General features: G+C 63.5%; 126 protein-coding genes, 1 pseudogene and 1 riboswitch (2 of these 128 only partly in view). Of the genes and pseudogenes, 40 read left to right on the top strand and 87 right to left on the bottom strand.

Translation table 11 applies throughout. From position 1 onward, the window contains the following. The 9 genes from LB566_RS11165 to LB566_RS11125 form a co-directional block, all read right to left on the bottom strand. Window positions 1-346: the 5' portion of an ABC transporter permease gene (locus LB566_RS11165; RefSeq protein ID WP_224619455.1), read on the bottom strand. Its footprint begins 659 nt before the window's first position; only the first 346 of its 1,005 coding nucleotides appear in the window; its start codon is at window positions 344-346; its stop codon lies off the left edge, out of view. A gap of 58 nt (window positions 347-404) precedes the next feature. Beyond that, the gene (locus LB566_RS11160; RefSeq protein WP_224624447.1) at window positions 405-1,349 is read right to left on the bottom strand and encodes a substrate-binding domain-containing protein; all 945 of its coding nucleotides are present in this window, start codon (window positions 1,347-1,349) and stop codon (window positions 405-407) included. Window positions 1,350-1,373: 24 nt separating this feature from the next. Then, window positions 1,374-2,288, bottom strand: a complete 915-nt coding sequence (locus tag LB566_RS11155; protein WP_140553790.1) for a sugar phosphate isomerase/epimerase family protein — start codon at window positions 2,286-2,288, stop codon at window positions 1,374-1,376. Window positions 2,289-2,330: 42 nt separating this feature from the next. Further along, window positions 2,331-3,428 (bottom strand): Gfo/Idh/MocA family protein, encoded by a 1,098-nt coding sequence (locus tag LB566_RS11150; RefSeq protein ID WP_224624446.1) that lies wholly within the window; start codon window positions 3,426-3,428, stop codon window positions 2,331-2,333. A 35-nt stretch (window positions 3,429-3,463) separates the two neighbouring features. Beyond that, a complete protein-coding gene (locus tag LB566_RS11145; RefSeq protein ID WP_224624445.1) occupies window positions 3,464-4,534 on the bottom strand; it encodes an ABC transporter ATP-binding protein in 1,071 nt (356 codons plus the stop codon). Window positions 4,535-4,537: 3 nt separating this feature from the next. Further along, window positions 4,538-5,623 (bottom strand): ABC transporter ATP-binding protein, encoded by a 1,086-nt coding sequence (locus tag LB566_RS11140; protein ID WP_224624444.1) that lies wholly within the window; start codon window positions 5,621-5,623, stop codon window positions 4,538-4,540. Then, window positions 5,620-6,579 carry a carbohydrate ABC transporter permease gene (locus tag LB566_RS11135; RefSeq protein WP_224624443.1) on the bottom strand — a complete coding sequence of 320 codons (960 nt, stop codon included), beginning with the start codon at window positions 6,577-6,579 and terminating at the stop codon, window positions 5,620-5,622. The genes LB566_RS11140 and LB566_RS11135 overlap by 4 nt, the downstream gene beginning before the upstream one ends. Further along, window positions 6,576-7,436 (bottom strand): carbohydrate ABC transporter permease, encoded by an 861-nt coding sequence (locus tag LB566_RS11130; protein ID WP_224624442.1) that lies wholly within the window; start codon window positions 7,434-7,436, stop codon window positions 6,576-6,578. Before LB566_RS11130 ends, LB566_RS11135 begins: the two co-directional genes overlap by 4 nt. A gap of 81 nt (window positions 7,437-7,517) precedes the next feature. Beyond that, on the bottom strand, window positions 7,518-9,131 hold the full coding sequence (locus tag LB566_RS11125) for an extracellular solute-binding protein (RefSeq protein WP_224624441.1): 1,614 nt from the start codon (window positions 9,129-9,131) through the stop codon (window positions 7,518-7,520). Between the two features lie 355 nt (window positions 9,132-9,486). Here LB566_RS11125 and LB566_RS11120 point away from each other — a divergent pair, with 355 nt between their 5' ends. Beyond that, entirely contained in the window at window positions 9,487-10,515 is a 1,029-nt protein-coding gene (locus tag LB566_RS11120; protein ID WP_140553779.1) for a LacI family DNA-binding transcriptional regulator, read from the top strand. A gap of 50 nt (window positions 10,516-10,565) precedes the next feature. On the opposite strand, the gene LB566_RS11115 is transcribed toward LB566_RS11120, so the two are convergent. The 17 genes from LB566_RS11115 to LB566_RS11035 all read right to left on the bottom strand — a co-directional run bounded on the left by LB566_RS11115 (window position 10,566) and on the right by LB566_RS11035 (window position 26,185). Beyond that, on the bottom strand, window positions 10,566-11,585 hold the full coding sequence (locus LB566_RS11115; protein WP_224624440.1) for an aliphatic sulfonate ABC transporter substrate-binding protein: 1,020 nt from the start codon (window positions 11,583-11,585) through the stop codon (window positions 10,566-10,568). A 36-nt stretch (window positions 11,586-11,621) separates the two neighbouring features. Then, window positions 11,622-12,521, bottom strand: coding sequence for an ABC transporter permease (locus LB566_RS11110; RefSeq protein WP_140553776.1), 900 nt, complete (start codon window positions 12,519-12,521; stop codon window positions 11,622-11,624). Between the two features lie 12 nt (window positions 12,522-12,533). Continuing rightward, window positions 12,534-13,370, bottom strand: a complete 837-nt coding sequence (locus LB566_RS11105; protein ID WP_140553774.1) for an ABC transporter ATP-binding protein — start codon at window positions 13,368-13,370, stop codon at window positions 12,534-12,536. Between the two features lie 13 nt (window positions 13,371-13,383). Then, window positions 13,384-13,710, bottom strand: a complete 327-nt coding sequence (locus tag LB566_RS11100; RefSeq protein WP_224624439.1) for a ferredoxin family protein — start codon at window positions 13,708-13,710, stop codon at window positions 13,384-13,386. Then, a complete protein-coding gene (locus tag LB566_RS11095) occupies window positions 13,707-15,332 on the bottom strand; it encodes an FAD-binding protein (protein WP_318012839.1) in 1,626 nt (541 codons plus the stop codon). Before LB566_RS11095 ends, LB566_RS11100 begins: the two co-directional genes overlap by 4 nt. A gap of 27 nt (window positions 15,333-15,359) precedes the next feature. Next, entirely contained in the window at window positions 15,360-15,956 is a 597-nt protein-coding gene (locus tag LB566_RS11090; protein ID WP_224624437.1) for a thioredoxin family protein, read from the bottom strand. A gap of 245 nt (window positions 15,957-16,201) precedes the next feature. Continuing rightward, window positions 16,202-16,651, bottom strand: coding sequence for an aconitase X swivel domain-containing protein (locus LB566_RS11085; protein WP_224624436.1), 450 nt, complete (start codon window positions 16,649-16,651; stop codon window positions 16,202-16,204). Next, entirely contained in the window at window positions 16,648-17,898 is a 1,251-nt protein-coding gene (locus tag LB566_RS11080; RefSeq protein ID WP_224624435.1) for an aconitase X, read from the bottom strand. Before LB566_RS11080 ends, LB566_RS11085 begins: the two co-directional genes overlap by 4 nt. A 58-nt stretch (window positions 17,899-17,956) precedes the next feature. Continuing rightward, window positions 17,957-19,021, bottom strand: a complete 1,065-nt coding sequence (locus tag LB566_RS11075) for an ABC transporter ATP-binding protein (protein WP_224624434.1) — start codon at window positions 19,019-19,021, stop codon at window positions 17,957-17,959. Then, on the bottom strand, window positions 19,021-19,809 hold the full coding sequence (locus LB566_RS11070; protein ID WP_140553762.1) for an ABC transporter permease: 789 nt from the start codon (window positions 19,807-19,809) through the stop codon (window positions 19,021-19,023). The genes LB566_RS11075 and LB566_RS11070 overlap by 1 nt, the downstream gene beginning before the upstream one ends. After that, entirely contained in the window at window positions 19,809-20,678 is an 870-nt protein-coding gene (locus LB566_RS11065; RefSeq protein ID WP_140553760.1) for an ABC transporter permease, read from the bottom strand. Before LB566_RS11065 ends, LB566_RS11070 begins: the two co-directional genes overlap by 1 nt. Before the next feature lie 66 nt (window positions 20,679-20,744). Next, complete coding sequence (locus tag LB566_RS11060; RefSeq protein WP_318012771.1) at window positions 20,745-21,806, bottom strand: ABC transporter substrate-binding protein; 1,062 nt, start codon at window positions 21,804-21,806, stop codon at window positions 20,745-20,747. A 39-nt stretch (window positions 21,807-21,845) separates the two neighbouring features. Further along, a complete protein-coding gene (locus LB566_RS11055; protein ID WP_224624432.1) occupies window positions 21,846-22,829 on the bottom strand; it encodes a PfkB family carbohydrate kinase in 984 nt (327 codons plus the stop codon). After that, window positions 22,826-23,878 carry an ADP-ribosylglycohydrolase family protein gene (locus tag LB566_RS11050; RefSeq protein ID WP_224624431.1) on the bottom strand — a complete coding sequence of 351 codons (1,053 nt, stop codon included), beginning with the start codon at window positions 23,876-23,878 and terminating at the stop codon, window positions 22,826-22,828. Before LB566_RS11050 ends, LB566_RS11055 begins: the two co-directional genes overlap by 4 nt. Window positions 23,879-23,881: 3 nt before the next feature. Then, complete coding sequence (locus LB566_RS11045) at window positions 23,882-24,607, bottom strand: GntR family transcriptional regulator (RefSeq protein ID WP_140553753.1); 726 nt, start codon at window positions 24,605-24,607, stop codon at window positions 23,882-23,884. Between the two features lie 441 nt (window positions 24,608-25,048). Then, window positions 25,049-25,213, bottom strand: a complete 165-nt coding sequence (locus LB566_RS11040) for a DUF3309 family protein (protein WP_023757858.1) — start codon at window positions 25,211-25,213, stop codon at window positions 25,049-25,051. A 183-nt stretch (window positions 25,214-25,396) separates the two neighbouring features. Continuing rightward, window positions 25,397-26,185, bottom strand: coding sequence for a methyltransferase family protein (locus tag LB566_RS11035; RefSeq protein ID WP_224624430.1), 789 nt, complete (start codon window positions 26,183-26,185; stop codon window positions 25,397-25,399). 116 nt (window positions 26,186-26,301) lie between these two features. On the opposite strand from LB566_RS11035, the gene LB566_RS11030 reads away from it, so the two are divergent. Genes LB566_RS11030 through LB566_RS11020 form a run of 3 tightly spaced genes read left to right on the top strand, consistent with a single transcriptional unit; the run spans window position 26,302 to window position 28,294 of the window. Further along, window positions 26,302-27,081, top strand: coding sequence for a tetratricopeptide repeat protein (locus LB566_RS11030; protein WP_224624429.1), 780 nt, complete (start codon window positions 26,302-26,304; stop codon window positions 27,079-27,081). A gap of 3 nt (window positions 27,082-27,084) precedes the next feature. Then, window positions 27,085-27,675, top strand: coding sequence for a tetratricopeptide repeat protein (locus LB566_RS30495; protein WP_224624490.1), 591 nt, complete (start codon window positions 27,085-27,087; stop codon window positions 27,673-27,675). Beyond that, window positions 27,563-28,294 carry a tetratricopeptide repeat protein gene (locus LB566_RS11020; protein ID WP_224624489.1) on the top strand — a complete coding sequence of 244 codons (732 nt, stop codon included), beginning with the start codon at window positions 27,563-27,565 and terminating at the stop codon, window positions 28,292-28,294. Before LB566_RS30495 ends, LB566_RS11020 begins: the two co-directional genes overlap by 113 nt. A gap of 163 nt (window positions 28,295-28,457) precedes the next feature. On the opposite strand, the gene LB566_RS11015 is transcribed toward LB566_RS11020, so the two are convergent. From LB566_RS11015 to LB566_RS11000, 4 genes are all read right to left on the bottom strand, one after another. After that, window positions 28,458-29,480 carry an ABC transporter substrate-binding protein gene (locus tag LB566_RS11015; RefSeq protein WP_224624428.1) on the bottom strand — a complete coding sequence of 341 codons (1,023 nt, stop codon included), beginning with the start codon at window positions 29,478-29,480 and terminating at the stop codon, window positions 28,458-28,460. After that, window positions 29,473-30,240, bottom strand: a complete 768-nt coding sequence (locus tag LB566_RS11010) for an ABC transporter ATP-binding protein (protein WP_224624488.1) — start codon at window positions 30,238-30,240, stop codon at window positions 29,473-29,475. The genes LB566_RS11015 and LB566_RS11010 overlap by 8 nt, the downstream gene beginning before the upstream one ends. After that, a complete protein-coding gene (locus tag LB566_RS11005; protein ID WP_224624487.1) occupies window positions 30,237-30,992 on the bottom strand; it encodes an ABC transporter permease in 756 nt (251 codons plus the stop codon). Before LB566_RS11005 ends, LB566_RS11010 begins: the two co-directional genes overlap by 4 nt. A gap of 88 nt (window positions 30,993-31,080) precedes the next feature. Beyond that, complete coding sequence (locus LB566_RS11000) at window positions 31,081-31,689, bottom strand: Ykof family thiamine-binding protein (RefSeq protein ID WP_224624427.1); 609 nt, start codon at window positions 31,687-31,689, stop codon at window positions 31,081-31,083. After that, window positions 31,680-31,793, bottom strand: a riboswitch (TPP riboswitch). It overlaps the preceding gene by 10 nt. A 218-nt stretch (window positions 31,794-32,011) precedes the next feature. On the opposite strand from LB566_RS11000, the gene LB566_RS10995 reads away from it, so the two are divergent. Beyond that, complete coding sequence (locus LB566_RS10995; RefSeq protein ID WP_224624426.1) at window positions 32,012-32,329, top strand: hypothetical protein; 318 nt, start codon at window positions 32,012-32,014, stop codon at window positions 32,327-32,329. Window positions 32,330-32,485: 156 nt separating this feature from the next. Here the strand turns inward: LB566_RS10995 and msrA are convergent, their stop codons facing one another. The 6 genes from msrA to LB566_RS10965 all read right to left on the bottom strand — a co-directional run bounded on the left by msrA (window position 32,486) and on the right by LB566_RS10965 (window position 34,960). Next, entirely contained in the window at window positions 32,486-33,004 is a 519-nt protein-coding gene (gene msrA, locus LB566_RS10990) for a peptide-methionine (S)-S-oxide reductase MsrA (RefSeq protein ID WP_224624425.1), read from the bottom strand. 183 nt (window positions 33,005-33,187) lie between these two features. Next, entirely contained in the window at window positions 33,188-33,499 is a 312-nt protein-coding gene (locus LB566_RS10985; protein WP_224624486.1) for a hypothetical protein, read from the bottom strand. Window positions 33,500-33,598: 99 nt separating this feature from the next. Continuing rightward, window positions 33,599-33,799, bottom strand: a complete 201-nt coding sequence (locus LB566_RS10980; protein WP_140553741.1) for a hypothetical protein — start codon at window positions 33,797-33,799, stop codon at window positions 33,599-33,601. After that, a complete protein-coding gene (locus LB566_RS10975; protein WP_140553739.1) occupies window positions 33,784-34,023 on the bottom strand; it encodes an ABC transporter permease in 240 nt (79 codons plus the stop codon). Before LB566_RS10975 ends, LB566_RS10980 begins: the two co-directional genes overlap by 16 nt. Next, the gene (locus LB566_RS10970; protein WP_140553738.1) at window positions 34,020-34,220 is read right to left on the bottom strand and encodes a hypothetical protein; all 201 of its coding nucleotides are present in this window, start codon (window positions 34,218-34,220) and stop codon (window positions 34,020-34,022) included. Before LB566_RS10970 ends, LB566_RS10975 begins: the two co-directional genes overlap by 4 nt. Window positions 34,221-34,222: 2 nt before the next feature. After that, complete coding sequence (locus LB566_RS10965; RefSeq protein WP_140553736.1) at window positions 34,223-34,960, bottom strand: glycoside hydrolase family 108 protein; 738 nt, start codon at window positions 34,958-34,960, stop codon at window positions 34,223-34,225. A gap of 182 nt (window positions 34,961-35,142) precedes the next feature. On the opposite strand from LB566_RS10965, the gene LB566_RS10960 reads away from it, so the two are divergent. The 3 genes from LB566_RS10960 (at window position 35,143) to LB566_RS10950 (ending at window position 37,886) form a co-directional block, all read left to right on the top strand. Beyond that, window positions 35,143-35,970 carry an O-methyltransferase gene (locus tag LB566_RS10960; RefSeq protein WP_140553734.1) on the top strand — a complete coding sequence of 276 codons (828 nt, stop codon included), beginning with the start codon at window positions 35,143-35,145 and terminating at the stop codon, window positions 35,968-35,970. A gap of 38 nt (window positions 35,971-36,008) precedes the next feature. Continuing rightward, on the top strand, window positions 36,009-36,674 hold the full coding sequence (locus LB566_RS10955; RefSeq protein WP_224624424.1) for a class I SAM-dependent methyltransferase: 666 nt from the start codon (window positions 36,009-36,011) through the stop codon (window positions 36,672-36,674). A 336-nt stretch (window positions 36,675-37,010) separates the two neighbouring features. Then, window positions 37,011-37,886, top strand: coding sequence for a hypothetical protein (locus tag LB566_RS10950; RefSeq protein ID WP_224624423.1), 876 nt, complete (start codon window positions 37,011-37,013; stop codon window positions 37,884-37,886). 176 nt (window positions 37,887-38,062) lie between these two features. Here the strand turns inward: LB566_RS10950 and LB566_RS10945 are convergent, their stop codons facing one another. Further along, window positions 38,063-40,471, bottom strand: a complete 2,409-nt coding sequence (locus tag LB566_RS10945; protein WP_224624422.1) for a hypothetical protein — start codon at window positions 40,469-40,471, stop codon at window positions 38,063-38,065. Between the two features lie 332 nt (window positions 40,472-40,803). On the opposite strand from LB566_RS10945, the gene LB566_RS10940 reads away from it, so the two are divergent. Next, window positions 40,804-40,992, top strand: coding sequence for a hypothetical protein (locus LB566_RS10940; protein WP_140553728.1), 189 nt, complete (start codon window positions 40,804-40,806; stop codon window positions 40,990-40,992). A gap of 813 nt (window positions 40,993-41,805) precedes the next feature. On the opposite strand, the gene LB566_RS10935 is transcribed toward LB566_RS10940, so the two are convergent. The 11 genes from LB566_RS10935 to LB566_RS10885 all read right to left on the bottom strand — a co-directional run bounded on the left by LB566_RS10935 (window position 41,806) and on the right by LB566_RS10885 (window position 53,625). Further along, entirely contained in the window at window positions 41,806-42,339 is a 534-nt protein-coding gene (locus LB566_RS10935; protein WP_224624421.1) for a hypothetical protein, read from the bottom strand. Between the two features lie 582 nt (window positions 42,340-42,921). Next, on the bottom strand, window positions 42,922-43,152 hold the full coding sequence (locus tag LB566_RS10930) for a hypothetical protein (protein ID WP_224624420.1): 231 nt from the start codon (window positions 43,150-43,152) through the stop codon (window positions 42,922-42,924). A gap of 90 nt (window positions 43,153-43,242) precedes the next feature. Beyond that, window positions 43,243-43,395 (bottom strand): hypothetical protein, encoded by a 153-nt coding sequence (locus LB566_RS10925; RefSeq protein WP_224624419.1) that lies wholly within the window; start codon window positions 43,393-43,395, stop codon window positions 43,243-43,245. Window positions 43,396-44,136: 741 nt separating this feature from the next. Continuing rightward, window positions 44,137-44,571: a hypothetical protein gene (locus tag LB566_RS10920; RefSeq protein ID WP_140553726.1), complete on the bottom strand. Its 435-nt coding sequence runs from the start codon at window positions 44,569-44,571 to the stop codon at window positions 44,137-44,139. Next, complete coding sequence (locus LB566_RS10915; RefSeq protein ID WP_224624418.1) at window positions 44,571-47,117, bottom strand: hypothetical protein; 2,547 nt, start codon at window positions 47,115-47,117, stop codon at window positions 44,571-44,573. The genes LB566_RS10920 and LB566_RS10915 overlap by 1 nt, the downstream gene beginning before the upstream one ends. Further along, a complete protein-coding gene (locus LB566_RS10910) occupies window positions 47,117-47,620 on the bottom strand; it encodes a hypothetical protein (protein WP_224624417.1) in 504 nt (167 codons plus the stop codon). The genes LB566_RS10915 and LB566_RS10910 overlap by 1 nt, the downstream gene beginning before the upstream one ends. A gap of 2 nt (window positions 47,621-47,622) precedes the next feature. Continuing rightward, window positions 47,623-48,276, bottom strand: a complete 654-nt coding sequence (locus tag LB566_RS10905; RefSeq protein ID WP_224624416.1) for a hypothetical protein — start codon at window positions 48,274-48,276, stop codon at window positions 47,623-47,625. 47 nt (window positions 48,277-48,323) lie between these two features. Next, window positions 48,324-50,780, bottom strand: a complete 2,457-nt coding sequence (locus tag LB566_RS10900; RefSeq protein ID WP_224624415.1) for a hypothetical protein — start codon at window positions 50,778-50,780, stop codon at window positions 48,324-48,326. Next, window positions 50,780-51,394, bottom strand: coding sequence for a hypothetical protein (locus tag LB566_RS10895; RefSeq protein WP_224624414.1), 615 nt, complete (start codon window positions 51,392-51,394; stop codon window positions 50,780-50,782). Before LB566_RS10895 ends, LB566_RS10900 begins: the two co-directional genes overlap by 1 nt. 284 nt (window positions 51,395-51,678) lie before the next feature. Continuing rightward, a complete protein-coding gene (locus tag LB566_RS10890) occupies window positions 51,679-52,668 on the bottom strand; it encodes a Coat protein (protein ID WP_140553716.1) in 990 nt (329 codons plus the stop codon). Between the two features lie 45 nt (window positions 52,669-52,713). Next, on the bottom strand, window positions 52,714-53,625 hold the full coding sequence (locus LB566_RS10885; RefSeq protein ID WP_224624413.1) for a hypothetical protein: 912 nt from the start codon (window positions 53,623-53,625) through the stop codon (window positions 52,714-52,716). 263 nt (window positions 53,626-53,888) lie between these two features. Here LB566_RS10885 and LB566_RS10880 point away from each other — a divergent pair, with 263 nt between their 5' ends. From LB566_RS10880 to LB566_RS10870, 3 genes are all read left to right on the top strand, one after another. Further along, on the top strand, window positions 53,889-54,077 hold the full coding sequence (locus LB566_RS10880; protein WP_140553713.1) for a type II toxin-antitoxin system HicA family toxin: 189 nt from the start codon (window positions 53,889-53,891) through the stop codon (window positions 54,075-54,077). A 4-nt stretch (window positions 54,078-54,081) separates the two neighbouring features. Further along, complete coding sequence (locus tag LB566_RS10875) at window positions 54,082-54,477, top strand: type II toxin-antitoxin system HicB family antitoxin (protein ID WP_140553711.1); 396 nt, start codon at window positions 54,082-54,084, stop codon at window positions 54,475-54,477. A gap of 186 nt (window positions 54,478-54,663) precedes the next feature. Further along, a complete protein-coding gene (locus LB566_RS10870) occupies window positions 54,664-54,978 on the top strand; it encodes a YMGG-like glycine zipper-containing protein (RefSeq protein WP_140553709.1) in 315 nt (104 codons plus the stop codon). Between the two features lie 135 nt (window positions 54,979-55,113). Here the strand turns inward: LB566_RS10870 and LB566_RS10865 are convergent, their stop codons facing one another. Further along, the gene (locus LB566_RS10865) at window positions 55,114-55,437 is read right to left on the bottom strand and encodes a hypothetical protein (RefSeq protein WP_224624412.1); all 324 of its coding nucleotides are present in this window, start codon (window positions 55,435-55,437) and stop codon (window positions 55,114-55,116) included. Beyond that, window positions 55,434-57,212: a portal protein gene (locus LB566_RS10860; RefSeq protein ID WP_224624411.1), complete on the bottom strand. Its 1,779-nt coding sequence runs from the start codon at window positions 57,210-57,212 to the stop codon at window positions 55,434-55,436. Before LB566_RS10860 ends, LB566_RS10865 begins: the two co-directional genes overlap by 4 nt. Before the next feature lie 166 nt (window positions 57,213-57,378). Here LB566_RS10860 and LB566_RS10855 point away from each other — a divergent pair, with 166 nt between their 5' ends. Further along, on the top strand, window positions 57,379-57,993 hold the full coding sequence (locus LB566_RS10855; RefSeq protein WP_411910469.1) for a class I SAM-dependent methyltransferase: 615 nt from the start codon (window positions 57,379-57,381) through the stop codon (window positions 57,991-57,993). 255 nt (window positions 57,994-58,248) lie between these two features. Here the strand turns inward: LB566_RS10855 and LB566_RS30325 are convergent, their stop codons facing one another. The 9 genes and pseudogenes from LB566_RS30325 to LB566_RS10815 form a co-directional block, all read right to left on the bottom strand. Beyond that, window positions 58,249-58,374, bottom strand: coding sequence for a hypothetical protein (locus tag LB566_RS30325; protein ID WP_263483546.1), 126 nt, complete (start codon window positions 58,372-58,374; stop codon window positions 58,249-58,251). Continuing rightward, window positions 58,343-58,912: a hypothetical protein gene (locus tag LB566_RS10850; RefSeq protein WP_224624409.1), complete on the bottom strand. Its 570-nt coding sequence runs from the start codon at window positions 58,910-58,912 to the stop codon at window positions 58,343-58,345. The genes LB566_RS30325 and LB566_RS10850 overlap by 32 nt, the downstream gene beginning before the upstream one ends. A gap of 109 nt (window positions 58,913-59,021) precedes the next feature. Further along, window positions 59,022-59,540, bottom strand: coding sequence for a hypothetical protein (locus LB566_RS10845; protein ID WP_224624408.1), 519 nt, complete (start codon window positions 59,538-59,540; stop codon window positions 59,022-59,024). A gap of 8 nt (window positions 59,541-59,548) precedes the next feature. Then, window positions 59,549-59,893, bottom strand: a complete 345-nt coding sequence (locus tag LB566_RS10840; protein WP_224624407.1) for an STAS-like domain-containing protein — start codon at window positions 59,891-59,893, stop codon at window positions 59,549-59,551. Window positions 59,894-59,902: 9 nt separating this feature from the next. Next, window positions 59,903-60,889: a hypothetical protein gene (locus LB566_RS10835; RefSeq protein ID WP_224624406.1), complete on the bottom strand. Its 987-nt coding sequence runs from the start codon at window positions 60,887-60,889 to the stop codon at window positions 59,903-59,905. Between the two features lie 366 nt (window positions 60,890-61,255). Continuing rightward, a pseudogene (locus LB566_RS10830) lies at window positions 61,256-62,005 on the bottom strand (terminase large subunit domain-containing protein); the annotation flags it as partial. A gap of 262 nt (window positions 62,006-62,267) precedes the next feature. After that, window positions 62,268-62,963 carry a terminase large subunit domain-containing protein gene (locus LB566_RS10825; RefSeq protein ID WP_224624405.1) on the bottom strand — a complete coding sequence of 232 codons (696 nt, stop codon included), beginning with the start codon at window positions 62,961-62,963 and terminating at the stop codon, window positions 62,268-62,270. Further along, window positions 62,920-63,315: a hypothetical protein gene (locus LB566_RS10820; protein WP_224624404.1), complete on the bottom strand. Its 396-nt coding sequence runs from the start codon at window positions 63,313-63,315 to the stop codon at window positions 62,920-62,922. Before LB566_RS10820 ends, LB566_RS10825 begins: the two co-directional genes overlap by 44 nt. After that, window positions 63,308-63,691 carry a hypothetical protein gene (locus LB566_RS10815; protein WP_224624403.1) on the bottom strand — a complete coding sequence of 128 codons (384 nt, stop codon included), beginning with the start codon at window positions 63,689-63,691 and terminating at the stop codon, window positions 63,308-63,310. Before LB566_RS10815 ends, LB566_RS10820 begins: the two co-directional genes overlap by 8 nt. A gap of 629 nt (window positions 63,692-64,320) precedes the next feature. Here LB566_RS10815 and LB566_RS10810 point away from each other — a divergent pair. Both LB566_RS10810 and LB566_RS10805 read left to right on the top strand, forming a co-directional pair. Then, the gene (locus tag LB566_RS10810; protein WP_224624402.1) at window positions 64,321-64,791 is read left to right on the top strand and encodes a hypothetical protein; all 471 of its coding nucleotides are present in this window, start codon (window positions 64,321-64,323) and stop codon (window positions 64,789-64,791) included. Between the two features lie 159 nt (window positions 64,792-64,950). Further along, complete coding sequence (locus tag LB566_RS10805) at window positions 64,951-65,508, top strand: hypothetical protein (protein WP_224624401.1); 558 nt, start codon at window positions 64,951-64,953, stop codon at window positions 65,506-65,508. A 546-nt stretch (window positions 65,509-66,054) separates the two neighbouring features. Here the strand turns inward: LB566_RS10805 and LB566_RS10800 are convergent. Beyond that, on the bottom strand, window positions 66,055-66,702 hold the full coding sequence (locus LB566_RS10800; protein ID WP_140552189.1) for a glutathione S-transferase family protein: 648 nt from the start codon (window positions 66,700-66,702) through the stop codon (window positions 66,055-66,057). 252 nt (window positions 66,703-66,954) lie between these two features. Between LB566_RS10800 and LB566_RS10795 the strand changes: the two genes are divergently transcribed. Then, window positions 66,955-67,260, top strand: a complete 306-nt coding sequence (locus LB566_RS10795) for a hypothetical protein (RefSeq protein ID WP_140552190.1) — start codon at window positions 66,955-66,957, stop codon at window positions 67,258-67,260. Here LB566_RS10795 and LB566_RS10790 read toward each other — a convergent pair whose 3' ends face one another. Then, a complete protein-coding gene (locus tag LB566_RS10790) occupies window positions 67,261-67,689 on the bottom strand; it encodes a DoxX family protein (RefSeq protein WP_140515969.1) in 429 nt (142 codons plus the stop codon). A 390-nt stretch (window positions 67,690-68,079) separates the two neighbouring features. Here LB566_RS10790 and LB566_RS10785 point away from each other — a divergent pair, with 390 nt between their 5' ends. From LB566_RS10785 to LB566_RS10775, 3 genes are all read left to right on the top strand, one after another. Continuing rightward, the gene (locus tag LB566_RS10785) at window positions 68,080-68,259 is read left to right on the top strand and encodes a DUF3606 domain-containing protein (protein ID WP_115144153.1); all 180 of its coding nucleotides are present in this window, start codon (window positions 68,080-68,082) and stop codon (window positions 68,257-68,259) included. Between the two features lie 81 nt (window positions 68,260-68,340). Beyond that, a complete protein-coding gene (locus LB566_RS10780; RefSeq protein ID WP_224624400.1) occupies window positions 68,341-68,784 on the top strand; it encodes a GFA family protein in 444 nt (147 codons plus the stop codon). 87 nt (window positions 68,785-68,871) lie between these two features. After that, a complete protein-coding gene (locus LB566_RS10775) occupies window positions 68,872-69,123 on the top strand; it encodes a DUF982 domain-containing protein (protein WP_224624399.1) in 252 nt (83 codons plus the stop codon). A gap of 60 nt (window positions 69,124-69,183) precedes the next feature. On the opposite strand, the gene LB566_RS10770 is transcribed toward LB566_RS10775, so the two are convergent. After that, window positions 69,184-69,477 (bottom strand): hypothetical protein, encoded by a 294-nt coding sequence (locus tag LB566_RS10770; RefSeq protein WP_224624398.1) that lies wholly within the window; start codon window positions 69,475-69,477, stop codon window positions 69,184-69,186. Between the two features lie 67 nt (window positions 69,478-69,544). Further along, the gene (locus LB566_RS10765) at window positions 69,545-70,522 is read right to left on the bottom strand and encodes an SDR family oxidoreductase (protein ID WP_224624397.1); all 978 of its coding nucleotides are present in this window, start codon (window positions 70,520-70,522) and stop codon (window positions 69,545-69,547) included. 116 nt (window positions 70,523-70,638) lie between these two features. Between LB566_RS10765 and LB566_RS10760 the strand changes: the two genes are divergently transcribed. From LB566_RS10760 to LB566_RS10745, 4 genes are all read left to right on the top strand, one after another. Then, on the top strand, window positions 70,639-71,571 hold the full coding sequence (locus LB566_RS10760; protein WP_224624396.1) for an alpha/beta fold hydrolase: 933 nt from the start codon (window positions 70,639-70,641) through the stop codon (window positions 71,569-71,571). Between the two features lie 141 nt (window positions 71,572-71,712). Further along, window positions 71,713-72,027 (top strand): plasmid stabilization protein, encoded by a 315-nt coding sequence (locus LB566_RS10755; protein WP_140552195.1) that lies wholly within the window; start codon window positions 71,713-71,715, stop codon window positions 72,025-72,027. A gap of 409 nt (window positions 72,028-72,436) precedes the next feature. Then, window positions 72,437-72,727, top strand: a complete 291-nt coding sequence (locus LB566_RS10750) for a hypothetical protein (protein WP_140521515.1) — start codon at window positions 72,437-72,439, stop codon at window positions 72,725-72,727. 110 nt (window positions 72,728-72,837) lie between these two features. After that, window positions 72,838-73,044, top strand: coding sequence for a hypothetical protein (locus LB566_RS10745; protein WP_140552196.1), 207 nt, complete (start codon window positions 72,838-72,840; stop codon window positions 73,042-73,044). An 81-nt stretch (window positions 73,045-73,125) separates the two neighbouring features. On the opposite strand, the gene LB566_RS10740 is transcribed toward LB566_RS10745, so the two are convergent. Both LB566_RS10740 and LB566_RS10735 read right to left on the bottom strand, forming a co-directional pair. Continuing rightward, the gene (locus LB566_RS10740; RefSeq protein ID WP_224624395.1) at window positions 73,126-74,190 is read right to left on the bottom strand and encodes a sensor histidine kinase; all 1,065 of its coding nucleotides are present in this window, start codon (window positions 74,188-74,190) and stop codon (window positions 73,126-73,128) included. Window positions 74,191-74,411: 221 nt separating this feature from the next. Further along, window positions 74,412-74,657 carry a hypothetical protein gene (locus LB566_RS10735; protein WP_224624394.1) on the bottom strand — a complete coding sequence of 82 codons (246 nt, stop codon included), beginning with the start codon at window positions 74,655-74,657 and terminating at the stop codon, window positions 74,412-74,414. Window positions 74,658-74,918: 261 nt separating this feature from the next. Here LB566_RS10735 and LB566_RS10730 point away from each other — a divergent pair, with 261 nt between their 5' ends. Together LB566_RS10730 and LB566_RS10725 are read left to right on the top strand one after the other, a co-directional pair. Then, a complete protein-coding gene (locus LB566_RS10730; protein WP_224624393.1) occupies window positions 74,919-75,194 on the top strand; it encodes a hypothetical protein in 276 nt (91 codons plus the stop codon). 156 nt (window positions 75,195-75,350) lie between these two features. Further along, complete coding sequence (locus tag LB566_RS10725) at window positions 75,351-76,358, top strand: aldo/keto reductase (RefSeq protein ID WP_140552199.1); 1,008 nt, start codon at window positions 75,351-75,353, stop codon at window positions 76,356-76,358. A gap of 73 nt (window positions 76,359-76,431) precedes the next feature. Here LB566_RS10725 and LB566_RS10720 read toward each other — a convergent pair whose 3' ends face one another. From LB566_RS10720 to LB566_RS10685, 8 genes are all read right to left on the bottom strand, one after another. Then, entirely contained in the window at window positions 76,432-77,583 is a 1,152-nt protein-coding gene (locus LB566_RS10720; RefSeq protein WP_224624392.1) for a GNAT family N-acetyltransferase, read from the bottom strand. Further along, window positions 77,580-78,572, bottom strand: coding sequence for a sterol desaturase family protein (locus LB566_RS10715; protein ID WP_140552201.1), 993 nt, complete (start codon window positions 78,570-78,572; stop codon window positions 77,580-77,582). The genes LB566_RS10720 and LB566_RS10715 overlap by 4 nt, the downstream gene beginning before the upstream one ends. 326 nt (window positions 78,573-78,898) lie before the next feature. Beyond that, entirely contained in the window at window positions 78,899-79,663 is a 765-nt protein-coding gene (locus tag LB566_RS10710; RefSeq protein WP_140552202.1) for a slipin family protein, read from the bottom strand. Next, complete coding sequence (locus tag LB566_RS10705) at window positions 79,660-81,045, bottom strand: NfeD family protein (protein ID WP_224624391.1); 1,386 nt, start codon at window positions 81,043-81,045, stop codon at window positions 79,660-79,662. The genes LB566_RS10710 and LB566_RS10705 overlap by 4 nt, the downstream gene beginning before the upstream one ends. Window positions 81,046-81,220: 175 nt before the next feature. Further along, a complete protein-coding gene (locus tag LB566_RS10700) occupies window positions 81,221-81,580 on the bottom strand; it encodes an SPW repeat protein (protein ID WP_224624390.1) in 360 nt (119 codons plus the stop codon). A gap of 206 nt (window positions 81,581-81,786) precedes the next feature. After that, window positions 81,787-82,209: a VOC family protein gene (locus LB566_RS10695; RefSeq protein WP_140552205.1), complete on the bottom strand. Its 423-nt coding sequence runs from the start codon at window positions 82,207-82,209 to the stop codon at window positions 81,787-81,789. Window positions 82,210-82,282: 73 nt separating this feature from the next. Beyond that, window positions 82,283-83,359, bottom strand: coding sequence for a D-alanine--D-alanine ligase family protein (locus LB566_RS10690; RefSeq protein ID WP_224624389.1), 1,077 nt, complete (start codon window positions 83,357-83,359; stop codon window positions 82,283-82,285). A 35-nt stretch (window positions 83,360-83,394) separates the two neighbouring features. Then, entirely contained in the window at window positions 83,395-84,012 is a 618-nt protein-coding gene (locus tag LB566_RS10685; protein WP_224624388.1) for a C39 family peptidase, read from the bottom strand. A gap of 244 nt (window positions 84,013-84,256) precedes the next feature. On the opposite strand from LB566_RS10685, the gene LB566_RS10680 reads away from it, so the two are divergent. Further along, window positions 84,257-84,727, top strand: a complete 471-nt coding sequence (locus LB566_RS10680) for a nucleoside deaminase (RefSeq protein ID WP_140552207.1) — start codon at window positions 84,257-84,259, stop codon at window positions 84,725-84,727. Between the two features lie 133 nt (window positions 84,728-84,860). Here LB566_RS10680 and LB566_RS10675 read toward each other — a convergent pair whose 3' ends face one another. From LB566_RS10675 to LB566_RS10660, 4 genes are all read right to left on the bottom strand, one after another. Further along, on the bottom strand, window positions 84,861-85,409 hold the full coding sequence (locus tag LB566_RS10675; protein ID WP_224624387.1) for a YbhB/YbcL family Raf kinase inhibitor-like protein: 549 nt from the start codon (window positions 85,407-85,409) through the stop codon (window positions 84,861-84,863). 160 nt (window positions 85,410-85,569) lie between these two features. Next, entirely contained in the window at window positions 85,570-85,950 is a 381-nt protein-coding gene (locus LB566_RS10670) for an ester cyclase (protein ID WP_224624386.1), read from the bottom strand. Window positions 85,951-86,060: 110 nt separating this feature from the next. Further along, on the bottom strand, window positions 86,061-87,260 hold the full coding sequence (locus tag LB566_RS10665; RefSeq protein WP_224624485.1) for a PLP-dependent aminotransferase family protein: 1,200 nt from the start codon (window positions 87,258-87,260) through the stop codon (window positions 86,061-86,063). A gap of 148 nt (window positions 87,261-87,408) precedes the next feature. Beyond that, window positions 87,409-87,861, bottom strand: coding sequence for a GNAT family N-acetyltransferase (locus tag LB566_RS10660; protein ID WP_224624385.1), 453 nt, complete (start codon window positions 87,859-87,861; stop codon window positions 87,409-87,411). 328 nt (window positions 87,862-88,189) lie between these two features. Here LB566_RS10660 and LB566_RS10655 point away from each other — a divergent pair, with 328 nt between their 5' ends. Next, window positions 88,190-88,753, top strand: a complete 564-nt coding sequence (locus LB566_RS10655; protein ID WP_224624484.1) for a DUF922 domain-containing Zn-dependent protease — start codon at window positions 88,190-88,192, stop codon at window positions 88,751-88,753. 15 nt (window positions 88,754-88,768) lie between these two features. Here LB566_RS10655 and LB566_RS10650 read toward each other — a convergent pair whose 3' ends face one another. The 3 genes from LB566_RS10650 to LB566_RS10640 form a co-directional block, all read right to left on the bottom strand. After that, complete coding sequence (locus LB566_RS10650; RefSeq protein ID WP_224624384.1) at window positions 88,769-89,827, bottom strand: Gfo/Idh/MocA family protein; 1,059 nt, start codon at window positions 89,825-89,827, stop codon at window positions 88,769-88,771. 94 nt (window positions 89,828-89,921) lie between these two features. Further along, window positions 89,922-90,626 (bottom strand): SDR family oxidoreductase, encoded by a 705-nt coding sequence (locus LB566_RS10645; protein ID WP_140516008.1) that lies wholly within the window; start codon window positions 90,624-90,626, stop codon window positions 89,922-89,924. 123 nt (window positions 90,627-90,749) lie between these two features. Further along, window positions 90,750-91,217 carry an Lrp/AsnC ligand binding domain-containing protein gene (locus LB566_RS10640; RefSeq protein ID WP_140516010.1) on the bottom strand — a complete coding sequence of 156 codons (468 nt, stop codon included), beginning with the start codon at window positions 91,215-91,217 and terminating at the stop codon, window positions 90,750-90,752. A 131-nt stretch (window positions 91,218-91,348) separates the two neighbouring features. On the opposite strand from LB566_RS10640, the gene LB566_RS10635 reads away from it, so the two are divergent. Next, window positions 91,349-92,344 carry an ornithine cyclodeaminase family protein gene (locus LB566_RS10635; RefSeq protein ID WP_224624383.1) on the top strand — a complete coding sequence of 332 codons (996 nt, stop codon included), beginning with the start codon at window positions 91,349-91,351 and terminating at the stop codon, window positions 92,342-92,344. Between the two features lie 56 nt (window positions 92,345-92,400). On the opposite strand, the gene LB566_RS10630 is transcribed toward LB566_RS10635, so the two are convergent. Further along, a complete protein-coding gene (locus tag LB566_RS10630) occupies window positions 92,401-93,018 on the bottom strand; it encodes a helix-turn-helix domain-containing protein (protein ID WP_140895403.1) in 618 nt (205 codons plus the stop codon). A 132-nt stretch (window positions 93,019-93,150) separates the two neighbouring features. Between LB566_RS10630 and LB566_RS10625 the strand changes: the two genes are divergently transcribed. The 3 genes from LB566_RS10625 (at window position 93,151) to LB566_RS10615 (ending at window position 97,220) form a co-directional block, all read left to right on the top strand. Further along, on the top strand, window positions 93,151-94,284 hold the full coding sequence (locus LB566_RS10625; RefSeq protein WP_224624382.1) for an NAD(P)/FAD-dependent oxidoreductase: 1,134 nt from the start codon (window positions 93,151-93,153) through the stop codon (window positions 94,282-94,284). Window positions 94,285-94,334: 50 nt separating this feature from the next. Continuing rightward, on the top strand, window positions 94,335-95,939 hold the full coding sequence (locus LB566_RS10620; protein ID WP_224624381.1) for an ABC transporter substrate-binding protein: 1,605 nt from the start codon (window positions 94,335-94,337) through the stop codon (window positions 95,937-95,939). A 180-nt stretch (window positions 95,940-96,119) separates the two neighbouring features. Next, window positions 96,120-97,220, top strand: a complete 1,101-nt coding sequence (locus LB566_RS10615; protein ID WP_224624380.1) for a serine hydrolase domain-containing protein — start codon at window positions 96,120-96,122, stop codon at window positions 97,218-97,220. 7 nt (window positions 97,221-97,227) lie between these two features. On the opposite strand, the gene LB566_RS10610 is transcribed toward LB566_RS10615, so the two are convergent. Then, the gene (locus LB566_RS10610; protein ID WP_140552219.1) at window positions 97,228-97,947 is read right to left on the bottom strand and encodes a 3-keto-5-aminohexanoate cleavage protein; all 720 of its coding nucleotides are present in this window, start codon (window positions 97,945-97,947) and stop codon (window positions 97,228-97,230) included. 206 nt (window positions 97,948-98,153) lie between these two features. Here LB566_RS10610 and LB566_RS10605 point away from each other — a divergent pair, with 206 nt between their 5' ends. Further along, a complete protein-coding gene (locus tag LB566_RS10605) occupies window positions 98,154-98,351 on the top strand; it encodes a hypothetical protein (RefSeq protein ID WP_181172563.1) in 198 nt (65 codons plus the stop codon). 122 nt (window positions 98,352-98,473) lie between these two features. Here LB566_RS10605 and LB566_RS10600 read toward each other — a convergent pair whose 3' ends face one another. Then, a complete protein-coding gene (locus tag LB566_RS10600; RefSeq protein WP_224624379.1) occupies window positions 98,474-100,570 on the bottom strand; it encodes an EAL domain-containing protein in 2,097 nt (698 codons plus the stop codon). Window positions 100,571-100,778: 208 nt separating this feature from the next. Between LB566_RS10600 and LB566_RS10595 the strand changes: the two genes are divergently transcribed. Continuing rightward, window positions 100,779-101,228, top strand: a complete 450-nt coding sequence (locus tag LB566_RS10595) for an ester cyclase (RefSeq protein ID WP_224624378.1) — start codon at window positions 100,779-100,781, stop codon at window positions 101,226-101,228. A gap of 156 nt (window positions 101,229-101,384) precedes the next feature. Here the strand turns inward: LB566_RS10595 and LB566_RS10590 are convergent, their stop codons facing one another. Further along, window positions 101,385-101,711, bottom strand: a complete 327-nt coding sequence (locus tag LB566_RS10590) for a DUF1330 domain-containing protein (RefSeq protein ID WP_140642845.1) — start codon at window positions 101,709-101,711, stop codon at window positions 101,385-101,387. A gap of 177 nt (window positions 101,712-101,888) precedes the next feature. Here LB566_RS10590 and LB566_RS10585 point away from each other — a divergent pair, with 177 nt between their 5' ends. Next, window positions 101,889-102,581 carry a winged helix-turn-helix transcriptional regulator gene (locus tag LB566_RS10585; RefSeq protein ID WP_140552224.1) on the top strand — a complete coding sequence of 231 codons (693 nt, stop codon included), beginning with the start codon at window positions 101,889-101,891 and terminating at the stop codon, window positions 102,579-102,581. 14 nt (window positions 102,582-102,595) lie between these two features. On the opposite strand, the gene LB566_RS10580 is transcribed toward LB566_RS10585, so the two are convergent. Both LB566_RS10580 and LB566_RS10575 read right to left on the bottom strand, forming a co-directional pair. After that, window positions 102,596-102,994 (bottom strand): type II toxin-antitoxin system HigA family antitoxin, encoded by a 399-nt coding sequence (locus tag LB566_RS10580; protein ID WP_140642841.1) that lies wholly within the window; start codon window positions 102,992-102,994, stop codon window positions 102,596-102,598. After that, a complete protein-coding gene (locus tag LB566_RS10575; RefSeq protein WP_224624483.1) occupies window positions 102,994-103,290 on the bottom strand; it encodes a type II toxin-antitoxin system HigB family toxin in 297 nt (98 codons plus the stop codon). Before LB566_RS10575 ends, LB566_RS10580 begins: the two co-directional genes overlap by 1 nt. 123 nt (window positions 103,291-103,413) lie before the next feature. Between LB566_RS10575 and ada the strand changes: the two genes are divergently transcribed. From ada to LB566_RS10555, 4 genes are all read left to right on the top strand, one after another. Continuing rightward, entirely contained in the window at window positions 103,414-104,541 is a 1,128-nt protein-coding gene (gene ada, locus LB566_RS10570) for a bifunctional DNA-binding transcriptional regulator/O6-methylguanine-DNA methyltransferase Ada (protein ID WP_224624482.1), read from the top strand. A 12-nt stretch (window positions 104,542-104,553) separates the two neighbouring features. Next, window positions 104,554-104,784, top strand: coding sequence for a hypothetical protein (locus LB566_RS10565; RefSeq protein WP_224624377.1), 231 nt, complete (start codon window positions 104,554-104,556; stop codon window positions 104,782-104,784). Window positions 104,785-105,111: 327 nt separating this feature from the next. Continuing rightward, the gene (locus tag LB566_RS10560; protein WP_224624376.1) at window positions 105,112-105,666 is read left to right on the top strand and encodes a methylated-DNA--[protein]-cysteine S-methyltransferase; all 555 of its coding nucleotides are present in this window, start codon (window positions 105,112-105,114) and stop codon (window positions 105,664-105,666) included. After that, entirely contained in the window at window positions 105,663-106,406 is a 744-nt protein-coding gene (locus tag LB566_RS10555) for a 2OG-Fe(II) oxygenase (protein ID WP_224624375.1), read from the top strand. The genes LB566_RS10560 and LB566_RS10555 overlap by 4 nt, the downstream gene beginning before the upstream one ends. A gap of 8 nt (window positions 106,407-106,414) precedes the next feature. Here LB566_RS10555 and LB566_RS10550 read toward each other — a convergent pair whose 3' ends face one another. Then, on the bottom strand, window positions 106,415-107,317 hold the full coding sequence (locus LB566_RS10550; protein WP_224624374.1) for a LysR family transcriptional regulator: 903 nt from the start codon (window positions 107,315-107,317) through the stop codon (window positions 106,415-106,417). Window positions 107,318-107,435: 118 nt separating this feature from the next. Between LB566_RS10550 and LB566_RS10545 the strand changes: the two genes are divergently transcribed. Further along, complete coding sequence (locus tag LB566_RS10545; RefSeq protein ID WP_224624373.1) at window positions 107,436-108,350, top strand: alpha/beta fold hydrolase; 915 nt, start codon at window positions 107,436-107,438, stop codon at window positions 108,348-108,350. 109 nt (window positions 108,351-108,459) lie between these two features. After that, on the top strand, window positions 108,460-109,080 hold the 5' portion of the coding sequence (locus LB566_RS10540; RefSeq protein WP_224624372.1) for an alpha/beta fold hydrolase. It continues 138 nt past the right edge of the window; the window shows 621 of its 759 coding nt (coding positions 1-621); the start codon lies at window positions 108,460-108,462; its stop codon lies beyond the right edge, outside the window.

The raw sequence follows: 109,080 nt of genomic DNA, 5'->3' as shown, positions 1-109,080 counted from the left end.
TCGCGATGCACAGCAAAAGTCCGGCCAGAAGCGCAACGCCGATATCCACCCCGCCGTTCTGCACCAGAAGCATCACCACCACCGGCGCCAGGCCGAATACGGCGCCGACCGACAGGTCGAATTCGCCGGCCGTCAGAAGCAGCGTCATGCCGAGCGCGATGATGCCGAGCTCGGGCAGGAACGCCATCATGTTGGAGATGTTGAGCGGCGACAGGAAATTGCCGTCCGCGACCGCGAACACCACGAGAAGGACGACGAGGATGATGAACGAAGAGAATTGCGGCGAGCGCATCAGCCTCGACCTGCTCCTGGCGCTTGTTGCGCCCTCTTCCGCGGTGACTGCCATGACGTTCTGAACCATGCTGCTTGCAGGGCGCCCGCCGCCGGCGCAGCGGGCATCCATTTCACTTCTTGTCGTAGAGTTTGAGGATCGGCTCGACGCTCGAGGCGTCGTAGAGACCGAAAGTGTGGATGTCGTAGCCGATCGGCTCGCCCGAGGCGGCAAGCCCGAGCAGCGCCACCGGCATAAAGCCCTGCGCCGATGGGTACTGCCAGGCGGCCGCGTTGACGAAACCGTCCTTGACGGCTTGCGCCGTCTCCTTCGAATTGCCCCAGCCGACGACCGGGATTTTGCCGGCCGGCACGCCGGCGCCGTCGAAGACCCGCTTGACGCTGGCCGCCACGGAATCGCCGAGCGCGATGATCGCCGGCGGATTGTTGGCGACCATATAGTCGGTCATCTTGGCGATGATGCCGGCCGGATCGGTGCCGCAATCGACAACGTCATATTTGATGCCGAGCGGATCGAAAACGCCGGCGATGCCTTCGGTCTCGAGCTGCTGATAGCTGGCGCCGGGAACCTCGACCGGCAGGAAGACCTTGTCGCCCTGCTTCACCATTTTGTGGTCGACAAGATACTTTGCCCAGGTCGCGCCGGCCTCCTTCAGGTCGGCTCCGACATAGGCCTGCCGCCCCGTCGCCGGATCGTCGGTGTTGAAGAACACGATCGGGATGCCGGCGGCCTTCGCCGCCTTGACCTCTTCGGTCCACAGGCCCGGCTGCGCCGAGGTGGTGGCGATGCCGTCGGGCTTGGCCGCCAATGCCGAGTTGAATGCCTCTTTCTGCGCCGCCATGTCGCCGCCGCTGAAGGAGATCTTGCAGGTCACCTTGAGCTGGTCGCAAGCCTTGGTGGCGCCCGCGTTCCAGTCGATCCAGAACGCGTCCGACGGGCCGCCATGCGACAGCAGGTAGAACGTCTTCTGGCCGTCCTGTGCCTGCGCGGCCGAACCAAGCGCCACGCCAGCGAGCACCGCCGCGGCGGCCGTCAATTTCCAAGCGAATTTCAACATTCTTTCCTCCCTTGTTTGGAGCCATCAAAGCCCGTTGGCGCGGAACTTCCCGTCGAGGAATTTCTTGGCGCGCGGCACGTCGTCTTCCGACAGGTGCTCGATGATGACGGGAATGTTCGGGTGCTTCTCGGCAAGCCGCTGAAGATAAAGGTCGTAGTTGAGCGAGCCGAGGCCGGGCGCCGGCAGTTCGATCTCGCCGACGCCGCGGAAGGTGTGGCTTTCCATGGCATCCTCATCGCCGATGTCGGCATGCTTTTCCGACTTGTCGCTGCCCGAGCGCTTGACGTCCTTGGCGTGCGCTATCTTGATTTTGTCCGTCAACGTATCGAACACCTGGTTCAGGATCTGGTCCATCCTGTCGATGTTGTGCGTCTCGAAATAGTTGGTCGGATCCATCAAGAGGCCAAGGCCCGGATGGTCGACCTGCGCGAACATCTTGACCGTCTCCTCGACCGAGCCGACGACGTTGTTGACATAGGTTTCGAGCAGGAAGACCGCGCCGTGGTCGTAGGCCGTCTGGGCAAGGTCGGCGATGACCTTGCGGCATTCCTCGAACCCCTCCTCGGTCTTGTTCTTGGGGTGGTGCACCCAGTCGGATTCGGTGTTGTAAGTGCCGGTTTCCGAGATCACGTAAGGCGAGCCGAAATGGCGAGCGTTGCGGATGATCTCCTTGAGGTAGCCAACGCGCTTCTCGCGTTCCGCTTTGTCAGGATGGATGATGTTGGTGTATCCCGACACGCAGCAGACCGGCAGGTTGTGGTCGCGGAAGACATCGCGCACCGTCTTAGCCTTTTCCTTGGTGATCTGCCCGGCCGAGAGATCGACATCTTTGAAATGCAGGTCGAGCTGCACCGTGTTGAAACCGAGCCCGCGGATCTTTTTCGCCGTCTCTTCGAGGCCGTACGGGAAATAGCCCGTGAAAATACCTGCCTGCATCATGGTGTGAATTCCTCCCTGTAAGCGATTCAGTTGCCAGTGATTTCAATTGATCGGGTTTGTCGAGATTTCGGAAAGCTTGACCGTGCGGCCCGAAGCGATCGAGCGGTAGCCCGCTTCCACCAGTGCCATGGTCTTGACGTTGTCGGCGACCGAGAGCGCTGGCGGTGTGCCTGTCTTCACCGCATGCTGGAGTTGCTCCATCACGCCGATGAAGGCATGCGGGAACCACATCGTGTCCCAGCTTGGGCTGACCCACTCGCCGCTTGTCGTCTCAGCCGAAGCGTAGGTCAGCGTCGAGGCCGCACCGGTCGGCCAGCCGATCGTACCCTTGGCCACGCCCTTGGTGCCGTCGACGCGCCAGTTGATGTGCTGGTCGTCGCGATAACCCTGCTGGCGCGGACCGGACCAGACATCCTCCAGCGACACGGCCAGCACGCCGGACGGGAAGCGCAGGGTTGAAACCGTGATGCCGTCGGAATGGTCGAATGTCGTGCGCGGATCCTTGCGCGTCAGTGTGGTGATTTCATCGGGATCGCCGAACAGGAAACGCAGTACGTCGAGATGATGCACGCTCATATTGGCGAGCGTCAGCCGGTCATAGTCCTCGAGGAAGCCCTGCCAGTGCGGAATGGCATGCATGTCGATCTGCGCGAAGACGATGTCGCCGAGCGCCCCGCTGTCGATGATCTGCTTCAGCACGCGCATCGACTGGTCGTAGCGCATGTTCTGGTTGACCGAGAGGATCTTGCCGGCCTTCGCCGCCTCGTCGCGCAGTTTCACCGCTTCCTCGACCGACAGCGCCAGCGGCTTCTGCGCCAGGATCGCCTTGATGTGCTTCTGCTTCAGCGCATGGCGTATCAGCGCCGGCTGCTGGTCCGGCGGGAAAGCCAGGTCGATGATCTCGACTTGCGGATCCTCAATCAGTCGTTCCGGCGTGTCGTGGACGGTCGGAATGCCCCAACGCGTGGCAACCTTCTGCGCATTCGCCCTTGTACGCGAAGCGATCGCCACGACAGGAAAGCCTGCTTCCTTATAGGCCGCGAGATGGCATTCGGCCATGATCATGCCGGCGCCGACGCAGCCGATCTTGAATTCCCTGGTGCGAACCCTCACGTCCGGCTCGAAGCCTTTGCCTGCCATGTCTTCCTCCCGAAACTCTTTCCTTGCGGCCGCTGTCACAACGCGCCTCCGCCTTGAGCGAAATAATGCACTCTGGCCGACACGCAGGATATCGCCACCATCGCATCGGGCCTGATCTCGGGCTGGCCGCGCAACAGGGCCCTCAGCCGCGCCTGCCCGGCGGCAAGCGTCACGACTGTGTAGCCACCAAGCGGCTCGACCTCGAATACCTGTGCCGGACGGCTTGGCGCACCTTCCATCTTTTCGCTATCGGTCCAGGGGCGGACCTTGATGTCCTCGGGCCTGAGCCCGATTTCGACCGCATCGGCCGGCGCCTTGTCGTCGGCGATGCGGATTGCACCATCCGCGGCCTCGACGCCGCCTCTGCTCCGCACCGAAGGCAGGATGTTCATCATTGGCGAGCCGAGCATTCTTGCCACATAGGCGCTTGCCGGCCGGTCATAGATCTCTGCCGGAGCGCCGATTTGCCGGATGCGGCCGTTCTCCAGTATGGCGATGCGGTCGGCGACCGACATTGCCTCCTCCTGGTCGTGCGTGACGTAGATCAGCGTTTTGTCAAGCTCGCGCTGGATGCGCTTCAGCTCGACCCGTGTTTCCTCGCGCAGCCGCGCGTCCAGCGCCGAGATCGGATCGTCCATCAGATAGGCGGCGGGATCGCGCACCAGCGCCCGCGCGATCGCCACGCGCTGGCGTTCACCGCCCGAAAGCTGCGCTGGCGGCTTATGCAAGACATGGCCGATATGCAGCTTGGCGGCGACATCGGCGACACGTCTCCTGATGTCGAGCTCGGCGATTTTGCGTTCCACCAGCGGGAAGCGGACATTGTCGAGCGCGCTCATATGCGGAAACAGCGCCAGGTTCTGGAACACCATGGCGACGTTGCGCTCGGCCGGCGAGACGGCGTTGACCGGCTTGCCGCCGATCAGGATTTCTCCGGCGTCCGGCATCTCCAGCCCGAGCACCAGGCGCAGGATCGTCGACTTGCCCGATAGTGGCGGACCAAAGAAGCAGAAGAACTCGTTGTCGTTGACCGTGAACGAGGCATCGTCGACGGCGAGCGTTGCGCCGTAGCGTTTCGTGACGTTGCGGAAGACGATGTCGGCCATGGTTCAAACCGCCTTTATCGCAAGGCTGCTGACAGCATCGAAGACGCGCACCGACGCCGCCTCTGGCGCGACTATCGCCGTTTCCCCGATCGACAACCCGACATCATTCTCGAAGACCGCCTTCACCGCACCCTCTCCGTGGCCGAGATGAACGATGGTGCGCGCTCCGATGCGCTCGACAAAGGTCACCTGCATCGACAGCCCGCGGTCGGCGAGCATTACCTGCTCCGGCCGGAAGCCGTAGAGAACGTCTCCCCGCCCCGCTCTCACCGCCGGGGCGAGTTCGTCCGGCAGCGGTGGCGTGATGCCCAGCGGTCCGAGGTCGACGACCAGCCCACGGTCGCTCTCCGCCGGCCTGCCCTTGAGGAGGTTCATCCCCGGTGCGCCGATGAAGCGGGCGACGAAGACATTGGCCGGATTGTTGTAGACGTCGAGCGGGGTTCCGACCTGTTGCAACACGCCATGGTCCATTACCGCGATGCGATCGGCCATGGTCATGGCTTCGAGCTGGTCGTGAGTGACGTAGACCATGGTCTGCCGGAACTGGCGCTGCAGCTGCTTGAGCTCGGTGCGCATGATCGCCCGGAAAGCCGCATCGACATTGGACAGCGGCTCGTCGAGCAGGAAGATCGCAGGCTCCATGATCGCCGAACGACCGATCGCCACGCGCTGCAATATGTTGACCGACAGCCGGTCGGCCTTGCGGTTGAGAAGCGGCGTCAGCTGCAGCATTTCTGCAATGGCGCCGACACGGCGGTCGATCTCGGCTTTCGCCGCCCCCCGCATCCTTGGTCCGTAAGCGAGGTTCTGGCGCACCGTCATATGGGTGAAGATGGCGTAGTTCTGGAACACGAAACCAACGCCGCGCCGGCCCATCGGCACACCGGCCATATCGCGTTCGCCGAACAGGATCTTCCCGCTTGTCGGCTCTTCCATGCCGGCGATCATGTTCATGGTCGTCGACTTGCCGCAGCCGGACGGCCCGAGCAGCGCCATGAACTCGCCATCGGCGATCTCGAGATCCATGGTCTTCAGCGCGGTGAAATCGCCGAATGTCTTGACCAGGTTCTGTAGCCGGATCGCGCTCATGCCGGCACCTGCCTTGCCTTCGCCATGCGCTTCATGGCGAACACCGCCGCGACGGACAGCACCACCAGGATAGCGAGCGCGATGGCCGCGACATAGCCCCAGATCAGATCCTGGGTGGTGACCTTGTAGATGTAGACGGAGATCGTTTCCGTGGCGACGCCGGGGCCGCCGCCGGTCATGATGTAGAGCGTGTCGAAAATTTTGAAGTTTTCGATCACCCGGATCGCCAGCGCGATGATGATGATGGTCTTCATCTTCGGCAGCACGATAGTGGTAAAGCGCTGCCAGGGATTGGCGCCGAGCAGCGTCGCCGCCTTGATCTGGTCCTGTGGCACGCCGACCAGTCCGGCGAGCAGGATCAAGAACATCAGCGGCGTCCACTGCCAGATGTCGGCGATCATCACCGCCACCAGCGCCAAGGTCGGGTCCGACAGCCAGGCGATGGTGACGGGAGAACCGGTCAACGACGACAATATGTCGTTCACCGGCCCGCCGGACTGGAACAGCATGAAGAACATGTAGCCGGCGACCGCCGGCACCACCATCATCGGCATCAGCAGGATCGAATAGAAGATGCGCTTTCCCGGAAAATCGTCGGCGAACAGCGTCGCCAGCGCCAGGCCGAGCAGGAATTCGGCGGGCACGCACACGATCATGACGATGGCGGTGCGCTTCAGCGCGCTCCAGAAGCGCGCATCGGCGACGAGATCGGTATAGTTGGCGAAGCTGTTCCACATCTCCCAGGCGTTCCACCAGCCGAGGCCCGAAAGCGGCGACCAGTCGGTGACGCTGATGTAGAGCTGCATCAAGAGCGGAAAGGCCGAGATGAACAGCACCAGGATCTGCGCCGGCAAGGTCAGCCGGAAGCCCAGCTTTGCCCCTTCATCGCGCAAGGCCGGCTTCGCACGCGCGGCGCCCATTTCGCCCTCCGGAATCGTCGCGGTCGCAGCGCTCATTGCTTGAGCGCCCCAAAAGTCAGCCCGCGCACCAGATGGCGCTGGATGGCAATGCCCATGATGACGGGCGGCACCGCTGCGATCAGGCCGAGCGCCGCCTTGGCGCCGTAGAGCTGCCCGGTCATCGAGGACGATAGCGAGGCCATGTAGACGGGGATCGTCACCCATTCGCGTGTCGTCAGAAGCAGCGCGATGAGATAGTCGGACCAGTTGAGGATGAAGACGAACAAGGCGGCGCTGGCCAGAGGTGCGCGCATCATCGGCAGTGTGATGCGCGTGAAGACGCGCAACCGCGAACAGCCCTCGACCAGAGCGGCTTCCTCGATCTCGCGCGGCATGTCATCGAAAAACGTCTTCATCAACCAGAAGGCGAACGGCAAGGTGACGATGCCGTAGATCAATGCCAGCCCCCACCAGCTGTCGGTGAAATTGAGGAACGCCCACATGATCATGACAGGGATCATTACCGCCATCGGTGGAAACAGCCTGAGCTGGATCAGCGCCAGCGGCAGGTTCTGTCCCGAGCCGAAGCGCGACAGCCCATAGGCCGCCGCGGTGCCGGCGGACATGGCGATCGCGGTTCCGAACACGGCCGAAAGCAGCGACGAGACGATCGGCTTCAGCGCGGTGCGGTCGAGCGCCACGATCAGATTGTTGGTCGATTCGCCGAACACGAACTGGAAATTGCTGAGCGTCGGGTTCTTCGGCCACCATGTCAGGTCAGCCCCCGTCGCCGACCATTCGGCGATCGGCTTGAAGGCCATCGACACCATCCACAGGATCGGCACCAGCGTCACCGCGATCGCCGCGAGGATCGCGGCGTAGCGGAATATCTCGAAGGGGACGGAACGCTTCATCTGGCTGCTTTGCTGGTGGCGTCGGTTGCGGAGGGGAAAAGCGGATGCTCCTCCCCTCCGGCTCTGATCCAGGGAGACGGATCAGCTGATCGGATCGAGAACGGTCGGCCATGCCTCCTTATTGGTCTTGATGGCTTCGAGAAGCTTGTCCTCACCGATGCGCCGGGCGATCTTCTTCCACTCGGTCTCGGTGTCGGCCATCGCCTGCTCAGGCGTTTTGGCCTTGGTCAGCGACGCCACCAGGTTTTCGTCCAGCGCGTTGTGGAAGGCGGTGGCGCCGGGATAGTTGATGGTCGGCACGGTGCGCGCGACCGTCTCGCGCACCACGTCCATGTGGTAGGCGTGGTAGGTCTGGCGCACCAGCGGATCGGAAAAGTCCGACAGCCGGAACGGATCGAAATAGCCACCCGGATTGGCCGTCATCCAGGCATAGATGCGGCTCGAACCCAGCCATTGCAGGAACAGGTAGCAGGCCTCCGGGTTCTTGGCCTGCGAGGAGACCGACGCCGACAGGTTGAGCCACAACACCGAACGGCTGATCAGCTTGCCGTCGATCTCGCGGCCGGGCGGCAGCATCGAGCCGATCTTGCCGGTCACCTGCGAATCCTTGTTGCCGGCATTGTCGAGGAATTTCGGCAGGTTGGAGAAGGCGCAGGTCATGGCCGCTCCGCCCTTGGCGAAATTCCCATACTGTTCCGGCCAGCCCCACGAGATCGCGTCCGGCGAATGATGCGCCAGCGACTCGACATACTCCCTGGTGGCGGCAATGCCTTGCTCGGAGTTGATCAGCGGCTTGCCGTCATCGCCGAACAGATACTGGTTGGGCGAGGCCATCGAGACATAACGCTGATACCAGTTGGTGTAGCCCCAGCCCTGATTGCGGATGTCGGTGGAGCCGAACAGACCCTTGTCTGGGCGCTGGAAGAACATGGCGATCTCGTCATGCTGCTTCCATGTCCTGGGCGGCGCCAGATCGTAGCCGAACTTGTCCTTGAATGCCTTCTTCTCGGCCGCGTCGCCGAACAGGTCGGTGCGGTAGACCCAGGTCTGGAAGTCGCCATCCAGCGACACACCGTAGGTCGAGCCGCGATACTGGTTGAGCAGCGACACACCCTTGGCACCGTTGACATAGCCGCGTTCCGGGTCGTCCCATTCAGGCTTGTGCTGGGCGACGAAGTCGTCGAGCTTCAGGATGCCGCCGGTCTCGGCGAGATCGCCGAGACGGTTCCATTCGACGGCGTAGATGTCGTAGGCTCCACCCTTGGTGGAAATGTCCTGCATCGTCTTGGTGAATTCCTGGCCATTCGGCACGCCGACGATCTCGAGCGTGATGCCGGTTTCCTTTTCCCACAGTTCCTTGATCGATGGTGCTCCGGCCGGGAAAGGCTGGGTCAGTTGGCCGATCGAACCATCGGACAGGCCGAGCACGATCTTCGATGGCGCCTTGCCGGCGCCCTTCATTGCCTTGACCGCCTCGATGGCGCGTCCCTCCGGCGTGTCCGGCCCGTACTGATAGCGCTCCGCCCCTTCGAAGCCGGTCGGGCCGCCGATCATGCCCGGCGCCAGCGCGTCGGCCGCGAAAGCGCGGCCGGGACGAATGAATTGCGGTGCGATACCTGCGGCGGCCACGAACACCGCCGCCTTTCCTCCGGACGCCAGCAATCGGCGCCGCGACATGCGGATCAGATCAGACATTGGAATTCCTCCCTCAGGGCCAATGTTTCCTCCACAGCCCATGAGGGATATTGACGGCAGTACGGGAAGGCTGTCAACATCATAAATAATCAAAACACCTCACAACATCGCAACAAGGCAGGAAAATGCGTCATACGGAGATCCATTTTGCGCCCCTGCTGCCTCGATTTGATGGGAAATCTATCTTCCCACGCCGACGCGATCCTGCCGGGCGATCTGATTTAGCCCGGCGGCTTGCGCAAGGGCCAAGGCCGGATACATCATTTCCCATCAGAATCGCGGATGGCGAAGAGCAGTCGCCGCCCGGCCGGCGTCGGCATTGCGTGATCCTGATGCATTGAGGAGATGAAAGACGGTGCGTTCCACCCTGACTGACATAGCCCGGGAAGCCGGCGTTTCCGCCGCCACCGTCGACCGTGTTCTCAACAACCGTCCGGGCGTGAGGGCGCGCACGCGCGAAATCGTGCTCGAAATGGCACAGCGTCTTGGCTACATCGCCGAAGGCCCGAACGGGACGTCGCCGCGCGCCCTGCCCGGCGACGTCATCCGGCTCGACTTCGCGCTACCGGCCGGCACCAATTCCTTCATCAAGATGCTGCACCGCCACATCGAGGCGCAGGCCTTGGCGCGGCCCGATCTCGACGTCCACATCGCCACCATAGAGGGCTTCAATCCCGACCGGCTCGCACGCCTTTTGCAGGATCTGCGCGGCCAGACGCAGGGCGTCGGCGTCATCGCGCTCGACCATCCGACGGTGCGCGAGGCGATCCGCTCGCTATCGGCCAACGACGTCAAGGTGGTGACCATCGCCTCCGATATCCTGCATGTGCCAAGGGTCGCATATATCGGCATCGACAACCGGGCCGCCGGGCGGCTGGCCGGCTACCTGCTGAACCGTTTCATGGGGTCGGAACGTCCCGGGAAGGTGGCGCTGTTCGCCGGTTCGCTCTCCTATCGCGGCCATGAGGAACGCGAGATGGGATTTCGCCACATATTGGCCGAGGAATCGCCCAATCTGGAGATCGTCGAGATGCGCGAGATGCTTGACGACCGCGAGAAGGCCTATTCGGAGGCATCAGCCCTTCTGGAGCGACACCCCGATCTGGCCGCGATCTACAATGTCGGCGCGGGCAATACCGGCATTGCCCGCGCGCTCAAGGAGCGCGGCCGCGCGCAGTCGATGGTTTTCCTTGGCCATGAGGTAACCGAAGGCACCAAGGAGCTTCTGCTCGACGGCACGCTTGACGCGGTCATCGACCAGAACCCGCGCGTCGAAGCTCGCGAAGCGCTCAACACCTTGACCCATGCGGTCCGGGCACTGCCCTACGAACCGCACCAGCCGAGGCTGCAGGTGATTTTCAAGGAGAACATCCCGGAGATCTGACTGACCTTCGACGTTGGGGGAGTACCGTGAGGCCCGCCCAAGCCCAAAGCCTACTGCACGACGGCGACTTCCGCCGCGGCGGCATCGACAAAGCTCTTGTCGATCCATTTGCCATAGTCGATCGAGCCCTTCAAAAGCCCGGCACCGGCCATGAATTTCTCTTCGCCCTTGAGCGCCCCGATCGCATCGTCGGTCAGCCTCGGATCCTGGTGGAAAACGCCGTCGGCATAGGTCTTGCGCACCGATTTCTCCGACGACTTGGTCGCCTCGACGAATGTCTTGATCGTCTCGTCGGGATGGGCATCGGCCCAGCGCGAAATCTCGATGTCGACCTTCAGCAGCCGCTTGACCAGGTCCGGATATTTCGCCGCGAAGGCGCCGTTGACCGAAATGACGTTCGGCACGTTCCATTCCGGGTAGGTGCTGGTATCGAAGAGTACCCGCGCCTCGCCGGTGTCGACCAGCTTAGCCGCGGTCGAATCCGTCTCGACGAGGGCGTCGATGTCGCCGCGCAGCAGTGCCGGGCCGGAGGCCTCGAAAGGCAGGTTCAACCCCTCGATGTCACCAGTCGTCAGGCCGACGCTGTTCAGCGCCTTGCTGAAATTGGAATGCCGCACCGTGCCCGTGAGATAGGCGACCTTCTTGCCTTTGAGATCCTGCAGCGTCTTCAGGGGAGAGTCGGATTTAACCACGACATACGAGCCTCCCGACCGCACATAGCTCGACAGGCCGATCAGCTTGACATCGGCGCCGGAGGCGGCGACGCGCAATGCGGGATTGTTTCCGGTATAGGTGAATTCGATCGCGCCGGTAGCCAAAGCCGTCGTCGCCTCGGAGCCGCCATTGAAGGTGACAAGTTCGACCTTGATGCCGTCCTTGGCGAACTCCTTTTCCCACCAGCCGTCCTTCTGGGCGAGGACGAATTTGAGGTGCCCCGGCGCGGTGCTGCCGATGCGGATGACTTCGGGCTTGTCCTGCGCGAAGGCGGGCATGCCGCCAAGGCCGATGACGACGGCAATGGCGCCCTTCAGGAACAGCCGGCGAAATCCGTCGAATGCAATGTTGGACATGAGGAAAATCCTTGCTGATTGGAATGAGTGAACGGCTCAGATGAGCGAGGACTCGGACTGGCCTTTCCAGGCGGTCGCCCAGCGTTCGAACCAGACGAGCAAATAGTTGACGGTGAGCCCGATGACGGTCAGCGTCAGGATGCCGGCATACATGTCCGCCGTTTCCATCATCAACTGCGAGTTCTGAATAAGGAAGCCGAGGCCGGATTTGGCCGCCAGCATCTCGGCGCCGATCACCGCGAACAGCGACGACTTCACCGCCAGCCTTGCGCCGGCGACAACAGAGGGGATGCTGGCCGGCAGGATAACCTTCCGGAACAGGTCGAAGTCGGACGTACCCATCGAGCGCGCCGCCTTGATCAGCAGCGGATCGACCGACTTGACGCCGCTGATCGTGTTGACCAGCAGAAAGAAGACCGAGGAGTAGAAGGTGATCGCCACCTTTGATTCCTCGCCAATGCCGAGCAAAAGGATGAACACCGGAAGCAGCGCGAATTGCGAGGTGTTGCGCAGCGTCTGCACAAGCAGGTCAGAGACCTTCTCGAACAGCGAGTAGCGCCCCATCAGCAGGCCAAGTGGAATGGCCACCACCACGCCGAGAGCAAAGCCGATCGCCGCGCGCTGCAGGCTGATGCCGATATGTTCGACCAGAACGCCCGAGGCGAGTAGGTTCCACCAAGCGACCAGCACCTCGCTCAGCGGCGGAAAGAAGATACGGTTCAGCCAGCCGAGCCGTGGCGCGATTTCCCACACGAGGAAGAACAGGCCGAGCAGCGGCAAGCCGTAAAGGAAAGTCCCGTGGCTCGTCCCCTTGCGCCGGGCCTTGGCACTGTGGGCCTTGATGGCCGGCACTCTCGCGGCGGCCGCCGTTTCGCCGGCGCCGGCAAACAGGTGAAGAGCGCCGGCAGGGCCGAACTTTTCGGTGAGATAGGCCATGGCTCTAGCTCCTCAATGACTGAAGGCTGGCGACAACGTCCAGTCCTTCTGCGCCTTGTTGACCTCGTCGCGCAGCGCGTCCCAGACGCGGGCGCGATATCCGTTGAATCCGGCGCTGGCACGGATGTCTCCGTCGCGCGGCCGTGGCAGGTCGATGTCGATGATCTCCTTCACTGCGCCCGGACGCGCCGTCATCACCACCACGCGGTCGGCGAGGAAGATCGCCTCGTCGATCGAATGGGTAACGAAGATAACCGTCGTCTTGATCTTGCCCCAGATCCGCAAGAGCTCGCCTTGCAGGAGCTCGCGCGTCTGCTGGTCGAGTGCCGCGAAGGGTTCGTCCATCAAAAGCACTTCCGGGTTGCTCGCCAGGGCGCGGGCGATCGCCACGCGCTGCTGCATGCCGCCGGAGAGCTGGTTGGGGAAACGGTCCTCGAAACCGGCAAGACCGAACAACGACAACAAGTGGCGCGCCGTCGCCGTGCGCTCGGCCTTGGCGACACCACGCACTTCCAGTGCGTATTCGATGTTGGCCAGCGCCGTGCGCCAGGGAAACAGCGCATATTGTTGGAAGACATAGCCGGTCTTAGGATCCGGCCTGGTGATGCGCCGGCCGTCGAGCTGGACGTCGCCGCCGCTTGCCTGCGTCAGCCCGCCGATGATGTCGAGCAGCACAGATTTGCCCGAGCCGCTCGGGCCGACCAAAGTGATGAACTCGCCTTTGCGGACCGAAAGATCGACACCGTCAAGCACAGTGACGCGGTCGGTCTCCTCGCCGTCGACGGTGACGAACTGCCCCGGCTTGAGCAGGAAGGTCTTCTTGATATCGCTGACGACGATGCGGTCCATGTCCTGTCGCTTCCTATTGCGCCACGCGGATGCGGTGCGTCGGGTCGAATTCAGAGCCGCCGGCCTTGCCGCGCTTCCAGCCGAGCGCGCGGGCGTAGCCGCCGAACAGTTGATGTGCCTCGACCTGCGCTTCGGTGATGCCGGTCGGCCCCTCGGCGAACTCGGCAACGTAAAGCGCGTCGGTCGGGCAGTAGATCTCGCACAGGAAACAGGTCTGGCAATCGTCCTGGCGGGCGATCACAGGCGCGCCGTCCTTGGTAGCGTCGAACACATTGGTCGGGCACACCTTGACGCAGATGTCGCATTCGACGCAGCGCGCGGCCGAGACGATCTCGATCATGACGCCAGCTCCGCCAGGCGCTTCGGCGCCCCGGCAATGCGGAAGTCGTCGACGCCTGATATGACCAGCCGATGCGCGAGGGCCGGGTTCTTGCCCGGCAGATCGGTGCGCCGATGCATGCCGCGGCTTTCTGTCCGATGCAGCGCGGCCGCCACCGACCAGCGCCCGGCGGCGGCGATCGACGCCGCCTCGCGCGTGCGGACCCGGTCCACCCCTTCGCCCCGCAGATGGTCGCGCACGTCGCGCCAGACACTCTCCAGCCGCTGCCGGCTTTTCTCCAAGCTCTCGCCGTTGCGGAAGAAATTTTTGTCGAGCGGCGTCACCTCGTTGCGCACCGCCTCGATGATCTCGCCTGCCGCGATGTCGGCACGCGGCGAGGCCGCCGGGCGCAGGCCGGCCTGGCCGAGTGGCTCGACGGTGTCGCGGAACGCCTTGCCGCCGCGACGCTTCGAATGGGTCGAGGCGCCCTTGCCCGCCCACCAGCCGCTGGCCAGCGCCCAGGAGGAATTGACGGCGCCGCCGCCCGATACCGCTCCGGTCATGATCTCGCGGCTGGCGGCGTCGCCTGCGACATAGAGGCCGGGCACGCCGGTGGCGCAGTCGTCGGAGACGATGTCGATGCCGCCGGTGCCGCGCACCGTGCCTTCGGCGCGCAGGGTGATGCGGAACAGCTCGGTGAACGGGTCGACACCGGCGCGGTCATAAGGCACGAAGCAGTTCGGCTGCCCTTGGCGCAACCAGCCTTGCAGCGCGGGTTCCGCTTGATCGAGGCGCGCATAAACCGGTCCCTCGATCAATGCGCGCGCCACCTCGTCCTCGCGTTCACCGATGCCGTTGCGCAGCGGCTCACCGGTAGAGCCCAGGATCGGCGACCCATCCTCGCGATGGAACGAGGCCCAGCGGAACGGCAACCCCTTGTTCAGCGAAGATCCAAAGGGCGCCAACATGTATTTGCCGGTAAACTCCATGCCCGACAGGCTTGCGCCGGCCTCTGCGGCCATCAGATAACCGTCGCCGGTCAGTCCAGTCCCGCCGAGGATGCGCTCACGGAAAGCGCAGCCGCCGGTCGCCAGCACCACCGCGTTGGCGTCGACGCGCCAGTCCTGGCCGGCCTGCCGGCCGATACCGGCCGCGCCCACGACGGCATCGCCATCCGACAGGAGTTCCAGCGCCGGATGGTGGTCGAGCACGGTAACGCCAGCCAAAAGCACACGGCGGCGCATGAAGCGCATGTAGTCGGGCCCGCGCAGATTGGCGATGTAGAGCCGGCCGTCATCCTCGCTTGGGAACGGATAGCCCCACTCGGAAAGCCTGAGCAGGTTGCGATAGGCCGTGTCGACGCAGCGCAGCATCCAGCGCTGGTCCGCAAGTTCGCCGGTGCGCTGCCAGCGTCGCTCGACCACGGCATGCCTGTTGTCGCCCGGCGGTACGCACCAAGTGCCCGTATTGGACGGTGCGGTGGCGCCGCTGGTGCCGAGATAGCCCTTGTCGGCCAGCACCACCTGCGCGCCGCTTTCGGCAGCGGCGACCGCCGCCCAGGCTGCGGACGGGCCTCCGCCCAGTACGAGCACGTCGGCCTGGAGTTGCAGCCTGTCGGACGCGGATTTTTGAGGCATGGACATGGATGCTCTGCGAAGGAGTGCGAGGCGCTAAGCAGCGCGCGCAGCGCCCGAGAACCACGCCGGCTCATTGCCGGCGCTCCATTTGATGTTGCAGCCGATCGACGGCACCTGGTCGGCGGCGGGCCTGCCGCCTTCCAGCACCGTGTCGAGCGCCGCGCGCAGATCGGCGCCCGTCACCACCTTGCCGTTGCCCGGCCGCGCATCGTCGAACTGGCCGTGATAGGCGAGCCGCCGGTCGGCGCCGAACAGGAAGAAGTCGGGTGTACAGGCCGCGCCATAAGCTTTCGCCGTCTGCTGCGAGGCATCCTTGAGATAGGGGAAGGAATAGCCGAATTCCTCCACTTCCTCGCCGATGCGGGCCAGCGTCTCTTCGGGATGCGCCTCATGGTCGTTGGAATTGATCGCCACCACTTGCAGCCCCTTGCCCGCATATTCCCTGGCGAAAGCGGCAAGCTGCTCGCGGATCAGAACGACGAACGGGCAGCGGTTGGAGATGAAGACGACGAGCAAGGCGGGCTTTGCATCGAAATCGCCGAGCCGGTGCAGCACGCCTTGTGCGTCGGGCAACAGGAAATCGGCCGCTTTGGTGCCAAGCTCGATCGAGTTGGATTCTGTCTTCGGCATCGATGCGCTCCCTTCTTGCTGCCGCTCAGATGGAGCATGCCGTGCAGCGCCGGACGAAGTTAGTCTATGAATTTAGTAGAATTATAGGCTAGACAACCCGCCCCCAGTCAACCGTGCCGCTTGGAATATCGTGCCAATGTTTCGGGCCGAGCGAAAAGTTTGTTCGAGCGGAAGGCTGTCTGAAAGAAATGAGATTTGGTGGGGAGCGAAGCGCCAACTGCCTGCGTCGTCCGCGTCGAACTTGGTCAGGAAACGGTTTCCTTGCGGACAATTGCCCTGTTATCCCCGCCGACACCGATCGCGATCCGCTCGCCGGAAACAATGCCGTCAATGTCGCAGACCACCAGCGGCATGCTGATCCCGTATAGGAATTCCGCAACGATGGCGCCCACCGCCAGGATCGGGTCGGGCCGTTCGAGGAGGATGCCGGCAGGCGCCGTGCCCCTTCGGATCGCCTCGGCCAACACCGAGGATGAGGACGAGGAGCCGCGCCCGCTCGGCATCACCAGGATTTGCCCGGCGACGTTCTGGCCGAGGCCAGGATGCGAGTGATCCGTTATGTCCCCGGTCCCCGCATCGATGCCGCCCCAGAAGCTGAGCGTCTGCGAAAACACCAGCGCCCGCCCTTCGGCACTGCCGGTCAATTGGAAGATGCCGGATCGCTCGACGACTCTCGTTCCCGCCGGCGCGGTCATGACGCGCCTCGCACGACGTGCCCCATCGCGGCGGAGCGGACGCAATCCTTCATATCGGCGAACGCAACCGTCACGCCGATATTGCCCGGCGCGTAATGCGCCCATTTGCCGGAATTGGTCATCACCGCGCCGTCGAGCCGTTCCAGAATCGCAGTGACATAAGTGCAGGTGTCGGCGACGGGGATCAGGCCGAACGCCTGCGTGCCGTCAAGCGCCCCCTCCTCCTGCAATCGCATCAGCGTCGCGCGACCGGTGTTGACATAGATCGGGATGCCCCGGCCCGGCGCAACGGCGCGCAGCAGTGGCAGCAGGCGCATCCATTCCGCGTGCGAGAAATGCGGGGTGCCCAGCGACACGGCCGCCAGCGGCGCCCCGTCGGGTACGCGCGACAGCCTGGCCAGCGCTTGATCGATATCGGCCCGCGTGATGCGGATCGTGTCTTCCGGTGCTTGACCCTGGAACGCCTGGTCAAGCGTTCCCGCTTCCGGGGTGATGCCGACCGCATGGAACAGCGCCACCGCGCCAGTCGTGGCCGCCGCCGCGCCAAGCGCCTTCAGCTGGTCCTCGTCGCGCGGCCGCGGCAGGCCTGTAATAACCGGAACGCGATCGCCGCTCGCTTGCCCGATGATCAGCCCGACGCCGACGAACAAGCCGTCGCTCGGCTCTGGCTCAGCAAAGTCCAGCTCGAACAGGATGCGGCCGCGCCGGTTTTCGTCGAGATGCAGGCCCCAGGCCGGCGCGCGTCCGGTCATGGCGCAGCACAGGTCGATGAAATCGCCATAACGGTTGGTGCGCGCGCCGATCACGGAATTGGCAAACACGATGGCATTGGATTCGCCCCAGGCGATCTGCTGGCCGAAACCGGGCCGGAACCGCGTCTGGTAGGGCGCGCAGGTAAAGGTCGCCTGGCAGCCGAGCTCGATATGCGCCTTCATCAGCCGCCGCGCCGGCGCTTCCTCCGCCGCCGGCATCTTCACCAGACCGGGATGGATGAGATCAAACGAACCGACATTGAGCGTCGTCGGCACCTGAACGCGGCCGCCGCCTTCGACCAGCCGTTCGACGAAATCGAGCCCTGCCTTGCCGTGGTAGAGGCAGCCATCAATATGGGCGCCGGCGATGTCGAGGAGGCTCTCTGCTCCGATGGCTTTGGAGAAGGCGACAAGGATCTTCATGGCCGCAGCCGCCGACGGCCCTTGCTCGCCATCGAGCATGGATTGGTCCTCGGCAGTCAATTCCAACGTCATTGGCGCTCCGGCCCCTGCTCGATCTTATGGCGCGGAGGAACGCCAACAGTTCAGTGAACTACCCCGCCGCGATCAACACCGTGCTCTCCGGCGACCAGCGTAGTACGACATGCTGACCTTCCGCCAGCCTGTCAGCGCCGGTGTTCTGGACGATGACCTTCAGCGTCTGGCCGGCACGCTCGACAAAGTAGGTGCTGTTGTTGCCGGCGAAGATGCGTTTGGATACCTGGCCCTTGAGCATGTTGGCATCGCCGTCCGAAGTCCCGGCATCTAGGGCAATCCGAATACGCTCCGGACGCACGGCGCAGCTTGCCTTTGCGCCGGCGGCAAGCCTGGCGCCGGCCCCGGCGGCAATCGTCGTGCCGTCCGGCAGACGAATGCCGTTGCCGGTGGTATCGCCGCGAAAGATATTGGCGTCGCCGAGGAAGGTGGCGGCGAATTCGCTTTTCGGCCGGTCGTAGATCTCCTCCGGCGGCCCTTCCTGCACCAGCCGGCCGTCGCGCAAGATGCCGATGCGGTCGCTCATCGTCAGCGCCTCTTCCTGGTCGTGGGTGACGAAAATGGTTGTGATGCCGATCTCGCGCTGGATGCGCTTGAGCTCGATCTGCATGTCGACGCGCAGCGCCTTGTCGAGCGCGCCGAGCGGCTCGTCGAGCAAAAGCACGCGTGGCTTGGTGACGATGGCGCGCGCCAGCGCGACCCGCTGGCGCTGGCCGCCAGAGAGTTGATGCGGCTTGCGACCGCCGAGCGAGCTGAGCTGAACGAGGTCGAGCGCGCGTTGCACTTCGGTGGCAATCGCCGCCTTGGCCTCGCCGCGCACCGACAGACCGAAGGCGACATTGTCGGCGACGCTCATATTGGGAAACAGCGCGTAGTTCTGGAACACCATGCCGATGCGCCGCTTCTCGACCGGCACCCGCTCAACGCTTTCGCCGCCGATGGCGATGCGGCCGCTGTCGGGAAAATCGAAACCGGCGATCTGGCGCAGCAGCGTGGTCTTGCCGCTGCCCGATGGCCCGAGCAGCGCGTAGAAGCCGCCATCGGCGAAATCGATGGAGACATCGTCCAGCGCCTTGTGTGCGCCGAAGCTGCGCGAGACGTTTGATACCTGGACGCCCGCCATTATTTCTCTCCGCCGAATTTGAAGAAGCGCGCCGTGAGCAGCATCAGCGCCATCGACACGACGATGATGATGGTGGAGACCGCGTTAATCTCGGGCGTGAAACCCTTGCGGATCGCGGCGTAGATCTCGACCGGCAGCGTCGTCTGCCCCGGCGTCGCCAGGAAATAGGACACCACGAATTGGTCGAACGACACGGCGAACGCAAACAAGCCGCCGGCGATCACACCCGGCATGATCCAGGGCAGCGTAACGCGGTTCGTCACCTGCAATTGATTGGCCCCGAGCGAGCGCGCCGCCTCTTCCAGCTCCGGCGCGAAGGTCTGCAATCGCGCCGAGACGACCACGATGACATAGGGCAGCGCCAATGCGACATGGCCGAGCAGGATGGCGAACAGGCCGCGTCCAATGCCGATGCCGAAGAAAAAGATCAGCATCGCCGTGCCGGTGATCAGCCAGGGAATGGCGATCGGTGGGAACAGCAGCGCCTGCAGGAATTTCTTGCCGCGGAATTCATTGCGGTAGAGCGCCAGGGACGCCGCCGAGCCGAGCACGGTCGAGATGACCGTGGTGATGACGGCGATCTTGATGCTGTTCCAGGTGGCGGCGATGAGCTGGTCGTTCTGCCACAGCGAGGCATACCATCCCGTCGTCCACTCGAACGGCAGCTGGTAGAAAGGCGAGACGTTGAACGACATCAGCGCCATGATGAGGATGGGCAAGTACAGGAAGGCGAGCAGCACCGCGATATAGAGGCGGCCGAGCCATTCCAGGATACGCGTCGTCGCCATCACGCCGTCCTCCGCAGCACCGGTGCGGCCAGCGCCAGAATAACCAGCACCACGGCCAACAGGATGAAGGAGAGTGCCGCCCCAAGCGGCCAGTTGAACACAGCGACGAACTGATCCTCGATCACCGTACCATAGAAGGTGCCGCTGCGGCCGCCGAGTATGCGCGGCTCCATGAAGGAGCCGACAACCGGCACGAAGATGAGGGCCGCGCCCGCCAACAGGCCCGGCATGGACAGCGGGATGATGACGCGCTTCAGCACCTGCAGCCGCGAGGCGCCGAGCGAGCGTCCGGCCTCGATCAAGGAATCGTCGATCGCCTGCAAAGTGAGATAGCAGGTCAGCACCATGTATGGCACATAGGAGTGCACCAGTCCGATGATGATCGCCGGATAGGAATACATGAGATCGATATTGATCTTGAACGGCAGCACCGCATTGAGCGCGGTATCGAGAATGCCGCCTTCGCGCAAAACCATCGCCCAGGAGAAGATGCGCACCAGCCCGTTCGACCAGAACGGCAGGATGACGAGCAGGAAGATCGCCTCGCGGCTGCGCCCCTTCAGCACCTTGGCCAGTACGTAAGCCGCGGGATAGCCGATGACGATGCACCACAAGGTCACCTCGAGGCCGAGGCGCAACGAGGCAAGCAGCAGTGTCAGGTAGAGGCTTTGCGAGAAGAAGGCGGCGTAGTTGCCAAGCGTGAACGCCCACGGCTTTCCCGTCAGCGGCAGGTCGGTCATGAACGAGAAGAACACCATGGCCGACAATGGCAGGAAGATCGCCACCGTCAGCCAGAGATAGGCGGGCGCCAGCAGCGGCAGCGCCGATCTCAGCCCGCCGCGCGCTGCGACCGCCCCCTCTGCTGCCATGCTATCCTCCTCCCCCGGATTGGGAGGACCAACCGGCGAGAACACCGGCCGGCCCCGACGCGCGTTTTATTTCACGTCAACCTTCAGCTGCTGCCAGAGCGTAAGATAAGCTTCGCGCTGGGCATCGGTGATCGGCGCCTGGAACTGGATGCGCTTGGCGACCGCGGGATCACCCATCACCTTGCGGTTGAACGCATCCTCGGGCAGCGCTTCCACCGCCTTGGTGTTGGCCGACACTGGTGCACCGACCTTGGTGACCCATTCGACATAGAATTTCGGGTCGATCATGTAATTGATGAAGGCTTCGGCGCCCGCGACATTCTTGGAGCCGACCGGGATGGAGAAGGCGTCCAGCCAGGCGACCGCGCCTTCCTGCGGGATCACGAGCGAGACCGGCAGCTTGAAATGCGTCTTGGCGCGGTCGGCCGAACCGCTCCAATAGGTGCCGATGTCGATCTGATTGGAAGCCACCATTTGGTTCCAGTCGTTCTCCGAGCTCCAGAAGGTCTTGATCTGCGGCATCAGCGAGGTGAGCTTCGTCTTGACCGCATCCATATCCTTGATGTCGTTGATGTTCTGGCCTGTGGCGATGGCGCCGAACTGCACGGCCTCGACGGCATCGTCGCGGATGACGACGCGGCCCTTATGGGCGGGATCCCACATTTCCGCGATCGATGTCGGCGGCTTGTCGAAGGACTTTTCGTTGATGGCCAGGGCGGTCAGGCCCCACACCCACGGCACGCCATAGACCTTGCCGTCATGGTCGAGCATCGGCGAGTTCGCCTTGTCCTTGCTGATGTCGGCATAGTTGGGCAGCTTGGAGGTATCGATCGGCTGGATCAGCTTTTCAGCCATCGCCTGGTCGTTGAAGGCGGCGTTGATCATAACGACGTCATAGAGACCGGGATTGGTGCGGATCTTGGTCAGCATTTCCTGTTCGGAATTGAAGAAGTCGTTGACCACCTTATGGCCGGTCGCCTTCTCGAAGGCGGCGATCGCCCATGGCTCGTCGGCGCCGTAGCCCTTCCAGTTGAGCACATGCACCTCATCGGCCATGGCGCCAAGGGTAAGTGCGGAGGTGAAGACGGCAGTCGCCGTCAACAGGACAGTCAAGTCAGGCATGCGCATGTTCGTTCCTCTCTTCGTTTGCCCGCTTCCCGGGCTTTGTCAGGCTGTCTGATGGGCCTTCCGGTCCTGGCCTCGCGCGCCGGTCGAGGGATCGTCGGCATGGCTCAGGAAAGTCTGGATTTCCGCGTCTGTTGGCGCCGATGAACCGCCATGGCGGGTGACCGAAATGGCCGCCGCGGCATTGGCGTAGCGCGCCGCCTCGAAAGGCGGCATGCCGCGCGCCAGGGCGCTCACGAAGGCGCCGATATGAGCGTCGCCGGCGCCGTTGGTGTCGATAGCGGAGACCTCGAAGCCGGGAATGGTTCGGGCGGAGCCGCCCGCCAGTCGGATATGGCAGCCCTTGGCGCCGCAGCGGATGACGACGCCGTCGGCCTTGCGACAATGATCGGCAAGCAATCGTGCCGCAAGGGCGTCGGCATCGCCCGGGCCGGCAATGTCGGCGGCTTCCGTCGCGTTGCAGCTCAGCCAGGTCGTGCGGGCGAGCACCCGCGACAGGGTGGCGCGCGAAATGTCCGAAACGACCGGCGTCGGATCGAAGACAAGTGGAATGTCCGCCGGCAGCGTCTCCATCCAGTCGGTGAGCGCGCCGCGGCTGCCGGGATAGCTCAGCGTATAGCCTGACGTGAACACCCAATCCTCGGTCGAGACCAGCACCGGCGCCATCATGTCGAGGCTGAGCACGCTCTCCGCCCCCGGCCACGACACGAAGGTGCGTTCGGCATCGCTGGAGATCATGGCGACGCAGTTGCCGCTGTCCATCAGAGGCGAAGGCTGCGTCAGAATGTTGATATCTTCGGCGGCGAAGGCGGCGCGCAGGAAGTCGCCATTGGGTCCGCTGCCGAGCTGGCCTGCGAATACCACCTTCATGCCGGTACGGATTGCCGCGACCATCATGTTGAAGCCGCCGCCGGCGACTTGCGCGTAGCTCGAAGCGGTCTTCTCCGTACCGGGCGCCGGCAAGGCGTCGATGCGGTAGACATAGTCGACCACCGCGCTGCCGACATGGACGAGACGCCCGTTCATGCCGCCGCGTCCTTGCCAGGGCCGGTCTGCTCCGGGCGGCCCTTCGACGTCCGCGCCGCCACGAGGTCGGCGGCCAGTGCTCGGACGTGCGACATGTCGAAGCCCTTGAGGGCGGCGATGCGGTCCTGCGGCAATCGTGAAAGGCCGGTGCAGGCGCCGGCCATGCCTGCGGCGATAGCGCCGATCGTGTCGGTGTCCCCGCCGAGATTGGCGCTGATGACGGCCGCCTGCCAAGCATCGCCGCCGGCGATTTCGAGCACCGCAAAGGCGGCCGGAACAGATTCCTGGCTGGCGACACCTGTGCCGACCAGATCGGTGATCACCCGGACTGCATCTCGCGGCGCCTTACCGCGCACCAGACCCTGCGCCCAGGCGATGCGTGCGGCGATGTCGCCGCCGGTCACCCAATAGCCGTGTGTCGCCCCTCGCCTCGCCCCTACGACGGCACTGTCGGACGCGGCGCGCCAGTCGCCGCCGGCGATGCCGCGGCTGACAGCGGCCGCAACCGCCGCGGCGGAAGCAATGGCGATCGAGGTGTTGTGTGTTGCCCGGCAGGTCTCGGCCACCTTGTCGACGAGCGCATCCAGCGGCTCCGGCGGCATCATGATGCCGACCGGCGCGATGCGCATGGCCGCGCCATTGGTATCGCCGCTGCGCCCGGCGTCCTCGGCTGGCACGCCCTTGTTGATGGCGTCGATGGCGCGCTTGGTCGACGGTCCCAAAAGGTCGTAGCTGCCGCGCGCCTTGACCTCGCGCTCCCAGTCGAGCAGCGCGTTGACCCAGCGCGCATGCTCGAAGCGGTCGCCTGAAGCAACGAGGATGCGGCCGAGCAGCAGCGCCTGTTCGGTATCGTCGGTGATAGTCCCGGCCGGCAGCCCTTTCGATACCGGATGATCGGCGAAAGGCGCGACAAAATCCTCGACATGGCCGTAGAGTTCAGCAATCCGCCCCGGAGATAAAAGCTGCGTCGGCATCCCAAGCGCGTCGCCCAGCGCCCCGCCGACGAGCGCACCCATGGCGCGATCCATCTCAAGCTCGCTGTCCGGCATTGCTCAGAACCTCATATGCAGCGCGAAATGGGCGGGATTGAGCAGGCTGGTGACATATTCGACCGGCCGCTCATCGGCCGCGCGCGTCAGGCGACGGCCGCGCAGGAAAGGCGTGCCTTGCGGGCAACCGAGGATAGCGGCGTCATGGGCGTTCAACATCTCGATGTCGACCCACTCCTCGCCATGGTCGGGTACAAGCCCCGCTTCGCGCAGCGTCTGGTGCAGCGAGCCTTCGCGCAGGCCCCGCAGCGGCACATCCTCCAGTTCGGACGACAGCGGCAAGCGGCTGCGTTCGATGGAGATGGCATGGCCGTCGCTGGCATTGGTGCGGACCCGGTCGACGGCGATGAAGAGCGGGCTTTCGATGCCTAGCAGCACGGCAAGGTCGGGGTCCTCGATCACCTCCAGTCGCAGCGTCCGGGTATCGGCGTTGGCGCCGGCATTCGCCAGCGCGCGCGACCATCCGATCGCATCATCGACCGGCTTGCCGTCAAAGGTGACGAAGGATCCGATGCCGACCTTTGTGGTGATCAGCCCGCGGCTGGACAGTTCCTCCAGCCCCTTGCGCACCGTGTTGCGGCTGACGGAAAAGCGCTGGACGAGTTCATTTTCGCTTTGCAGACGGTCGCCGAAACCCAGCACGCCGGAACGGATCTCGTGTTCGAGAACGGTGGCGATCTGCTCGGGTTTGCCCGTGCCGGGAGACAGTTTGATCGCGCTCCGCTTCATATAAGTACCTGTATAATGAACCTGTCTAATCCTGTTTAAGATTTCCTGATATCTCGAGCTTGTCAATGGCAGGCCCGGTATGTGCGCGGTGCGCTGCTTTCCAAAATCAGCCGGCTGCAGGCGACGAAGAAGGATTCGCCACTCTGGACGCATCTTGCGGTGGTGATCCTATCGGCAGAAGAACGAAAGCCCGCTCCGGGAACCGGGGCGGGCCTTGGAGGAGGACAAGGGTGGGACCTTTCCTCTTGCTTTCCACGGGGGGAGGTGTGGACAGAAATCACCTTACGGGAGTTTCGCCAGACTCCGGATCACAAGCCTGTTTGCCCGCATCACGATCCGGTGCGCGCCGGCATTGGTACGGTCACGGGCTCGCGATCAAGGCCAATGCATGTCGCCCAAAAGCGGCTCTCGCCCTTGTGAGAACGACGTGCACAACGCACCTTAGATGCGTCCAAGCACGACCAGAATAATGACGATCAGCAACACAAGCCCCAGCCCGCCGCCGCCATAATAACCGGTTCCATAGAACGGACCGCCGCCGAGGCCGCTGAAGCCGCCGAGCAAGGCGAGGATAAGGATGATGATAAGGATGGTTCCAAGGCTCATGGCTTCCACTCCCGCAGGCACTTGCGCGCCGGTTCCGGCACTTCTGGGTTGAGAATGTTGCTGGTAAGATGAACGCTTTGATCGCGTTCATGTTCCATTTGATGTCTGACATCGAGACGGGCCGCCGGCCGGGCGGGTCGGCCAGAAGGCAGCAACTAGGTGTCTCGAATCAGGGAAGGGTCGTCAGGCGATCCCGTAAAATAGCCTATAGGGCACGCGGTTCATGTACTCGCGATACTCCGGCAAGGTGGCCAGCAATGCCTCCTCGCGCAGGATACGATACAGCTGAAGGAACGTGATCACGGCGTAGACGGCGAGATTGTAGAACGAAAAGGCCGACAGCAGAAATAGGACGTGGCCAGTAAGATAGCCGGCATAGATCGGGTGCCGCACCAGCTGATAGGCGCCGCCCGTCATCACGCCGCGATTGGCAGGCAGGATGGCGAAGGAACGGCCCAGGGAAATCTTTCCCCAGATGACGAAAGACAGCGCCATGAGCTGCAGCGGCGCGGCGACATAGACCGGAATGACGGCCACTCCCGGTTCGAGACTGATGAGGGCGGCACCGAAACTGGCGATCACGGAGACGATGACGGTAAGCGGGTTCCAGTCACGCACCACCGGTCGCCGCGACAGGAGCAGCCAGGTGAAGGTGAGTATCTCGGAAATCGCCACCAGCGCGACATTGAGCCGAGTCGGATCCTGCACGAGTCGATACACGCCGCCATAGACAAACAACCCCGCGCAAGCCAGTGCGCAGGCGCGAAAGAAGCCTTCGCGCAGATCGACCAGGATCTCGCGCTTGCGCGCCGCGGAGAAAAACCCGTCCTCGTCGCCGCGTGAAAGCGTTTCACTTTTTGACATGAGCAAGGCGAATACCCGATGGTCCTCTCGGGCGACCTTTGCACGCAACCATTGCCGGGCAGTTAACCAACAAGATCGGATCGACGGCAAGTTAACCGTCTCGATCATTGCGATGACATCAGATCCGCCGGACGATTTGCAATTTATGCTTGCATATTAAGAACAAAAAAGGAACAATGAGAACATTGCCGCCAAGGCGATCAAGTTTTTGGGGGACCAGCGACATGATGAGCTGGAAGGATGCGGGACTGACCGCCGCCGCGATTGAATTTCGTGCGCTGACAACCCTTGTGCCCAGTTGGTGGCCTTTAGTCGCGCTTGGCGCCGTACTCGCCCTGAACATGCCTGCGCTCGCTGCCGAGAAGGATTATGCCACCTGCATCGGCGAGGACATCGAGCCGGACAAGCGCATCGTCGCCTGCACCGCGATCGCGGAGGATGCCGCAGAGCCGGCCGGCATCCGCGCCACAGCCTATTTCCAACGGGGCGTCACTCTGGGCGACCAGAAGCAATACGACCGGTCGATCGTCGACTACAGCGAGGTGATCGCGCTCGATCCGAACGACGCTTCCGCATATCTCAACCGCGGCGCCGACTGGTTCAGCAATGGAGACGACGACCGCGCGATCGCGGACTTCAACATCGTCATCAGCCTGGAGCCGTCTTCCAGCGATGCCTACAGCAACCGTGGCCTCGCCTTCCTGCACAAGGGCAGCCGCGCAAGGACGCTCAAGGGAGACAGCGCCGGAGCGGCGGCGGATTGCCGGCGCGCCATCGAGCTTGATCCGATGCGGGCAGGAAGCTGCGGGGATCAGCTTGCCACCGACCAGAGCAAGCCGGCACTGTTGCCGGGCACCCAACAGCAAAAGCAGCGAGCCGTCGTTCCGGATATCGCTGCTACCCAAGACACGCTGGCCGCAAGGGCTCTGGAGGCGACCGACCCGCGCGCCCTCGAAGCGATCCTTGGCGGCGATGCCTTCCTGGACATGGGCAAGTACGATTAGGCGATCGGCGCCTACAACAAAGCGATTGCGCTCGATCCGAACAACCGGTTCGCCTATTACGGCCGCGGCAAGGCCTGGGCCGCCAAACGCGCTTACAAGCAAGCGATCGCCGATTACGACACGGTCATCCAACTCGCCCCCAATTTTGCTGCGGCTCATTCCCGCCGGGGCCTCGCCAAGATCACGTCAGGCGATGCCGAAGGCGCTCTTGCCGATTGCAGCCGGGCCTCAACACTCGATCCAAAAGCGCGCGACGCCTACTTCTGCATGGGCATGGCCTGGCACGCCAAGGGCGACGTGGCGCGCGCGATTGCCGCCTATTCGGTAGCCATCGAGATCGATCCGAAAGACGACGCCAGCCATTATGGGCGCGGCATGGCGCGTGCTGACAGGAAGGACTATGACAAGGCAATCGCCGACTTCGGCCAGGCGATCAAGCTCGATCCCGACAATCGCGATTACGCGGTCGCCCGCAAGGCGGCTGTGGCTGCGAGGGGACAGGGCGATATGGCGGCCGCTACGCCCGCCGCCGTCAGCTCGGCGGCGGTCGCCGCCAGTTCAGCCGCCGCTTCGACAAAATCCGAGCGATACTGATTCTGCCGCCAAGGCGCTTTTCGCCAAGGGTCGGAGGCTGCATGAGAAAAACGACTATGACGGCGCCATAGCTCTGTATGGCAAAGCGATCGCACTTGTCCCGGCATTTCATGACGCCTATCTGGCCCGGGCCATGGCTTGGGAGGCCAAGAACGATTACGCTCATGCTGTTGCCGATTACACGCAGGCGATCGCGATCAATCCGAATATAGCCGAAACCTACTACAGTCGCGGCCAGAACCTCAGTTTCCAGGAAAACTACGACGGGGCGTTTGCCGACTTCGAAAAGGCCATCAATCTCAACCCCGCGGACGCGAGGGCCTATGCCGATCGAGGCCTCCTATGGATGGGAGGGCACGAGGACGTCGCCGCGCTGCGCGATTTCGAAAAGGCCATCAGCCTCGATCACAAGAACCCCTTTGGCTATTTCGGTCGAGGCGTGATCCGAATCAGCAGAGCGGACTATGCAGGGGCCATCGCGGATTTCAGCCAGGCGATAAGGCTCAAGCCGGATTTCGCAACCGCCTACCAGGCGCGGAGCCGGGCGTGGGAAGCCAAGGGCAACCGCAAGCGTGCTCAGGCCGACCGCAAGAAGGCGCTGAGCCTAGGGGTAGATTAGACGGGCTTTAGGGGGCGCGGATTTTGCGTTGGAGTGGTTTGGGCGTAACGGCAGTCGCCGCTCTGTGCTTATTGCGGTAATGGTTTTGCCTTGGCCGCAGCTTTGACGAGACTGACGAAAGGCAATTAGCTTGAGCAGCGCTGGCGCCGATGCGGCTTGATCCCTACCCCAGATAGAAGTTATTGAAATAGTTTCCAAAATCCGGCTTCCGGGCAACGGGCTCGCCGTCGCCATTCCGGAGGATCCCTGCGGAGAAGAGATAGGAGCCGATCGCTTCCATCTTGGCCGGGTCCATGCTGCCGATGGCGCCGTTTTGCCCACGCAGATAGTGCCCATCGATCAGCGCCTTCAGCGAGGCATGGATCAATGCCGGATTGGTCAGGGCATCCTTGTTGGCTGATATCAGCAGTGTGGCCGCTTCATCGGGATGATCGACGGTGAACTGGTAGCCGCGCCGCGTTGCCCGTATGAAGCCCGACGCCAATTCCGGATTTGCACGCAGATACGCATCGCTAGAGGAGATCAGCGTGGTGTGCTCGTCGGGCACGCCGTAGTCGGCATAGACGAAGCTTCGCTGTTTGACGCCTTTCAGTTCTGCCTCGACGCCTTCCCAGGTCGAGACCTCCAACGTGAAGTCGACCGAACCGTTGGCCAGCGCCTCATAGGCAGACGTGCCGAGCGTCACTGTCTCGAAAGCCCCCTTGCCGCCATCGTGACGGATGATGGTCGAGATCAGCGCGTTTTCCCAGGCGCTGCCAAAACCGCCATAGGTCAGGCCGTCAAGATTCTTGGGGCTTTTGATCTCGTCGCGCGCTGCATTGAACACCAGCCGCCCGGTTTCGGACTGCACTACGGCATAGACCGCCTTGAGATCGGCGCCGGCGGTTTTCTGGGTGAAGAGGCCGATGGAGCCGTTGATCCCGAAATCAGCAACGTGGTTGGCAACCAGCGTGCCTGCACCGGTATCGCTGTAGGGCAGGATGTCGACCTCGAGGCCGGCCTCGCTGTAAAACCCTTTGTCGCGAGCGACGAACAGGCCGATATGGTTGGTGTTGACCGTCCAGTCCAGCGCCACCGTTACTTTCCGGGCGGCCGCCTGGGCAAGAGATCGCCCTGGCCGAGCTACAAGGGGAAGGCCAGCAGCGGCAGTGAGCAGCAAGGCTTGCCGGCGCGTCAGATCAGTCATGGTCCATGTCCTTCTGGTGGCTCGGGTTGAGGAGGATGTCGAGGATCTCGGCTTCGAGGGTGCCGGCCTGCCGTGCGGCGCCGCCGGCCAGTTCGCGTGGACGCGGCAGCGGCACGTTGATCTCAGCGACGACGCGCGCCGGCCGCGCCGACAGCACATAGATGCGATCGGACAGGAACACAGCTTCGCGCACGTCGTGGGTGATCAGCAGCGCCGTCCAGCAGTGGCGCCGCCACATCTGTTCCAACCAGCGCTGCATGGCGGCGCGGGTCAGCGCATCGAGCGCGCCGAACGGCTCGTCGAGCAGCAGCATATCGCGTGCCTGCACCACGGTGCGCAGCAAGGCCGCGCGCTGGCGCATGCCGCCGGAAAGCTGCGCCGGAAAATGCCGTTCGAAACCGGCAAGCCCGAATTCGTCGAACAGCGGCGCAACGCGAGCGCGGGCAGCCTTGCGCCTGACGCCTTGCACCTCAAGCCCGAGCGTTGCGTTGTCGAGAATGCGCCGCCAGGGCATCAACGCGTCTCGCTGCGGCATGAAAGCGAAGTGCCGGCCATGGTCATCGAGCGGCTTGCCGTCGAAGAATATCTCGCCCTCGCCGTGAAGCGCGCCGGTCAGAAGCTGGAACAGCGTCGACTTGCCGGCGCCGGAGGGCCCCAGAATGGAGACGAATTCGCCGGCACCGACGCTGAGCGAAATGTCGGCAAGCACGTCGAGCCCTTCGAAGGCCTTGCGCACATGCCGCAATTCGAGCCGGTTCATCGCCAAGGCCCCTTTCCTGGGGCCTGACCGCCGGCGGCCCGTTCCCAGGGCATGGCAAGGCGCTGGACCAGCACCGTCAGCCCGAACAGGACGAGCGTCAGCACGGCGCTGACGGCGACGGCGGCCAGCACCAGGTCCGGGCGGAAGTTGTTCTTGGCGTTGAGCATGTAGATGCCGAGGCCCTTCGCCGCGCCCGCATATTCAGCGAAGATGGCGCCAACGACGGCATAGGTGATGGAGATCCTGACACCAGCGAAGAAGTAGGGCAACGCCGATGGCAGCCGCGCCAGGACGAAGACACGCCAGCGCCCTGCCCCCATGGCGCGCAGCATTTGACCGATCTCAGCCTCCGTCGCCTCATAGCCTTCGGCCAAAGCCACCAACATCGGAAAGAAGGTGACCAGCGCCACCAGCATGACCTTGGGCATCAGCCCAAAGCCGAACCACAGCACCACCAGCGGTGCAATCGCCACCAGCGGCAAGGTCTGGCTGACCACGAAGACCGGAAAAAGGGCGCGCCGCAATGGCTGGGAGAAGTCGACCAATATCGACAGCACAAAGGCACCGCTGAGCGAACAGGCAAAGCCTGCGAGCGTGGCACGTAGGGTTGGCACGCCGTTATCGGCCAGCGCGTGCCGGTTGAGCATTGCCTGAGCGAAGACGCGCGATGGCGCCGGGAGGATTGTCGGCTTGACGCCACCAAAGCGTGCATAGAGTTCCCAGGCGGCCAGCAGTAGCCCCACCGAAAGCATCGCCGGAGCGGTTCTGGCGATGAGGTCCACGATCGGACGCGAAGGAGCGGACGGGGAGGACACGAAGGTACCCGGAGCGGGCGCGCCGTCAGACGGCGGTGGGGCTGTTGGCCGAGACGGTGACGTCGAGCGTTACGTGGCCGGCACCCGGCCCGAAGCGGCAAAAGGCCTCGTTGAGTGCAGTAAAAATGGCGCCTGCGTCGCCGCGCAACTTTGTGCAGAAATGCTTGGAGCGCTCATATACGCCCGACTGCTTCAGGAAGTCGATGCAGCCATAGATCTCGTCCATGTGGTCGTCGGTGCCCATGACATAAAGCGAGAACTGGGCCGCCGCCGGCTGGCCGGTGACGGCCACGCCGCGCACGGCGGTGATAGCGGCTTCCTTGCGCGGGCCGAGCGGCCCGGCAGGTCCGCCAAACGCGTCGGAGCGGCAGATTGGATCGTCCGGCTCGCCCGGGCAGCCGCGCGAGATGGCGGCCGAAAGCACGCAATGCTTGCCGCTGCGCGCTGCCGCCACGAACAGGTCGCGCATGGCAGGAAACAGCACCTCGGGCGGTCCGACCAGCAGGGTCGAGATATCGTCGGTCTCAATCCTCAGTCGATCACGATAGGGATCGAGCGCGCCGAGCGCACCAAGGATAACGCCGACGAAATCGTCGGCCATGGGATATAGGGAAATCTGTGCGCCTGAAAACATCGCCCGCCTCGCTCCGCTGGTATTACCCAGATCAGCTTCTAGGGTCCGTGGGCTTGCCGCCCTCGTCTCAGCCCCGACCGTACGGAGCACCCCTGTGGATGAGCGCGTTAAAGCACCAATCGGGCGGCTATGAAAGCAGTTTTTTCAGGACCATCGCCGGAAATGCATTGCGCCAAGCCTGATTTATGGGCGGTTCCGTCGGGCCCTGTCTTGAGCGAAATTTGTCCGGAACCTTAGCCACGACGAGTGGTTGTCCCTATAGTCGCAAACGCGACGAACTTCGTAGAAACGAGCGAAGACTTCACAGAAATGGAGACAAACCATGTTCATGAAAATCCTCGCAGCTTCGGCTCTTACAATCGGTCTCGCCACTTCGGCGATGGCGCAAAATACTGGCGGAAACGGCGCCGATAATGGGCCTGGCAGTGGCCAATCGGTCACGGTCGACCCGAACACGCCGGCATCGCCGAACACGGTGGATCCTGGCACGACCGGCAGCACGACCGTCATGCCCGACGGCATGAATTCGAACGCGGACCGGAACTGTCCGGCCAGCCCACAAGGTGCTCAGCCGGATGCCAGCCACACCGCTCCGGGCACGGCTTCGCCGACCGTCAATGACAAGCATTGCGGCAAGTAGCCATTCGCCGAAACTGCCGGAGAACGCCACGGGACGCCTGTTCCGTGGCCTCTCCGTCTCTGGATGTTTCACCCTCGCCGAACAGGCAGGCGCCTGAAAATGCAACCCGCCATCGGCCGAGCCTGGCAGGAACCGGGCTTTGTTCGGTCGGGGCGCCTACGAAACAGCCTTTTCGCGAACCGGCAGCTTCCAGCCCGGCCTGACGAAATGACAGGTGTAGCCGTTCGGGTATTTCTCCAGATAGTCCTGATGCTCGGGTTCGGCTTCCCAGAACGCGCCGGCCGGAGCCACCTCGGTGACCACCTTGCCGGGCCACAGGCCCGAGGCGTCGACGTCGGCGATGGTGTCTTCGGCGACGCGCTTCTGCTCATCGCTGGTGTAATAGATCGCCGAACGGTAGCTCATCCCCACATCGTTGCCCTGGCGGTTGCAGGTCGTCGGGTCATGGATCTGGAAGAAGAACTCCAGCAGCGTGCGGTAGCTCAGCCTGGCGGGATCGAAATTGATCTCGATGGCTTCGGCATGGGTGCCGTGGTTTCGGTAGGTGGCATCAGGCACGTCGCCGCCGCTGTAGCCGACGCGCGTGGACAGGACGCCCGGGATGCGTCGGATCAGATCCTGCATGCCCCAGAAACAGCCGCCGGCAAGCACTGCGCGTTCGCTTGAAGTCGCCATATCAAATCTCCCCAAAGCAACTCCGGGAAAGGTTGTAGCCGTTTCCGTCCGGATTTGCGCAAGATAAAACTGGAGGCCCGGCGCTATGACAGCCGCTCCAGGATTTCCCATAGATGGGCATTGTCGTCGGCTTCGTCCAGTCGACGGGCGCGTCCTGCTGGCGATCACCACGGGCGCGCGGCGTCACTCCCCAGACTTGAACCTGCGCACCACGACCTCGAATACGATATCCGAGATCCACATGGCGCAGACGCCGATGAGGAATGCGGCCGCCAGCGTCGTGGTGTCGTCATTGGCCATCGGCAGGCCCATGGCGCGGGAATACTGGACCACGGGCAGCGTCAGATAGGCGGCGGCGAGCGCGCCGCAGATCGGCGAGGCCACCATCTCGCGCGGCTTGTAGCGGTGGCGCGACAGCGCTCGCAATATGCCGCCGGACAGGCCGGCGACCACCACCGGCACCTTGATACCGAGCAGGTCGAAAATATCATGCATCATTTCATTGTCTCGCGATCAGGCAACAGATGACCGATCCGGCACCGAAGATGAGCAGTCCCCGAGCAGCAGGACCCGAATCGAGCGGCAATACGATCGTCATGGTTTCCACCCGCACAGTTTCTCGCCCTTGCGGTTGTGCGCCAGCAGCGTTCTGACTTCCGCATCCGACAGCGCTGCGACGGCGGATGCGGACAAGCGCATCGGGCTCGAGACCGCGCAAAATCCGCCGGTGACGGTGGTACAGCCGGCTACCGCGACAAGTGCTGCGGCCGCTGCGACAATCAATCCCTTGCCCATGACCTGAGCTCCTTTCGCGCAGTGGCGGCGGGCAGCGCGCCGATATCGTTGTCAACCTGGTCGGCGACGTCCCGCGCCGCCGCCTCGGCCGCGGCCTGCCGGCTGCGTTCGGCGCGCTCGCCGGCAAGCCGCTGGCGAACACCCCAGCCAAACGCAGCGGCGATGGCCGCGCCGATGCCGAGAACGGTCGAATTGCCGAGCAGGAAGGAGAGGAGCGCGCTCATTGGTTTGGCGCGTCCTTGACGAGATAGCCGACGGCAAAGACGGCTAGCGGCAGCAACGTGGCCCACGTCTCGGCATCGTACCAGGATGGCCAGACATTGCGCACGAAGACGCCGGAAATCGAAACGGCGGCGGCGGCGATGGTCGCGGCCGTCAGCTTGTTGGTCGGGCGGATGGTCGGCTGGGTTATGGTGGCCATGATCAGAACATTCCTTGCAAGGCGGCGGCGATGTGTTGCCAGGCGGCGTAGGCGACGAGCAGGCACGCGGCAATGATGCCGCCCGCCTTGGTGGCGGCTGGGATGTTGGCGTCGGCAGGCGCCGCCGCGAGCGGTTCGACGGCATCTACGGCAGCAGCGCCGCCCGGCGCCGCCGCAGCAGCGGTCGGTGCAGGATCTGGCCGCGTGGCCGATGCCTCGCCTGCCCCGGCAGCCGTCAGCAGCAGCGCCTGTGCGCGGACGGATCCGATCCGGCTCGACCAGCCTTTGCCGAAAGTCGGCCAGGTCGGAAGCCGCTTCAGGAAAGCCAGGCGGGCATCGCAGAGATTGTCGATGACGACAGCGGCCGGTCTGGAACCGACGGCAGCGAGCGTCTCGGGCCCGATGCGGCCGTCCTGGACGGTGCCGACCACTGCTTGAAGATATTTCGCCGCCCTGCCCGGCCCGCTGTTCACGGCAAAATCGAACACTGCGTAATCCACGCCGTCGGGCAACTCGGCGCCAGCAATCGCATCCCAGTAGAAGCGGCGGTACACCGTGGCGAGCTGGGCATCGCTGATCTTCCTGAGATCCGCCTTGGCGGCATCCGCCTTCACGTAGCGGCGGAAATTGGCGAGAGTGACGCCCTTCATGGTGGCGCCGCCCGAATCGGCCGGATTGTCCGACCAGCCGCCTTCGGATTTGAGGACGAGCGCAAGCGCCCGCGTAAAATTGCGGTCCATGATATCCCTTTCGATTTCTGGTTGATGGGGTGAGTGGGTGATCGCCGGCAGCACAGAGGTGCGGATAGTCGCCGTTGCGCGCGCCTCGGCGCCTGCTTGCAGTGCATCAAAACCGAAGATCGCCTTGCGCGCCGGCCGGCGCATGGTTAGAAAAATGCAACTTCAGGACGAACAGGTCTGGGATGAGAGACTTTGTTGGCGCCGCGCGGCGCCTGGCCTTCAACAGCCTGTCGGCCGCCATCGATCGCCGCTGGAACGTCGACCCGCTGGGCTCGGCGCCGCGTGCCCCGAAAGAGGAATATCTGAGGCTGTTCGAAGCCACCCGGCGCGTCTCATTCCCTGAGATCGACAGGCTCGAAACCGAAACCGGCTTTGCCGTCGATCGCGACTGGCTCGACGAACTGGCCCTCCACACCCAGATCACCATCAAGACCAACGCGCTCGCCTACCCGCACGGGCGGGTGCTTTACAGTCTTCTTCGCCGCCAGCTGGCCGACAGCCCAAGGCCGTTCACCACCGTCGTCGAGACCGGCACCGCGCGTGGTTTCTCCGCGATCTGCATGGCCAAGGCGCTCGCCGATGCCGGCGCCTGCGGGCATGTCGTCACGCTTGACGTCCTGCCGCACCATCACCGCTTCTACTGGAATTGCATCGACGACCATGACGGCAGGAAGTCGCGCGCCGAACTGCTTCGGCCGTGGCAGCCGCTGGCCGACCGGATCATTTTCCTGCAAGGCGATTCACTCTTTCAATTGCCCAGGGTCGGCGTGAACCGGATCCATTTCGCCTTCATCGACGCGCAGCACACCAGGAAGAACGTGCTGGCCGAGCATCGCTGCGTTTCGGGCGTTCAGCGCGAGGGCGACATGGTCGTATTCGACGACGTCACGCCAGGGTCCTTCGATGGCGTGGTCGAAGCGGTCGCCGAGATCGAGCGGCAGGGCCGGTACGAGGTGCGCCGTCTGAACGCATCCAGGCAAAGAACCTATGCCTGGGGCATCAGGCGGTGACGAGACGACAGCCCGGATAAACCATCGGAGGCGAGACCTTGCTCAGAAATATCGCCCGCAGGCTTTATCTCGGCACGCGCCGGAACATCGACACCCGCCCCATGGCGGCCGATGACTACCTGAAGGTGCAGTACAGGGGCGACAAGCTGGAATATGTGCTGCCTCGCGTAAAGATCATCTCGACGGTCCAGTACCTGATCCGGTTCCTCGAAGGGCGCCGCCCGCCGTCGTCGATCCTGGATGCCGGGGCGCGCGACGGCTGGACCGTCAGCCTCTTCAACCAGCTCGGACTGGACAACGTCACCGGCGTGGAACTGATCGAACCGCTGGTGGCGCACGCCAGGGCCAACGGACGCAATGTCGTTCAGGGCGACTTGCATGAACTGCCGTTCGCCGACGGCTCTTTCGGCCTGGTTTTCTGCCGGCACACGCTGGAACACACCATGGATCCAAAGAAAGCCATGCGGGAGCTGGTGCGGGTCTGTGAACCGGGCGGCATCATCTTCATCACCCTGCCGATCGAGCGCAATGCGCGGGGCAAGCACACGGTGGCCATTCCCAATCTGCGGCTTTTGAAGCAGCTTGCGCTGGATGCGGCCGGCCAGCGGATCGACATCCTGAAGATCGCCCGCTCCGCCGAGACGCGCGTGATAATTCCCGACGGCGACGAAGCGCTGCTGATCCTGCGCAAGAAACCGAACTAGCGCACCACCCAGCGATTCAACCTGACCGCGCGGCCGTGGGTTTCAGTCGCCGGCTCGGCTTAGTTTAGGTTGGAAAGCTAACGCTTTGTCCACCGGCGATAGTTGTCCATGTGTGTCAAACCCAAGATCGCCTTGCGTGCCCGACCGCGCATGCTTAGAAAATTGCAACTCAAGACGAACATTTTGAGAGAAAGACTATGCTGGCGCGTCGGGCCTGAAATGTGGGTGAACCAATCGTATGCCCCCCAGACTCGTCAGACTATGGGGAAGCTACAAAGACTGACAAAGCCTACGATCGGCGTAGCGGTTGCCCTGTGCATATGGATCGTGAATTGGATGGCGATCAGAGGAACGCCATTTCCCGATCTGCAGAACTACATCCAGAATTTCGACAAAGGAGCATACTATGTTTCTCCTGATGCCGCTTCACTGATCGATTGGTATGCCCAAGAATACCTTTGGCGGAAGGGTATCTACGCTCTCAAAGAGAGCTTCGAACTAGCCAGCATCTTTTCTACCCTGACCTTAATTTCCTTGGTAGTCATCAGCGTCTACGTGGCAGTCAAAGCCTCGTCCCCAACCTACGTCCTTTTGCTAATCCACCCTCAGTTAATCGATCTCGTATTCTCTCAAGTACGATCGGCTGTCGCCATGGCCGCAATCTATCTGGCCCTCCTATTGCCATGGCGCCTGGTCAAATATGCATTGGTGGGGATTGCACCCTTCATTCATTCTGCGGTCCTGGTCTTTGCCGGCGCGTTCGCAGTGGGCCAAATTATCACGGGCTCCGATATTTGCGGGCGCCGCCATGTGCTAATTTCCACATGCTATATAGCGGCTGCAGTTGTTGCCGTGACCATCCTCAAAAGTTATCTTCTGGGCTCGATTGGTGACAGGCGAGCGACGATAGAAATTACTACGAGCGGATTCCTGCTGACGATGATGGTAACCGCGTATGCTGTCCCTTTCCTCTTCTTTAATCATCTGTTCAGCAGGAAGTTTGCCGCGTTTGTTGTAGTTCTCGCTTCATCACTTTGCCTGGGGATGTACCTCTACAATCAGAATGGCATCCGGTTCGTCGCTCTTGCGATTCCAGCGCTTGCCGTTGCAATCTCCAGCATTCCTGATCTTCACTGGCGCCGCCTTACACTAATTGCGGCTCTGACGTCACAAGTTGTTTTCTTCGGCTATTGGGCCAAAGGTATTCTCTAATGAAAACCTTGCGATGGATGGCCCACCAGTATCTTGCCGAAGGAGATCGGTGGCGGATTGCATGTATCGAGGTATTCGGCTTAATCTGGCGGAACGCGTTTTTCCAAGCCTTCTTCTGGTTGATGGTCGCCGGCAACCTCCTGGCTATGTTCTTTGGTGATTGGTTGATCCGTTGATTAGCCTCCGAACTGCCATTTGCGGACTACAACAGTCATCACGCCGCTGCCTGGGTCCTTCGTTACCCCTGTGTCGTTTGCAATGATTATGTCGACAAGATCAGCGGTGACGACCCCGGCGTACTTAATCGTGCAACCCAGCAGGTCGGCGCTAAATCCAACGCCCGTTACTAGGTCACCACGAACGGCACCCGGTACGGCAACCTGCACAGTCAGGGTTGTCCCCGTTGGGATGCCCGGGGTTGGGTTTACGAAAACCTGCCCCACGGTACGCAACTCGCTTTCCGCGATGCCGTTGAAGGACGTGATGATCGCGCCACCGCTGATGTTCATGTGGTTGCCGCCCAGCCAGTTTTTCCCGCCGTCCGTAACGCTAGCGAAACGCAGACCGTTGGTGAACGTCACCCCTGTGGTGGCATCGAACACGTTATTGGCGATACGGCAGCCCACCAGCTTGGCATTCTGGACAAGGATACCGTCATCCACTGTACAGCCGATGCTGGGCGCGAGGAAGCCACCGAGGACATTGCCCTCCACAATCAGGCCCGCGAACAGCCGGTTGCCGGCATTACCCGCTATGCGGATAAAGGACGAGATGTCTTGGCCCGGAGAGAACCGGAACTGGTTTCCCCTTACTGCCCCACTAACGGGGTCGTTAGCCTGATCGTTGGTGATCTGTATTCCTTGGTTCTTCTGGGTGGCCCTATAGGTGGACTGAGACAGGTCGAACATGTTTCCCTCACAGGAAAATCCGGTCGTCCGGTTAATGATGATACCGTTGTGAGGCACATCATTGAGCATGTAGACCTGTAACCAGTTCCGGTTGACCTGCACACCCACACCGTCACCAATCCAGATTTGGCAATTGCCTCCAGCGCCCTTCGTCTTCACACCCTCAATTTGTGTGCCATTGCCGAAGTAGGATAAAATGTTGGCGCAAGGAATTGCTGCCGGCACAGTGAGGGACGTTCCATCCCCACAGCAATCCTGCACGTCGCCGTTCTTAATGCGCAGAGAGGCGGAACGGTAATCGAGGATACCGAACCGGTCAATCTGTGAGAAGAGCGGGTTTTCGATGAGGCAATTCTGCGTATAACCCATGTAGATGCCGCCACCACACCGCAGGATTTCAATATCTCGGTACGTACATCCGAGGCCGCCCTTGTTGTTGACGCCACATGCAGGCATCGTGCCCGCATTGTCGAAGGATCCGCCCTCCGGGCCGGTACCACGGAAGCCGTCGATACAGACGCGCTCCATAATGACTCCCTGTGGCAGCGCGGAGCCGCTTTGAAAACCATCCGTATCCCATAGCGCGAAGGCATGGCCGTTGCCGGCGGCCCCGGTCAATTGATTGCCAAGCGCCTTAAAATCGCGAAATCCGAGCCGCAATGTGTGGCCGACCAGACGAAACAGTGGCGCGCCATTGATCACTGCGCTCGTGATGGTCGAAACGTCGCGGCCGAAGCCTTCGACATCGAATAGCCCGAGAGCGATATCGATCGTTTGGTTGATCGTGATATTCGTTGGTGGCAGGCGGATTGTGCCGCGATCCTTGCCGTCGACGATCTGGACCGCCGCAATCAGCGCCGCCGTGTCGGCCGCTGCGTTGCCTAGCCCACTGCCGAGTTGACGTAAGTCAACGACGCTTTCATTCAACACCCAAAAGCCGCCATTGACCGCATCGGTTGTCCCGTCCGGCATGAAACGGTCGGCGGATCGGAAATAGGCCAGCGCCGGGTAGCCGCCGGCGGTGATCGCGGCGCGCGACATGCGGGCATAGTTGGCGCCGCCCACCAGGGTTGCCGGGGTCGTGAAGACCGGGGCGTAGAACTGGGTCCTGATGCTCTTGACACCGGCAGCGATCGTCGAGCCCGATGCCGTCGCCACGGAAGCGTAGATCGGCACGTTGACGCCCGAAACCTGCGCGGCGTCGGCGGCATATTGCTGGGCCAGGTCGCGCGCGAGTTCCGCGATGTGGATGACTGCCGCCAGCGCTCCGCCGATATCTGCGAGCGGATCATCCGACAGATAGTAGGAGATCACGATGTTGCTCGTGCCGATCACCGGGTTGAGGGTCTGGAAAGCGTAGACCAGGCCACCCGAAACAACCCCCTCCTGCACGTGAACGGTCGTTCCCTTCTGCATCGTGCGCGTGGTGCGGGCGTCCGCCGCGCGGTACCAGTAGCCCTCGCTCGCCGTGTAGATGCCGTTCAGCCGGGCGTCCGACTGGTTCTTGACCAGTACCCGGTCGCCGACGGCGGTCGAAATCCCATCGATTGTCTTCAGGCCCAGGATCCAGGCAACGCCGTCGACGATGACCGTCTCCAGGTTTGCCGTCGTCGCCAGGCGCACGGGTTCGCGCTCGCCCGTCAAAAGGCGAACGGCGGCAGTTGCGGGTCGGGCCATGAGGCTTGCTCCATAAAAAAGCCTCGCGAAAGCAAGGCTTGGAATTCGGGTTGGTTGGCGGCGTGGCGACGGGTTCGGAGGGGATAAGCGCTGGCCCGTGCGGCCACGGCGCCACGGTCATTCAGGTTCTTCTTTGAGAAATTCGGTCACGGCCGCTCGGCCAGGCGAGAGACAATTCAGCAGTCGGTTTTCTGTCCTTGGGCACGCACTTCCTGACAAGCAGCAATGCCTGCTTGCACCCGGACTGGCTGCCGTGTTAACACCCGCGCACTGCGGTGCCTTGCGCTATGGGAGCGTCAATGTCGCAGCGATTCCACAAGGTGTGATTTCCGATGAAAAAATCCGCGATTGTCGTCGCTGCAAACGACAACCGCACGGCAGAAGAAAGGCCGTTCGCTTCCCGGTACAAATCCGTTGGAGCGGTGGCGGCGCCGGCGGATTTACAGGCAGGAGGCGAAGAGCCGACCGAAGCCCGCACCCTGACGGCGTTGCAGATGTTCTGTCGCGTAGCGGGCGTCTAGATCGCCTTTGAGGCTTCATCCAGACGGCAAGGACAGGCTCTAAAGTCCCGACCCGCTGTATCTGGTGGCCTCCTTCCACAATGCGAGCGCAAGGGCGGGTGTCCGCCCCTTCACCGCATATTCGCGGTCCCGGTAGCTTCCCGCCGCGATCCACACCGTCTTTGAGCGTTGATAGATCGTAATGCCCCGCGCGCTCGCCCGCGCGAACAGATCTGCGTCATTTCGATACATCGGTTCCAACCCCTGTGGCCCCCTCAAGGGGTAAGGTGCAACGAACATGCCAAAGTTTATGCTAGCTAATATTACTCATCGCAGAGCTGCCAAATGCGCCATCGAAGTGCATTGGCAGCCCTAACGCCAAGGTGTTCCGTGGGTGTTTCCGCTGTATTGCACCTGAACTGCCTCCAGGTAACAGAATAGACCAATCCGGAAACATTTGCATAAAATTGTCTTCTTCAGCCATCGGCGCCGACTGGCCAGCAATTCACCCAAACCAAGAAGTTGGACGACGGCGTGCCAGAGTTCGGTGAGCGGGGCCACTACACGCGTCGGTAGGCTGGGCCCGTGGGGGCACTGCGGCAGCCAGGCGAGGAACAGCTGACGGGAACGCGCTATAGCAGGCCGGATTCGCTCATCCCGCGGATCTTGGCGTTGCCTCCCGTCCGCCGGCCGGCCATCGCGTTGGCGGCCGAGTAGCCGCGCGATGGAGCGACAAGTAAGCGGCTCTGGACTCTAGTCGGGCAATAACGCTCTCCTGAACTCCACGCTGATCCGAGGCGCTTTGACGCCGTCGGCCACGACGCGGGTGATCCACTACGCATTGCCGACGTCGAACGGTTCGATGGATGCGGAAGGAAGCCCCAGTTCATCAAGCACGTCTAAGGCGCGCTCCGACATCACAAGGTACAGTTTCTGATTAATTCCGAAGTCGTCGAGACCTGCCTTGCCGTCCACCTTGAGCCAGACAAACGGAGGGAGCACAACGTCGGGCTGCACTAGATGAAAATCCTCGGAAACGGTCACCTGCGCGTCGGCGAATGTGGCGCCAGAGATGCCGATAGCGAGTAACCCACGTTTGGCTTCTTCGGTCACAAGAAAACAAGGAAACGAGGTCACGAGTGCATCTCCCACCCAGCCCGCGAAATGATAGTGGAGCTTGCTCACAATGGGCGGATGAACGCTGGCATCCTCGACAGTGTCATCGCCTAGCTCACCGGCTACTAGAGGCTTTACTTCATAGTATCTCATTACCGAATTCTCTGCCGTCACGGCAACGGGCCGAAGTTCTTCCGCCCCAGCCATCATCTGGCCAAACGCAACAAGGCTGCGCCATATTCTCGCGACCACCGCATTCCCCTTTTCAGGTCTTTGGAGAGATCCGCCTCGGTCATCTCCACCTTGTCGCTGCCGAGCTCGAGAGCCAACACCTGTCACCGCATAGGATCGAAACGATCGGAATCCCCTTCCTCTCGAAGCCGGTGCCTCCGGCCTCCCGCTCAGGTGGCTTCATCAGAAAAATGTAGCCGTCTCTCCGAGCTCGGGCAGAATGCGCTCTTCCGCGGTTGGTCTCTCCCCGGTCTAGTCAATTGGTTCGATCGTCAGGATTGGGCACCGCGACCAGCGCCGCCCATACGGATTAGAGCCAAATGCAACAATTTAGAGGCCGTCATTCCAATTTACGACTTGAGGTTTATTGGGGTCCCGGAGGCAATCCCTTCACCTTCGCTATGACCGGGCCCATAATGTGCCAATAAACCTCGAGGTCCGACAGCTCCTGGTTTGAGATGTCATCTTCTCACCCAGGAAAAGCGGCGGTGACAGTGCACTGATTTCCTTCTTCGCCTGCCTCTCTCCCCAGATTCAACGGCTTTGCCGTTGTTCGGCAATCCGGGTCAAAAACGCCTCATTGCCTATACAAGTGCCTACACATCACTTTTCAAGCAGCGGCAGAATCTTTTCATCGAGGAATTTAAGACGTCCGCCCAACATCTCGGCATTGGCGGGGTTCGCCGGGACATTCACAGGGATCAGCTTCGCCACTGACTTCCCCTGACGCGCGGCCTCAACCCACTCATCCATTGCGCCGATATATCCATCCAGCGCCTCGTACGGAGTCTCGACATCGTCGCCGGGCATATAAGCTGGCGGCACATCACCCACGATTACCCATATCCATTGGGGCACATCTGGTCTCCCCGGTGAAATCTCGAAGAGAAAAATGTATATTATTCCCTCGGCGCCATATCCAAGCTACTCTGTTTTTATATTCTTTCCCCAATCATAAAACTTTATATATTCACGGGCCTCTTGAAGAGCTGCATCAAGATTATCATCGGCGTCTTGATCGCCCTCAGGAAGCGGCAAACGGCTTACTGTACTGAGATCTGGCATAATTGCGTTCACACACCCTCTCCATTACTTCATTTATTCTTCCGCCATCGTCTCTTGGCCCAACGCCGAAAATCACCAGCCTCCTGATGGAGCCTTATGTGGTCTTCCCTGATACGCGGCTGAACATTTGATACATGATCCGCTCCACCATCGGCCAGAGCTTTTTCATGGGAAACATCCATTTCCGCTTCAGCTCTGGATGCATCTAAGAGATTTTCCCCCGCTGCCATGGCGAGGTTTTTGTATCGCGCCAAGCATGCCAGCCCAACAGTAAATCCGCTAACTGCGCAATAGTGTGATCAAGCTCTACCACCTCGCCCAAGCCTACTAGCATTAGGTCAGTTTCATCAACTTCAGCCTCATGTCCGTAGAATTGCCACGACTCATTGTCGGCATCATGTGAAGCGTATCCAATCCAGCCGCAGCCACGAAATATTTTCGGGTCGAAATGACAGCTAAATTTCTTGGATCTTCGAATTTCCATCCATCCATATTGCCATCTAGTAGCGACCGGTGGCGAGGCAACGGGAAGATCTTCTCGTCCAGTCCGGTGCTGACATTGACCGAAAACTAGCATGTGACGCTGCCCAGATGAGCTTTGGCGTTATTCTCCACGATCAACATGGCGAAAGAAGTTGACGAAAGCGACCGCTTTCAAGTGAGCGGCTTCGGACTTCTAGCCGGGTAATAACGCCGCTTCTGAACTCCACCCTGATCCGGCGTTTTAACGTCTGCTACGACGTGGGTGCCACACTATTTGTTGCCGACGTGGAACGGTTCGATGGATGCGGAAGGAAGCCCCAGTTCATCAAGCACATCGAGGGCCCGCTCCGATATAACGAGGTACAGGTTCTGATTAATCCCAAAGTCGTCGTGACCTGCCTTGCCGTCCACCTTGAGCCAGACAAACGGAGGGAGCACGACGTCGGGCTGCACCAGGTGAAAATCCTCGGATATGGTCACCTGCGCGTCGGCGAATGTGGCGCCAGAGATGCCGATAGCGAGCAACCCACGTTTGGCTTCTTCGGTCACAAGAAAACAGGGAAACGAGGTCACGAGTGCATCTCCCAGCCAGCCCGCGAAATGATAGTGGAGCTTGCTCACAATGGGCGGATGAACGCTGGCATCCTCGACAGTGTCATCGCCTAGCTCGCCGGCTACTAGAGGCTTTACTTCATAGTATCTCATCAATCACCTACCGGGGGATCAAACAAATGCCCATATTTTTTGTCTAAGTGCGTTGCGTAGTCAAGAACTTGCTGCCGCGTAGCGGTTGCGTGCGTCCTATAAAATTCGTCCCATTCTGATCGAATGACTTTTAGATGCAAATTTATATCGAAATCCGCTCTTATTCCGCGAAGGTTTTCAAGCGAATGCAGCTCTTCCTCCGTAAAAAGCCCCGGATATTTTTTGAGCACTCGCTTCTCGACGCTGTGATGAACCACATAGTCGCTGCTATTGAGCGTAGGATTGGCATCAAAGAAGGTTTTTCGGTAGTTCTTTGATTTTGTCCATCCAACCTTTGCTCCAGCATATTTAATAGCAGAGGGATCCCTAGCGAGCAACGAAGCCAGTAACGCGGTACTAAAAGCATTTTCAGATATTTCACCCGGACGCGTCCTCTTCCTTGCACGCCGTGGGAAGACTGAGCGTGCGAGCTTCTGCTGGAATCGAAGGGTTTCAGCATCGACGCCACGAACAAGTACCTCGCTGCTTTTAGCAAGTTCAGCCGACCGCTTCGAAAATAAGGAAAAGCTCTCGATCCAAGGTTTGGCAATCTTTCCGGCCTGTTCCAAGGCCGGCCTGGCCAGTCTTTCGACGGGAATTGCTCCCGCCACGTTGAGCAATGCTTCGCCGTAGTTGCCGTCCAGTGCCGCGTTCGCGGTTTTTTCAAGCGCAAACGACACCGCGAACGGCGTGGCATCAGCCAAGGAGATGCCGGTTTCGCCGAGCCCGTCAGAGCCCACAAGCTTTTGAGCAAGAAGCCGCCGTAGACTTCCGCGTTCACTATCGCCGGCGATCAATCCTCCCAACCATTCCTGGTTGGTCGGAATATAATTGGTCAGCCATTCCGGCTTTCGCCCTTCTCCGGATAACGCTCGCCGCACAGCCTCAGCTGACTTGGCCAATTTCTCCGGATCCACCATCGATGCTAGGGACCCGTCGTCGACTATGCCTTCGTTTGATTTAGCGACCCTCGTCTGCAGCAAATGATCAAGCATCGCTGGGCGTAGCGCCGGAGGTGTTGCCTGGAGCATGTTGCTCAGATCCGCTTCCTTGGCCTGCTGCAGCCGACTCCCATCACTGAGCTTGTTATTGACGTCTTCAGCGACGGAATTCGGCAGAGGCTGAACGGATTTGAGACCTAACTGCTGCTGGGCGGCGATCGAGCCGATGATGGCAGCTTGATAGTCTTCCGGCTTCGAAAGATTGTTCCAGGTAGCGTCGAGGCTCGCGAACGTCTTGCGTACATAACCGCCCGGATCGTCCTGCCTCGCTTGCAATGTCAGGTCAGCCGCGGCGGCTATTGCGTCATGACGCACCCGGTCCTCTTCCGGTGTCGCACTATCGGCCTTGGGCGCCGACTCTTTGACCATGGCCCGCACGGCGTCGTTAGACATCGTGCGCATGCCGTAGAACTGGCGGCTGACATCAAGCGCTTGATTGAAGGCCTGAAATCGCTTTGTCCCTTCCGTCTTGCCATAGAGCGCGGCGAAATTCTCAGGCGTAAAAGTCGGTCCTGAATAGCTGCCGGTCTCTCTGATCGCCTTAGGTGCGACTTGCTCGGCGAGGCCAATCCGGGTGCGCGTTTCAACTTGCCGAGAAGCGTGGGCTGCCTGCGCCTGTTGGAGCAGCGCTGGCCGATCTTCTTGGGTAATGTCTTCCCCAAACGCTTGCGCCACAATTTCATCCGGCGTCGGCTTTCCAACACGATCGCCTTTCGTTGCCGCCGCATCTGAGTTGCCCGAAACTCGGATCCAGCTGACCGGTTGACCGTCGGAGGCATCGCTGCTGGAAGACTCTCCCGGCGCCCCCACACCGAACATCTCAAGCGCTCGCTTCGGGTCCTTGGCGATCAGCGCCTCGAAGCGCATCCTGGCCGTGGTGCTGAACCAGTCCTTCGCCACCTGCTGCCTGATCTGCGGGTCGAGGCTCATCTTGTCGATGAGGTCGAGCCCATCCTGGCGGGCGGCCTCGAAGGTCACGGCGTCGTCGGGGTCGCCCTGCGCGATCGCAATGGCGTTGGTGTGCAGCACCGTGTCCACCTGGGCCTGCTCATAGCCCTGGCGCCGCTGGTGTTGCCTTACCGCCATGCGCGGCGAGCCGGCCGCGCGCATCGGCTCCTTCTGCCTGGCGAAATCGGCGCGCCGGCTCTCGGGTATTTCAGGCAGAGCCTCGTCGAACAACCTGTCGAACAGGCCGGGCTTGACCACCTGCCCGGTGCGCGGGTCGACCTCGCCATACATCGCATCATGCAGGCCGCTGCCGTCGGCCGGCGCGTTCGCCGCCACCTCGTCTTCCGCCTGCGCGATGCGGCCGGCGAACCGGCGGCGCGCGACCTCGGCGTCGAACGCGTCCTGCCGCTCCTTCATCTGCCGGTAGCGCTCGGCGACGGCCGAAAGCTCGTCGCCAAGATCCTGCATCGCCCTGCCGGCCGGCGACCCCTCGGGATAGGAGACGCCGTTGCCGGTGTCGAGCCGGCGCTGCGCAATCTGGAGGGGAATCGTCGCCATCAGTAGAGCCCTCCCGTGAAGGCGCCGCCTGGCGCCGGCGGGAAGGCGCCCTTGCCGAAGGTCACGGCCTTGGTCGGGTCGTAGAGGCGCGAGAGACCCGACATGAGGCTGCCGCCGGCCTTGAAGACCGACGCCGCCGCCGCCTGCCTGCCGGAGAAGCGCGCGAGCGCGGCCTGGCTGTCGAGAGAGTTCCGGCGCAGCGCCGAGCCGTACTGGATCGCCTTGAGGTCGAGCTGGCCTTGCCTGGCATTGGCGGCCAGCACCTCGGCGGGCGACCCCTGTATGCCGACGCCGGAGGCGCCCGCCCGGGCTCGCGCCTGCGACAGCAGGAGATCCTGCCTGTGGCGCTCCTGGCTCTGTTCGAAGGCGGCACTTTGCGCATCGGCCTGCGCCTGCTGCCCGTAGGCCTTGGCCTGGTAACCGGCCGCCTGGCTCTGCTGCCGGCCTTCGAACAATGCGCCACCCACGGAGATGGCCGTGCCGAGAAGGGCTAATGTGCACATGGTCAGCCTCGCTCGGATGCGGCAATGGGGGTTTTCCTGGCCGCCCGCGCGCCGAGCGCCGGTCGCGGGTCAAGCGCGCCGCCGGGGTTGGTGAACGACAGAAGCAGCCTGTCCGCCTGGAGCGCCGGGCGGCTGAGGCGCGCCGGCGCCGCCGCGCGCGGCCCGGCCATGGCGGCGCGGCGGGCAAGGGCCAGGTTCACCGTCAGGTCAGGCATGCCGGCGGCGTCGAACAGGCCGTTGGCGGTGGCGAGCGCGCGGGCGAGCGCATCGGCCTCGAACAGTTCCTGACGCAACAGCTCGACCAGGCGGCGCACGGCGCGCCAGCGCTCAGTCAGCACCTCCGCCCTGGCTTTCGCCTGCTCGCCCAGCGCCTCGACGGCGGCGCGCGCCTCTGCCGCGGCGGCCGCGGCACGGCATTTGTCCGCTGCCGCGATGATCTTCTCCAGCAGCGCGACAACGTCGTTGCAGTCGTCCAGCGCGATGCGCGCGGCGGAGAGATCGCCGTCGCCGAAAACGGCGCGGTCCTCGGCCTGTTCGCAGCCGCGCCGGCGGGCGATCGCATCGTTGAGGTCGGTATCGAGCAAGGCGATGACGGCAGCGTATTCGGCAGCCGTCCGCGCCCTGCCGAGCTGTTCGGCATGGGGGGATGTGGTCACGGGGTGGGTTCCTTGTGGTAGGAGTGGAGGCGGTGGAGCGCCTCGCTTTACGGCTCGGCGTCGAACACGGGCGTGAACGCCCGTATCGTGCAGGGCGTCGGGTTGACGTGGCGGATCCGCACCCGGCCCTGCCCTTCCCAGCTGTCGTCGATGGGCACCTCGACATTGCCGGTGAACAGGCTCGCCTTGCCGTCGGGCGCGACGATGGAGGGCATGCGCACGCTTTCCCAGCGGCCGCGGATCAGCGATTGCACCTGAAGCCCCGTCGTGTCGGTCTCGAGCAGGGACAGGATCACCCCCGCCACCTTCTTGCGCCGGCCGAGGATCGAGCCGTCCCGGCCGGCGACGTCGAGCTCCAGCGTGTCGGCCTGCGACTGGAAGGCAAGCCCGACCTGCCATTTGGCCGCGATGGCGCCGTCGGGCAGCGTCACCTGGCCGGAGGCGACCGGCAGCCCGCGATAGACCTTGCCGCCGGCCAGCACGTCGACCTTTTCGCCGTCGAGATGGCCGAGCCCGGACACGGTGTTGACCGCGGCGCCCGAATAGGTCAGGCCGCAATCGACCTGGAAGGCGTCCTCCAGCGCCCCATACTCGAACGGCGCCGTCATGATCTCGATATAGCGCCTGGTCACGCCGCCGATGGTCCGCCTGACGACCAGCCAGATATCGTCGACGCCGTCCTGGCCGGGCGTCACGACGGCGCTTTCGACGGCCGCCCAGCCGGAACCGCTGAAGGCCCCGCCGAAGCGGTGGCGGTGCATGCCGCGCACCTCCTGCGAGGGCTGGTGGGTGTAGCCGCCGAGCTCGCCATTATCGAGTGGAAACCACAGCATCGGGTCGGGGTCGGTCTGGAACGCCAATTCGACCACGCCTTTCTTCGGGATATGTTCGGATATCTGGCCGATATCGTCGGAGGTGAAGCGGCCGGTGGAAGCCTGCGTCAGCTCGGCAATCGAGCGGCGCGAGCGTGTGACATAGAGGAAGGACTGGCCTGCATCGACCGGACGGATGCGGGCGCAGCCCGATGTGCGCGAGCGCCGGTTCTTGAACGAGGACGGCGTCAATGCCTCGTCGATGCCGGAGCCGGAGAGCGCGCGGATGCCGCCGAGCGTCCCGATCAGCAGGGCGCCATCCGATTCCGCGATCCACGTGATGTCGTTCGCCTGGCCGCCGCCGGCCTGGAGGAATTCCAGCGCGTCGTCATCCTTCTCGCCCAATGCGAAATTGTTGAAATCCCCCGTTGCCGAGGCGTAGACCGAAAACTTGCGGCTGAAGGCCAGGCGCTCCTCGTAGAGCGATCCGCTTTCGACATATTTGCCGGGCACGAGCGTGCCCAGGCGCCAGCGCGATATCGGGCTGAGGTCCGGCAGGGCAAATCCATCCAGTTGGATTTTCACCGCCGTGGCGCTGGTGCGGCTGGTGATCTTGGCCCAGCGCCAGCGGCCGTCGGATGCAAGCAGGCGAATGGCCCGGCCGACGTCCGAAGCCTGGAAACCGGCGCCGCCATTGATGCCGGCGGTCGATGACGCCGTGAGGTCGAACGGCGTCTGGCTGGCCGCCGCCCGGTTGAGGTTCAGTTCGGAAAACGCGCTGTCCGAGGCTCCGTTGATCGCCTTCCATGTAAAGCGGTGATATTCGAACGCCAGCTTGTTGAGGAATTCGTAGTAGCGGGTTTCGCCGCCTGACCAGCCGGTCTCGCCGGTGCGGCTGTCGAGCGTCACCCATGTCGCGCCGTCATTCGATCCTTCGAGCACCCAGATCGTCGGCGTGCGGTCGACCGTCCCGCCTGTGCGTGCGGTCAGGTAGTAGTTCTCGACGATGGCCTGGGCGCCACCGGCAAGCTGGTAGGTGACCGAGCCGTTGGTGGCGCCGGTGATGCCGCTGTCCGTTTCTGTCGCCTTGTCGAAAAGCTGGTAGGCGTCCCCTGCCCCGCCCATGCCTGAGACCGTGCCGGAAGGCGCGGTGTTCGACGTCATCTTCGGCGTCAGCGCGCCGTAATCGGCCGGCGTCAGCGTGGTCGGCGTATCGTTGATGTCGTCATAGGGCCCGTCGTCGATCGCGTAGTCGTCGAGCGTCCATGCCGTATGGGCGGTGCGCGTCAGTACCTTGAGCGGATAGTCCCTGTGGGAAATCCACATCTGGTCCGCGGACTGCACATAGTCGAGATCGAACAGGTCGGCTTCAAGATAGGGCGAGGCCACCTCGACCGTGCCGACACGCGCGCCGTATGCGTAGACGCGGATGTAAAGATTGCCGAACTCCAGCATATAGGCCTGGTCGGCCGAGAAGATGAACGGGATCGCCCGTGTTTTCTTCGCCGACGTTTTCACCTCGCCGACGAAACAGGTGCCGCCGCGCTTGCGGATGCCGCCATGCGGCAGGGTGACGAAGTTCTCGCATTTCGACAGCGCCGCCCGGTAGAGATCGAGCGAGGCGCGCGCATGCAGGCGCGGCGAGATCTCGCCGCGGGTGAAGACGTCCTGGGCCGGATAGAGCGTCGCCATCAGCGCATGGTCCCGACGCCGACAAACCGGGTATCGCCGCGCTGCTGCGCCCAGCTCGATATCGAAAGCCGTCCGCCGCGCTGGATGGCCTGCGCGGTGAAGGCGGCGTCAAGCGCCCGGTCGTACGCCGAACGCGCAATGTCGATCATGCCGGCCTTGTGCGTCAGCGGATGCGCGACCTTGATGGCGAGCGCCGCCACCAGCACTTCGGTGAACAGCGCGTCCCAGTCGTTGGGATCGGTGAGGTTGGCGACATAGCGGATGGTGAGCGGGCCTGCCCGGTCGCTGTAGACCAGCCCCGCCTCCTGCCGCCACGAGATCGCAACACCGTCCGGCTCGCCATTGTGGGTAAGCGGCAGCGGGCGAAGGCAATCGACAGGGAGTTCATAGGCAAAGTTCAGCCTGCAGGCGCCGCTGCCGGTATCGCTGCCGGCCACGGATGCCGAAAGGATGGCGAACACCCAGGCGTATTTCGTCAGCTCGGCTTCGCGCGTCAGGTCGAAATGCACATTGAGCAAGCGCGCGGCCTTGATGTCCTGGTCGAGGCTGTCGATCGGCGCCTCATCGAGGACGGCCAGCGCCATGTTGGCGATGTCGGTCGGGGTTATGGCCATGGGTCAGCGCCTCGTGGTGATGGGTTGTGGAGTGCAAATCGCTTCGGCTGGCGCCCTACGGCGCCCCCCTCTGTCCTGCCGGACATCTCCCCCACGAGGGGGGAGATTGGCGGTTCGAGCGCCAGCGCACATTCTTGCAACGGTGGAGATCAGCGAAGGCCGGCGTGACAGCGATCTCCCCCCTTGTGGGGGAGATGTCCGGCAGGACAGAGGGGGGCGCTGTCCCGCCGGCCTTGCAGCATTTGTGCTCCTCGCCACTGCGTTCGCGGGGAGAGGAAGCGCGCCTACGCTTCCGTGGTCTTCAGCGCGATGAACGTCATGGTCTTGACGCTCGACGCCGTGCGGTCCCAGTTCGCCGCGAGCGCCAGCTCCGCATCGGTGGCGAATTCGCCGGCGGTGGAGGCGTCGAGGAAGCGCGTGCCGGGAACGTGCGGCACGAAATGCCGGCGGCCGACCATTTCCGTCACCCCGCCGCCATGGCCCTGGCGGGGCTTGCGGTCGAACTCCAGCGGCCCGCCTTCGGTGTTGACGGGCAGCTCGTTCCACAGGATCGCCTTGTCCTTGAACATGAACGCGGTGTAGACGCCGCCCGCCTGCGGAATGTCGTCGTCGACCACGCAGCGCAGCCCCATATAGTAGGGGATGAGCGGCCCGCCCTGCTGCGAGGACGGCACATAGTCGATGAGATCGGCGAGCTTCAGCGCCTTCATCTGCTTGGAATGCATCCAGAGGGTGCGGAACTTGTCGGCGCGGTCGCCCATAAGGTAGGCCGCCTCGATGATGTCGGTGTCGACGATGGAGGCGCCGGTGGCGCGCACCAGGTCGCCGCCGTCATTGGCCAGATTGTCGGCGACGACGCCTTTGAGCATGCCGAGCAGGGTCAGCTTGTTGGCGCGCTGCCAGTACTCGGTCTGCCGCTTGACGATCAGCTTCTGCGGATCGTCGCCGGCCAGGATCGAGGTCAGGTCGGGAACGCCCCACGCCTGGGCGCGGACATTGCGGGCGGCGACCTCGCGGCGCGAGCCGATCTTCTTCATCTCGATGGAATCGGCCGGATCGTCATTGACCGGCTCGGACGGGTCGTTGCCGAGATCCTTCCAGCCGGGCATGTCGACGGAACGGCCGCCCATCGACAGTTTGGACGAGATGGCCGGATCGGAAAACAGGATGCCGGCCTGGTAGATTTCGAGCGACTGGACGTGTTCCTCGAAAGCGTATTGGGCATAAACGGACGGAACGATCGCGTCCGCGATACGGGTATAGGCGTCTGCCATTTTGTCTTTCCTTTGAGAGGTTGATCGGCGGCTGATGCGTCGGGATCAGAGGGGGTTGTTCGGCATCCAGAGATCCGGGTTTTCGCCCGCTTCCCTGGCCAGCCGCCGGGCGCGTTGAGGGTCGCTTTTGACAAGGGCTGATATCGCCGAAACGTTGCGCTCGCCGGCGGCGTTGCGCCGGAAGGGGTTTTGCCCCCGCGGCGCCGCGTCGGCGTCGATCGTGTCTTCGCGGAACATCGCCTCGCCGATCGCCTGGAAGGCCCTGGCGATCTGCGGATCGGTCAGGGTGCCGTCCGGCAGAAGGATGCCCTTCTGCTTGTAGGCATCGACCAGGCCGAGCTTCTTCATCGCCCGGTTGGCGACCTCCAGCTTCTGGCGAAAGCCGTCGCTGTCGGTCGGTCCCCAGTCCCTGACAAGATCGTCATGGGTGGCTTCGACCGAGCGGGCGAGCGCTGCCTGCTGGGCCGCCGCCTGCTCGGCCATGTAGCCGACGAACCTGTCATGATAGGCTTGGGCGATCTTCGGCGAAGCACCCGCTTCGACCGCCCAGGCCTTGGACGCATTGGCGAGTTCGTCCGAATAGGCGAAGTCTTCCGGCAAGCCTTCCGGCCGCCGGTATTCGACTTTTTCGGGCGATGTCAGCGGGCGCATCGCCTCGGGCAGCCGGGCATGGAATTTGTCCCAGTCTTCCTTTGGCGCGTCCCTGGCTGGAACGCGCAGGCTTTCGCCCTGCCGCCGCTCCAGCTCCGCATAGGATGTGAAAACCCGATCGAGGCTTTCAGGCTTGGTCCAGCCCTTGGCTTCAGCAAGCTTGCGGTTGCCTTCGGAAAGACCGTCAAACCAACTTTTGCCGGCAAGCCCGGCGGACCCGTTATCCGCGCCTGCCGGAGGCCGTTCCGGGTTGCCCGCCGGCTGCGACGAGGCAGCCACGGACCCGGCATCTGCCAGATCTGTCATGTGATGTTTCCTTTGTAAGGGGTTAGAAAATGAGCCGGCGGCAAGGCTGCCAATCTCCCCCACGAGGGGGGAGGTGTCCGGTCCACCCTCCGCAGCTGCAGCGGAGGACGGGCAGGACACAGGGGGCGCGAAGAAACTCGGCGTTCGCGTTTACCTACAAGGCGCCTTCATCGATCCGCGCTGACTTTGAGGGAAAGGCTGGCGGGGACAGGCAGCGCGATCTCTATCGACAGACACTTGAACTGTGTGTATCTATACACAACATGAAGAGCTCCGACATCATCGTCAGATTGACCGCCGATGGATGGTTCGAAGTGGCTCGAAAAGGCAGTCATGCTCAGTTCAAGCACACGACCAAGCCGGGTCGGGTTACGGTTCCGCATCCCAAACGGGATGTCCCGATCGGCACGCTGAAGAGCATCGAAAAGCAATCCGGTCTCAAGTTGAGGTAGAGAGATGCGCCAATATATCGGACTGATACACAAGGAAGCAGACAGCGATTTCGGCGTCTCTTTCCCCGATTTTCCCGGCGTGGTGACTGCCGGCACGACACTGGACGACGCCCGTGCCATGGCGCAGGAAGCGCTCGCCTTTCATGTCGATGGTCTGGTCGAGGATGGCGAGGCCATTCCCGAGCCCTCGTCGCTCGAGCAAGTGATGGCGGACAAGGATAATCTTACCGGCGTTGCCGTTCTGATCCCTCTGAAGATCGAGACAACGAGGGTGGTACGGGTCAACGTCACCATTCCCGAAGATGTCCTCGGCGAGATTGACGAATATGCAAGACGACACGGCTACAGCCGTTCCGGATTTCTGACCGCCGCCGCCAGGAAGATTATCGAGGCGGCATAGGCCGGCTGAATCATTTTGCCAGGAAGCGGTGCTAGCGCCTTGTTCGAAAGAGGTGTTTCGCGTCCTCGGTCCATCAACACCCGAGAAACCATGTCTTATATCGTGAGAGCCTGTGCCGCCGTTCCGCCGCAATGCGGCCGCACTTGGCGATCGATAGGGATCTCAGATCTTCAAGGGAGACGTCACATGAACATTCACAAAGCCATAGCCGCCGTTTTGATGACCGCCGCGCTGGCGGGCTGCGCGCAGACGGAAGGCCAGCAGCGGGCCGGAACCGGTGCGCTGATCGGCGGCGCCGGCGGCGCCCTCGTCGGCCAGGCCATCGGCGGCAACACCAAGAGTACTGTCATCGGCGCGGCCAGCGGCGCGCTGCTCGGCGCTGTCGTGGGCTCGGCCACCACCCCGCAGCGCCGCGGCGAACAGCTCTGCCGCTACCAGGACCGCCGCGGCCGCATCTACACCGCGCCTTGCGACGACCGGTACTACAACGGCAATTATTGAATCACCGGCGGCCAGACCGCCAATCTCCCCCCTTGTGGGGGAGATGTCCGGCAGGACAGAGGGGGGCGCCGTAGAGCGCCGACCTCGATAGTCGCCGAACCTTGAACAAGGGGTGAGATCGGCGGCTTCAGCGCCTCACCTCTCCTCCGCCCTCGCCGCCTTCTCCAGCGCCACGAGCTGCGCCTCGTCCAGCGTCAGGAAACCCATTATGTGCTGCACCACTTCGGCGCGGGCGTTGCTGAGCGCGCTGTGCAGTTCGAAGCCGTTGGGCGTTCTGGTGCGCGCCATCCACTCGCCGTATGACGGGCGCCTGAAATAGCCGACCGTCGCCGCGAGATCGGCCAGCACCATTTCGCCGTCCTCGCCGGAAAAGACGCGCAGATAGGCCTTGGCGAGCGCCTCGCGCGCCTTGGCGGGGCCGCCGTTCTGCGACGCATGGGCGAAGCGTTTGCGGCTCATGGGCGCTGTCCGGCCGGCATCGCGCCCTGGGCGCCGGCATCGGGTGCCAAGCCACCGGCCCCGCCGCCCCCCAGCATGCCTTGCAAACCCTCGAGCAGGCCGCTTTCGCGCGCCTGCACGGCCGCCGGCACGGCGTCCTTGGCCACCTTGCCGGCAGTGGCGAGCGCCGCCATGCCGGCCTGCGCCTGGCTGGCCTTGGCCCTCGTGTCGCGCAGGCCCGTCACCTCGTCCTTGCGGCGGAAGATGCGCTGCGGGCTGCGGCCCGCGCTCTGCACGACGCGGAGCGCCTCGTCGCTGTCGATATTGTCCATCACATCGGGGTCGAACTGCGCCATCTGCATGGCCGTGGTCACCAGCTGGATGGTGTCGCGCGCTTCCGCCGAGCGGCGCAAGACATCGAGCGGACCGGTGAAGGTCGGCCGCACCGCCTTGCCCGCCAGGCTCGCCGGCGGCAGGAAGCGGCTGTCCTCGTCATAGAGGCCCTTGTCCTCCAATATGCCGAGCTCGCGGTCGAGATTGGTGGCAAAGCCCGCCTGGATGATCGAGCCCGACGGCCCGAGCAGCGCGCCCTTCTCCTCCTGGCGGATCAGCGCCTCGGTGGCGGTCATCTGCGGGTTCTGCACCAGCGTCTGGAACAGATTGACGAACATCATGTCGCGGATCTCCTCAGCCCGGCTCGCCGCATAGTCGAAGGCGTAGCTCGGGTTCTGTCCGGTGGTGATCGGCGCGATCAGCGGCCTTCCATTGTCGTCGATCAGGCCCGGATAATTCTCGCCCGGATTGAGCACCGGCACATAGTCGAGCCTGGCCTTCGACGCCGTCGGCGGATCGGTGATCTGCTGGAGCGCGCGCAGGCCCGAGCGGCGTACCGCGTTTTCCTCGCGCACGGTCGTCAGGGCTTCGATGGTCGGCGAGATGCCGTAGGCGTCGCCCTCGTAGCGGCGCCAGTTGAAGGCCGACACCGGGAAGGTGCGAAAACCGCTCTCGCGCACGATCTCCTCCTCGTCCTCGATGACGTGGTAGGAGGCAAAGGCGGCGTCGAGATAGCGGTAGCTTCCGCCCGAGCGGTACATGCGGCGCTCGTCGCGCGGCTGGATGCACTGGATGAGCGCGATCTTCTCCTCGCATTTGGCGGGGTCGTCGACCAGCGTCCTGATGCGCGCCGGCAGTTTTTCGTAGCCGAGCAGCTGCGCCGCCTGGCGCGCGGTGCGTTCGTAGCGGCGGTGGAAGATGTCGACCTGGCCCCAGCGGTTGCGCGACAGATAGCCTTCCACCACCGGGATCGAGGCGTAGCGGATCAGCGTCGAACCGAACCCTTCCTCGGCATAGAGATAGGCCGGACCGTAGCGCACGACATTGCGCAGGCAGGCCTGCGTCGCCGGCACGAAATTGGAATTGGCGGAGTAGCGCAGCGAAAACAGGAAGTCGCGCAGGTTTTCCGCCCATTCCTTTTCCTCGTCGGTCTCCTCGTCGTCCATCTCGGCGGTGGTCAGCCCGTGCCATTTCTCCGACTGCGGGATGATCAGGCTTTCGAGCCCCGCCGCCAGCCGGTTGGCGGCCGAGTTGATGGTGTTGGCATAGACGCGGGCGCCGCGCCGTTCCTGCCTCTCGGCCTGGCTGTCGCCGCGGCGGGCGCCGCGCCCGGACCAGATATCGGGCGCATCGGGATCGCAGAACTCGGCCACCGCCTCCCACACGGGCTCGTAGGCGGCGCGCTCGCTCTCGAGCTCGGACTGGCGGGAAAGAATATCGCGGGCACGGGAATCGCTGTTCATGGAGGACTCGCTGGCTGAGGAAGAGCTTATGAAGGAGGTCGGGGCGCTGAAACTGCCAATCTCCCCCCTCGAGAGGGGAGATCGGCAGCTTCAGCCGACGATGTCATTCTTTTGCGCGGTTCTTGATCTAGGAACGTCTGGCGGCGGGGTTTTGCAGGAGGTCGATGTGACGACGACAAGCCTTGCCGCCCTGAAGAACCAGGGTAAACGTACCGTTAAACGGCTCATCGGCTACGATTCCCGCAACTGGCTGCGCATACGCCAGATCGAAGCCTTCACCGCTTTCCTGACGGCCGCCAACCGCAAATCGCGCGACGTGATCGAGATCTCGCCCGGCTGGAACCGCTACTGGAAGGCGATGTGCTCCAATTATCGCTCGGTCGACTTCCCCGATTTCGACATCTGCAAGGATCGCACCGACGAGCAATATTCCATCGTCATCGCCGATCAGGTGCTGGAGCATGTACAGCGGCCGCAGGCGGCCGCGCGGAACATCCACGCCATGACCCGCGAGGGCGGCTGGGCGATGGTGGCGACGCCCTTCCTGTTTCGCGTCCACGCCAGGCCGCACGACTACAACAGGTGGACGCCGGCCGGCCTGAGGCAGTTGATGGTCGATGGCGGCTTCGCCGAGGACAACGTCCAGGCGTTCGGCTGGGGCAACAAGGCCTGCGCCCGCGCCCACATAGGCGGCCCGGTCCGCGCCTACGGCCTGTGGAGGGACCTCAGCAACGACGAGGAATACCCGATGATGGTCTGGGCGTTCGCGAAGAAGGGGTGACCCTTCCTTCTCCCCTTGTGGGAGAAGGTGGATCGGCGCGCAGCGCCGAGACGGATGAGGGGTGTTCCAGCGGAGTGAAACGTTGGTGTTCCCTGGAACACCCCTCATCCGACCGAGCTTCGCTCGGCCACCTTCTCCCACAAGGGGAGAAGGAGAGCGTTCACCCGCCACGCCGCTTCACCAACCTTGCATGCCGTCTCCAGTACCACCAGTCCAGCACGCGCTTCCTGAAACTGCGCTTCATTGCGGTCATGGTCACATCCCCAGAAGCACGCGGCGCTGGCCGGCGAGGCTGCCGGGCGCCAGATCGGTCTTGATGGTGCTCGCCGTGCCCTGGCGCTGTTCGAGTTCAGCCCGAAGTGCGGCTTCGCGCGCCTGCACGTCCTTGTCCTGCGCCGTCGGCACTGCCGGCAGCGGCTTCAGTTCCGGTGGTTTTTGAAACAGACACATGGTTCCAGCCTTCTCTTGTCCAGTCGTAAAGGAAAAAATCTTCGCCGTTCCTGCCATATCCGGGCAACATGCAGCGCTGTGTGGCGCCGAGCCTTGCCAGCCAGCGCAGTGCCAGTTCATTGCCGGCCAGCGCCCGCGCCTCGACCCGCCAGGCGCCGCGGGCGGAAACCTGCGGCCCGAGCACAGCGTGAAAGAACTCCGTAATTCCGGGCACGCAACGCCTCATGCGGCGCGTGCCCCAACTCCAGGCGATCCAAAGCCCGCTCCGCTGCTCGGCCGCACCGAAGCCCGCCTCCGGATTGCCGTCGAGCTCCGCGACATAGGCAAGTCCTTGCAGCGCGGTAAGCGCCAGCAGCGCGGGCGACCATTGATCGAGCTGGCAGTCAATCTCGGCCCGGTCCTCGGGCCGCAAATTGGCGGCGATATAGGAGAGGTCGCGCAGGGTGGCGGGGACGATGCGGGTGGTCATGGCTGGGCTTTTCGTTTGCAGCTACGCCAGTCAGTGCATTCGATCTTTTAGCCAAGGCGCGGCCGATAAGACACAGCGTGGCACAGGACTTCGGCCAAACGCTATCGGACTAGGCGCCTTCTGGCCAATTTGTAGGCATGTCCAGCTTCCGGCGTTTGCTGTCGTGGTAGGCGGAAATTAACGCCTTGAGCGGAAATGTGCGACGATGACTTCGTCTGATTTCGACTATCGCCAAGCTCGCTGCTTGGGTACTGCCGGCCACACGACCGGGATCAGGTGATCTTCCTTTTACGGAAAATTGCCCTCCAGAGAATTTATCGAACACATCTGAGAGAGCTACGTCGATCAATTCGGCATCATCTTCTGCAATTACTATCCTGAGGTCGTCGAAAAGCCCGTCTATTAGCGCTTGGGCACCGTAAATCCGGGCCTCTTGGACACGCTGAGTTGGTGTATCATCGTAGGCACTAGCCCAATATTCTGCACTCACAACGGCACCAGCTGTCAGCGCTGCGCACAGTTCGTCACAGCGCGCCGACCTCTCGTCTCGGTGAAACTTCCAGATATTGAAGAATAACCCAACACAGGCACCTATGAAGGCACCAATGAGTCCCGAGAGCACAATCATGCTATGTCTTATGCCGCAGCGGTCAACGACGCTTCAGCAATGTAGCGGTCGACGTTGCGCGAATGATGCTGAAAACGGCTCGTCAACGCCACCACGCGCAGGTGCTTTTTAACATCTGCTGGCGTGAAACCAACACGCAGCAGTCCACCAAAACTCTCCTCAAGGAACGACGAGCCATACCCTGCGACTCCGTCCAAAATGACGGTGACCATCCCGCCTGAGGCCTTCGCATCTTCCAGCGCCGGCACCAGCTTCGAATTGCGAAATTCCTCCCCGCTGAATGGGCCGTCAGCCGAATACCGAGGCCCAGGGTAGCGAGTAAAGTCACTCGCGATGTTGATCACCCTATTCATGGCATCACCTTACAGGTCAAGTACCCACTCAACAAGCGTACCACCGATCGGGTTCCGATAGGTCGCACTCTGCGGCTTCCTGCCAGTCTCCCAAACGTACTCTCCATTTCGGCTGAGGATCCTTAACCTGCCGTGTCGAGCCCGTTGAGCAACTTCAACCATGGTATGCAAACCTTTACCATGCTGCGGCAGATTTGTCTGCGACTTAGAAATGGTCATTGCGAGGCGAATTGCGAGGCCGTCATTTGACGAACTGCCAACATCAGTTGCCAAGCCAGTGCGCGCCAAAAGCCGTTTGACACGACTTTCAAGCTTCCCCCAGTGCCGCCAGTGGGGCAGACTAACAGGAATGGAGACGCCTTGATCGAATACGACGACCGTTACTCGGCCAGCTGTAAGGTCCACGGCGCCAGTCAGCCACCAGTTTTTTAGCGCGGGGTATTCCCAATCAGCGTCCGCCGGGTAGGCCCAACTATGAGAATTTAATACAGCCTCGAACATGCCACCGTACGGCTCAGCGTCGATCAGCTTCTCCGCCAACGGTTCCGGCAAAAGATTGGCCAATGCCTCTTGAAGTTTCCCAACACGCTCTCCTACTGCCTGGGTTCCCATTACAAATTTCTGGATGATCAGGTCGGACGGCGGAGGCTGCAAAGCCCGTTTTGATCGTTTCATGTCGAGAAGTTCATGAAACCCCACAGAAGTCAGTGTGTCTCTCACTTGAGGTTTCCATTCTGCCTCATTCACCGTGCTCAGTTTGGAGCCAGTGATCGATTTAGCTCGACTATAAATGGAGGCCAGGACTAAGGCTGCCGTAGGGCTGATATAGTCCATTGTGGCGAAATCGTAAAAACCGCGAGTCGGAGCCGCCTTTAACGACTTTGTCGTTTTGCGGTCAACAAAGTCAACAGCCCTACCTAGAACGTTTTGTCGTAAGGCTGCCAGAAACTCCAACGTCTCATCTGTATTTTTCGACAGACAGAAGATCGATGGCATAGGCGTTCTCTGAACAGCTCTTCCCTTGTATCTTCGACCGTCCCTCTCGAATACAACCTCTCGTCCAATTTTAAGGGTGCGATTGCGCTCCCTCCGCCAATCCTTCCATCGAAGACGCCTGCGCTCTAGCTTAATAGCCCTTGTTTTCAGCCAATTTATTCGTTCTCGCGTCAATTTTCGCATTAAAAAATAATGCTCTCTAAGAAGAATTCATCTGCTCCAATCTGCATAGTATTTAGACTAGCCGCAACCCAGCGAACCGCTCCGGCGCTTCGAAATAACAACCTTTTGCAGTCCGCAAGCGCAGTCGAAGCTACTCCGAACGTTCCAATCGCTCTTGTTCGAAGCTCGATCTGCGGCGCGCGGTCACCGAAACGCCCCCAGCGGGTCGCTCTGCCCCTTCGCCCGCCTCGCCGCCCTGAACTCCGCCGGATCCACCATCGCCTCGCGCAGCATCATCACCCCATAGCGGGTCGCCGCCATCAAATCGTCGCGCAGCTTCACCACCTGGCCGTCCTTGCGATGGTAGAGCCGGAACTCCTCGAACCAGGGGACAAGCGTCGAAAACACCTTGAAGCGGCCTGATTGCATGCGGTCGAGCATCTCCATCAGCCCGGCCTCGACCGAGACAGAGCCGTCGGGGAATTGCGCGTGGCGGGTCAGCATGTTCAACCCATGCGCGGCATATTGCTTGGCGAGCGCGGTGCCCGCCCCTTCCAGCGTTTCGCGGCGGCCGTCGCGGGGCCACGCCCAGGGCAGCCATTCGCCCCAGGGTTTCAGGGTCAGCGCCTGCATGGCGGGAGTCTGCTGCGAGGCGCGTGCGGCCTTGGCGACATAGACGACATCGGCCTCCGTATCCCAGGCGAGCTCGACGGCGGCGGAAGGGTGATCCCAGCCGAAATCGAGCGCTCCGATGCGCGGCCAGTAGCGCGGCAGCTGGAACGGCGCGCAGGCAATCAACTCCTCCGCCACCGGAAAGATGCGGCCGGACCCCAGCACCGGAATGCCGCGAGCCCGCGCTTCGCGCTCATGTTCGGGATAGGCGGCGACGATCGCCGCGCGCTCCTGCGGCGAATAATGCTCGGCATCGTCGATGGTCATGAAGGTGACGTGACGGGACATTGGGGAGTTTCCAAGATAAATCAGGAGAGGAGAATAGGTGTTTGATTTCGCACGAATTTTTTGGACAGAGAGGCGCGGCCGGCGGTGCGCTTCACCTTCTCCCCTTGTGGGAGAAGGTGGCCTCGCGAAGCGAGGTCGGATGAGGGGTGTTCCAGGGAACGCCAACGCCTCACTCCGCTGGAACACCCCTCAACCGTCTCGGCGCTGCGCGCCGATCCACCTTCTCCCACAAGGGGAGAAGGAAAGGCACGCTCCATCACCCTTTCGCCATCCCCTCCACCTCCGCCGCGCTCAAGAACAGCAGCACCACGTCGCTCATCCCCAGCAGCGGCGTGAAGGTGACGATGGTGATGCCGCCGGTAGCGTTGGTGCGGGTCAGGCCCTCGGAATAGATGTCGAGCGGCGGCTCCTCGTCGAACCAGACGCCGTGCAGCGTTTCGCCCTGCCATTTCTCGCGGCCCTTCTCGAAACTCTTGAACGACAGCACGCTCTCGCCGGCCTGCACGTCGCCGCCGCCGCCATGGCGCACCACGATGCTGTCGAGCGCGCCCGGCGCGCCGCGGCCCATCATTGTGTCGACGATGGCATCGGCCGGGATCATGCCGGTGCCCCATTCAGCCTGCCGCTGTGGCGGGCCGACCAGCACGCGCTGCGGATTGTCGCGCGTGCCCTCGCCGGTGACGCCGGCGGCCCACAGCCGCACCGGCGCATCGAAAACCTTGCCTTGCCACCACGCGGGATAGCGGCCCGTCAGGTGCATCGCCCATTCGGCGCCGCCGGCGCGGGTCTTGCCGAGCTGGTTGCCGGCCATGAACAGCCGCTCGCGGTGGGCGGCGCCTGCGGCGTGGAACGCCGCCTGCCTGGCATAGGGCCGGTAGGCGGCAAGCTGGTTGGTACGGCGCCTGCGGTCAAGCTCCGCCAGCAGCGCCAGATATTCCGTTCTCGCCGCCATCGGCGATGTCTTCGAGGAACGGTTTGACCGCGGCTTCGAGCGCGCGGATGCGGCGGCGGATCTCTTCATCGCTCAAGGCATCCAGATGGTTGACGGCGGCATCGAAATCCTTGGGCAGCACCGAAAGCACGATCTTCAGATACTGGTCCGGCTTGTCGGCCCGCACTTCGGCGATGACGCCGGCGCCATGGGCGCGGAAATCGGCGCGCACGGCGGCGAGAAAGTCGTCGCCCAGCGTTTTCTTCGGGCGTTTGCGGCGGGTCTCCGGCGCGGCCTCCCGGCCTGCGCTCCGGCCGGCGGCCGGCTTGCGCCCCTTGCCGCGCGCCGGCACGGCGACGGTTTCGTCAGCCATGGCCCGTCACCGCTTCGCCGGCATCGACACGGGCCTTGGCCTTCGACGGCACGGACTTGACCGACCGGACCCGCTTCTTCGAACGAGCGGATTTCTTCCTGGCTTTCCTGGCGCCCTTCGGCCGCCCCGCAGGCTTCGCGGTGCCCGGCAGGCCCTTCAGGCCCGCCATTGCCAGGCCGATGGCGCCGCTATGAATCGCCGGCTGCGGGAAAGCGAAGCCGCCGGCCGCGTCCCGCACCATGCCGATCAGCACGCCGGGCGCGACCTGCTCGATCCGGCCCAGCCGCGGCCGCGGCGCCGCACCCTCGAATTCGCCTATGGCGCTGACGACCTCGAGGCCGTCATCCCCAGTGATGATGGTGGCATAGCGTGGCATGGGTGTTCTCGCGGATAATCGTCAGGATCGAAACGTCGCATTCCTTCGCGCCCCCCTCTGTCCTGCCGGACATCTCCCCCACGAGGGGGGAGATCGACTGTCGCTATCGCTTTCGCCAATCTCCTGCTTTGCAGGAATGAGCGATACGCTGAAGCTGCCAATCTCCCCACCCGTGGGGGAGATGTCCGGCAGGACAGAGGGGGGCGCCGTAGAGCACCATCGTTCGAGGATAAGGGCAAAACCAAAAACACAAAACCCGCCTCGGGGGCGGGTCATCGGCGCAACTCAGCACCATAGATAGAAACATAGCATAGTTGCCTTCACCCCGTCAACAGCTTTTAGGAAAAAATTCCTTGCGACTCCCGTAGGAAAACGCTACGTGTATCAGCGTAACGCAAGGGCAGCCTTCACTAAGAAGAGAGAGAGGCGGTGTATCAGCACGGCGGCGACGCTTATTTGCGATCGCGGCATCACGCTCACCGAGCATCACGACCAGTTGTTCAAAGGCTTGCGCCTTACCAACCGGTGGATTGGTGAAACCAGTGACGCTTAGGCAGAAGACCAAGCGACTCCTAATCCAACGAAAAACAAAGTAGGCTCCCTCACTGAATCTTAGGTGGGAGGCTTACATGTTTGCGGAAGCGATGTCTGGACTCGGCGCCTTCAAGGCCATGATGGATATGGCGAAGGGATTGAAGGACATCAACGATGCGACCGTCCGAAACACTGCGGTCATAGAACTCACTGAAAAAATCATGTCCGCACAGTCTGCACAGGCGGCGTTGATTGGCGAGATAGGCAAGCTTGAAAAGGACCTGGTGCGCTTTGAAACATGGGAAGCTGAGAAGCAACGCTATGAGCTTCACAAACTCCACCCCGGCATTCTGATTTACCGCCTGAAGACTGGCATGGAGAATGGCGAGCCTCCTCATGAGATATGTGCCAATTGCTACAACAACGGTGTCAAATTGCTCTTGCACAATACCGGTGTACATAACGGACGCACCCATTGGAAATGTCACACATGCGGGTTTGACGAGCAAACGGGAGACTTCACGCCGCCGTCTAGAGGCGTACATGGGGACGGCCCTTGGCGATAGGCGCTTACTTCGATGGCTGCGCCTTAAAAGCTCCTTGCCTTTAGGCTTTGCATCGCTCTTTTTGGCCTTCGGCTCGGAGGGCGTCTTCACGGTTCGGGCGGAGTCTTAAGCATCGCTTCAGCGTCTCGTTGAACCACTTTTTCGTCGGATTTCTGATCAATGACAGCCATGGACACGTTCCCGGAAAACGACAAGCGCTGGTTTATGCACATCGGCTATCTAGCGCAAAATTGGGCGGCGGTCGAAACGACGTTGGACGGCATCGTTCGACAGCTGCACGTTCACTACGACGGGGAGAAATTCGAACCGACGCTGCCACAGGCTTTCAACAGGAAACGCACCTTTGTCCGAAAGGCGTTTGCGGAGCATCCTGACCTCGCTCAATTTTCAGGTTGGCTGGAAACCCTATTAGAGACGGCAACCCGTCTTTCAGAAGTCCGAAATTGGGCGCTGCATAGCGGCTGGGTTACGGAAGGTGCGACATCCGCAACGCTCAACCGCTATAGCCGAAATAATCCTCTCAAGTGGGAAAACCAGAAGTTCACACTCGAACAAATGTATGCGGCTGGCGAGGATTGCGCGGGTCTAATGCTCATGCTCACTTGGTTTGGGCAGCGAGCCTTCGGTGCAATGACGGAGGAACAACTCGTAGAGGCCCTCCACCAGCTCAGTAGCCAACTGGGAGCTTCCATCCCAAGTGATGATCCTGCGGACTAACTTCTGCGATCCGCTGTGAAGGTCGTGAAGCTTTGACCATTTCGACTGGCCGAGATTGATCAGAAGAAGAAATGTGCGCATGGCCTGAACAGGCCTGGAGCACAGCACCCCCAGAATCAAAAACCCGCCTCGGGGGCGGGTCATCGGCGCAACTCAGCACCATAGATAGAAACATAGCATAGTTGCCTTCACCCCGTCAACAGCTTTTAGGAAAAAATTCCTTATAAACTTTCGACTCACCGCGCAGCGAACGCCGCTGTCACGGCAAATGGGCAGGCAGGATCAGCCGCACTTACGAACCGGAGCCTTACTGTGGAGATCGCGAAGGGCCGAGAATTGATCGGAAGAAGAAATGTGGGCATGCCTGAACAGGTCTGGAGCACGGCACCCGCCGGAATCAAAAACCCGCCTCGGGGCGGGTCATCGGCGCAACTCAGCACCATAGATAAAAATATAGCATAGTTGCCTTCACCCCGTCAACAGCTTTTAAGAAAAAAATCCTATCCCGCCCGTCCCAGCGTGATCCTCCCCGGCCGCCCGGCTTGGTCAGTCAGGTGTTGGAGCATTGACCGCGAATTGCGCGGCGAACGCCCGGGCGTAAGCTGGCCGGGCTTCGCCTCGGGCCACATAGGCAGCCAGGTTTTGATATTCGTCCAGAATGCCCGACATTCTGAGCCGCAGCAGCACAGATACCATCAACAGATCGCCCGCGCTGAACGCACCGTCGAGCCAGTCGGCGCCGCCCAGATGGGCCGAGAGCCTGTCCAGCCGGGCGCGAACGCGGTCCTTCACCAATGGCAGGCGCTCCGCGCTCCAGGGCTTGTCGGCCTCGAATAGTCTTGCCGTCGTCAGTTCGAGGATTGGCAGCTCGACGGTGTTGAGCGCCGCAAACATCCAGGTGATGGCGCGAGCGCGGGCGTCGCGATCCTCCGGCAGCAGGCCCGGATACCGCTCGGCAAGATGAAAGACGATCGAGCCGGTCTCGAACAGGCAGAGCGAACCGTCCTCGTAGGTGGGGATCTGGCCGAAGGGCTGGATGGCCAAATGGTCGGGCGCCTTCATCTCAGCATGGGAAACCAGACGAACCTCGTAGGGCTGGCCCACTTCTTCGAGCGCCCAGCGAACGCGCGTGTCGCGCGCCAGTCCCTTGCCGCCGTCGGGCGAGCGTTTGAATGCCGTGATGGTGATTGTCATCGCATCGCTTCCTTGCCTGTTTCCTGGGCTTCCTGGCGATGACGAACAAGCCTCCGCGGCAGCCCGGCACCGGTCTTGAACTATTTTCCTTGCCGGACGCGGATCGCGAATGCATGCCCGCGCGTTTTGAACGCCTATGCACGCCGCCTCAAAGTGACCTCGGTTTTGGGCGACATGCGTAGGCCGATACCTGCAAGTGCGTCGCACGGGCCCTGTTCAGCGTGACGCGCCTCACCGATGGGAGCAACCGCCATGAACGTCGCCAACCTGCAACTCGAGGGCCTGCTGATGGCCGTCGCCTCGATCAACCACGTCCTGGTGAAGAAGGGCGTGCTGACATCGGAGGAGATCGACATCGCCCTGCGCAAGGCCGAAGCCGGCGAAACCAGCGAGGAGCGGTCCGAGGGCATGTCGGCGTCGAGCCGCGACGCCGTCAATTTCCCGATCCGGCTGCTGGAGCTCGCCAACCAGTGCCAGCCGGAAGCCGACATGCCGTCCTTTTCGAAGCTGGCGCGCATGGTCGGCCAGATGAAGGAACCCTATAACGACCAGATGTAGCTACGCCCTGCCCGGCCATCCCGGATTGAGCGAAAGCACGCGGCCCGGCCCGTGCACGGCGGCGAACAGCAGTCCGGCCAGGAAGGAAAAATGGTCGACGAAGAAACCGAATTCCGCCTGGTTGCCGGCCCAGTGGCTCGGTCCGTGGAAGGCGAAGCCGAGGAACAGCACGTAAACCGCCGCGACCAGTGCGGCCGGCGTGAAGAAGGCGCCGGTGAGGAAAGCGATCACCAGCAGCACCTCCAGTATCGCCGCGCACCAGGCAAGGAACAGCGGAAACGGAAAGCCGGCGGCGGCGATATAGCCGGCGGTGGCGCCCATGCCCATGAACTTGAACGTCACCGCCATCAGGAAGACGGCCGCGAAGATCAGGCGGGCTATGAGCAAGGCGGCGGTCTGCCACGGCGATTGGACGGTTGGCGACGGCATGGTTGTTCTCCCGTTTCGTTTGCTTGTTTTACCAGTTCCGGATGGAAACCTACGGAGCTTTCCTGGAATTGCTCCTAGGACGCGCCACACGCCGCGCATCCGACATGTCAGGCGAATTTTTTCCCGATGCCGCGCCCGCATGATCGGGCCGCTGCCGCAAAAACCGGATTCCGGTTTGCCGGCTCCTTGATAGAGTGGGCTGCATCGGTCCTGATGTAGCTCGCCGCCATGCGCCTGGAGCCGGCCCGAGGCAGCGGAGCCGATATTCCGGTCGGTGATCGCCAAGGCGCGCAAAAGCCGCTATGGAACCAGCGGCGTCGATTGCTGTTATGTATGACCGCAGGGTCGCGCCGCGACGGCGGCGCGCCGGGGTGGAAAGTGAGGCTCGGCATGGCGGACGACAAATCGAAGATCAAGCAGGATCGCAAACTGGTTTCGAGCGAGGAAACCTACGAGGTTGCCGCTTTCGCCCGCAAATACGGCATCCCGCAGAGCGAGGCCCAGACCATCATCAAGCGCTACGGACCCTCGAGGAAGAAGCTCGACAACCACATGGCCGCGCGCGGATAGCTCGCGACCGGCGTTGGAAGCGTTGCCCGGGGGCATGACCCCGGGCGCATTTGCGGCACCGAATGGTTGGAGGCCACGACCATGCCCGACACCGCGCGCAGAACCGGCAGCTGCCTTTGCGGCGGCGTGCAGTTCACCGTCAGCGGTCCGCCCCTGCGGGTGGGTCTGTGCCACTGCAAGGATTGCCGCAAGACCAGCGGCTCCGCCTTTGCCGCCTTCGCCATCTGGCCGCGCCAGGCTTTCGAAACATCGGGCATCCTCGGCACCTATGCCGGCCGCGGCTTCTGCCCGACCTGCGGCGGCCGTGTCGCCTCGCTCAGCGACGACGAGGCCGAGGTGATGATCGGAAGCCTCGACGTTGCGCCGACCGATCTCATGCCGGAGTACGAATTGTGGATCGGCCGGCGCGAATCCTGGCTGCATGCCTTGCCCGGCACTGAGCAGTTCGAGCACGACCGGCTCGCCGCGCAGGCTTCCGGCCCGCCGCCGCCGAGGCCGCTGTCGGACGCTGTTCCCGGCGATTGAAAATTAGTCGAAAAGTTGAGCGGCAGCGACGGAACCCCGGGACATCGGCCGGCGTTATCGGGCGCCTCAGTTTCAATGGAGATCGCCGTGAACGACAAGTTCTTTCCCCGTCCGGTCAGGCTGAAGGTCGGACCGGCCAGCGAGCGCGTGGTGCGCAGCGCCTGGGAAGGCCTGGAATGCCTGCGCGATTGGCCCGGCAAGCATGGCCGGCGCTACCGCGCCGCATGGCGCAGCTGCCGCGATGCCCTCGATGGCTGGACCCCGGCCGAGAAGGCGATGCGGGCCATGATCGATGCCGGGCGCGAGGCGGAATTCCTGCCCGGCAACGGCAAATCCTGACAGCCTGCCGCCTCACGGGGCGGTCGGGAACCCGATAGCTGCATCGCGGCAGGCCGCCGGCTACTGTTTCGGCGGCTGCGGCGGCACTTCACCCGGTTTGATCACCGGCGTCTTGCCTTCGTTGGGCGCCGGCGCGGCCATGCCCTGGTCACCTGTCGGCGGCGGCTTCAGCACGCCGCCGCAATCGTTCAGCGTCTCGGTCAGCGTGTTGTCGGTCGGCTGCTGGTTGCCGTCGGGCTTGGCCCGGCATTTTTCGCTGGGCGCCTGCTTGTCGGGGTTCTGCTCGGCCTGCGCCAGCGCCGCGGCGGGCGCGGCGAGCATCAGGCTGACGGACATGATGGCGAGAAGTCTCATCTCGGCCTCCTTTGCGGGTTGGGCCGCCTTCGCCGGCCGCCAATGGCTTGCCTTCGATAGGCTTGCCTCAATAGCCGCCGACGATCGGCAGGATTTCGCCGGTGATGTAGCTGGAGCATTGCGGCGAGGCCAGGAACACATAGGCCGGCGCGATTTCCTCCGGCTGGGCAGGCCGCTTCATCGGCGTCTTGGCGCCGAACTGCGACACGTCCTGCGCCTCCTTCTCCGACGGATTGAGCGGCGTCCACACCGGCCCCGGCGCCACTGCGTTGACGCGGATGCCCTTGCCGACGAGGTTCCCCGACAACGCCCGGGTGAAGGCATGGATGCCGCCCTTGGTCATGGAGTAGTCGATCAGGTCCTTCGATCCCTCGATGCCGGTGACCGAACCGGTGTTGATGATGGCCGACCCCGGCTTCATATGCGCCACCGCCTCTTGCGCCATATGGAAGTAGCCGTAGAGATTGGTCTTCAGCGTGGTGTCGAAATGCTCCTCGGTCAGGTCCGCGAAATCGGTGGAATGGATCTGGAAGGCGGCATTGTTGACCAGCACGTCGAGCCGCCCCAGTTCCTTCACGGCCCTCGCCACGGCCTTGGCGCAGAAGGCGCGGTTGCCGACATCGCCGCGCAAGGCGAGGCAGCGGCGGCCCTCCGCCTCGACCGCTTGCCTGGTCGCCTCCGCGTCGCGGTCCTCGCTGAGATAGACGATGGCGATGTCTGCACCTTCGCGTGCGAACAGCACGGCCACCGCCCGGCCGATGCCGGAATCGCCCCCGGTGATCAACGCCGCCTTGCCCTCCAGCTTTCCCGAACCGCGCCAGAACGGCGCGTCGTAAAGCGGCGCCGGCTCGATCGCCCATTCCTCGCCGGGCTTGGGATGATGCTGGGCGGGAAAAGGCGGTGCGGGATATTTTCGCGCGCCGGCCTGCATGGCGCCGTCAGCCTTGGGTTTTGTCTTGGCGCGGTCCTTGGCGTCGACCTTGCGCTGGATGCTGCGCTGCTTGCTGGTTGCTTTCGAACTGTCGCTCTGGGTGCTGGTCGGCATGGTCGTCTCCTTTGCTCGCAGGGACAACGCATGTCGGCCGAAAAAGTTGGCGGCTTTCGCAGGCGCGCATTGCAACCGCTCGCATCCTGCCGCCGTTTCGCCTGCCGGAGGTAATCATGTTCGAAGGTTTTCAGACGCTCGAGGTCGACTGCGGCGATGCCCGCATCTTCGCCCGGCGCGCCGGCGACGGACCCGCCTTGCTTTTGCTGCACGGTTTTCCGCAGACACATCTGATGTGGCGCGACGTGGCGCCACGCCTGGCGGACCGGTTCACCGTCATATGCGCCGACCTGCGCGGCTACGGCGCCAGTTCATGCCCCGTGTCGAGCGCCGATCACGCCCCTTACGCCAAGCGCGCCATGGCCCGCGACATGGTGGCGCTGATGGCCGGGCTCGGCTTTTCCAGCTTCATGGTCGCCGGCCATGATCGCGGCGGGCGTGTCGCCTACCGCCTCGCGCTCGACCATCCCGACCGCATAGAAAAGCTTGCCGTGCTCGACATCGTGCCCACCGCCGACGCCTGGGACCGGGCCGATGCCAGGCTGGCGCTCGGCTATTGGCCGTGGTCGTTGCTGGCGCAGCCGGAGCCGCTGCCGGAAAAGCTCATGGTGGGCGCGGCCGACGCGATCGTCGACAACGCCCTGGGCGGCTGGGGCTCGTCGCCAAAGGCGTTTCCCGCCGGCGTGCGCCAGGCCTATGTCGAGGCGCTGCGCGATCCCGCCCATGCCCGTGCGATCTGCGAGGAGTACCGGGCGGCCGCGACGCTCGACCGCGAGCACGACCATGCGGACCGCGCCGCCGGCCGGCGCGTCGCCTGCGCGGTGCTGGCGCTGTGGAGCGGGCAAGGCGCGCTCGCCGAATGGTATGCCGGCGAAGGCGGACCGCTGGCCTTGTGGCGCGGCTGGGCCGGCGATCTGCGCGGCCATGCGGTCCAGGGCGGGCATTTCTTTCCCGAAGAAGCACCCGCGCAAACGGCCGCCGAATTGAGCGCTTTCTTCGCCGGCCCCGAAACCGTCGCCCGTCCGGCGAATGCCCGGAAGAGTACGTAGCGCTTTCCCTGGGGAATCGCGTCGAACTAACGTCTGGAGCGGTTCAGCGGGAACCTTCGCAGCCGGCCAGGGCCAAGGGAATTGGAACCACATCCTTGGCTGGGCAGTTGCAGGGGCATCGAATGAACCGGGAGCAGAACCATGCCACGTGGAGAAAAATCGAAATACACCGACAAGCAGGAGCGCAAGGCCGACCACATCGCCGAGGGCTACGAGCATCGGGGCGTGTCCGAGAAGGAGGCCGAGCGCCGCGCCTGGGCCACCGTCAACAAGGATGACGGCGGCGGCAAGAAGGAGGGCGGCTCCGGCCGCGGCAAGCACACCGGCCACCCGGCCGCGCACAAGGGCGGCGAAAAGGGCGGCAAGGCTTCCGCCTCGCGCTCGGCCGCAAGCCGGTCGGCATCGGCCAGGAAGGCAGCCGCGACCCGCAAGCGCAACCAAGCGCACGCCCATTGACAGGCCGCGCGACCGGAATGAGAAATTCTATGCGCCCTGCCTGCAATCGCCCGGTCTGCCCTTGACCAGGCCGTCGTCGTCCGGCCGATCATCGGAGTTGGGTTCGGCGGGATTATTGGACGGCGGTCTTTGCGGACAGTCCTCGTAGCCGTGGTCGCGGCCGCCGCAGAACGAACAGCACATGGCTTCACGATCCCTGTTCCCGGGCGGCCATCGCGGGGTCTGGTAAGACTTCCTGCCGAGCATGCCCAGCAATGCGCGAGGCGCGATTTGGTTGCGCGCCCGCCGTCCCTCGCAAGAGAAGACGCCGGCTGTTGCGCAACCGGCAGACAAAATGCGAATCTCCCCGGCATGCCGCAACCAGGCGCAAACCGCCCGGCGTTGCAGATCATGCCTTGGAGAGACCGTCATGTCCGTTCGAATCCTGTTGCCGACCGTGGCCGCCATGCTTGCCGCCACCGGCCTGGCCGAAGCCCGGCCCGACAGCCGCGCCATGAGCTGCGCGCAGATCCGCGCCATGATCCAGAGCCACCGCGCCGTCGTGCTGACCACCGGCCCCAACACCTATGACCGCTATGTCAGGCAGTTCGGCAATGAATGCGATTGGCCCGAAGTACCGATGTCGGCCTATATCCCGGCCCGCGACGGACACTGTCCGGTCTACCGCTGCGAGGAGCCGGTCAACAATTTCCCGAATTGACGGGCCGGCCAGGCCCCGGCATCGATGTTCGGAGATTGCCGCACCCCCTGCCTGAAACCATTCCGAGGCGCCCGCGTTGACGGCTGGGGTGGCCGCCACGGGAGATGCCCATGACCGTCAACTGCCGCGTATCCATCGACAACCGGCCGCAATCAATCGAGGCCGTGTTCCAGGCCGTGCCCCGGATCGGCGAGAGCGTTTCGCTGTCCGTCGACGGAAACGCGCAGGAGCTGCGCGTTTCGCGTGTCGTGCATGTGCCCGACGGTTCGCTCGAAGGGGCTGCGATCATCGTCGAGGTGACGCCGAACATCCTGTAGCCTGCCTGAATCCGCATAAACGCGGCGCGCTCCAGCCATGGCTGATCGGCAGGCCGGCCTGCAGCCGCGCGGCGGCAGCCTTCAGATGCCGAAGCCGAGTGTCTGACCGGCGTCTTCCATGGGGTGCTGCGGCACGATGATCGATGCCAGCGGCGCGTTCAGCGTCCATCTGAGATAGCCGGACGAGCGCTCGACGGCGGCGGACCCGCCGAGCGACTGCGGCGCGACCCTTTGCAGGACTACCGTGCCGAACCCCTTGCGCGTGGTGTCGTCGCGCCTGTCGTCGCCGCTATAGGGGGGCGAGCGCTCCTCCCAGACGAGCTGGAATTCGCGTTCGGCCACAGCGGGATCGCCGATGCTCCAGGTCACCTCGATCCGGCCGGAATCGCTGGCGAGCGCTCCATATTTGGACGAATTGGTGCCAAGCTCGTGGAAAGCCATGCCGAGATTCTGCACCGCGTTCGACTGCAACGTCAGCAGCGGTCCCGAAAGCAGTATCTGCTCCTCGCGGCCGAACGGTTTGAGATGTTCCTGGATGAGGTCGAACAGGCTGGCTCCCGCCCAGTTCGAGGTGACCAGCAGATCGTGCGAGCGCGACAGCGCCATGATGCGGGCGCGGATCATCTCCTCGAATTCGCGCGGGTCCTGCGAGCGCTTGCTGGTTTCCCTGACCATCGACAGGATCACCGCGAACTGGTTCTTGACGCGATGGTTGACCTCCCGCATCAGCAACTTGATCCGACGCTCGTTCTCCCTGCTGGCTGTGATGTCGCGGGCGATCTTCGAGGCGCCGACGATCTCGCCGCTGGCATTCCTGATCGGCGACACCGTCAGCGATACGGCAATGAGAGTGCCGTCCTTGCGCTTTCGCGTCGTCTCATAGCTCGCCAGGCGCTCGCCGCGGCGGACCTTGGCAATGATCTCGGTCTCCTCGTTCTTGAGGTGGTCGGGGATGAGCATCAGGATCGACTGACCCACCGCTTCCTGCGCGCTGTAGCCGAACATGCGTTCGGCCGCCTGATTCCAACTTCTGATGATGCTGTTCAGATCCTTGCTGATGATGGCGTCGAAGGACGAATCGACGATCGCCGCCAGCTGCGCATCCGCCGTTGCATCCTGTTTTTGATTGCTTGCGATGTCAGCCATTGCCCCGCCAGGTATCAGCCTATGGCCACTAGATAACGCGCGGGCCGCACAAGGCAATCACCTTGAAGCGGCCTGCCCGTTTCAACGGCATCGAAGGTGGGCGCGAAAGCGAACCAAAAAGGGTTTTCGGCAACCGGGACGGAGCGGACATTCGGATCGATGGGCACCGGAAGCGCGGAACCCGTCCTTGCAAAGCCGGCATGCCTGAATGTCACCGCACCTTAATCAGAGTGGCCATCGCCGACCTTGCCGTTCCCGTCTGCCGGGGACAGCAGTCCGAACTCCTGAGACTTGACGCCCTGCTCCGCGGCCAGGAATCCGTCCGAGGCGAGGCCGCGCCGCAAAAGCTCCCTGACCGCGGCCGAGCGGCTCGGCATGCGCTTGTCGAAGCGCCAGTTTTCCAGTGCCGTCAGTTCGTCGACGGTGAGCATGACCTGCAGTCGTTCAGGACGTTCCAACTCAGCCACGGTGCTTCCTCGCCCAGACCCGAAATGAGTGAATTAGTCTCTGTCTCAATCAACTAACAATTAGGGTAACCCTCCTAATGGGTCAAGGCCGGCAGTTGGTCGAGACGTTCATCCCGCTCATTATAGGGATAAAACGCCGGATGCACCTTTGTTTAACTCCTCTAACTTGCTGATTCTAATCGATATTTTTCAGATTTTGGTTGCTGAGAACCCGCGCACGGCGCATGCTGCGAAAAGGGCAAACCAGTCCAGGAGGTTTCCATGCGGTACGATTACTCGACCCGCTTGCGCAACGACGTTCAATCCGAGGTCATGACGGCTTTCAGGACGGCCGGCATCGTCAACATCACCGCGGTGGCCGAACGGATCAGGCTTAGGAACCTCGACGAAAACGTTGCGCTGGAGGACGTCGAGCATTTGGTTCTGGCGGCGGCTCAACTGCTTGGCGCCGCCATCGAATTCGAGGGCCTGACCATGATCGACCGCCTGCCGGACGCTCACGTCAACGGCCGCTCCGGCGGCCGGGCCCTGTCCTGAATCGTACCTTGAACGGACTCGGGCGACGCGCTGAAGTCACTTCGAGCGACCTGCATCAGGGGTTTGGGTGCGGGGCGTGCTCGCTGGAAGCGGGCGACCTGTGGAAATTGAGAACGCGCGTTATATGGTGTTTGAAATCCCTGAGGAGAACACGCCATGACGCTCGCCACACGCAAGCTCGGCAGCCAGGGGCTGCGGGTCTCGGCGGTCGGCCTCGGCTGCATGGGCATGAGCCAGTCCTACGGCCCTGCCGACGAAGCCGAATCCATCGCCACGCTGCACCGCGCCATCGAACTCGGCTGCACCTTCCTCGACACCGCCGAGGTGTATGGCCCTTACACCAACGAGGCGCTGCTCGGCCGCGCCTTGAAGGGCAAGCGCGATAAGGTCACCATCGCCACCAAATTCGGCTTCCGCATCGAAGACGGCCGGCAGGTCGGCACCGAACGCGACAGCCGGCCGCAAACGATCAGGGCGGCGGTTGAAGGGTCGTTGAAGCGGCTCGCCACCGACCATATCGACCTTCTCTACCAGCACCGTGTCGATCCGGCCGTACCGGCCGAGGATGTCGCCGGCACGGTCGGCGAGTTGGTCAAACAAGGCAAGGTCCGCTTCTTCGGCCTGTCGGAGGCGGGAGCCGCCAACATCCAGCGGGCGCACGCCGTGTTTCCGGTCTCGGCGCTGCAGAGCGAGTACTCGCTGTGGGAGCGCAATCTCGAGCCGGAAATCATTCCCCTGCTGCGGCAAACCGGCATCGGCCTGGTGCCGTTCTCACCGCTCGGCCGCGGCTTCCTGACCGGCGGCGCCAAGCGCGCCGAGGACTATCCGGAAGGCGATTACCGCCGCGGCGACCCGCGTTACCAGGGCGCGAACTATGACGCCAACATCGAGGCCGCTGCGAAAGTCCGCGACATCGCCGTCGCCAAAGGCGTCAAGCCAGGGCAGATCGCGCTGGCCTGGCTCCTGGAGAAGGGCAACGTCTTCGGTGTCGACATCGTGCCGATCCCCGGCACCAAGCGGATCAAATATCTGGAAGAAAATGTCGCCGCCGCGTCGCTGAAACTTGACGCCGCCGAGATGGCCGCGCTCGACGACGCGCTGGCCCCGGGGAAGGTCTCCGGCCCGCGCTACGGCGACCGCACCATGGTGATGATCGACCGATAGGCGCCGGTTTCGGGCAGGTTCCGCCCTGCCAGCAGCGTCAAATTTCGGTTCGCACGTCGCTGGTGAATCGTACTTATTCCACCGGTGCCGGCTTTTGGCGAGGATCGGGCCGCAACCGCTGGTGCAGTTCCCTGCCGGCGTGCAGGGTCCGGTCCGCCAGGGCGGCGAGAGTCCCGCGCAAGGTCCTTGTTCCCAGCACCGAATCCAGCGTCACGGACTGCGTTGCGAAGCGCCGCTTGAAATCCTCGCCGCCGCACAGGAAGTCGACCATCGTCAGCCCCCTGTCGATCGACCACTGGATGTAGTCCATCATCAGCACCATGCCGGGAGACGCCCGCTCGACATCCGGATCGTAGGTCGTGACGAAGGCCATCATCGTGTTGCGCTGGACGAAATTGATCGAGACCGCCACCACCATCCCGGCGCATTCCAGCACGAAGACGTGCAGGAGCCCTTCCCTGGCCAGCACGGCGACCAGCGCGGCCAGCGCCGGCGACCCCTCATCGAACAGGTTGGATTCGTGTCCGCGCGCGGCGAGCCATTTGCGCTTGAACTCGGCGAGCCTGTCAAGGACGGGCTGCATCGGCTCGTCCGGCGACATGAGGCGGAACCGCACTTCGCCGCCCTCCTCGAGGAATTTGCGGCCGCGGCGATAATTCTGGCGCATCTTCTTCGTTTGTTCCCCGAACCAGTCCGCGCCCGTTCGCCATGGCCCGGCGACCCTGAAGCTGGTTTCGCTGCGGCGGTTCGGGCGAAGCGCCACCTTGGGTGCCGAAGCGGGAGCGAGCAGCGTGCGCATCGCGGCGTCTGGCAGCAGGCGGTTCAGATAGACCAGGTCGAAGCCGCCCGCGGCCGATATTTCCTGCCATAGCGCCATGACCGCCGCCGGATCGCAGTCCGGCGCGACCAGCACGTCGCCATAGTCGCTGTGGTCCTTGGCTGCCCATTCCAGGACGTTGACGCCCTTGCGCCGCAGCGTCGCCAGCGGGATGACCGCGTCGAGGCGGTCACCGTTCCAGAGGAGGCCTATCCTGAGACCGCGCAGCTCCCGGTCCGGGGCCGTCTGCCACCACGCCGTGACCCAGGCGTGGCTTTGAAAGATCAGCCCCTCCGCCCGGCGCCACAGCTCCGTCCAGGCCAGCCCGACCGACGCAAGGCGCTCTTCGGAGGTGACGATCTCCAGCGCGCCCGCCTTCGAGCCCGCGATCGTGGCGTGAGCGTTCATGGCTGCGGGCTCCGTGTCGCCTCGGACGAGGCGCGGCGGCGGAACCGCCGCGCGATGTGCCCCCACATCTTCTTGAGCGGCAGCACGTAAAGCCCGGACAGGGATTGATAGTCGCGCGCACCGCGCTCCATCAATCCGAACCTGAAATCCTCATCGGGCTTCGGCACGCACAATGTTCCGAACAACCGGTCCCAGAACGAGAACAGCAGGCCGAAATTCTTGTCGTAATGCCGGGGATCGACGCTGTGGTGCAGTTGGTGCCAATGCGGGCACAGCACGATGTTGTTGAGCGGCCCGAACGAAATCTTGAAGTGGGTATGCCTGACGAAATCCATCATCAGGATATTGCGCATGACGTAGACGTTGACGCCGAAGATCGTCACTTCGACGAGGTTGAGCGACAAGAGGGTCCAGATGCCGAAGCATATCCCGGGTATGACGCCGTCCCAGGCGCGGTTCATGAGCTCGTCGAGGGGATGAACCCTGTCCTTGGTGATCCCGACCATCACCTCCGCCGAGTGATGCACCTTGTGCAGCTCCCACAGGAACGGGAAGCGGTGCTGGGCCACATGGTAGAGGTAATAGGATATGTCGTAGGCGATCAGCATCGTCACCGTGAAGATGACGATCGTCACCGCTCCCGGCGGTCCCGGCAACAGCGGCGGCTCGATTTGGAGGAGTGCCGCCAGTGTCCGATTCGTCGCGTAGCCGACGCCGACGACGAAGGTCACACCCGCGGGCAGCATAAGGAAGGGCATAATCGCCTTGCGGGTGATCCAGAAAAGCAGGTCCGCCCGCGCGGAGGGATGCGTGACGATCTCGTTGGGGAAGACGAAATCGAAGAATTCCCTGAAGCTCTTGCGCTCCGCCGTCCGCCAATAGGCGATCAGGGCGCTGCCCAGCGCGGTCAGCAGCAAAAGGCCGGCCGCAAGCAGGCTGGAGCCGGACAACTTGTCCAGGATCCTTTCGATGATGCCGGCAATCGACATGGGCCCACTCATTTATGCAACCGAAGCTTGACTTGTAGGAAGCGAGTTACCTGACTGGCCGGGCAAGCTAGCACGCCGTCAGGCTCTCGATCATTTCGCCTTCACCCTAGTCGAGAATTCATAGCGAAAGCTTAAGCTGATTAAAAACAATGAATCCGCTAAAAAACCCGCTATATATTGCCGAATTCTGAATAAAACTCCTAAAATTGACAGCAAACGACCGGCAGCGCGCCTGGCGTGGAGATCGCAACTTCGGGGAATCGCGGGGTGATCGTGGCGGCCCCGAGCTCGCGGGCCCGCGGCCAGGCTGCCAAACCCTCCCAGGCTTATTTCCCGGCGCCCGGCTGCTTGTTGAAGATCGTGAGCAGGTCCATCGGCAGCGGAAACACCACCGTCGACGAGCGCTCGCCGGCGATGTCGTGCAGCGCCTCGAAATAACGCAGTTGCATGGCCTGCGGCTCCTGCGCCAGCATCTTGCCCGCTTCGACCAGCTTTGCCGCCGCCTGCTGCTCGCCATCGGCATTGATCACCTTCGCGCGCCGCAGCCTTTCAGCCTCGGCCTGCTTGGCGATGGCGCGGACCATGTTCTCGTTGAGGTCGACATGCTTGATCTCGACATTGGACACCTTGATGCCCCATGCGTCGGTCCGCTGGTCCAGGATCTCCTGGATGTCGCTGTTCAACTTGTCGCGCTCGGCCAGCATCTCGTCGAGTTCGTGCTTGCCGAGAACCGAGCGCAACGTGGTCTGCGCAAGCTGGTTTGTCGCGGCCATGAAGTCCTCGACCTGGATAACGGCCCGCTCGGCGTCGACGATGCGGAAATACAGCACCGCGTTCACCTTCACCGAGACGTTGTCGCGCGAGATCACGTCCTGCGGCGGCACGTCCTGGACCACGACGCGCAGGTCGACCCGCACCATCTGCTGGACGAAGGGGACGAGGAGGATGAGGCCGGGGCCCTTCACTCCGGTGAAGCGGCCGAGCGTGAAGACCACGCCGCGCTCATATTCCCGCAGGATGCGAATGGCGGAGGACAGGAAGATCAGCACGATGAGGGCGAGTACCAGATAGGCGACGTAACCGATGATCATTGCCTTGCTCCATTGTTCCTGCGCCGGACCGTCAGCACGAGGTCCCTGACATCGGCCACCTCGACGCTGTCGCCGGGGGCGAGCGGTTCATCGGCCTTCGCCCGCCAGCGCTCGCCCTGCGCGAGCACATGGCCCTCGCTGCCCGACCAGTCGAGGATCCTTGCCGGCTGTCCGTGCATGGCCTTCGCGCCGACCCGCGGCAGGCTCCTGCGCGCCCTCCACAGATAGCTGCCGGCCAGCAGCGCCAGGCCAAGCGTCAGCGCCGCGGCGGCGGCGATGAGCGCCCACGACATCTCGAAGCCGGGACCCTCGACCTTGAGTAGCATGGCGGCGCCGAGCAGGAAGGCGGCCACGCCACCGAGCCCGAGCACCACGGTCGGGTTGAAGGCCTCGATGACGAGGAAGGCGATGCCGAGCAGCATCAGGGCGAAGCCGGCATAGCTGATCGGCAGCAAATTGAGGGCATAGAGCCCGAGCAGCAGGCAGATGGTGCCGATCACGCCGGGCGCCACCGCGCCTGGGCTGGTGAACTCGAAGACGAGGCCGTAGACGCCGGCCAGCATCAGGACGACGGCGATATTGGGGTCGGTGATGACGGCGAGAAGCTGGATCAGCCAGCCGGGATCGAGCGTCTCGACCGCCAGGCCCCTGGTCGCCAGCACCTGTTGCTTGCCGGCCACCTCGACCGTGCGGCCGTCGGCAAGCTGGAGCAGTTCGGCGGTGTCGCGGGCGACGAGGTCGACTACATGTGCCTGAAGTGCCGCGTTGGCGGAAAGGCTGGCCGCCTCGCGCACGGCCTTTTCGCCCCAGTCGGCATTGCGGCCGCGCAGTTCGGCGAGCGAACGGATCAAGGCGACCGCGTCGTTCGTAACCTTGGTCATCATCGCGTCGCCGGCCGGAGGCCCGGTGGCATTCTTCTGGTCGCTCTTCTGATCGCCCTTGTCCTTCTCATCGCCACCGGGAAGGGACGGCAGCCCGCCAAGCTCGACCGGCGTGGCGGCGCCCAGATTGGTGCCGGGCGCCATCGCCGCGACATGGGTGGCATAAAGGATATAGGTTCCAGCGCTTGCCGCATGCGCCCCGGCGGGTGCGACATAGCCGATGACGGGGACCGGCGAGGCAAGGATATCGGCGATCATCTCGCGCATCGAGGTGACCAGCCCGCCCGGTGTATCGATCTCGAGGACAACGGCTTCGGCGTGCCGCTCGGCGGCTTTCGCCAGCGCTTCGTTGAGCTGCCTGGCGCTCGCCGGGCCGATGGCGCCGTCGATCACGATGCGCAACGCGACCTTCTCCGTCGCCTCTGCGTTGACGGAAGGCTGAGTGGCGGCCGCGGCGGCCATGAAGGCCGCTGCCAGAACCGCCATCCGCGCGAGGGTCACGCTCAAAACTCCCTAGACTATGTGCAGGATATGGCGTTCGATTCGCCGAAATCCATGGCTTGGCCACGTTGCAAGCCAGCGGTCCGACTTCGCAGCCGGACGGCAAACGCAATCGGGCCGACGTTCAAAGCCGGAGGGGCCTCGCTTGCGCGCCGGCCCCATCCTTGGTCAGCGGTCACGCATGCGCGTGCGGGTGACGGACGTCCCAGACGGCCCAACCCGATACGGCAACCACCAGCACGCCGAGAATGACATGGGTGGCCATCGCATGCGTGTTCGCCACGAAGCCGAGCAGCCAGGGCGACACGATCAGCCAGAGCCCGAGAACGACACCTACCCATTCCTCCCACTCGGCGAAAGCGGCAAGCGCCGCCACGGCCACCGCGCCCAGCACGACGCCGATAATCCAGGCGTTCCATGCGGGAGCGGTTTCAGCAGCGAAGCCGATTATCCAGGGTGAGATGAACAGGCAGACGGCAAGGACCAGATTGAGCCAGTCCTGGCCTTTCTTTCCTTCCATGAGTGTATTTGCCATGACAACCTCCATAGATGAAGCTTGGCCAAAGCGTTGTATTCGCGTGCAACGCACGCTTGATGGTTGATGTAACTATGCCTCACATGGCCTTCAAGGCCCGCCCCGCGGCGGGCCGCCTTGGCGTGGATCGAGCTCCCTCCGCCCGATCGGGATCAAGCCGGGACCGGCCGCATCAAGCAAAACCGCCCGCCTCTTGTCGGCGCATTCTAAAACGTGATCTTCACCGAGGCGGCACTGCGGTTGGCCGCCCCGTGATGAACCGCTTCGATGTTGTTGCCGTCGGGGTCGAGAAGGAAAGCGGCGTAGTAGCCGGGGTGGTACGGGCGTTCGCCCGGCCCGCCATTGTCCCTGCCGCCGCCGTCCAGCCCGGCCCTATAGAACGCATCGACCATGGCGCGGTCCTTCGCCTGGAATGCCAGATGATGGCGACCGGTCAACTCTCCCCGAGCCGCGCGGCTGTCGGCGGTGGAAATGAAAAGCTCGTCGGCCCAGAAATAATCGGCAGCGCTGCCGCCGATCGGAATGTCGAGCACCCGAAACACTGCTTCGTAGAAGCGGCGGCTGGCGGCGATGTCCCTGACCACCAGCTGGATATGATCGATCAGCCGGCCGCGATGCAGTTCTTCCATGCAAGCTCTCCTCTCGCCAAGGGCTCGAATTTAACTAGCTTCGCGTGATCCGCCGTCAATGCCGCGCCGAACGTCAGGAGTTTCGCGCGGCATGCCGCGCCAGTGCGTGCTCGATCAGCACGTCGATGACCCGGCTGTAGCCGATGCCGATCGCCGCCAGCGCCTTGGCATACATCGAGATGTCGGTGAAGCCGGGCAACGTGTTGACCTCGTTGACCAGCAGCGAGCCGTCAGCGCGCAGGAAGAAGTCGACGCGGGCCATCGCCTCGCAGCCGAGCGCCTGGAAAGCTTGTCGCGCCATCTCCCTTGCCTTGTCGGCGACCGCGGCCGGGACATCGGCGGGCACGTTCACCACGGCGCCGTCGGCATCGAGATATTTGGCCTCATAGGTGTAGAAGCCGTGCTTGCCGGCCGGGATGATCTCGCCGGGCAGCGATACGGTCAGCGTTCCGTCGGCCCCCTCCAGCACCGAGCATTCGATCTCGCGGCCGTCGACGAACTCTTCGATCAGGACCTTGCCGTCATAGCGGAAAGCCGTCTCGACGGCCCGTTCGAAGCCGTCCCGGTCGTTCACCTTGCTGACGCCGAAGGACGAGCCCTGGCGCGCCGGCTTGGCGAAGAAAGGCAGGCCGAGCGCGCCGGCGATCTCCTGGAACGGCCCGACATCGTTTCGATGCGCGGTGACGGAACGGGCAACCGGCAGCCCGGCCTCGCGCAGCAGCCGCTTGGCGACATCCTTGTCCATGGCGGCGGCCGAGGCGAGAATGCCGCAGCCGACATAGGCGACGTCGGCGACCTCGGCATAGCCTTGCACCGAGCCGTCCTCGCCGAAGGGGCCGTGCAGCACGGGAAAGACGACGTCGACCGGCGCCAGGTCGCGCTGTGCTCCGCCTCCCGGTGCGGCCACCAGCCGGCCTCCGCCGCCAGGCAGCAGCGCGACCTCCACCCCGTCCTCCGACACCGGCGCCCCTGCCCCGTCGCCGGCTTCGGATTGCAGCAGCCATCGACCGTCCCTGGAAATGGCGATCGGCACGACCTCGTAACGCGTCCGGTCGATGGCCTTCAGCACGTTGGCGGCCGAAAGGCGCGACACGTCGTGCTCGGCCGAACGCCCGCCATAGAGGACGGCGACCCTAATCTTGTTCTTCATCGAGAAGCCTTGTCGTTCATCGAGGTTCCCCGGGATCAAATGGCGACGGCAATGCCGCGATTGGCAAAGAAGCGGTCGAAATCGGCCGGCGCCAAAACTGCGTTTGCCTGTGTGGCGCGGGTATGGCCGGACGGGTTGTGAAAGCGAAAAACTTCATCCGATGCCGACATGACCAGCACCAGATGGCCGCCCTTGGATGGCGGCTCGCGCTCGGGCCAGCGGATCGAGCTGCTGACCGAAGCAATGAAGAAGCGCGACTGCCTGAGGATCGCCGAAATGTCCGATGTCGCGACATTGGTCATCACCTGCGCTTCCAGGCCGAATTCCGCCTTCACGAAGCTGACGAAGGGGGCATAGATCAGGCCTTTGATCGATCCCCCGGTGACGACATAGCCGCCATATCCGGTGCAGCGCCTGGCCAGTTCGATCGTCGGCACGATCTGGCCGCGCATTGCCAGGATCATCTTGAGGCATGCCATGCCGCATATGTTGGCGGCCCAGAGCGCGTATTCGTCGAGCGTGCGCGCGCCCGATCCCTGCCACAGCGGATCGCGCCGCAAAGCGGCGTCGGCGCCATCGGCGAGTACGGCCGAAGTCATGTCGGGTGTTTCCCACTGGCTGAAAAACGGCACGGTCTCCGGCAGTGGTCTCATCGATTCCCTCGAACAGGCTTTTCAATCTCGTATACAGGATACGAGAGCGAAGAACAGCAATTCAAACCGCTCCCGCCCGATCAGGCGATGGTCCGCTCGTTTTCGCCCGCCGCGCGAACCTTGCCTACGCCTCCCGATTGGCGCACTCTGAGCCGGATTAAGCCGGTTGTCGCCTTGACGAGGGCCGATAGCGGGGTGTGTTCGCCCGCAATCTCCCCTAGCCCATCCTGTTTAGGACCATGCAATGACCCGCGACCAGATGCTCGCTCACCTCCGCGCCGCCGACGCCGTCGCTCGCGAGGCGGCCGCGCACGGCCATCATCCGTTCGGCTGCGTGCTGGTCGGGCCGGACGATCGCGTGCTGATGCGCCAGGGAAATCTCGACACGGTGCGCCATGCCGAGACCGAGCTCGCCCGGCGCGCAGCGGCTGCCTACGAGCCGGATTTCCTCTGGTCCTGCACGCTGGTCTCGACCGGCGAACCCTGTGCGATGTGCGCCGGAACGCTCTACTGGGCCAATATCGGCCGCCTGGTCTACGGCTTCGAGGAGACGAAGCTCCTGGCACTCACCGGCGATCACGCCGAGAATCCGACGATGAGCCTGCCTTCGCGCACAGTCCTCGCCTCGGGCCAGAAGAAGATCGAGGTCTTTGGCCCCTTCCCCGAGATCGAGGACGAGCTGATCGCGCCGCACCGCGATTTCTGGACGCGCTGACGCGCCGGCCGAGGCGGCGCGCGAAGCGCCAGATGGCCACCGGAACGGAATTCAAACGATCTCTTGGAACGTGTTTGCCAACAGCGTCGTCGATACGCTGGTGGGTCACGGCGATTGCCTGAACCGGTCTTGCCTACCGCCCATAGGTGTACGTCACGCTGGCCTCGCCGAGCGCCTGGCTCTTCGCGGCCACTGCCACCATTTCCGGAGAGGGATTTTCCGGCGCGCGCAGCTTCGGCGCGCCGAGCGCATAGAGCGTGAAGACATAGTGATGCGTTCCGCTGCCGGGCGGCGGGCATGGACCGAAATAGCCTGCGCGGCCGATGCCGCCTTTGCCGAGCACCGTACCCTTGGGCAAGCCTTTGCCGCGCTTCGAGCCCGCCCCCTCGGCCAAGCCCTTCGCGCTTGCCGGGATGTTCCAGGCCAGCCAGTGCCAGAAACCCTTGCCGCCGCCGGCGTCGGGGTCGAACATGGTGAGCGCGTAGCTCTTGGTGCCGACCGGCGGGTCCTTCCATCTCAAGGCGATCGACACGCTTTGCCCGCTGCAGCCGCCGGCCTTGTCGCCGAGATATTTTTCGGCCCATTTGCCGTTGGAAACCGACGGGCTTGAAATCTCGAAAGCCGCCGCCTGGTTGGCGAGGCCGAACAGCACCAGCACGGCGAAACCGAGGCGCGAGCTCATGGCTTCCTCCACTTCCAGCCAAGATGCCGACGAGTTTAGCCGAAAAGCGGCCCGAAATTGGGCAATGGTGCGAACCGTTGGTGGATTCGCTGGAATGCGCTGCCGGGCACGAAGGGAACGGAGGCTTCCTTTACCGAGCGCGCCAGGAGAGATTCGTGTTTCAAAGCTGGGCTTCGATGGCGGCTTTGTCGATGATGGACCACACGACCCGGATCTTCGGGCCGTGAAATTCATAGAAGACGTTCTCGGCGAAGGACACTTTCCTGCCGTCTACCGTAAGCCCGAGGAAATTTCCCCTGGGCGTGCAGTCGAACATCAGCCGGCTCGCGACATGAGGCGGATCGCAGACCAGCAGCCGGATGTCGAAACGAAGGTCCGGAATGTCGTCGAAATCCTTCTCCAGCATCGCGCGGTAGCCGGAGAGACCGATCCGCCTGCCATTGTGGGACACGTCGTCGTCGACGAACTGCCCGAGGTTCGGCCAGTCCTGCCGGTTGAGGCAGGCAATGTAGTCGCGGTAGATACCGGAAAGGTCGGTCATGGCGCATGGACCCGCGTTCGTGGACACAAGGCCATTTTGCACCCGCGACACGTCAGGACAACCCGGGTTTGATCGCCGCTAGGGCGATGCACCGTCGTCTGGCCGGCGCCTTAAGCCTTGAGCAGCGCCGCCAGCCGCGGGATCCCCTCGCTCACCGCGCGCCGGTCGGCGAGCGTGAAGGACAGCCGCAGCGTGTTGCGCCCGGAGCCATCGGCGAAGAAGGCGCTGCCGGGCACGAAGGCGACACGCGCTTCCTTCACCGAGCGCGCCAGGAGCGCGGTGGCGTCAGTGCCTTCGGGCAGCGTCACCCAGACGAACATGCCGCCTTCCGGGCGGCTCCAGGTCACGCCTTCCGGCATGTCGGCCTCGAGTGCGCCAAGCAGGCCGTCGCGGCGCTCGCGATAGGCGCCGATCAGTTTTTCGACCTGGGCCTCGAACACCGCTTCGGCCGCCCGGTGCATCACGATCTGGTTGATCGACGGGCTGTGCAGGTCGGAAGCCTGCTTCATCAGCACCAGCTTTTCCACGACATGACGCGGCGCGCAGACCCAGCCGACGCGCATGCCCGGCGACAGGATCTTCGAGAACGAGCCGCAATAGAGCGTGCGCGCCTTGTCGATGCCGCCGGAGCGCGCGCAGTCGAGCGCCAGGATCGGCGGCACGCTTTCGCCATCATAGCGCAGCGCCCGGTAGGCGGCGTCCTCGACGATTGCGATGTCGAGCTCGCCGGCAAGATCGAGCACCGCCTCGCGCTGCTGCCTGTCCAGCGTGTTGCCGGTCGGATTGGCGAAATCCGGCACCAGATAGGCGAACTTGACCCGGCCGCCATTCGCAGCTGCCGCCGCGCGATAGGCATCCGGCGTCATGTTGCCGCCTTCCGGCCGCAGCCGGTCGTAGCGCGGTTCATAGGCGTTGAAGGCCTGCAGCGCGCCGAGATAGGTCGGCCATGTCACAAGCGCTGTGTCGCCGGGCGACAGCAGCAGCTTGCCGACATAATCGAGCGCCTGCTGCGAGCCTGAAGTGATGAAGATGTTGGCTTCCTCGCAGGCGACGCCGAGCTTGCCCATCTGCCCGGCGATCCACCGCCGCAGCGGCAGATAGCCCTCGCTCACCTGGTACTGAAGCGCGGCCCCCGCCTCGCCGCCGCAGAGCACGTCGGCATAGGCATCGCGGATCGCCTCGGCCGGAAACAGCGCCGGATCGGGAATGCCGCCGGCGAAGGAGATGATGTCCGGCTGGTCGAGCAGCTTCAGGAGCTCGCGGATTTCCGAGGCCTTCATGCGCGACGAGCGCGAGGCCAACAGGTTCATAAGGGTCAAGCACGCCTCCCCGGACGCATCGAATATAGGTCAACTTAGCTGACCTATATCTGGTCTCGCCGCAAATTGAATAGGGCCTGCAGGCCTTCCCGCATGCGCCAGCCGCCCGCCTTAGCGGAAAGCGACGGCCCCGCCTGCGCTACAAGGTCTTCTTGTAGCCGAGATGGGTGCCGTTGAAGCCGAGGCTTTCATAGAAGCGGTGCGCGTCCGCTCTGGTCCTGTCGGTGGTGAGTTGGACGAGGCCGCAACCGCGCGCCCGGCATTGATCAACAGCCCATTCGATCATCAGTCTGCCTATGCCTTCGGAACGGCGTTGCCCAGCGACCCGCACCGCCTCGATCTGACCGCGCCAGGCGCCCTTGCGCGACAGCCCGGCAAGGAAGCTGATCTGCAAGGTGCCGACCACGTCGGCGCCATCGACCGCCACCGCCAGCAACTGGTTGGGATCGGCGTCGATGGCGTTGAAGGCATCGACATAGCCCTGCGCCAGCGGCAGCGAGGCATCCTCTCTGGCCGCGCCAAGCGGATCGTCCGCCAGCATGGCGACGAGGACAGGCAGGTCGGAGGCCAGGGCCTTGCGGAAGGTGATCATGAGCACGACTTACGGCGACACGTCGGCGCCGGCAAGGCCGTTGGTTTGGAAGCCTCACCCTCTTTTCGTCATCCAAGGGCGAAGCAGGAGCGCAGGTCCGTCGCGCAGACCCTGGGATGACGAGCCGAGGGAACTTCTTCAACCCCATCCCATCCTGGCCTTGCGGCACTGCGCCAGCACCCGGCGATTGGCCCTCCAAAGGTATTTGCAGCACCTGCCGGCAGCCTATAGGAAAAGCCACAAGGTGGCATTGGCGTCGGCGCCGGTCCTGGTTTCGCGGAGAGCGGTGTTGAGAGCGTGTGTTCGTCTGTGCCTGTCGCTGGTCGCGATGCTCGCCTTGCCGCTTGCCGCCCATGCCCAATGGAAGCCGGTCGAGACGATCGAGCCCTACGCCATTTCAGGCCGGACCGGACAGGAGCTCTACCGGTCGATCGGCGAGAACGGACCGCTGATCCGCGGCGCCAAAACGCGCACCATCGCCTACACCAATTTCAAGCTGACCTGGACCAGGGACTACCAGAACAAAGGCGGCGATTGCGTGCTGGCATCGGCCAGGCCGAAGCTGATCATCACCTATGCCTTGCCCAAGCCGTCAGGCTCCCTGCCGCCGGCCGTACAGAAGAGCTGGGACCGCTTCATCGCCGGCGTCACCGCCCATGAGAAGGTGCATGGCGCCGATATCATTGCCATGGTGCGCAAGATCGAGGCGGCGACCGTCGGCCTCAGCGTTGCCGACGATCCCAAATGCGCCAAGATCCGGACCGAGATGACCAGGCGCCTCTCCGAACTGTCGCAGGCGCAGCGACAGGCAAGCCGCGATTTCGACCGCGTCGAATTCGGCAATGGCGGCAATTTGCAAAAACTGGTTTTTGACCTCGTGACCGGTCCCTGAGGGAAGGCGCGACCCTCACCGCGTCAGCGCGCTCGCCGCGAGCTCCGCCCGCTTCTCGTCCGATACCACGGCCAGATCCAGCACCTTCTGCAGTTCGGCGGCGTGGCGGAAGGATGGTTCGGCCTGCACGCCGGTCCGCACCGCGTCGGCGAAACGCCGGTAGTTGGTGGCCACCGTGCCGGCGTCGAGCTCTTCCCATATCCCGTCATCGACATTTTCGCCGAGGCAGGCCTTGAGCGACGAGCCGTCGAGATTGTGCACCACTTCGAGACCGCCTCTATCGCCGTAGATGCGCAGGCGCAATTCGTTGAGATGGCCGGTCGCCCAGCGGCTGGCATGCACCACGCCGAAGGCGCCGTTGGAGAAATCCACCGTCATGGCGAAGCTGTCATTGGCGTCGAGCCCATAGTCGCCGATGCGGTTGCCGGGCGCCTTGTCGAAGGAACGCAGCCGGCAGAACACATGGTCGATGTCGAGGGCCGCGCCATAGCTGGCGAAATCGAGGATGTGGATGCCGACATCGCCAAGCACGCCGTTCGAGCCATGGCCGCGCGACAGGCGCCACAGCCATTTCGGGTCGCTGCGCCAGTCGCCCCAGAATTTCGACACCAGCCAACTCTGCAGATAGGACGCCTCGACATGCCGGACCGTGCCGATCTCGCCGGCCTGCACCATCCGGCGGGCTTTCTGCAGCGCCGCGACATTGCGGTAGGTGAGGTTCACCATGTTGACGATGCCGGCCTTCTCGGCGGCCTCGGCCATCTCGATCGCCTTGCCGAAATTCTCGGCCAGCGGCTTCTCGCACAACACCGGCTTGCCGGCGGCGATCAGCTTCATGGTGGTCGGGTGGTGGATGCGGTCCGGCGTGACATTGGCCACGGCGTCGAAAGCGCCCCATTGCAACGCCTCCTCCAGCGCGGTGAAGCGGTTGGGGATGTTGAAACCGTCGGCGAATTCGCCGACGCGCGCCGGATCGAGGTCGACGGCCCCGACAATGTCGACGCCATCCATGGCGCTGAATTGGCGTGCATGTTCCTGCGCCATCCAGCCGGTGCCAAGTATCAGAAGCCGCATTTTTCCTCCTTGGTGCGAGATGTCGTCGCGCCAGGCGGGATGCCGGATCCCCTCCGCGGCGCGTGTCGGGCAGGCCTCCCCTCCGGCCCGCGCCTCAAATAGCGCGAATAATCCCGCCGTCGACGCGGATGTTCTGGCCGGTGATGTAGCCGGCGCCGTCCGAAGCCAGGAAAGCGATGGTCGCAGCGATCTCCTCCGACGTGCCGTAGCGCTGCATCGGCACCGAGTCGCGGCGTTCTTCCGTCGCCGGCAGGCTGTCGATCCAGCCGGGCAGCACGTTGTTCATGCGCACATTGTCCGCTGCATAAGTGTTGGCGAAGATCTTGGTGTAGGCGGCGAGGCCGGCGCGGAACACCGCTGAAGTCGGGAACATCGGGCTCGGCTCCACCACCCAAGCGGTCGAGATGTTGATGATGGCGCCGGCCTTCTGCTTGACCATCTGCGGCGCCACGATGCGCACCGGCCGGATGACGTTGAGCAGGTAGACGTCCATGCCGGCGTGCCACTGTTCGTCCGTGATCTCCAGGATTGGCGCGCGCGGCCCGTGGCCGCCGCTGTTGACCAGAACGTCGATGCGGCCATAGCGCTCCAGCGTCAGGTCCGCGAGGCGCCGCAGATCCTCGTTCGACTGGTTGGAGCCGGTGACGCCGATACCGCCCAGTTCCTTGGCCAGCGCCTCGCCCTTGCCGGACGAAGACAGGATGGCGACCTTGAACCCGTCCGCCGCCAGCCGCTTCGCCGCCGCAGCCCCCATGCCGCTGCCGCCGGCCACGATGACAGCCACTTTTTCTGAACTCATTGGGTTTTCCTCTCAAGGGTTGGCAGGAGTTGCGGTTCAGCGGTCATATAGCCGGTTTCGTCGGCCGCTTCGAACCAGAAAGGCTGAACCGACCTGCAGAAAATGCGAACATGTCGCTCGACTTCAAGGAGCGACGGGCAACAAAGCATCCGGCTTCACATTGGCGATCGAGGCGTAGGTGTGCGTTTCCCGAACGCCGGGCAGCGGCAGGATGACACGCTGCAGAAAATCCTGGAACATCGCCATGTCGGCGATCCGCGCCTTGACCAGATAGTCGAAGCCACCAACCACCATGTGGCACTCGATGATCTCGGGCGCCCGCAACACCGCTTCGGCGAAGCGGTCGAAGACATGCGGCGCCGTGTGGTCGAGCCGCACCTCGATGAAGACGAGCTGTGCCTGCCCGATCCTGGCCGGATCGAGAACGGCTCGCACCGCGCGGATGAAACCTTCGGCGAACAGCCGCTTGACGCGCTGCGCCGCTCCCGTCGGCGATAGGCCGACGCGGCGGGCCAGATCGAGCGTCGTGCGGCGGCCATCCTCCTGCAACAAGCGCAGCAGCGAGCGGTCGATGCGGTCGAGGTCGTCCATGTCAGATTCACACCTTTGAACGAAAGAAAACGTGATAATCACGCCGAAATAGCCAAAACAGCATATTTCATCACGCCCATGGATCGCAATACCGTTGCCGTGCACTCCCGCCACCAACGAAAGCGTATCCCATGACGACAGCCCTATCGATCTCCCGCAGCGCCCAGGCCAAGGGCGACACGCCGGTGCTCATCCTGAGCGAGGCCGAGGTGAAGACATGCGTCGATCTTCGCCAGCTTCTCGACGCGCTGGCCGGCGGCTTCAAGGCGCTGTCCGGCGGCAAAGTCGTCAATCCGGCCCGGCCGCAGCTCGACATTCCGCAGGCCGGCTATTCGCTGGCGATGCCCGCCTGGATGGCGGGCATGCATCTGACGGTGAAGATCGTCAACGTGTTCGAGGGCAACATTGTCAGGGATATACCCAGCCACCTCGCCACCATCCATCTGTTCGACCCTGCCACGGGCATGCCGGTCTGTGTCATGGACGGCACCTACATCACCGCCGTGCGCACTTCCGGCTCGGCCGTGCTTTCGGTGCGCGAACTCGCCCGCCCCGACGCAAGGATCGCAACCGTGGTCGGCGCCGGCGTGCAGGCCGGCCAACACCTCAATCTCCTGCCGCTGGTGCGCGACTTCGCCGAGATCCGCGTGGTCTCGAAGGAATTCGCTGATGCGCAAGCGCTTGCCGCCCATTATCCCGGCGTCGTCGCCGTCAGCGATCTCGAGGCCGCGATACGCTCCTCGGATGTCGTGTGCCTGGCCACGCACTCCTACGAGCCGGTGATCTCGGCCGACTGGGTGCGGCCCGGCACCCATGTCTCGTCGGTCGGCGTCGCCCCGCCCGGCGGCGAGCTGCCCGTCGAACTCCTCGGCAAGGCCAGCCTCTTTGTCGAGACAAGCGAGGCCTTTGCCCCAAGCCCGGTCGGCTCCTGCGAACTCAATGGGCTCGATCCGCAAACCGGAACCGAACTCGGCGAGATGCTGCTCGGGCTCAGGCCAGGGCGGGTCGATGCCGGGCAGATCACCGTCTACAAGGCAATGGGCGTCGCCATGGAAGACATGGTGGCGGCCGACCTCGCCTATCGCGAAGCGGTGCGGCGGGGATTGGGGCGAACCGTTTCGCTATAGCGGTCCGCGGCCAAGGAGGGAGAAGGTCGTGCAGCTTCGCCCGGAGCCTGTCGCCGCTACCCCTCCACCGTCTCCAGCACGCTCAGCAGCGTGCCTTCCATGTCGGGCTCGTCGCCGGAGCAGACGCACAGCATCTCGGCGTCGCCCTCGCCCACCGAGAGGTAGGCGTGGCCCATGGTGGAATCGATGTAGACGCTCTCGCCTTGTTTCAGCCGCACCGGCGCGTACTGGTCGGTGTGCAACTCGATCTCGCCCTTGAGCACGATCAGGAATTCCTCGCCGGCATGTTTCGTCAACGGGCCGAACTCCTCGGGGGTGCGGGCGCGCGCATAGGCGTGGATCGGCACCATGCGCTTGCGCACAAGGTCGGTGGCCAGATAGCGGTAGTCGTAGTTGCGGGTCAGCTGGCGCAGTGTGTTGGACGGTGACGTCACCGAGCGGCGGGTGCGCGCCGCCGGCTGCTTGCGGTCGCCGCTGAGCAGCTCCGTCACATGGATGCCGAGCCCTTCGCAGATCTGCAGCAGCTTGTCGTAACTTAGCGACATCTGGTCGTTCTCGACCTTGGACAGCGTCGACACCGCGACCCCGGTGAGCCTGCTCACCTCCTGCAAGGTCCAGCCATGCGTCTTCCTCAAGCCGCGCAGGCAATCACCCAGGTTCGGTTGCTCCGACATATCAGCTCCATGCTGCGGGATCGCGCCGCTCCATCCCTAGGTAATTGAACTCCCCGTCGCCATCAACAACACCAACAATTTTCTTATACGCTAAATATTGACCGGATAAGAAATAATTTTTACGACTGATCGATGCAGTCGAATTCCCTCCCAAAAATCGTCGTCATCGGCGGCGGCATTGCCGGCCTCTCGCTTGCCGCCGAGGTGGCGGACTGGGCTGATGTCACCCTGATCGAGCGCGAGAGCCAACCCGGCTATCATGCCAGCGGCCGCTCGGCTGCCCTGTTCACCGAGACTTATGGCAACCGCGTGGTGCGAGCGCTGACGCTGGCGAGCCGCCGGGCGATCTTCGACGGCGGCTTCGTCGCGCATCAACGTGGCGCGCTGCATGTCGGCCGCGCCGATGACGGCGCGGCGGTCGACCGGCTGGCCGGCGAATTGCAGGCCATGGTGCCGAGCGTGCGTCGCCTCTCGGCCGCCGAGCTGCATGCGCTGGTTCCCGTCATCGATCCGCAAACCACATGCGGCGGTGTCCATGAACCGGGCGCGGTGGATGTCGATACCGGCAAGATGCTTGCGGCCTGCGCTTCGGCACTGAAGGCCAGGGGTGGCATCATGCGCACGGGCGAAGAGGTGCGCGAGATCGCGCGCGCCGGCAACGGCCTGCGTGTCGCCACCAGCGCCGGCGCCTATCCCGCCGACATCGTCGTCAACGCCGCCGGCGCCTGGGTCGATGTCGTGGCCGGCCTGGCGGGGCTCACCGGTCTCGGCTTCCAGCCCAAGCGGCGCACAGCCTTCCTGTTCGATCCGCCCGCAGGCGTCGACATATCAGGCTGGCCGCTGGTGGTCGATCTGCACGAACAGTTCTACTTCAAGCCCGACGCCGGCAGGCTGATCGGCTCGCTCGCCGACGAGACAGACTCCGAACCATGCGACGCGTATCCGGAAGACATCGATGTCGCCATTGCCGTCGACCGCATCGAGCAGGCGACGTCGATGCGCATAGGCCGCCCGTCGACACCCTGGGCCGGCCTGCGCACCTTTGCGCCCGACCGCACGCCGGTCGCCGGCTTCGACCCGCGCCTGCCTGGCTTCTTCTGGCTCGGCGGCCAGGGCGGCTACGGTTTCCAGGTGTCGCTGACATTGGCGCGGCTCGGCTCGGCGCTGATGCGCGGCCAACCCTTGCCCGACGATGTCGCAGCGCTTGGCGTCACCACCGCGGCGTTGGCGCCCGACCGCTTCCTGGCCCCGGCGGCGACGCCATGAAGTTCATGCCCTTCCCTCAACCAGAAAAAGTGTCATCAGGAGCGTTTGCGATGAAATCCACCGTTCTGCGCACAGTGCTTGGCTCGACCCTTCTGGCCTCGTCCGTCCTTCTCGGCGGGCAGGCTCATGCCAAGACGCTCGTCTATTGCTCGGAGGCCAATCCCGAGACCTTCAACCCGGCGATCGGCATCGCCGACTCCACCATGGATGCCGCCGCCAAGACGATCTTCAACCGGCTGGTCGAGTTCAAGCCGGGCACCACCGAAGTCGGACCGGCGCTGGCCGAGAGCTGGGATGTCTCGCCGGACGGCAAGACCTACACATTCCACCTGCGCCACGGCGTGAAATTCCAGTCGAACGAGCATTTTACGCCGACCCGCGATTTCAACGCGGACGACGTCCTTTACACGTTCAACCGCCAGCGCGACGCCAACAATCCCTATCACAAGCTCGGCGGCGGCGCTTACGAGTACTTCAACGCGCTGGGCATGGGCACGTTGATTGACAAGATTGACAAGGTCGACGATCACACCGTGCGCTTCACGCTGACGGCGGCCAACGTCACCTTCCTGGCCGGGCTGGCGCTCGACTACCTCTCGATCCTGTCGCTGGAGCAGACCGAAAAGATGGTGGCCGCCGGCACGCCGGAGCTGATCGACAGCCAGCCGGTCGGCACCGGCCCGTTCGTGCTCGAGGCCTATGTGCCCGACAGCCAGGTGCGCTACGCCGCCAACAAGGATTACTGGCGCGGCGCGCCGAAAATCGACACGCTGGTCTTCGCCGTCACGCCCGAGCCGACCACCCGAGTCGAGCGCCTCAAGGCCAATGAATGCCAGGTGGCGGCCCCGCCCCCGCCCAGTGCCGTCGCCGAACTGCGCGCCGATCCAGACATTACGGTCCTCGACCTCAAGGGCCAGAATATCGGCATCCTCGGCTTCAACGTCGAACATCAGCCGCTGGGCGAAGTCCGCGTGCGCACCGCGCTCGCCAAGGCCGTCGACCGCAAGGCAATCGTCGATGCCGTCTATGCCGGCGCCGGCACCGTTGCCGGCAGCGTCGTGCCGCCGGCGCAGCTCGGCGCCGTCACCGATGCCGGCATCGACTATGATCCCGATGGCGCGAAGAAACTGTTGAAGGAAGCAGGCCACGAAAGCGGCCTCAAGATCAGCCTGTGGGCGATGCCGGTGTCGCGCCCCTACAACCCCAACGCCAAGCGCATGGCCGAGATGATCCAGGCCGACTGGGCGAAGGTCGGCGTGCAGTCCGAGATCGTCAGCTTCGAATGGGGCGAATATCTCAAGCGCACCGCGGCGGGCGAGCAGGACGCCTTCCTGCTCGGCGGCAGCAGCGACAATGGCGATCCCGACAACATGCTGAGCTATCTCTTGTCCTGCGACGGCGTGAAGGGCGGCTCCAACCGCTCGCGCTGGTGCGACAAGGACTTCGAGAAGCTGCTGGATGAAGGCCGCGTCGCCGCCGACCCGAAAGAGCGCGCCGCGATCTACGGGAAGGCGCAGGCAATCCTGAAGACCGAGGTGCCGGTGGCGCCGATCGCCCATTCGATGGTGGCGATCCCGATCCGCAAGAGCGTGCTCAACTACGTGCTCGACCCCTTCGGCCGGCAGAATTTCGCGGCCGTGGATACAGCGGAGTAGAGCTCGGTGCCTCTTCCTTCCCCCCTTGTGGGGGAAGGTGGATCGGCGCGCAGCGCCGAGACGGATGAGGGGTGTTCCAGCGAAGTGAGACGTTGGTGTTCCCTGGAGCACCCCTCATCCGTCGCCTTCGGCGACACCTTCTCCTACAAGGGGAGAAGGTAAAAAGAAAGCGAGACATCCATGCCGAAAGACCTGACCTCCCTCCTCAACAGCTACCTCGCCGACGGCGCGGTAGGCGCCTCGCTGGCCTATTCGACAGGCGCCTCGCCGATCGCCCTCACCGCGGGCCTCGCCGACCGCAAGCACGGCACACCTGTCTCGTCCGACCAGCTGTTCAAGATCGGCAGCTGCACCAAGACCTTCGTCGCCGCCGCCCTGGTCAAGCTCGCCGAGACCGGCAAGCTCGACCTCGGCGCGCCGATCTCCTCCTGGTTCCCGGATCTGCCGGGTGCGGGGAATATTTCGGTGCGCCAGCTGATCAACCATCGCAGCGGCCTGCCGGAATTCGAATATTACATTCCGATGGATCCGGGCCGGCAATGGACGCCGCAGCAACTGGTCGACATCGCCTTCGCCTCCGACAAGCAGAAGGCATCGGGCGGACCCGCTGTCTACAACAACACCGGCTATGTGCTGGCCGGCATGGTGATCGAGGCCGTCACCGGCCAGTCGCTCGGCGCCTATGTCAGAAGCGCGGTCCTGCAGCCGCTCGCCTTGAAAAACACCTGGTCGCCGGCCACCGAAGCTTTCCCGGAAAAGTCGATGGTGCGTGGCTATTACCACCGGCCGCCGCCGGCGCCGGGCGCGCCGACCGACATCGCTTCCGGCGGCGAGATGTGGCGCATGGACGGCGTGCTGCCCTATTCCGACGAATTGCAGGATTCGTCTGATTCCTTCCCGTTCGGCGCCGCCTATGGCTGCGGCGACATGGTGTCGACGCCATCCGACATGGTGAGCTTCATGCGCGGCCTGTTCTCCGGCAAGCTCTTGTCGCCGCCTTTCTTCGCCGAAATGTTCGAACACCGCGTGCCTGCGAGCTTCCCGGGCACGCGCATGCGCGAGACCGGCGCCGGCATGTTCCAGAGCGCCTATGCCGACCGCGCCTTCTACGGCCACCAAGGCAGCATTCCGGGCTACGTCGCGGTCATGCTGCATGACCCGGAGTCCGGCCTCACCATCGCCATGACCAGCAATGTCGGCTCCGGCAACCGCCTGTCCTTCCAGGCCAGCGGCCTGCATCCGGTGGTGGATCAGGCGATCCGGATCATTCTGGGAGACTAACTCTCTTTTAAAGACCAGCCTGAAGCACCGATACCGCCGCCGCGACGATCTCCGCATTGTCCTGCGCCACCTTTCCATCGGGAAGCGTCCTGCCGTCTTCCAGTCCGACCCGCGTCGACCAGCGCCTTCGACGCGCCAGTTCCGCGAACGGCCAGACCGTGGCGTCGGCGCCGTGCAGCAGGATCGGCCGCCGTACCCCGGCGCGGTCCAGCGCGGTGGCGATGCCGTGCGCCTCGGCGAGTGCGGCGGGCAATTCCTGTATGTCGATCTCGATCAGGATGCGCAGCACCCGGCCGTGATCGGCAAGACTGACGAACCGCTGGGCATCTTCCGTTGTGGCAAGGCCGGCCTCGATGCCGACGCCGCGCTGGCGCAAAAGCTCCATCACGGCGGGCGCGTCGGCCTCCGAAAGATTGACCGATGCATAATCGGGCAGTTCGCGCCAGCCGGCGATCGCCGCGCGGGTGCGCTCGATGTCATTCTCGATCCAAGCGCCTGTCGACACGCCGATCAGCGTGCCGGGACAGGCCTGGCGCACCGCCAGCACGGTCGCGTCAACGGCGGCCAGGCTCTCGCGCCCGTCCGCGCCGCGCGGGTGGATGTGGAGCTCGGCCGCGCCCGCGGCGACGCAGGCGGCCGCATCGCTCGCCATCGCCTGCGCCGTCAGCGGCAATTTCGGATGAAAATCGCGCGGTCGTGCGCCATTGATACAGGCCTGGACGATCATGGGATCTCATCCTTGGACAAGGGAGGTAGCACTCTAGCTGCGTGGCAAGGCATGGCAAAGGGTTGGGCGTTGTCTCTCCTGACAGCGCCGGCCTCGCCCGTCTTGCCGGAATCCCCCGGCATTTGAATAAAATCCGCCTGTGGATATTTACCCTGCGTTCCGCCAGACCGGCCAAGATATATTAGGGCGAGGTAATGGAGGGATCATTGACCAGCGATTTTTCAGCCGCCCGGGTGCATCTCGAGCGCGCCTATCACTATTTGCGCGGCGATGACGAGACAAGCCGCTCGGCATGCGAAGCCCTCGACCTGCTGATCGAAGCGGTCGCGGAGGCGCAGCACAGGCGATCGGAGGCAGAGGTGTTGGAGTTTCCGCGATCGATACGGTTCGCCGATCGCCAGTGATCGTTCCGCCGAGCCCGGCCGACCGCCCGGAGCCGTTCCAGGGGCCGTGCTCAACAGCTCTTCGGGATTGCTTAATGGAGTGTTGGAGTGGCTCGGCGATTCTGGCGGGCGGCTTGCCCGCTTCAGGCGCGCCGCCTGTCGGGCGTTCCGGCCGTCGCGCGCGAAACGATCGCCTCCAGCGGCTCGGGACGATGCAGAAAGAAGCCCTGACCGTAGGCGACGCCCATATCCCTAAGCATGGCCAGCGTATCGTGCCGTTCGATCTTCTCGCCCACGACGGCGAAGTCGAGGCTCCTGGCAATGCTGGTCATCGCCAGCACGATCTCGCGGTCGAACCGGCTGTCGGTGATATGTTCGATGAATGAGCCGTCGATCTTGATCGCATCGACGGGAAAGCGCCTGAGATACTCGAACAAACTCATGCCGGCGCCGAAATCGTCGAGGCTGACCCGGCAGCGCCGCTCGCGCGCCTTGCGCACGAACGCCTCGGCGGCGTCGAAATTGGTGACGGCCGCTGTTTCGGTGATCTCGAAGCCGATGCCGGAATGCGGCGCACCGGTTTCCTCGATGGTCTTGTCGACGAAATCCCACAGCCCCGGATCGCTCAATGTCTGAGCCGAGAGGTTGAAGCCGAGCGTCAGCGCCCCGGCACGCAGCGCCGGCCCGTGCCGCACCAGCGCCGTGCGGATGATCCAGCGGTCGAGTTTCGAGGCGATGCCGAAACGCTCGGCCACCGGGATGAATTCGCCCGGCGGCACCAGCCGCCCGTTGCGCGCGGCGAGCCTTGCCAGCACTTCGACGTGCCGGCACTCTTGCCATGGCTTTCCCAGGAGATGGATTTCCTGGCCGAACAGTTTCAGCCGCCCGTCGTCCATGGCATCGACGGTGTCGGCAGCGATGCGCGCCGCATTGAGGCCGGCGGCCCCCGATCGCGCCGCGGCCGAAAACACCGCGAAGCGGTTGCGCCCCGCCGCCTTGGCCGCGTAGCAGGCGTCGTCGGCGCAAGCCAGCGCATCGGCCACGGTGGTCGTGGCGTCATCGATGAAGGCGATGCCGATCGAGGCCGCCAGTCGGCGCGATGACGCGGCCGGACCGAGATCGGCCTCGCGCACCGCCCCAAGCACGGCGCCGGCGATCCGCTCGGCCTGCATCGCGTCGCAATGCGGCACCAGCAACGCGAACTCGTCACCGCCCAGGCGCGCCGCATGCGCCGACGACGGCAGGCAGCCGCGTATGCCCCCCGCGACGCTCTTCAGCGCCAGATCGCCGGCGGCATGCCCGGCGAAGTCATTGAGCGCCTTGAAGTAATCGAGATCGACATAGAACACCGCCAGCGGCGCCCCCGTCGCAATATGCTCGCCAAGCAGCCTGTCGAAGGCGGCGCGGTTCCACAGGCCGGTCAGCGCGTCGTGGCGGGCGGCATAGGCCAGTTCCTGTTCGCGCAGCTTGTCCTCGGTGATGTCGCGCACCGTGCCGAGGATCTGGCCGGCGGCACCGGCGGCGGCCACGAAACGCACCAGCGATTCGACATGACGGATATCGCCGTCGCGCCTGATGATGCGATATTGCGCGGCAATGACGCCGTCGGTTTCCAGCGGCGCCCTGTGGGCGCGTTCGGCCGCTTGCTTGTCGTCGGGGTGCAGGTAACTGTGCCATAGGTCGGCGGTCACCTCGTCGGTAACGGCTACAAGGCCGAAAATTTCCCTGGTGCGGAAATCCCAATAGCTTTTGTTGCTGGCGATGTCGTAGTGCCAGATGCCAGTGCCGCTGGCCGCGAGCGCCAGGCGGAAGCGGATGTTGACCTGTTCCAGCGCGGCCTCTGCCGCCTTCTGTTTCGAAATATCGGTCTGCACGCCCATCAGCCGGATCGGTTGGCCGTCGCCGTCGCGTTCGACGATGCCGCCGCGGTCGAGCACCCAGACCCAGTGGCCTTGCTTGTGCCGGAGCCTGAGCTCGGTCTCGATGGTATCGGTCAGGCCGGCGATGTGACGGTCGCCGCTGGCCAGCGCCTGCTCGCGATCGTCGGGATGGGTAAGCCGCAGCCAGAGGTCGCTGCTGTTGGCGAGCTCGTCCTCGTCATAGCCCAGCATCCGCGCCCAGGTGGCGGAATAGAAACACTCGCCTGTCCGAAGGTCCCAGTCCCAGACGCCAAGTTGGGCGCGCTCCAGGGCCTTCTCCCAGAACGTTCCATTACGGCTTTTCTTGTCTTGACCCGCCATCTTCCGTTTCGTCCAACCCCGCCGGGGGTAATCTGCGGCAAAACCAGAGAAGAAAGCGTTACCGCGCCGGTGGCGCCGCCCGCTTGCGGTCCCGACTTTCGATTGGCGGGCAAGAAGCGGAGTTTGCCCGCCCGCCGATCCCCCTAGTGGTTGCGCGGGGTCGCCGCCCGCCCTGGTGATCTCGTGCGAACAAGAAGAGGACTTTCCAATGACCAAACAGGAAGACAACAAGGCCGTCGTCGTCAGATGGTTCACCGATTTCTGGGGTGAAACCTGCGATCTTTCGGTTGTCGACGCCATCGCCGCGCCCGACATGCTGCTCAAATACTCGCTGCATGAACCGCGCCGCGGCCGCGACGACATCAAGGCCTTCATGACCGATTTCCGCGCCGCCTTCCCGGACCTCAACTTCTGGGCCACCGCCGACCTCATCGCCGAGGGCGACTATGTCGTCGGCCAGTGGGAAGGCGGCGGCACGCATACCGGTCCGGCCTTCAGCGATTTCCTAGTCGGTTCGCTGCCCGCCGCCACCGGCCGTACCATGCGCTTCACCGGCACCACGGTGCTGAAGGTGATCGACGGCAGGATCGTCGAGGAGATCGGGCTCGACGACGGCGTCGCGGCGTTGACCCAGCTCGGCCTGATCAAGGCCGCATAGGGCAGCCACGCGGAACGATCGCTCGGCCAGGCGGCCATCGCCACTTGGCCTCGTTGACCACTGGCGGGGCGCCGCCGCGTGTTCGCACGACACTTTCGGGTTCATGTCGGCGAAGGTGCCGGTCGGGTTGCCCTTCCAGGCCCATGGAGGGAAGGCTCATCCCTTCGGCAGATACGGGATCGTCCCCGCCAGGTCGGTGTTGTCGATCATCTGGAAGCGGCTGTCGCTGCCATCCTGACGGGCCGAGACGAAGGGCGCGTAGGCCGGATCGTTAGCGAAAGCGCGCGCCGCCGCTTCCGACGGGAATGCCATCAGCGCGATCAGCGTGGTGTCGAGCGGCTTGCCTTCAAGGGTCTTCACATTGCCGCTGCGCGACAGATACCTGCCGCCATGCTTGTGAACGAGGTCGTGCACCGATGCGGCATAGGCCGGCATCCACTGCGGGTTCTTCACCTTGATGTCTGCGATGACATATGTGGTCATGGTCGTCTCCCTGTTACGGCGCACAGGGGAAATCCCCGCGGCCGGTCAAAGGGCTCGCACGGCAGGGCCGGCGCCGGCCAGTCCGCGATCTGTACCGGGCCGGTACAGTTTCCGTACTGGCCGCTTCCTTCATGAAAGCCTAATGTTCAACCCAGCGTCGAGGGAGGACGTCGGATCATGGCCCAGCACGGATACAAGCAGTTCTGCCCGCTATCGATGGCCGCCGAGGTGCTGTGCACCCGCTGGACGATGGTGCTGATGCGCGAATTGGTGGCGGGTTCGACCCGCTTCAACGACCTGCGCCGCGGCGTCCCCAAAATGTCGCCCAGCCTTCTGTCGCAACGGCTGAAGGAGCTTGAGCTCGCCGGGATCGTCGAGCGCAAGGAAGTGCCGGGCGAGAAGGGCATCTCCGAATACCGGCTGACGGAGGCCGGCCGAGATTTGCGCCCCGTCGTCGAAGCGATGGGCTTTTGGGGACAAAAATGGGTCGAGTCCCGGCTGTCCCTCAAGAACCTCGATCCGTCGCTGCTGATGTGGGACATGCGGCGCAACCTGAACCCCTCGCCGCTACCCGAGGGGCGCACCGTGATACAGTTCCTGTACCAAGACCTGCCGGCGTCCAAACGGTCGTGGTGGCTGATCGTCGAAAAGCATGGCGAGGTCGATCTGTGCTGGTACGATCCGGGCTTCGACGTCGACCTCTATGTCTCGACCGACCTGCACACGATGACGGCGATCTGGATGGGATTGATCACGGTCGAGAAGGCAGGTGCAAAGGTCGCCTTGACCGGAGATCAGCACATCGCGAGGAAGATGCAAACATGGCTAGGGCTGAGCCCGTTCGCGGTCGAGCCCAAGCGGGCGGCGTAGGAGTCTGGAGCCCGTTAGGCGCGCTTTCGACCCCCATCATTTGCAAGATGATAGGGTTTCACGAGGATTTCGGCGGGAATGTTCCATTCCTTGTTCAGTTTGAAGACCATGTCCAGGGTCAAGGCCCGCTTCCTGTTCAGCACCTCCGTTGCCCGCGGTGATGATCCGATCACCTCGGCCAGAGCCTTTCGCGACAAGTTGAACAACTCCATGTGGGACTGAATTGCTTCAACGGGATCGGGTGCTTCAATGGGATAGTGCTTGTCCTCATAGGCCTCGATCAGGGTCGCGAGAACATCAAATCGGTCGCCATCGGGAGAGCCGATTTCCGGCTCGTTCTCGAAATATTGGGTGATTTCGGCAATCGCCCAATCGTAATCGGCTTCGGTCTTAAGGGGTCGAATGTTTTCCATCACACCTTCTCCGGATCAATCTTGTCATATTCTTTGTGTGTCCCGACGAATTTGATCAGAACCCGGTGAAACTTGTAGGCGACATGGACAACCAGGCGGTACTTGTTGCCTCCGATGTCGAAAATGACGCGATTGTCGCCGACGAAATCGACCGTCGCTCCAAACACATCCTTGATGTCGGCCGGGGCCTTCCAATCAGCATTGCTCACCGCCACATACCAAGCCGTCAAAGGAGTTTCGGCTTGATTGTGTTTGGCCCAAAAGTCCTTCAGCGCCTTCCTGGCGATGATCTGCATGGCCAAATATAGCAATTTCCCGAAATGGGAACAAGGGGAATTTCCCAAATTGGGAAATCAAGATCCCTGTCAGTTGGCAGGAAACGGGTGGCGACGCGGGTCGTCTGCGGCTTCAATGCCGGCATGTTCATCACCCTTGCCAAGGATCTCAAACCCGCGCCGCTGCCGGTGGCCGACGATCCGCGCTGGGCGCTGATCGTGGCGCGCGACAAATCGGCCGATGGCAGCTTCTGGTATTCGGTGGCGACGACCGGCGTCTATTGCCGGCCCTCCTGCCCGTCGCGGCGCGCCAATCCGAAGAACGTGCAGTTGCACGACACGCTGGACGACGCCAGGGCGACCGGCTTCCGCCCTTGCCGGCGCTGCAATCCCGACGGACCATCGCTCGAGGCCGGCAACGCAGCGATGGTGGCCGAGGCCTGCCGCCGGATCGAACGGAGCGAGGAAGAACCGTCGCTCGGTGAACTGGCCGCCGCCGCCGGCCGTAGCGCGGGCTATTTCCACCGCACCTTCAAGGCCGTCACCGGCCTGACGCCGAAGGATTACGCGGCCGCCCGGCGCGCCGAAAGGGTGCGCCGGGGCCTGGAAGACGGCGCCAGCGTGACAATGGCGATCTACGATGCCGGCTTCAATTCGAGCGGGCGCTTCTATGAGAAGTCGACCGGCATGCTCGGCATGACGCCGTCGCGCTATCGCGCCGGCGGCGCCAGCGAGGAGATCCGCTTCGCCGTCGGCCAATGCTCGCTCGGCGCCATCCTTGTCGCGTCGAGCAGGAAGGGCGTCGCCGCGATCCTGCTCGGCGACGAACCGGACGCGCTGGTGCGCGACCTGCAGGACCGTTTCCCCAAGGCGTGCCTGATCGGTGCCGACCGCGACTATGAGGCGCTCGTCGCCCGCGTCGTCGGCTTCGTCGAGGCTCCAAGGGTCGGTCTCGACCTGCCGCTCGACCTGCGCGGCACCGCGTTCCGGCAGCGCGTCTGGCAGGCCTTGCGCGACATCCCGGCCGGCCACACCGTCTCCTATGCCGAGATCGCAGCGCGCATCGGCGCGCCGAAGGCGACTCGCGCCGTTGCCGGCGCCTGCGCCGCCAACGCGCTCGCGGTCGCCATTCCCTGCCACCGCGTGATCCGCAAGGACGGCGCCCTGTCGGGCTACGCCTGGGGCGCCGAGCGCAAGCGCGCGCTGCTCGGCCGCGAGGCCGGCGGGTTGGCGGAGCCAGCCGGCAATGCCTGCAGGTCTTCGCGGGCCTGATGGGGACCGGCGATGCGCGCGACGGCAAGGTCTTCCATCACCGGTGCGAACAGCCAGATATCAGGCAGTGTTGCCGTCAGACGCGCCGAAGATGCCAAGTCGCTGGTGATGGCTGCCATTCGCGAATTGGTCGATGCCGGCCAGGCCGAATGGAACCGCACGGCATCCGGTGAGTTCGAACTGCGGCTGTTGACCGGCGAGGTGTTCCTGCTGGGCGAGATGTCCGTCACGCGTGTCGCCTGAGCGTGCTGGCCAGAGTGCGAGTGTCAAGATCAGCGCTCTACGGCGCCCCCCTCTGCCCTGCCGGGCATCTCCCCCACTTTGGGGGGAGATTGGCAGCTTCGGCGACTTGCTCATTCCTGCCACGTTGGAGATTTGGCGAAGGCAGTGATGACAGCCAATCTCCCCCCTCGTGGGGGAGATGTCCGGCAGGACAGAGGGGGGCGCCGTAGGGCGCTTACCTTGGCATGGTTCATCCGCCGACGACAGGATTTGAATTTGAAAGCAAGCATCGGAGTGAGGAACGGAAGGCACGCGGCTAGGGTTCAGGCACACAGAAGGAGTGAAGCAATGAACCTCACGCAAACCCATACGCCGGCCATAGCTTCCGGCGCCGCCGCCCTCGACACCATCACCTACGCCATCGCCCAATCCACGATCGGCAAAATCCTCGCCGCGCGCGGTTCCCTCGGCGTCTGCGCCATCCTGATCGGCTCCGACGCCGAGGCGCTGGCGCAGGACCTCGCCAGCCGCTTCCCCGGCAGGATGCTGGTCGAGGACGAGACCGCCTTGCAAGACGATCTCGCGGCGATAACGCGTTTCATCGAAACGCCCGCCGCCGGTCTCGAGTTGCCGCTCGACATCAGCCACGGCACACCGTTCCAGCAGCGGGTCTGGGCGATGCTGCGCGCGATTCCGTGCGGTGCCACGATCACTTATACCGCCCTAGCCCAACGCCTCGGCCAATCGAACGGCGCCCGCGCCGTGGCGACGGCCTGCGCCGCCAACGCGATCGCACTCGGCATTCCCTGTCACCGCGTCGTCCGCGCCGACGGCACGCCCTCCGGCTACCGCTGGGGCACTGAGCGCAAGCGCGCCCTGCTCGACAGGGAGATCGCGATATGAACGCCCATGCCAAGGTTGCGGCATCGGCGGTGAAGGCCGCCGAGGAACGCGTTGCCGCTTACGAATGGGCGGCCCTAGCCGCCGAACTCGACGGCTTCGGCTGTGCGGTGATGGAAAAGCTGCTCACGCCGCAGGAGTGCCGGCAGATCGCCGGGCTCTATTCGGACGAACAGCATTTCCGCAGTCATGTCCACATGGCCAGGCACGGTTTCGGCAAGGGCGAATACCGTTATTTCCGCTACCCCTTGCCGGACCTGATCGGCGGCTTGCGTACCGCGCTCTATCCCAGGCTCGCCGAGGTCGCCAACCGGTGGAACGAGCGCATGGGCCTGGCCGCGCACTATCCCGGCGCCCACGCCGCCTTTCTCGAACAGTGCCACGCAGCCGGCCAGGTCAGGCCGACGCCGCTTCTGCTGCAATATGTGCCCGGCGACTTCAACTGCCTGCACCAGGACCTCTATGGCGATCTCGCCTTTCCGCTGCAGGTGGCGATTCTGCTTTCAGAACCCGGCGAGGATTTCACCGGCGGCGAGTTCGCCCTGACCGAACAGCGACCGCGCATGCAGAGCCGGGTGGAAGTGGTGCCCTTGCGCCAAGGGGATGCCGTCGCCTTCGCCGTCCACAACCGGCCGGTGCAGGGCACCAAGGGCAATTACCGCGTCAATCTGCGACACGGCGTCAGCCGCCTGCGCTCGGGCATGCGGCACACGGTAGGCGTTATTTTTCATGATGCGAAGTGAGCGGTGGCTCACGCCTCCCAATAGGGCGGGTCGCCAAAGACATCGCGCAGCCATGCGGTAAGCGCGCGCAATTTGGCAGACCCGCGCCGGTCCTCGGGACAGGCGAGGTAGATCGTGGCTCCTTCAGGCTCGGCACCGACATCGACGACAGCCAGTCGCTTGTCGGCGAGCTCCGTCTGGATGAAGTATGCCGGGAGCAGTGCCAAGCCGAGGCCGGCAAGGGCAGCATCGCGCATCAAAATCCCATTGTTGACCCGCAGTCCGGTTTCCGGTCGGACCGTCACCAGCCGCCGTTTGATTTTGAACCGCCAGTCGGCAGCGCCCCGGATAGAGTAGATGATGCCTTTGTGGCGTTTCAGGTCCTCGATGCTCCTCGGCCACCCGAACCGCTCGAGATAGTCGGGCGAGGCCACCAGGAAGCGGCGGCTGGAGGCCAGCTTCCTGACGATGACGGGCCCATCCTCGACCACGGGCCCGTGACGCAAGACGGCATCGTAGCCGTCGGCCACCAAGCTGACGAAACGATCGTCGAGGTCGAGCGTCAGCTCGATCCGTGGATGTTTGGCGAGGAAATCGAACAGTGCCGCGCCGAGGTGGAGGATGCCGAAACTCGTCGGCGCGGCGATTCTGAGCTGTCCGGTGAGATCACCTCTGCGCTCCCCGATTTCCGCACTGGCGTCGGCTACCTCTCGCATGATGCGCTTGGCGCGTTCGTAGAAACTCCGTCCTGTCTCGGTGATGGACAATTTGCGGGTTGTGCGGTCGAGCAGCTTCGTACCCAGGCTGCGTTCGAGTTCCGAAAGCCGCTCGCTGATGACAGATTTCGACAGCGACATGCGCCGGGCCGCTTCGCTGATCGAACCGGATTCCGCGACGGCGACGAAAGCGGCGGCGGATTCTAGCTTCAGCATTGTTCGGCTTTCCCGAATTCACCATTAGGCGACCGCCGCCTAACGAAATCAAACAGATAGTGCCATAACTGCATTGGCTGCGATACGCGCGGCAGAGCGAAATCTCGGGGAGAATACCATGTTCCGTCCTTTGATCATCATCCTCGGCCTGCTTGCGATGAGCTTTCCAGCCATGGCGCGGGTAATGCCGTTTCCTGCCGCCTTCAAGGCGCGCACCATCGAGACCAACGGCACCAGCCTGAATGTCCGCGTCGGCGGCACAGGCCCGGCAGTGCTGCTGCTGCACGGCTTCGGCGACACCGGCGACATGTGGGCGCCGGTCGCGGCAAGATTGATGAAGGACCATACGGTGATCGTGCCGGACCTGCGCGGCATGGGACTGTCCGCACATCCAGACACCGGCTACGCCAAGAAGAACCAGGCGGTCGATATCGCCGGCGTGATGGATGCGCTGAAAACCGACCAGGTCGATCTGGTGACGCACGACATCGGCAACATGGTCGGCTACGCGTTGGCCGCGCAATATCCGAAGCGTGTCACCAGATGGGTTGTCATCGACGCGCCCCTGCCGGGCATCGGCGACTGGGACAAGATCAAGCAAACCCCGCTTTTGTGGCACTTCAACTTCCGTGGCCCCGACATGGAGCGGCTGGTGAAGGGCCGCGAGCGCATCTATCTCGATCGCTTCTACAACGAGCTTTCCGCCGATCCCCGAAAGATCGACGAGGCGACGCGCGCCCACTACGCCAAGCTTTATGCCAGGCCGCATGCCATGCATGACGCTTTCGAACAGTTCAAGGCATTCGATCAGGACGCCGCCGACAACCAGGCGATGCTTTCCGCCGGCGGCAAACTGCCCATGCCGGTTCTGGCCGTCGGCGCCGAAAAATCGGCGGGCACCACGCAGGCAGACATTCTGCGGTTCGTCGCCGCCGATGTGACCGGAGCCATCGTGCCCGCCTCGGGCCATTGGATCATGGAAGAAAACCCGGATGCCACGGTCAAGCTCATCGCCGACTTCCTCGCCAGGTAGCAGCCGCTTCCGGAGATTACCCGGGGCTTTGCCGTAATCGATCTTGTGAAACGAAGCCGTACGGCTTGCTCCTCGCAAGGGCGCTGTCGGCGCAAATGGGAGACTTTCTATGTCGGTATCGGATTTCCTGGTTCTGGGAGCCACGGCTGTAATGGCTGCGGCGGTACCTGCATCGACCGCCAATGCCCCGAAGAAAACGGTCGTGCTGGTCCATGGCGCCTTCGCCGACGGCTCGAGCTGGAGCAAGGTCATTCCATTGCTGGAAGCCAAGGGGCTCAATGTGGTGGCGGTGCAAAACCCGTTGAGCTCGCTTGCCGCCGACGTCGACGCGACCAGACGTGTTATCGATGCCCAGCCGGGACCGGTCATCCTGGTTGGCCATTCCTGGGGTGGTGTCGTCATCAGCCAGGCGGGCGTGAACGACAAGGTCAAGGCGCTGGTCTACGTCGCCGCCTTCGCGCCGCCGAAGGGCGTCTCCATCAACGATCTTGGCAAGGGCCAGCCGGCGCCATGGGCCGGTTCGCTGCAAGCCGACAGCGCCGGTTATCTCCGGCTGACCCCCGAGGGCGTCGCCCGACACTTCGCGCAAGACCTCCCGGCGGTCGAAATCAGCTTGATAGCCGCCACCCAGGGACCGGCTTTCTCGGGGATCTTCGATGAAAGGCTTGAGGCCGCCGCCTACGAAACCAAGCCGAGCTGGTACATAGTCGCCAAGAACGACGGCATGATC

The organism is Mesorhizobium sp. CA13, from assembly GCF_020165235.1.
Lineage (GTDB): Bacteria > Pseudomonadota > Alphaproteobacteria > Rhizobiales > Rhizobiaceae > Mesorhizobium.
Note: the sequence above shows the minus strand (reverse complement) of the source record. Positions and strands in the feature narration are given on the sequence as shown.

Coding starts and splice junctions, on each gene's coding strand:
- LB566_RS11160 (WP_224624447.1), bottom strand. CDS start 1,349: ATGTTGAAATTCGCTTGGAAATTGACGGCCGCCGCGGCGGTGCTCGCT.
- LB566_RS11155 (WP_140553790.1), bottom strand. CDS start 2,288: ATGATGCAGGCAGGTATTTTCACGGGCTATTTCCCGTACGGCCTCGAA.
- LB566_RS11150 (WP_224624446.1), bottom strand. CDS start 3,428: ATGGCAGGCAAAGGCTTCGAGCCGGACGTGAGGGTTCGCACCAGGGAA.
- LB566_RS11145 (WP_224624445.1), bottom strand. CDS start 4,534: ATGGCCGACATCGTCTTCCGCAACGTCACGAAACGCTACGGCGCAACG.
- LB566_RS11140 (WP_224624444.1), bottom strand. CDS start 5,623: ATGAGCGCGATCCGGCTACAGAACCTGGTCAAGACATTCGGCGATTTC.
- LB566_RS11135 (WP_224624443.1), bottom strand. CDS start 6,579: ATGAGCGCTGCGACCGCGACGATTCCGGAGGGCGAAATGGGCGCCGCG.
- LB566_RS11130 (WP_224624442.1), bottom strand. CDS start 7,436: ATGAAGCGTTCCGTCCCCTTCGAGATATTCCGCTACGCCGCGATCCTC.
- LB566_RS11125 (WP_224624441.1), bottom strand. CDS start 9,131: ATGTCTGATCTGATCCGCATGTCGCGGCGCCGATTGCTGGCGTCCGGA.
- LB566_RS11115 (WP_224624440.1), bottom strand. CDS start 11,585: ATGTCCAACATTGCATTCGACGGATTTCGCCGGCTGTTCCTGAAGGGC.
- LB566_RS11110 (WP_140553776.1), bottom strand. CDS start 12,521: ATGGCCTATCTCACCGAAAAGTTCGGCCCTGCCGGCGCTCTTCACCTG.
- LB566_RS11105 (WP_140553774.1), bottom strand. CDS start 13,370: ATGGACCGCATCGTCGTCAGCGATATCAAGAAGACCTTCCTGCTCAAG.
- LB566_RS11100 (WP_224624439.1), bottom strand. CDS start 13,710: ATGATCGAGATCGTCTCGGCCGCGCGCTGCGTCGAATGCGACATCTGC.
- LB566_RS11095 (WP_318012839.1), bottom strand. CDS start 15,332: ATGTCCATGCCTCAAAAATCCGCGTCCGACAGGCTGCAACTCCAGGCC.
- LB566_RS11090 (WP_224624437.1), bottom strand. CDS start 15,956: ATGCCGAAGACAGAATCCAACTCGATCGAGCTTGGCACCAAAGCGGCC.
- LB566_RS11085 (WP_224624436.1), bottom strand. CDS start 16,651: ATGACCGCGCCGGCGGGAACGAGAGTCGTCGAGCGATCCGGCATCTTC.
- LB566_RS11080 (WP_224624435.1), bottom strand. CDS start 17,898: ATGACGTTGGAATTGACTGCCGAGGACCAATCCATGCTCGATGGCGAG.
- LB566_RS11075 (WP_224624434.1), bottom strand. CDS start 19,021: ATGGCGGGCGTCCAGGTATCAAACGTCTCGCGCAGCTTCGGCGCACAC.
- LB566_RS11070 (WP_140553762.1), bottom strand. CDS start 19,809: ATGGCGACGACGCGTATCCTGGAATGGCTCGGCCGCCTCTATATCGCG.
- LB566_RS11065 (WP_140553760.1), bottom strand. CDS start 20,678: ATGGCAGCAGAGGGGGCGGTCGCAGCGCGCGGCGGGCTGAGATCGGCG.
- LB566_RS11060 (WP_318012771.1), bottom strand. CDS start 21,806: ATGCGCATGCCTGACTTGACTGTCCTGTTGACGGCGACTGCCGTCTTC.
- LB566_RS11055 (WP_224624432.1), bottom strand. CDS start 22,829: ATGAACGGGCGTCTCGTCCATGTCGGCAGCGCGGTGGTCGACTATGTC.
- LB566_RS11050 (WP_224624431.1), bottom strand. CDS start 23,878: ATGCCGGACAGCGAGCTTGAGATGGATCGCGCCATGGGTGCGCTCGTC.
- LB566_RS11045 (WP_140553753.1), bottom strand. CDS start 24,607: ATGAAGCGGAGCGCGATCAAACTGTCTCCCGGCACGGGCAAACCCGAG.
- LB566_RS11040 (WP_023757858.1), bottom strand. CDS start 25,213: ATGAGCCTTGGAACCATCCTTATCATCATCCTTATCCTCGCCTTGCTC.
- LB566_RS11035 (WP_224624430.1), bottom strand. CDS start 26,185: ATGATCGAGACGGTTAACTTGCCGTCGATCCGATCTTGTTGGTTAACT.
- LB566_RS11030 (WP_224624429.1), top strand. CDS start 26,302: ATGATGAGCTGGAAGGATGCGGGACTGACCGCCGCCGCGATTGAATTT.
- LB566_RS11015 (WP_224624428.1), bottom strand. CDS start 29,480: ATGACTGATCTGACGCGCCGGCAAGCCTTGCTGCTCACTGCCGCTGCT.
- LB566_RS11010 (WP_224624488.1), bottom strand. CDS start 30,240: ATGAACCGGCTCGAATTGCGGCATGTGCGCAAGGCCTTCGAAGGGCTC.
- LB566_RS11005 (WP_224624487.1), bottom strand. CDS start 30,992: ATGCTTTCGGTGGGGCTACTGCTGGCCGCCTGGGAACTCTATGCACGC.
- LB566_RS11000 (WP_224624427.1), bottom strand. CDS start 31,689: ATGTTTTCAGGCGCACAGATTTCCCTATATCCCATGGCCGACGATTTC.
- LB566_RS10995 (WP_224624426.1), top strand. CDS start 32,012: ATGTTCATGAAAATCCTCGCAGCTTCGGCTCTTACAATCGGTCTCGCC.
- msrA (WP_224624425.1), bottom strand. CDS start 33,004: ATGGCGACTTCAAGCGAACGCGCAGTGCTTGCCGGCGGCTGTTTCTGG.
- LB566_RS10985 (WP_224624486.1), bottom strand. CDS start 33,499: ATGCATGATATTTTCGACCTGCTCGGTATCAAGGTGCCGGTGGTGGTC.
- LB566_RS10980 (WP_140553741.1), bottom strand. CDS start 33,799: ATGGGCAAGGGATTGATTGTCGCAGCGGCCGCAGCACTTGTCGCGGTA.
- LB566_RS10975 (WP_140553739.1), bottom strand. CDS start 34,023: ATGAGCGCGCTCCTCTCCTTCCTGCTCGGCAATTCGACCGTTCTCGGC.
- LB566_RS10970 (WP_140553738.1), bottom strand. CDS start 34,220: ATGGCCACCATAACCCAGCCGACCATCCGCCCGACCAACAAGCTGACG.
- LB566_RS10965 (WP_140553736.1), bottom strand. CDS start 34,960: ATGGACCGCAATTTTACGCGGGCGCTTGCGCTCGTCCTCAAATCCGAA.
- LB566_RS10960 (WP_140553734.1), top strand. CDS start 35,143: ATGAGAGACTTTGTTGGCGCCGCGCGGCGCCTGGCCTTCAACAGCCTG.
- LB566_RS10950 (WP_224624423.1), top strand. CDS start 37,011: ATGGCGATCAGAGGAACGCCATTTCCCGATCTGCAGAACTACATCCAG.
- LB566_RS10945 (WP_224624422.1), bottom strand. CDS start 40,471: ATGGCCCGACCCGCAACTGCCGCCGTTCGCCTTTTGACGGGCGAGCGC.
- LB566_RS10940 (WP_140553728.1), top strand. CDS start 40,804: ATGAAAAAATCCGCGATTGTCGTCGCTGCAAACGACAACCGCACGGCA.
- LB566_RS10920 (WP_140553726.1), bottom strand. CDS start 44,571: ATGAGATACTATGAAGTAAAGCCTCTAGTAGCCGGCGAGCTAGGCGAT.
- LB566_RS10915 (WP_224624418.1), bottom strand. CDS start 47,117: ATGGCGACGATTCCCCTCCAGATTGCGCAGCGCCGGCTCGACACCGGC.
- LB566_RS10910 (WP_224624417.1), bottom strand. CDS start 47,620: ATGTGCACATTAGCCCTTCTCGGCACGGCCATCTCCGTGGGTGGCGCA.
- LB566_RS10900 (WP_224624415.1), bottom strand. CDS start 50,780: ATGGCGACGCTCTATCCGGCCCAGGACGTCTTCACCCGCGGCGAGATC.
- LB566_RS10895 (WP_224624414.1), bottom strand. CDS start 51,394: ATGGCCATAACCCCGACCGACATCGCCAACATGGCGCTGGCCGTCCTC.
- LB566_RS10890 (WP_140553716.1), bottom strand. CDS start 52,668: ATGGCAGACGCCTATACCCGTATCGCGGACGCGATCGTTCCGTCCGTT.
- LB566_RS10885 (WP_224624413.1), bottom strand. CDS start 53,625: ATGACAGATCTGGCAGATGCCGGGTCCGTGGCTGCCTCGTCGCAGCCG.
- LB566_RS10880 (WP_140553713.1), top strand. CDS start 53,889: ATGAAGAGCTCCGACATCATCGTCAGATTGACCGCCGATGGATGGTTC.
- LB566_RS10875 (WP_140553711.1), top strand. CDS start 54,082: ATGCGCCAATATATCGGACTGATACACAAGGAAGCAGACAGCGATTTC.
- LB566_RS10870 (WP_140553709.1), top strand. CDS start 54,664: ATGAACATTCACAAAGCCATAGCCGCCGTTTTGATGACCGCCGCGCTG.
- LB566_RS10865 (WP_224624412.1), bottom strand. CDS start 55,437: ATGAGCCGCAAACGCTTCGCCCATGCGTCGCAGAACGGCGGCCCCGCC.
- LB566_RS10860 (WP_224624411.1), bottom strand. CDS start 57,212: ATGAACAGCGATTCCCGTGCCCGCGATATTCTTTCCCGCCAGTCCGAG.
- LB566_RS10850 (WP_224624409.1), bottom strand. CDS start 58,912: ATGACCACCCGCATCGTCCCCGCCACCCTGCGCGACCTCTCCTATATC.
- LB566_RS10845 (WP_224624408.1), bottom strand. CDS start 59,540: ATGATTGTGCTCTCGGGACTCATTGGTGCCTTCATAGGTGCCTGTGTT.
- LB566_RS10840 (WP_224624407.1), bottom strand. CDS start 59,893: ATGAATAGGGTGATCAACATCGCGAGTGACTTTACTCGCTACCCTGGG.
- LB566_RS10835 (WP_224624406.1), bottom strand. CDS start 60,889: ATGCCATCGATCTTCTGTCTGTCGAAAAATACAGATGAGACGTTGGAG.
- LB566_RS10825 (WP_224624405.1), bottom strand. CDS start 62,963: ATGGCGGCGAGAACGGAATATCTGGCGCTGCTGGCGGAGCTTGACCGC.
- LB566_RS10820 (WP_224624404.1), bottom strand. CDS start 63,315: ATGGCTGACGAAACCGTCGCCGTGCCGGCGCGCGGCAAGGGGCGCAAG.
- LB566_RS10815 (WP_224624403.1), bottom strand. CDS start 63,691: ATGCCACGCTATGCCACCATCATCACTGGGGATGACGGCCTCGAGGTC.
- LB566_RS10810 (WP_224624402.1), top strand. CDS start 64,321: ATGTTTGCGGAAGCGATGTCTGGACTCGGCGCCTTCAAGGCCATGATG.
- LB566_RS10805 (WP_224624401.1), top strand. CDS start 64,951: ATGACAGCCATGGACACGTTCCCGGAAAACGACAAGCGCTGGTTTATG.
- LB566_RS10800 (WP_140552189.1), bottom strand. CDS start 66,702: ATGACAATCACCATCACGGCATTCAAACGCTCGCCCGACGGCGGCAAG.
- LB566_RS10795 (WP_140552190.1), top strand. CDS start 66,955: ATGAACGTCGCCAACCTGCAACTCGAGGGCCTGCTGATGGCCGTCGCC.
- LB566_RS10790 (WP_140515969.1), bottom strand. CDS start 67,689: ATGCCGTCGCCAACCGTCCAATCGCCGTGGCAGACCGCCGCCTTGCTC.
- LB566_RS10785 (WP_115144153.1), top strand. CDS start 68,080: ATGGCGGACGACAAATCGAAGATCAAGCAGGATCGCAAACTGGTTTCG.
- LB566_RS10780 (WP_224624400.1), top strand. CDS start 68,341: ATGCCCGACACCGCGCGCAGAACCGGCAGCTGCCTTTGCGGCGGCGTG.
- LB566_RS10770 (WP_224624398.1), bottom strand. CDS start 69,477: ATGAGACTTCTCGCCATCATGTCCGTCAGCCTGATGCTCGCCGCGCCC.
- LB566_RS10765 (WP_224624397.1), bottom strand. CDS start 70,522: ATGCCGACCAGCACCCAGAGCGACAGTTCGAAAGCAACCAGCAAGCAG.
- LB566_RS10760 (WP_224624396.1), top strand. CDS start 70,639: ATGTTCGAAGGTTTTCAGACGCTCGAGGTCGACTGCGGCGATGCCCGC.
- LB566_RS10755 (WP_140552195.1), top strand. CDS start 71,713: ATGCCACGTGGAGAAAAATCGAAATACACCGACAAGCAGGAGCGCAAG.
- LB566_RS10750 (WP_140521515.1), top strand. CDS start 72,437: ATGTCCGTTCGAATCCTGTTGCCGACCGTGGCCGCCATGCTTGCCGCC.
- LB566_RS10745 (WP_140552196.1), top strand. CDS start 72,838: ATGACCGTCAACTGCCGCGTATCCATCGACAACCGGCCGCAATCAATC.
- LB566_RS10740 (WP_224624395.1), bottom strand. CDS start 74,190: ATGGCTGACATCGCAAGCAATCAAAAACAGGATGCAACGGCGGATGCG.
- LB566_RS10730 (WP_224624393.1), top strand. CDS start 74,919: ATGCGGTACGATTACTCGACCCGCTTGCGCAACGACGTTCAATCCGAG.
- LB566_RS10725 (WP_140552199.1), top strand. CDS start 75,351: ATGACGCTCGCCACACGCAAGCTCGGCAGCCAGGGGCTGCGGGTCTCG.
- LB566_RS10720 (WP_224624392.1), bottom strand. CDS start 77,583: ATGAACGCTCACGCCACGATCGCGGGCTCGAAGGCGGGCGCGCTGGAG.
- LB566_RS10715 (WP_140552201.1), bottom strand. CDS start 78,572: ATGTCGATTGCCGGCATCATCGAAAGGATCCTGGACAAGTTGTCCGGC.
- LB566_RS10710 (WP_140552202.1), bottom strand. CDS start 79,663: ATGATCATCGGTTACGTCGCCTATCTGGTACTCGCCCTCATCGTGCTG.
- LB566_RS10700 (WP_224624390.1), bottom strand. CDS start 81,580: ATGGCAAATACACTCATGGAAGGAAAGAAAGGCCAGGACTGGCTCAAT.
- LB566_RS10695 (WP_140552205.1), bottom strand. CDS start 82,209: ATGGAAGAACTGCATCGCGGCCGGCTGATCGATCATATCCAGCTGGTG.
- LB566_RS10690 (WP_224624389.1), bottom strand. CDS start 83,359: ATGAAGAACAAGATTAGGGTCGCCGTCCTCTATGGCGGGCGTTCGGCC.
- LB566_RS10685 (WP_224624388.1), bottom strand. CDS start 84,012: ATGAGACCACTGCCGGAGACCGTGCCGTTTTTCAGCCAGTGGGAAACA.
- LB566_RS10680 (WP_140552207.1), top strand. CDS start 84,257: ATGACCCGCGACCAGATGCTCGCTCACCTCCGCGCCGCCGACGCCGTC.
- LB566_RS10675 (WP_224624387.1), bottom strand. CDS start 85,409: ATGAGCTCGCGCCTCGGTTTCGCCGTGCTGGTGCTGTTCGGCCTCGCC.
- LB566_RS10670 (WP_224624386.1), bottom strand. CDS start 85,950: ATGACCGACCTTTCCGGTATCTACCGCGACTACATTGCCTGCCTCAAC.
- LB566_RS10665 (WP_224624485.1), bottom strand. CDS start 87,260: ATGAACCTGTTGGCCTCGCGCTCGTCGCGCATGAAGGCCTCGGAAATC.
- LB566_RS10660 (WP_224624385.1), bottom strand. CDS start 87,861: ATGATCACCTTCCGCAAGGCCCTGGCCTCCGACCTGCCTGTCCTCGTC.
- LB566_RS10655 (WP_224624484.1), top strand. CDS start 88,190: ATGCTCGCCTTGCCGCTTGCCGCCCATGCCCAATGGAAGCCGGTCGAG.
- LB566_RS10650 (WP_224624384.1), bottom strand. CDS start 89,827: ATGCGGCTTCTGATACTTGGCACCGGCTGGATGGCGCAGGAACATGCA.
- LB566_RS10645 (WP_140516008.1), bottom strand. CDS start 90,626: ATGAGTTCAGAAAAAGTGGCTGTCATCGTGGCCGGCGGCAGCGGCATG.
- LB566_RS10640 (WP_140516010.1), bottom strand. CDS start 91,217: ATGGACGACCTCGACCGCATCGACCGCTCGCTGCTGCGCTTGTTGCAG.
- LB566_RS10635 (WP_224624383.1), top strand. CDS start 91,349: ATGACGACAGCCCTATCGATCTCCCGCAGCGCCCAGGCCAAGGGCGAC.
- LB566_RS10630 (WP_140895403.1), bottom strand. CDS start 93,018: ATGTCGGAGCAACCGAACCTGGGTGATTGCCTGCGCGGCTTGAGGAAG.
- LB566_RS10625 (WP_224624382.1), top strand. CDS start 93,151: ATGCAGTCGAATTCCCTCCCAAAAATCGTCGTCATCGGCGGCGGCATT.
- LB566_RS10620 (WP_224624381.1), top strand. CDS start 94,335: ATGAAATCCACCGTTCTGCGCACAGTGCTTGGCTCGACCCTTCTGGCC.
- LB566_RS10615 (WP_224624380.1), top strand. CDS start 96,120: ATGCCGAAAGACCTGACCTCCCTCCTCAACAGCTACCTCGCCGACGGC.
- LB566_RS10610 (WP_140552219.1), bottom strand. CDS start 97,947: ATGATCGTCCAGGCCTGTATCAATGGCGCACGACCGCGCGATTTTCAT.
- LB566_RS10600 (WP_224624379.1), bottom strand. CDS start 100,570: ATGGCGGGTCAAGACAAGAAAAGCCGTAATGGAACGTTCTGGGAGAAG.
- LB566_RS10595 (WP_224624378.1), top strand. CDS start 100,779: ATGACCAAACAGGAAGACAACAAGGCCGTCGTCGTCAGATGGTTCACC.
- LB566_RS10590 (WP_140642845.1), bottom strand. CDS start 101,711: ATGACCACATATGTCATCGCAGACATCAAGGTGAAGAACCCGCAGTGG.
- LB566_RS10585 (WP_140552224.1), top strand. CDS start 101,889: ATGGCCCAGCACGGATACAAGCAGTTCTGCCCGCTATCGATGGCCGCC.
- LB566_RS10580 (WP_140642841.1), bottom strand. CDS start 102,994: ATGGAAAACATTCGACCCCTTAAGACCGAAGCCGATTACGATTGGGCG.
- LB566_RS10575 (WP_224624483.1), bottom strand. CDS start 103,290: ATGCAGATCATCGCCAGGAAGGCGCTGAAGGACTTTTGGGCCAAACAC.
- ada (WP_224624482.1), top strand. CDS start 103,414: ATGTTCATCACCCTTGCCAAGGATCTCAAACCCGCGCCGCTGCCGGTG.
- LB566_RS10565 (WP_224624377.1), top strand. CDS start 104,554: ATGCGCGCGACGGCAAGGTCTTCCATCACCGGTGCGAACAGCCAGATA.
- LB566_RS10560 (WP_224624376.1), top strand. CDS start 105,112: ATGAACCTCACGCAAACCCATACGCCGGCCATAGCTTCCGGCGCCGCC.
- LB566_RS10555 (WP_224624375.1), top strand. CDS start 105,663: ATGAACGCCCATGCCAAGGTTGCGGCATCGGCGGTGAAGGCCGCCGAG.
- LB566_RS10550 (WP_224624374.1), bottom strand. CDS start 107,317: ATGCTGAAGCTAGAATCCGCCGCCGCTTTCGTCGCCGTCGCGGAATCC.
- LB566_RS10545 (WP_224624373.1), top strand. CDS start 107,436: ATGTTCCGTCCTTTGATCATCATCCTCGGCCTGCTTGCGATGAGCTTT.